The sequence below is a fragment of the Niallia sp. Sow4_A1 genome, assembly GCF_052116745.1.
Classification (GTDB): domain Bacteria; phylum Bacillota; class Bacilli; order Bacillales; family Cytobacillaceae; genus Niallia; species Niallia hominis.
Genome location: NZ_JBQKKM010000010.1, coordinates 1 through 115,343 on the forward strand (window position 1 = coordinate 1; position 115,343 = coordinate 115,343).

The following is a 115,343-nucleotide window of genomic DNA, read 5'->3' on the forward strand; positions in this document are numbered from 1 at the left end:
TAGCGTAAGCTAGTAAGATCCCTGAAAGATGATCAGGTTGATAGGTCAGAGGTGGAAGCGTGGCGACATGTGGAGCTGACTGATACTAATAGATCGAGGACTTAACTAAAACGAAAAGCGGAAACGCCTGTTTATCGGAGTTGTAGCTGGACAATAATGATTACTCATTTCTTTCTTTACTTCATAATCTAGTTTTCAGGGAATAATTTTCTAAAATTATCCTTGAAAAAATCTCAAAAAACATGTATAATAAAATATGTCTTGAGAAAAGTCTGGTGGCGATAGCGAGAAGGTCACACCCGTTCCCATACCGAACACGGAAGTTAAGCTTCTAAAGCGCCGATGGTAGTTGGGGGTTCTCCCCCTGTGAGAGTAGGACGTCGCCAGGCATTATATATGGAGGATTAGCTCAGCTGGGAGAGCATCTGCCTTACAAGCAGAGGGTCGGCGGTTCGATCCCGTCATCCTCCACCATTATTATGGACAGACTATACACGCCGGTTTAGCTCAATTGGTAGAGCAACTGACTTGTAATCAGTAGGTTGGGGGTTCAAGTCCTCTAGCCGGCACCACTTTTTTTGAGCCATTAGCTCAGTCGGTAGAGCATCTGACTTTTAATCAGAGGGTCGGAGGTTCGAATCCTCCATGGCTCACCATATAGTAAATATTGGTTTTATTAAGCGGGTGTGGCGGAATTGGCAGACGCACTAGACTTAGGATCTAGCGCCGCAAGGCGTGGGGGTTCGACTCCCTTCACCCGCACCAATTAATTAAATATTATGCGGAAGTAGTTCAGTGGTAGAACACCACCTTGCCAAGGTGGGGGTCGCGGGTTCGAATCCCGTCTTCCGCTCCAAAAACAATGCCGGGGTGGCGGAACTGGCAGACGCACAGGACTTAAAATCCTGCGGTAGGTGACTACCGTACCGGTTCGATTCCGGTCCTCGGCACCATTGTTTTTAAATTAATGCGCCCGTAGCTCAATTGGATAGAGCGTCTGACTACGGATCAGAAGGTTATGGGTTCGACTCCTTTCGGGCGCGCCATTATATTTCGGGAAGTAGCTCAGCTTGGTAGAGCACTTGGTTTGGGACCAAGGGGTCGCAGGTTCGAATCCTGTCTTCCCGACCAGCGAAACATATGGGGCCTTAGCTCAGCTGGGAGAGCGCCTGCCTTGCACGCAGGAGGTCAGCGGTTCGATCCCGCTAGGCTCCACCAATATTTACATTTATTAATATGATGGCGGCGTAGCTCAGCTGGCTAGAGCGTACGGTTCATACCCGTGAGGTCGGGGGTTCGATCCCCTCTGCCGCTACCATAAAAAATCTGGACCTTTAGCTCAGTTGGTTAGAGCAGACGGCTCATAACCGTCCGGTCGTAGGTTCGAGTCCTACAAGGTCCACCATATCATTGAGGAGGAATACCCAAGTCCGGCTGAAGGGATCGGTCTTGAAAACCGACAGGCGGGTCAAACCGCGCGGGGGTTCGAATCCCCCTTCCTCCTCCATTTGATTTACTTATATTATTGTCGCGGGGTGGAGCAGTCTGGTAGCTCGTCGGGCTCATAACCCGAAGGTCGCAGGTTCAAATCCTGTCCCCGCAATCTGGTCCGGTAGTTCAGTTGGTTAGAATGCCTGCCTGTCACGCAGGAGGTCGCGGGTTCGAGTCCCGTCCGGACCGCCATTTAAGATGGCTCAGTAGCTCAGTCGGTAGAGCAAAGGACTGAAAATCCTTGTGTCGGCGGTTCGATTCCGTCCTGAGCCACCATTTAGTTTTTTCTAAAATGAAGGTATAAAACGATGGCGGCTATGGCGAAGTGGTGAACGCATCGGATTGTGGCTCCGACACTCGTGGGTTCGATTCCCACTAGTCGCCCCATTATAAAAAATTAATATGCGGGTGTAGTTTAATGGTAAAACCTCAGCCTTCCAAGCTGATGTCGTGGGTTCGATTCCCATCACCCGCTCCATATTTAGGGCCTATAGCTCAGCTGGTTAGAGCGCACGCCTGATAAGCGTGAGGTCGATGGTTCGAGTCCATTTAGGCCCACCATAAAATGAATATTCCGCAGTAGCTCAGTGGTAGAGCATTCGGCTGTTAACCGAACGGTCGTAGGTTCGAGTCCTACCTGCGGAGCCATTTTTTTTGGGGAAGTACTCAAGAGGCTGAAGAGGCGCCCCTGCTAAGGGTGTAGGTCGCGTAAGCGGCGCGAGGGTTCAAATCCCTCCTTCTCCGCCATTATTGGCCCGTTGGTCAAGCGGTTAAGACACCGCCCTTTCACGGCGGTAACACGGGTTCGAATCCCGTACGGGTCATAAAAAACTGATAGCATATGCTATCAGTTTTTTTTATTGATTTAAGAAAGTTAGCCGTTGGAACATTAAAGTGATTAGAATAAGAAATTTTAGATGTTATTAAAATTTTCCCCGTTTTAAATTTTCTTTCCATTTATCCTCACTTGTAAATAATTTGTTACCTGGATTATTTAAATCAAAATCGGAAAGAAATCCAGTATATGGTCCTCTAAACATGTCAACAGCAAGTATTTTTTGGTCCGGTGCTTCAAAGAATGGATTATAATTTTTTGATGTCTGTTCATTCAGATATTCTTCTTCACTTTTACTCATAATAAGTTACCTTCCTTATTTTTAGAGATCCTTCTTAGTATTCCTAATCATTCAAAATCTATGATAAAAATTCACAATCTAAATTAGTCAATTAAACATAAAAAGTTTTAGAGTATCATAAAATTTTAAAAACAAAAAAGGATTTACACTTTATTGATAGAATATTAAAATTAATCGAATTTAATTCTATGTACAATTGTAATGAATGTCGTAATTTGTTTTAGAAATTGAAAAAAAGGGAATTAGCATGTACAAAGTGTAAAGTTTAGTCACTTAATATTATATGTAATAGAAAGTAGGATGACAGTGGAGACAGTATATCCAACAGAATTTCAACTACATTTATTTCACGAAGGTAACTTGTTTGAGAGTTATAGATTATTTGGATCCCATGTTCATCATAAAAATGGAGAGGTTTACACCAGTTTTTGTGTGTGGGCTCCAAATGCTCTATCTGTTCAATTGGTTGGGGATTTTAATAATTGGAATGGGGAAGGTTTTTCACTGGAACGAATTAATAAAGAAGGTGTGTGGCTTCTAAATGTTAATAAGGATTTAACAGGTGCGATGTATAAGTATAAATTAACATCACCTGATGGAAAAGTGCTTCTTAAGGCTGACCCATATGCTTTTTTCTCCGAATTAAGACCCCATACAGCTTCTATTGTTTATTCATTGGAAGGCTATAAATGGAAAGATTCAAAATGGAAACAAAAAAAGACAAAAAAGAATTCCCTAAATGAGCCATTAGCTATATATGAAGTTCATTTAGGATCTTGGAGAATGCATGAGAATGGAGATCTTTATTCTTATAGAGAACTTGCTGATGAATTAATTCCTTATGTAATAGAGCAAGGATTTACACATATTGAGCTACTGCCTTTAGTTGAACATCCCCTTGATATATCTTGGGGATACCAAGGAACAGGCTATTACTCTGCAACGAGCAGATTTGGGGAGCCTAAGGATTTAATGTATTTTATCGACAAGTGTCATCAGCACGGACTAGGAGTTATTTTTGACTGGGTGCCAGGTCATTTCTGTAAGGATGCGCACGGATTATATCAATTTGACGGAACGAGTCAATTTGATTATGGCAATCCATTAGATCGCGAGAATTACGTTTGGGGAACAGCAAATTTTGATTTAGGAAAAAAAGAAGTTCAGAGCTTCCTTATTTCAAACGCTATTTTTTGGATGGAGTATTTTCATGTCGATGGATTTAGAGTAGATGCTGTTTCTAATATAATTTATTGGCCAAATTCCAATGAAAACAGTGTGAATCAGTACGGAATCGATTTCCTCCAAAAATTAAATCAAACAGTATGTCAATATGATCCGTCAGTCTTGATGTTTGCTGAGGATTCTACTGACTGGCCCCAAGTAACTGCTCCAGTCCATTATGGCGGTATTGGATTCCATTATAAATGGAATATGGGGTGGATGAATGATATTTTAACCTATATGGAAACTGATTCAGTTAATAGAAAGCATATACATGATAAAGTCTCCTTTTCTCTACATTATGCATTTTCCGAGAATTTTGTTCTGCCCTTCTCACATGATGAAGTTGTTCATGGAAAAAAATCGTTAGTAGATAAGATGCCAGGAGATTATTGGCAAAAATTTGCTCAATTTCGTCTTCTTTTAGGATATATGATTGCCCATCCAGGAAAAAAATTATTATTTATGGGAAATGAATTTGCACACTTTGCAGAATGGAAAGATAAAGAACAGTTAGATTGGATGTTGCTAGATTATGAGATGCACCAAAAAGCAAATGAGTATATGAAAGAATTACTAAAAATCTATAAAAGATCTAAGCCTTTGTATCAACTGGATCATGTTAATGAAGGCTTTGAATGGATTGATGTAAATAATAGAAACCAATCGATATTCTCCTTTATACGTAAAGCTGAAAAAGAAGAGGATTATTTAGTCGTAATTTGTAATTTTACCTATCATACATATGAAAATTATAGGATAGGTGTTCCTCTAAATAACTCTTTCCGAGAAATATTAAATAGTGACACTGATAGATTTGGTGGAGCTAATTATATAAATAAAAAAGTAATAAAAGCAGAAAATGTAGAATTTCATGGTAGACCTTTTTCTGTTCAGCTAACAATACCAGCTTTCAGTATGATAGTTTTACGTCCAGTTCAACATCGGAAGGGGAGAAAAGGAAATGGGAAAGAAACGGTGCGTCGCAATGCTTCTAGCAGGAGGAAAGGGGAGTAGGCTATATTCATTAACCAAGAGTCTAGCAAAGCCTGCTATTCCTTTTGGAGGAAAATATCGAATTATTGACTTCACCTTAAGTAATTGCTCCAATTCTGGAATAGAAACAGTTGGTGTTTTAACACAATATCAGCCGCTAGTTTTAAACTCTTACATTGGAATAGGAAGTGCGTGGGACTTAGATCGTGTTAATGGAGGAGTAACTGTTTTGCCTCCATATAGTGAATCTTCCGAAGTGAAATGGTATACGGGAACAGCCAGTGCCATATTTCAAAATCAGAACTACTTGTCTCAATATGATCCTGAATATGTTCTTATTTTATCTGGAGATCATATTTATAAAATGAATTATGAGGAGATGCTAGAATATCATATCTCAAAGCAAGCAGATGCCTCTATCTCTGTCATTCAAGTAGGATGGGAAGATGCTAGTAGATTTGGAATTATGAATACAAATAAAGATATGCACATCATTGAATTTGAGGAGAAGCCAAAGCATCCAAAGAATAATTTAGCCTCTATGGGTATTTATATATTTAAATGGAAGGTATTAAAAGAATTACTAGAAGAAGATAATTTAAACAAAAATTCATCACATGATTTTGGGAAAGATATCATTCCTTTATTAATAGAAAAACAGAAAAAGGTTGTTGCCTACCCATTTAAAGGATATTGGAAAGATGTTGGAACTGTGCAAAGCCTTTGGGAAGCAAATATGGATTTATTGGATGAGACTAGTAATTTAAATATATCTGATTATAATTGGAGAATTTATACCGTAAATCCAAATCATCCACCACAATATATTTCTAATGATGCACTGGTTAAGGAGTCCATGGTAAATGAAGGATGTATTATTAGTGGGAATTTAGAAAAATCAATAGTCTTTCAAGGGGTTACTGTAGGAAAAGGGACAATCATTCGTAGTTCTGTAATAATGCCTGATGCTAAGATTGGCAACAATGTTTATATTGAGAAGGCTATTGTCCCTTCTGACATTACAATACCAGATGGAATGGTCATTAAACCAAATAAAGACGTAGATGAAGTAGTCCTAGTAACAGAAGAAATGGTTAATGAAATGATTTCCTAACAAACTAGAAGGAGGGATTAAGATGATAAGATCAATGCTGGGCATAATTGATGCAACAACACATATGGAAGATTTAGAAGAGTTAACTGCTCATCGTACACTAGCTGCACTTCCAATCGGTGGACGATATCGTTTAATTGATTTTGTTCTTTCCAATATGGTGAACTCTGGAATAGGAAGTGTTGCTATTTTTCCAAAGTATCAGTACCGCTCTTTAATGGATCACTTGGGATCGGGGAAAAACTGGGACTTAGATAGAAAAAGAGATGGTTTATTTTTCTTTCCTGCATCAATGGATGATGCAAATACTAGTGGTATAGGTTCTTTTAATCATTTTTCAGCAAATATGGATTATTTTCAGAGAAGCAAGCAAGAATATGCATTAGTTGCGAATTGCTTTACCGTTTTTAATATGAATTTTACTCCTGTACTAGAACGTCATCTCGATTCTGGCTGTGATATAACGGAGATTACCAATAATGGAAGTTCCCTAGAAATATATCTAATCAAGAAATCAAAGCTAATTGAATTAATACATTCAAGGGATGATAAAGGTTATACATGTATGAAAGATGTAGTAATAGATATTAATAACCAGTTAAAAATATGTGAATACGAATATAACGGCTATGCCGAAAAAATAAATTCTATATCTAGTTATTATCATGTAAGCAAGGATATTTTAAAATCTAAAGTATGGAATCAGCTTTTTATAAAAGAGAGACCAATATTTACTAAGGTGAAAGATGAGCCACCTACTCGCTATACAAGTACGGGTGAAGTAAAAAACTCAATGATAGCAAATGGATGTGTTATTGAAGGCGATATTACCAACAGTATTATTTCTAGAGCTGTGAAAGTTGGAAAAGGTTCTAGTTTAAAGAATTGTATTATTATGCAAAAATGCACAATTGGAGAAAATTGTCATTTGGACTCAGTGATTCTAGATAAGGATGTTATAGTTGAAAGTGGTACAGTGATGACAGGTACTGCTACTTCTCCTTTTGTAGTAAGAAAAGGAACCGTGCAAGGAGCGTTGATGAATTCGTGAGAGTATTATTTGCAGTTTCAGAATGTGTACCATTTATAAAATCAGGAGGACTGGCAGATGTAGCTGGTTCTCTTCCAAAGGAATTAAAAAAACAAGGAACAGATGTAGCAGTAATTATGCCAAAATATCAAGATATCCCTGCCCATTTACTTGCCAACATAGAGAAGAAAAGATATTTCTATGTGCCAGTAGGCTGGCGAAATCAGTATTGTGGAATAGAAGAATTAGAAGTAGACGGTATCACTTTTTATTTTATTGATAATGAGTGGTATTTTAAGAGAAGTGGCTTATATGGCTATGGGGATGATGGGGAGCGTTATGCATTCTTTAATCGAGCTGTTTTAGAAAGTTTACCATTTTTAGCCGAATTTCCAGATATCATTCATTGCCACGATTGGCATACAGCGATGATTCCTTTCTTATTGAATGTGGACTATAAATGGAGAAAAGAGTATAGCGATATTAAGACTGTTTTTACCATACATAATCTTCAGTTTCAAGGAATATTACCAAGAGAGGTACTTGGTGATTTATTTAATGTAAATGATTATTATTTTACAACAGAAAATCTAGAATTCTATGGAAACGTAAATTTAATGAAGGGAGGACTTATCTCTGCCGATAAGATTACAACAGTAAGTCCTACTTATAAAAACGAAATACAAACAGAATATTATGGAGAGAAGCTGAATAATGTATTAAAGCAGAGAGAGTCAGATTTATACGGTATTATTAATGGTATTGATGAAGAAACATACAATCCGGAAACAGATTCTATGATAGCTGCTAACTATACCGTTACTTCTTTAGAGAAAAAACAAGAAAACAAAAGATTTATTCAGCAAAAATTTGGATTAAAAGAAAATCCGGATATTCCAATTACTTGTATGATATCAAGATTAACCAGTCAAAAGGGACTAGAACTAGTTAGACATGTATTTCACGAAATGATGGAAGAAGAAGTACAGTTTTTAGTTTTAGGAACAGGCGATCCGGAGTTTGAGAATTTCTTTCGTGAAATGGAAGATATGTATTCAGACAAATGTAAAGCATATATTGGATTTGATGAAAACTTAGCTCATCAAATATATGCAGGTGCAGATTTATTTCTAATGCCCTCTAAGTTCGAACCTTGTGGCTTAGGTCAGTTAATAGCTTTGAGATATGGTAATATCCCAATTGTTAGAGAGACAGGTGGACTTAATGACACAGTGTTCTCTTATAATGAAGTGGCTAAAGAGGGGAATGGATTTAGTTTCTCCAATTTTAATGCACATGATATGCTTTATACAATTAGAAGAGGTATTCATTTTTATAAAGAAGATAAAGAAGTATGGCATAAACTAATGAAAAATGCAATGTCAATGGATAATAGCTGGGCTCAATCTGCATTTAAATATAATCAATTATATGCAGAGCTTATCTCGAGGAGTGAATCCCATGTTTTCTAATAAGGAACGATTTAAAAAGTATTTTTTACAAAGGCTTGAAATGACTTATGGAAAAACCTTTGAAGATACAACAAGTAGTGATCATTTTCAAACATTAGGTCACATGATTAGAGAGTATGTGAGCTCGAATTGGATTCAGACAAATGAGCAAAGTCGGAAAAGTGGCGGGAAAGAGGTTTATTATCTTTCGATTGAGTTTTTATTAGGACGATTACTTCATAATAATTTAGTTAATTTAGGTATTGATCAAGTAGTAATAGACGGATTGGCGGAACTTGGGATTGATTTTTTTGAAGTGGAAGATATTGAACATGATGCAGGTCTTGGAAATGGAGGGCTAGGAAGACTTGCTGCTTGTTTCTTGGATTCTCTTGCTACATTGAACTTACCAGGACATGGCTGTGGTATCCGATATAAGCATGGATTATTCGAACAGCGAATTGTCGATGGATATCAAATTGAGTTGCCAGAACAATGGCTAAAGCAAGGACAGGTATGGGAAGTTAGAAAGGAAGATTTAGCAGTAGATATTTATTTCTGGGGAAATATTGATATGTATAGGAAGGATGGAAAGTTACAGTTTCGACATTTAAATGCCGAAACTGTAACAGCAGTTCCACATGATGTACCAGTAATAGGCTACCATACAACAACGGTAAATACCTTGAGGCTTTGGAATGCAGAACCGTCTTCCTTAATTGCAAAAGATGTTAAAGACATTATGCGATATAAACGGGAAACAGAATCGATATCGGGTTTTTTATATCCAGATGATTCCAATGATGAAGGGAAAATTTTGCGATTAAAGCAACAATATTTTCTAGTATCTGCAAGCCTTCAATCCATTGTTCGTAATTATAAGCAGCATCATAAAAATATTCGTGAAATGCATCACTATATAAGTATTCATGTAAATGATACTCATCCAGTATTAGCAATCCCAGAGTTAATGAGAATATTAATGGATCAAGAGGGATTAGGATGGGATGAAGCGTGGAATATAACTACAAAAACTATCTCTTACACTAATCATACCACATTATCTGAAGCATTAGAGCAATGGCCAATCTATATTTTTCAGCCCTTATTACCAAGGATTTATATGATAATTGATGAAATAAATGAGCGTTTTTGCAAAGATTTATGGGATAAGTACACTGGTGATTTTCCGAAAATTGAGAAAATGGCAATAATTGCAGATGGCATGATTAAGATGGCACATTTAGCATTAGTCGGCAGTCATAGCGTTAATGGAGTGGCAGAAATTCACACAGAAATTTTAAAGAAACGAGAAATGGCTAATTTCTATGCATTTTATCCAGAAAAATTTAATAATAAAACGAATGGAATCACACATAGAAGATGGTTAATAAAAGCCAATCCCAAGCTTGCCAACTTAATTTCTCAAACAATTGGTGATAAATGGATTGACGAGCCAGCACAATTAAGAGAATTACTGTCTTATCAAGAGGATGGAAATTTCAAAGAAAATCTTGCAGCAATAAAGCAAACTAATAAGGAGATACTTGCGAAGATAATTAAGGACAAAAATGGTATTCTTGTAGATCCTTCGTCTATTTTCGATGTTCAAGTAAAAAGATTGCATGCATATAAGAGGCAATTACTAAATATCCTGCACATCATGTCTCTATATAACAAGCTGAGGGAAGATCCATCTATTGAGATGGAGCCGAGAACATTTATATTTGGAGCAAAAGCTTCACCTGGTTATTATTATGCAAAAAAAATAATCAAGTTAATTAACTCTGTTGCCCAAAAGGTTAATAATGATAAAAGAATTCAAAATAAATTAAAGGTTGTTTTTTTGGAGAATTATCGGGTTTCTTTAGCCGAACACATTTTTCCTGCTGCAGATATTAGTGAACAAATTTCAACAGCAAGTAAAGAAGCTTCTGGCACCGGAAATATGAAATTTATGATGAATGGTGCGCTAACTGTTGGCACGCTAGATGGAGCAAATATTGAAATGCATGATTTAGTAGGAGACGATAATATATTTATCTTTGGAATGAATTCCGATCAAGTGTTAGAATTATATCAAAATGGTGGCTATAGCTCTCGGGAGTACTATTATCATGACGATAGAATCCATGCAGTGGTCAATCAATTGAAAAATGGTTTCTATGATCATCCATCTAATGAATTTGATCCGATTTTTGATTCTTTGCTTATAGAGAATGATCAGTTTTTTGTATTAAAAGATTTTCATTCTTATGCAAAAGTTCATGAAGAGGTCAATCAAGCATTTAAGAATAAGCAAGACTGGCTGCAAAAAAGTATTGTGAATATAGCGATGTCAGGGCATTTTTCAAGTGATCGAACAATAAAACAATATGCAGATGAAATTTGGAATATAAAACCATATTCGTAATGTATAAAGGAGATTCTTCTGAATCTCCTTTATACTCTCTGCTTGAATACAGGAAAGAGGAAAAGGACTATTCCTCTTCTTCCTCCTTATCTTCTGTGTATCCATCTGTCTCGTGGTAGGGAACATCGCCAAAAGGAGCTTCAATTCCTTCCTTATCTAATGCTTGTTCATATTTTTCGTGTGCTTTAGAACGATAAACAGTCCGTTCCGATCCATCGATATTTGTTCCTACAAATGTTTCATAGTCCTCTGTAAAACCTTCGTCATCACTTTTTCGATCGTAAAGACTATCATAATCTTCAAAATCTCCTCTTAAATCAGAAGGTGTCTCAGAAGTGCCATAACGAGCAACTTCCTGAAAACTATCTTCATAGTCTCTGACAGCACCAGTATCATAGTGACGATACTGATTTCCATGAGCAAATTCAAGCATATCCTCCTCGACTGGGCGATCAGAAGCAATAAATTGTTCGTCGCTATATTCCTTAAGAGTTAGTGCAGTTGGAATTGCTTCTAATCTTTCATAAGGAATTTCTTTCCCTGATACTGTACAAATTCCATATGATCCATCTTCCATTGCCTTTAAAGCATTATTTATTTTATCTAATTCCGATTGATCATGCTGTTCTAGAGCTAAATCCTTCTCTCTTTCATATAACTCAGTTCCCATATCTCCCGGATGGTTATCGTAATTAGATAATTCGCCAACAGATTCTCGTGCACTTTCCTCACTTACATTATCATCAATTCGGTTTAAAATCTCCGCTTTTCTTTCTTCAAGATTTTGTTTCAAGTGATTTATTTGTTCTTTTGATAACAAGTTAAACACATCCTTATCCATGCAATTGTAATAACAGTAGTATAAGCGAATGGAGCATAATTAAAACGGTAAGATGTTGTTCATAAATTTCCCTATTTTATCGATATCAAACCTATCTAAAAAGAATATGCCTCTTTTCTATAAATAATTAAAATTTGGAAATGGCATTAAGAATTCACTATGATTGACATAATATAAAGGACAGGTGTATCGTAAAATATGCTAAAATAATGAATGAGCGTATATCTTTGAACCAATATAAGCAAGAAGCTAATTCTTGATTTGTTTTAGGGGGATTCACAAAGGGATGAATGATAGAAGAGGAACAATGGTACAAACAGAAATAAGGGATAGTGTTTCTCCTACGATATTAGTAAGTGAAGTAAAAATGGTAGAAGAAAAAATGAATATTCTCGACTTTTTTTCTAAATACCATGCTTATAAAGGAAAACGTTTTTTTTGGAAGGACCCTTCTGGGAAAAACATGATTGTAGGAATTGGTATTTGTGAAAAGATTGAAAGTTCTTTAGGGGAAAGCTCCTATTCTCATGTAGAGAAGAGATGGAAGAGTCTCCTAGAAAAAGCAATAGTGTATAATGAATTCAATCATATTGGAATCGGTCCAGTGCTTTTAGGAGGCTTTGCCTTTGATCCATTAAAAGAAAAAACAGAACTATGGGATGGCTTCTCAGAAGCTCATTTTTATGTGCCACAGTTTATGTTAAGTGAAATTGATGGAAATCAATTTATTACAACTAATATATTGATTCATTCAGATAAAATAGAATATGCAAAAGAAGTATTGAGGAAACAATCTTTTGCGTTGCCAAAAAGAATAGAGGAATATACTCCCGTTTCTTTACCTTCCATACAGAAAGTAATGGAAGTTGATCGTGAAAAATGGAAAGTAACGGTTGATAAGGTAATTAGAAAGTTAGACGGGAATCTAAAAAAAGTAGTATTGGCTCGAGCTAGTAAAGTGAATTTTACAAAAGATATAGTGACAGAATCCGTTCTAAGAAATTTAATACAACAGCAAAGCAACGGATATATTTTTGCTTTAGAAGCTCATGATAAATGCTTTACTGGGGCATCACCTGAACGATTGGTTAAAAAAGCAGGAGATACCGTATTTTCAACATGTCTGGCTGGTTCTATTTCTAGAGGCAATAATGAAGTAGAAGATAGTGCATTGGCTGAAGAGCTGCTATCTGATTCGAAAAATAGAGAAGAACATAATTATGTTGTTAAAATGATTAAGAATGCCATGGAGGAAGTTTGTACGACTGTAGAAATCCCGGCAAATCCGCAAATCATGAAAATGAGAGATATTCAACATCTTTATACGCCCGTTAGTGGCAAAGTAAAGGAAACAGAATCTTTAATTTCATTAATTCGATTATTGCATCCTACTCCAGCTCTCGGTGGTTTTCCACGTGATGAAGCTTTAGAGGTTATAAGAGAGGTGGAGGGATTGGATAGAGGGCTTTACGGTGCTCCGATAGGCTGGCTTGATTATGAGGGAAATGGTGAGTTTGCTGTCAGTATCCGTTCTGGATTATTACATGGAAACAGTGCTACAATCTTTGCTGGATGTGGTATTGTTGCTGACTCTGATCCTGAATTAGAGTATACGGAAACAGCTATCAAATTTAAGCCAATGCTTACAGCGTTAGGAGGAAAATAAAATGAATCATCAACAACAATTAACAGCCTATTTGCATGCACTAATAGCTGAATTAGGAAAGAGTGGTGTAGAACATGCTGTAATAAGCCCTGGTTCTAGATCTACACCAATTAGTCTATTGCTTGCAGAACAGGAAGATATAAATCTGCATATTCATGTTGATGAACGATCAGCTGCTTTTTTTGCATTAGGAATAGCGAAAGCATCCAAAAAACCGACTGTATTAGTATGTACATCGGGAACAGCTGCGGCTAATTATTTTCCTGCTATCGTAGAGGCGAAAATATCCCGAATTCCGTTAATAGTACTTACGGCAGATCGTCCGCATGAGTTAAGAGATGTAGGTGCACCTCAAGCGATTGATCAGCTAGACCTTTATGGGAAGCATGTAAAATGGTTTATGGAAATGTCCACACCTGATAATAGTCCAGGAATGATTCGATATGCTAAAACAGTAGGAGCTAGAGCAGTTTCGATGGCAAAACAACAACCAAGTGGTCCAGTACATGTAAATATACCATTACGGGAGCCGTTAATTCCTGACTTAGATAATTTAGACAGTTATCAATTAAACGAAAAAGAAAAGCCTGCCATTCGAATGGATATAGGTGACTTTAGAATGAATGATGCTTATTTTCTGGAATTAGCAGCTAGTCTTGATGGGAAAGGGATTATAATATGCGGAGAGATAGATAAAGAAGATTTTTCAGCAAAGGTAATACAATTGGCTGAAAAGACTGGTTTCCCAATCATTGCTGATCCTCTCTCTCAACTGCGGAGTAATAGTGCAGGAACGAATAGCATTATTGACACATATGATACTTTTTTAAGAAATGAAAAGGTAAAATCTCTACTAAAGCCAGATGTGATAATACGCTTTGGCAGTATGCCTATCTCAAAGCCATTAACTATTTTCTTACGCGAAAATGAAAAAGCAAAACAGATAGTTGTAGATGGTGGCATCGGCTATCGAGATCCTAATCAACTGACAACAGATATGGTTTATTGTGAAGAAGGGTATTTTTGTGAAAAGCTTGCATCATTTATATCTCATTGCTCAATAAATCACTATTTAAATATATGGATAGATATTAATGAACTCACAAAAAAGGAATTAATGCAAACAGCGGAAATTCAAGAAATAAGTGAAGCAAAACTCTTTCATAGCTTGGGTGAAATGATTCCGAATGATGCGGTGTTATTTGTTGGAAATAGTATGCCTATTCGAGATTTAGATACTTTTTTTCATAAACAAAATAAAAAAGTTACTATTATCGCAAATAGAGGAGCTAATGGAATCGATGGGACAATTTCTACGGCTCTTGGAGTTGGAGTCATTAAACAACCATTATTTTTAATTGTTGGGGACTTAACATTTTTCCATGATTTAAATGGTTTAGTATTATCTCATTTGTATAAGCTCCCGATAACTGTGCTATTGATAAATAATAATGGAGGCGGAATCTTTTCGTTTTTGCCACAGGTAAATCTTCCAAGACATTTTGAACTGCTTTTTGGGACTCCTTTAGGTATTGATTTTAAGCATGCTGTTGAAATGTATAAGGGACAGTATAAACTTATTGAAAGTTGGCAAGGGTTAGAGACACAATTTCAGCATAGTAATTTTGAAGAAGGTATGAGAGTTTGGGAGCTGCGGACAAATCGAGAGAAAAATCTAATAGAGCATCGGCAAATGACAGATAGGATTCAAAAGATTTTAAATCAGCTGGGTTAAAAGGTGAAGTATATGTTTATCCAAATAAAGAATATAAACTATCATATAACTATTGAGGGAGATGGAGAACCTCTATTATTATTACATGGATTTACTGGAGATAGCGGAACATGGTTCCCATTTATTCCGTTATGGAAGAAAAGCTACAAGGTAATAGCAGTAGATATTATTGGTCATGGAAAAACCGATTCACCGGAAGAAGCAGAAAAGTATGCAATGAAGGAAAGTGTTGCACATATAAAAGCTGTGATTGATTATCTTCGTCTAGCTCCTGTTCATATATTAGGCTATTCCATGGGTGGACGGTTGGCACTTGCGTATTGCAGCGAATATCCTGAAACCGTAAAAAAGCTTATTCTTGAAAGCGCTTCTCCTGGCTTACAAACGGAATTGGAGAGAAAACAAAGACGAATACAGGATGAAAAACTAGGAGACTCTATCCTTGAACAGGGGATTATCCATTTTGTAAATAAATGGGAGAAGATTCCTTTGTTTAAAAGTCAGGAGCGACTAGATCCAACTATTAAGCGGGCTATAAGAAATCAACGGCTTGCTAATAATCCCATTGGATTAGCGAATAGTTTAAAAGGAATGGGGACAGGAGCACAAAGCTCTTATTGGTCCAGAATTTCTAGGCTTTCGATTGATACACTTTTAATAACAGGAGAACTAGATCGAAAGTTTTATCAAATTGCGGAAGAAATGGTCAAAAAAAATAAGAATATACGCCATTTGAATGTAAATAATGCAGGACATGCAATTCATGTGGAGAAACCTGAGATTTTTGGTACAATAGTAATGGAGTTTTTAAGGAGCTGACATAAAGGTTCAGCCCTGTGAAAAGGAGGAAAAAATGATGGCGGTAGAATGGGTAGCTGGCAGACAATATGAAGAAATCATTTATGAAACATATAATGGGATTGCCAAAATTACGATTAATAGACCACATGTACATAATGCTTTCACACCAAGAACGGTAAGTGAATTAATTGACGCGTTTGCAATGGCAAGAGATGACAGCAATGTTGGTGTAATTATTTTAACAGGAGCAGGTGATAAAGCTTTCTGTTCTGGTGGAGACCAAAAGGTAAGAGGACATGGCGGATATGTAGGTGAGGATCAAATTCCACGTTTAAACGTCCTTGACTTACAGCGTCTAATTAGAGTCATTCCAAAGCCTGTAATTGCAATGGTAAAAGGCTATGCGATTGGTGGAGGCCATGTGCTTCATATTGTTTGTGACTTAACAATTGCTGCGGATAACGCAATTTTTGGACAGACTGGTCCGAAGGTAGGAAGCTTTGATGCTGGTTATGGGTCTGGCTATTTAGCAAGAATTGTTGGTCATAAAAAGGCAAGAGAAATTTGGTTCTTATGTCGTCAATATAATGCACAAGAGGCATTAGATATGGGATTGGTAAATACAGTTGTACCGTTAGAAAAAGTAGAGGAAGAAACGATTCAATGGTGTGAAGAGATTTTAGAAAAGAGTCCCACTGCACTTCGTTTCTTAAAAGCTGCCTTTAACGCGGATACAGATGGTTTAGCTGGTATTCAGCAATTTGCAGGAGATGCAACCCTTCTATACTATACAACAGATGAAGCAAAAGAAGGACGTGACTCCTTCAAGGAAAAACGCAATCCTGATTTTGGACAATTCCCACGTTTTCCTTAATAGGAAAGAGTTAATTAATAACGTAAAATCAAAAATGGAAATAGTTGTTGATTTACAATCTATTTAAATAATATCAAAGGGTGACACTCGTATTTAGCAAATGTGATTTTAGGGACATGCTAATGATGTGTCACCTTTGTTGTATAGAAAAGAGGATTAATAAGGTCATGACAGAAATACTTCCTAATTTTATTAAAAATAGAGCACTTTTAACCCCAGATAGAGAGGCGATTGTTTTTAATAAGGAAAGTCTAACGTTTAAAGAATTATATGAGAAGGCCTATTACCGTGCAGGGTTACTGACAGCCTTTGGAGTAAAAGACACAGATTATGTAGGATTTCTTATAAAAAGTGATTTAGAAACCGTCCTTCACTTATTTGCCATGCAAATTATTGGAGCAAAGGCAGTTCTTCTTAACAATCGCTTAACAGCAAATGAAATGACTTTTCAATTAACTGATGCTAATGCCACCTTTTTAATAACAGAAGATCATTTTCAAGAGACTGCGCGACAATTAGCAGAAGAGCTGAAAATCTCTGTTTATTACAAAGAGGGAATAGAAGATCGTTCATACATAGAACCAATTGAAAAAGAGCAGTTTTCATTAGCTGATACATGCACAATCATGTATACATCAGGAACAACTGGTCTCCCAAAAGGAGTGATACAATCTTACGGCAATCATTGGTGGAGTGCAATAGGAAATACGTTGAATGCTGGTTTATATGAAAAGGAAACTTGGTTATGTGCCGTTCCTTTATTCCATATTAGCGGATTTTCTATTTTAATGAGAAGTGTTATTTATGGAATGAAAATTGTTTTGCACGATGGATTTAATGAACACAAAGTCCTGCAAGATATACGGGAAGAAAGAGTTACCATCGTGTCTGTAGTAACAACAATGCTAGAGCGAATAGAACAAGCTACTAATGAAAAGTTTCCAGCTTATTTCCGCTATATGCTTTTAGGTGGAGGACCTGCCACTGTTGAATTGATTACAAGATGTATTAATAAAGGAATACGCGTCTATTACTCCTATGGCATGACGGAAACTTCTTCCCAAATTGTCACTTTATCACCTGAGGACAGTATTAGAAAAATAGGCTCCGCTGGAAAAGCGCTATTCCCTGCTCAATTAAAGATTGTAAACGACCTAGGAGAAGTATTAGGACCAAATGAGGTAGGAGAAATAAAAGTATGTGGGCCAAATGTATCACAAGGCTATTTAAACAAAGAAAATCATTTAAAAGATGGCTGGTTTTTTACAGGTGATATTGGGTATATAGATTCTGAAGGATTTCTCTATGTGTTAGATAGAAGATCTGACTTAATTATTTCTGGTGGAGAAAATGTGTATCCTGCAGAAGTAGAAGCGGTATTGTCTGAAATGGAAGGAATTAAAGAGGCTGCAGTAATTGGCATTCCAGATAATCAATGGGGGCAGGTTCCTGTTGCTTTTGTTGTAGTAGATGGAAGTGTTCTTTCCGAGAAATCCATAATGAAAAACTGCGAGAAATCATTAGCAAAATATAAAATTCCGAAAAGAGTTTTTTTTGTTTCAGAACTTCCACGAAATGCATCCGGAAAAATTGTTCGAAGGAACTTAAGAGAATGGGTAGAAGAGCAAAAGGATTTCTAATTGAAAAATAGAAAGAAAGAAGTGTTGGTTTGTGAGCTTATACCATGGATCATTATATTGGCCGACAACTTTGGGGAATAAACCAGTTTATCCAAAGCTGAGTGAAGACATGTCATGTGATGTTCTAATTATTGGGGCAGGTATGTCAGGTGCTTTGTTAACATATAAACTAGCGAAGGAACCACTTAAAGTTATTCTAGTGGAGAAAGATCAAGTAGGGGATGGCAGTTCTGCTGCTAACACTGGCTTATTACAATACTGTAATGATAAAATGCTACATTCCTTTGCTGAAAACATAGGGGAGAAAGATGCAGTTCGCTTTTACCGATTGTGCTTGAAGGGAATGGAGGAATTGAAAGAAATAGCGTCATCCCTAAAGGCTGACATTCAATTTGAGAATAGGCAAAGCTTATATTATGCAAGTACAGAAGCTGATGTCCAATCCATTAAAAACGAATATGAAATGCTCAAGAAATATGATTTTCCTGTAGAATTTTTAGATGCGGAAATGATTTATAAAACGTATGGGTTTAGAAAACATGTAGCAATTCGCACAAGTGGGGACGCAGAAGTAAATCCTCATAGGCTTGTTGTATCTTTAGTAAAAGAGGCTTCGAAATGTAATAATATTCAAGTGTTCGAAAATACTGAAGTCGAAAAGGTACATTTTCAAGATGGCTACTGGCTGTATAAAAGTGAAACCGCAAATATTCGGGCAAAGCATGTTGTTTATGCAACAGGTTATGAATTGGATAATTATACACGAAATATGGCAACGGAATTAAATAGAACTTATGTAACGGTTACGAATCCAATTCCCTCGTTTCATCAATGGGAGGATAGGTGCCTTATTTGGGAAACGAAGCGTCCCTATTTCTATATGAGAACGACTTTTGATGGAAGAATTGTTGCTGGTGGTTTAGATGAAGAAACAATGGAGGCACCGAGTGATCCGAAGATATTAGAGGCATATGGTCATAAATTATTGGCTCGTATTAAGGAACATTTTCCACAAATCCAACTAAAAGCTGACTATACTTATGGTGCTACGTTTGGAGAATCAAAGGATGGAATCCCTTTTATTGGAGAAGTACCCAATAGTAAAAACGTCTATTATTGTTTAGGATTCGGTGGAAATGGCACGGTTTACAGTTCCTTTGGTTCTACGATAATAAAGGATTTAATCACAAAAGGGGTACACCAAGATGCAGATTTAGTACGATTGGATAGATAAAAAAGAATCCCGAAAAAGTGATAAAACTTCTACGGGATTCTTTTTTGCGTTTTTTAACTATTTAGCTTAAGCTTGTTTCAGGCTCAAAAGTTTTACAGTCTGTTTCATAACTTGTATCCGCGTGTTTCCCAACATTACTTACTACATAAATTTGATCAGCACCACAATGATTTCCTTTTTCCCAATAAGTACAGTTACTTACTTCACAAAGTACATCTTTTGCCATAGGGTATCACTCCTTATTAATAAGTTTTTTTCACAAGGATTTCATTCCTATCAATGAGACAGATTAAGATCTCATTACATATTAGTATTAGAAGGAGGGAGGAGATACATACCTAGAACAATTTTTAAGAAAAGCCAGAATTTGAAGGAACAAAGATTTCAAATTTGTATATTATATGAATTTTCATTACTATTAATAGGGAGAATATTTTTCCTATTTTGAAAAAGTAGCTGTTTTTATTTTTTATAATGAATGATTTTTTTAAGGAGTGCTTAAAGTGAGTTTATTAGAAAATATTTTAGTGTATAACGAGGAGTTTGTTAGGGAACAAAAATATGAAAAATTTATAACGGGCAAATTTCCAAATAAAAAAATGGTAATCTTAACTTGTATGGACACAAGACTTTTAGAGCTATTACCACAAGCATTAAATCTTTCTAATGGGGATGTAAAAATTATCAAAAATGCAGGTGCTGTAGTTGTTCATCCATTTGGTAGCATCATGCGCAGTATTTTAGTTGCAGTGTATGAGTTACAAGCGGATGAAGTAGTGGTGATAGGACACCATGATTGTGGAATGAGTGCACTACACGCTGACAGTATGATGGAAAAAATGAAAGAAAGAGGCATTGCGGATGATACATTCGCTACATTGCAGCATTCTGGAATAAACCTTGAAAAATGGTTAACCGGATTTGATTCAGTAGAGGATAGTGTTTCACATAGTGTAGATATGATAAAAAAACATCCTTTACTACCAAATGGAGTTCCAGTACACGGATTAGTTATTGATCCAAAAACGGGAAAATTAGATTTAATTGTTGATGGATATTAATTATTTTCTTTTGGTGGATGGGTATGATTTTTGCACTTCCATTCATCAGGCACTGGATCTACCCCACCAGGATGAAAGGGATGGCATTTAAGAATTCGTTTGATTGTTAAGTACCCTCCTTTAAAAGCGCCAAATTTTTGTATGGCTTCTAAACCATAGGAAGAGCATGTTGGATAGAAACGGCAGGTTGGTGGCTTTAATGGAGAAATTACTTTTCTATAAAAGCGGATAATAAATAAAAAAACATGTTTCATTAGCTTATTTCCCTCTCCTTCTTTGCAAGTAGTATACCATGGAGTGGAACACGAATAAAGTATTCACTTTTAGCCATCATTTTGGAGAAATAGCACTAATTTCTACTGGAAAAATATTATATATATTAAGTTGATGAAATTACTCGGTTTTTTAGGTATAATAGAGATACATGAATAAAAGGAGATGTTTATATGCCTTCAGTTGAAAGCTTTGAATTAGATCATAATGCAGTAAAAGCTCCCTATGTGAGACATTGTGGCGTACACAAAGTAGGTAGTGATGGAGTTGTAAATAAATATGATATTCGCTTTTGTCAGCCGAATAAGCAAGCTATGAAGCCTGACGTTATTCATACTTTAGAGCATTTATTAGCATTTAATTTACGTGCCCATGTGGATAAATATAATCATTTTGATATCATTGATATCTCCCCCATGGGTTGCCAGACTGGCTATTATCTAGTTGTTAGTGGGGAACCTACGGTGGATGAAATTATCGATTTATTAGAGGCAACCATGAAGACAGCTATAGAAATTACTGAGATTCCTGCAGCTAATGAAAAACAATGTGGTCAAGCGAAACTTCATGATCTTGAAGGGGCGAAAAGACTGATGAATTTTTGGTTAAGCAAAGATAAAGAGGAATTAAAACAAGTATTTGCATAAGTAGGAAAAGAGAGGCATCTGTCTCTCTTTCAGATTGTAGACAAATGCCTCCGAGAATGGACACATTCTCGAGGCATTTTGTCTTTTTTAATATATTGTAGGCATTTTCATGCAAAATTGATTCTTTTGATTCCTTATAAAAGAGGGCTAAGGAGTCGTGAAAAGGATTCTTTGAAACGAATCCATAATGATCTTTTAGAATATTGTTCTGCTGTTAAATGGGTAGAAAACTCCATGTCTTCTAGGAAGTCATCTGTTAATTCATTAGCGATTTGTTCACTATAAATAAAAGCATTCACTTCAAAATTAAGTCTAAAGCTTCTCATATCAATATTGGCAGTTCCAACAGAAGCGATTTTTCGATCAACTAAAATCGTTTTAGCATGGATAAATCCATTTTCGTATATATAAATTTTCGCTCCAGCTTTTAGCATTTCACCGATATAAGAATAGGTTGCCCAATAGACAAACATATGATCTGGTTTGTTAGGAATCATTATTTTTACGTCGATTCCAGAGAGTGCAGCAATTCTTAATGTATCCAGTAAGCTTGCATCGGGAATAAAATAAGGTGTTTGAATATAAACACTTTCTTTTGCGGAAGTAATCATCTTAATATAGCCATTCTTTATCTGCTCCCATTCTGAATCAGGACCGCTTGATACAATTTGCATGCCGATATTCCCGATAATCTCCTCAATTTTTCCTGGAAAATAGTCAGGTGAATAATTAATTGCATGTAAATGTGAGGCTTGATTCCAGTCGAGAATAAATCTTGTTTGAATGGCATATACAGCTGTACCCACTATGCGTAAGTGAGTATCTCTCCAATAGCCAAATTTCGGATGAAGCCCTAAATATTCATCTCCAACATTAAATCCACCGATATAGCCAATTTTTCCATCAATAATTCCCAGTTTTCTATGATTTCGATAATTTAGGCGTAAATTGACTAAATGAAATTTACTTGGGAAAAATACTTCAACAAATCCACCTGCTGCCCGCAATTCTTTGAAAACCTTTTTACGCAATGTTCTGGAGCCGAGCTCATCATATAATAAACGAACTTCTACTCCTTCTTTTGCCTTTTCAACGAGTAGGCTAATAAGATCTGAGCCAATACCATCATTTTTAAGAATATAGTACTGTAAATGGATCGACTTTTTTGCATTTTTGATATCTGTAAATAATTGTTTGAATTTCTGGTTCCCATCTGTAAAGATTTCTACAGCATTGTTTTCTGTGAGAACGGCATCGTTGTTAAATAAATTCATATAAATTAAATCTTGATTTTTTCGAATTACTTCATTCGTAGTGCGCAATTGGTTAGAGCTTATTTGTAAAAGTTGGGAAGCTAAAATGGGCTCTATTCCGAGTTTTTTTCGCTCATCCCACTGAAATAACTTTCTATTTCGTAAATTTTGGCCGAAAAGTAAATATAAAATAAATCCAAGGATAGGGATAAAGGTAAGTACCATTAACCATGCCCATGTAGCAATAGGATCTTTTCTTTCAAAGAAGATAACAAGAAAAGCAAAAATAATGTTAAGTAAAATAATGACACTTAAGATAATGGAATAAATGTGCATCGAATTCTTTTCCTTTCTCGCTAAAACTGCAGCTATATGCGATACATAAAAAATCTTCGTAATACCAGTAAGACTAAATATTTGTGCATGTTCCTAAAGAAATATCCTGTACTATTATAGGGGATAAGGATAAAACTTGGTACTATTTTGATTTCTTTTTAAAAAGAAGAATACTCCTTTTTCCTTTATTGTGATAAAGTAGACTAGGAAAGCTTGTTAAATATTATAAGGGTTATAACAAAGCTGTTTTCGAAATTTGGTTATTGCTTGTACTAAATAGACCATGACTAATATGTTATGGTAGGAATTAGTCTATCGGTCAATCATTACCTAAATTGGAAATAGACGTTCAGGTAAGGAGTATTTTTTATGGAAGAATTACATCTTGGAATGCTACTTTTTTTAATTGGAGCCGGATTTATTGCTGCATTTATTGATTCAGTTGTTGGTGGCGGCGGATTAATATCATTACCTGCTCTTTTATTTACCGGATTGCCACCACAAATTGCGTTAGGTACAAATAAGCTAGCTTCGACCATGGGATCATTAACTAGTTCGATTTCTTTTATAAGGCATGGAAAAACGGATAAGAAATTGATAGTAAAACTCTTGCCTCTTTCCATTATTGGTTCCGCAATCGGAGTTTATGTTGTACAAAAAATACCATCCGAATCACTTAAGCCGTTAATCCTTGTTGTTTTAATCGTAGTAACTATTTATACACTTACGAAAAAAGAATGGGGAATAAACTCTACATATAATGGAATGACGAAAAAGAAGCTTCTCTTTGCTCTTTTCATTGTACCATTAATCGGTTTCTACGATGGTTTTTTAGGGGGAGGGACGGGTTCGTTCTTTTTATTTTCCTTTCTTTTAATGGGTTTTGATTTTGTGGAATCCGCTGGCAATGCCAAGGTTCTTAATTTCGGAAGTAATTTGACAGCACTTATCGTTTTTTTATGTTATGATTCAGTGTACTATTTATATGGTTTCGTGATGGGAATTGCTATGATTTTAGGAGCTTACATTGGTTCTCGCGTTGCCATTGCAAAAGGGTCAAATTATGTGAAAATATTATTTGTCCTTGTTTCTGCCACATTGATTGGAAAAAATATATATGATTACATAACAAATCGATAAATAAAAAGGCCGTTTGATAAATGATCGTTTTTCTGTGTGAGCCGATGTTTATCAACAGCCTTTTATTTAAATACAGGACGATTCAGTGTACATTTCGATGGGTAAAGATAGGGCTATTAGGTTTTCGATAATCTTCACTGGCAAACTTTCCTTTTAAGCTTTCAATTAAATAAAGACCCATTAAATCATATAATTCTTGTTCATTTAATTCTTGAATAATATGTAATAAATCTTCTCTGCTCATTTCTTCTAAAAAAGCAAAGGCGAGCATATCAATATCCTCTTCATCCCCAGTTAGTTTATTTTTATATAAGTTGTAAAGTTCATCAACAATTTTCATTATGTTGTCCTCCTATTTCAGTCTTATTATCGAATGCAAATGTAACCGTTTTATTTAACCGTATTATATATGATAACATGATATTTTTGCTAGCTATAATGTGAACATTATGTTAAGAAAGATGAGTGTTTCTTGATCGTATTGTATTCATCTTATTTCAATAGATGGTTGGAATTACTATCTATAAAAAATAATACCCTTTTTATCGATAAAAAACTCCAGTTTTATAGATAGTATTTGCTATGATAATAATATATATCATAAAATCAGGTTAAAAGGCATGTATTTGCTTTAGTATGCAAGCTACTTATATTAATAATACATAATAATGGAGAAGGTATGGAGATATTTTATGATCAAAATAAAAATTTAGTGAAACTTTCTTTTAAAAAAAATGAATGGATGCAAGAAGCAATGCATGTATTAGTCATTTGTCAGTATAAAAATCAATGGTTGTTAACGGCCCATAAAAAGAGGGGATTAGAATTTCCAGGCGGCAAAAGAGAAAAAAATGAAACAATTATTCAAACAGCTCATAGAGAGGTTATGGAAGAAACAGGTGGGATTATTGATAGGCTTCAATGGATCGCATCCTATCAGGTATTCGGAGAAGAACCATTTGTGAAGGATGTATTTTTTGCAAGAATTAGTCAATTAGTTCCAAAAGATGATTATCAGGAGACAGCTGGTCCAGTTTTAATTAAAGGCGATTTAATGGAAATACGTTTGGATGATTCATTTAGCTTTATTATGAAGGATGATGTCATCAAATATTGTATTTCTTCCATTCAGAACGAATTATTAAGCGAAAGGAAAGGGTAATATAGGAGAAAAAAGTAAAGGAGCAATTGACATGAACAATGGTGATATAATAGAAAAAATTCGATTTCCATCTCCTAATCCTTCTATTGATCTTTTTTTAGTTACTTATTATGTTGATGGCTTAAAAGTAAAGGGAATGCTTGCTTCTCCAAATGACGGGGAAATTTATGATGGTTTTCTTTATTTGAGAGGAGGCATCAAAAATGTAGGGAAGGTCCGTCCCGGGAGAGTTATCCAATTTGCATCTGAGGGTTTTGTTGTGTTCGCACCTTTTTATCGTGGTAATCAAGGTGGGGATGGAAATGAAGACTTTGCGGGCGAAGACAAAAATGATGCCATCGCTGCATTTGCACTATTAAAGAATTTATCGAATGTAAATAATGTACATGTATTTGGTTTTTCAAGAGGCGGAGTGATGGCTTTATTTGTGGGCATAAATTGTCCTGTTCAATCAATTGTTACATGGGGTGGTGTCAGCGATATGTTCCTCACCTATGAAGAACGAAAGGATTTACGTAGGATGATGAAAAGAGTAATTGGAGGAACGCCTTCAAAATATCCAGACAGATATGATGCAAGAACTCCACTTTATCAATTAGAAAAAATAAATGCACCTACGCTAATCATTCATGGGAAATTGGATACTAATGTATCGGTTGAACATAGCCTAAGGTTGGAAGCAAAATTAAAACAGTTAGGTAAAGAAGTGGGCACATGGTATTTTCCTGAATTTACGCATTACTTTCCTCCTGCTACGAATCGTAAAGTTGTCACATCTCTATCTAGCTGGATGAAAAAACAAGTGGGGAAAATGGTAAAATAAAAGAAATACTCTATTAATAATGGATAAAAATAGAAAAAGAGAAGGGGAATGGAAAATGGGTATGCCCTTAGAATTAAATACAATGATTGTAACAAAAGGGAAAGAAATAAGACTAGAAGAAAATCTTTTTCTATTAGAAAAAGAAGATTACCGTTTATATCCAATGAATATTCCGCTAGAGGTTAGAAAAACAAAAATAGCTGAGATATCTGGAATGGCGACAATTGAAAAATTAGCATGGGAAAATGGAAAGACGTCCATTACTTATAAGCTTATTGCATTGAATTCAACAAATTAATTCAATCTAGTGAAAAATGATTGACATGCGTTGTTAGATTGAGCTATCATTTTACTTTGAACGGATACTCTCTTATCCTGAGCTGGTGGAGGGACTGGCCCGATGAAACCCAGCAACCTACTATGTGAAGAAAATTACTGAATTATTTCATTTTTATGAAATGAATCAGACATTCTCTTAGGAAAGGTGCTAACCTGAAGCAAGGAATATTCCTTGAACGATAAGAGTGAAAGGTGCGAATTGATTTTACTAGGAGCCTTTTCACTATTGAAAAGGTTTTTTGTGTAAAATGAATTAATTATCTTTTATAAAAATGTATATTTTTAGGTGTGTGTTTTTATTAGAAACAAAATACTTCGTTATATATATTATGTTTACAGACATTTTACTAGTGTTACATATAATAGAGCACGGAATTGACTTCGGATAAAAACGCCATTTTTACTTCATACTATCTAGGGAATGAGTACCGTATCAAGATAAGGTTAAGGAGTGCAGGAATTAGGCCTCGCTCTACTTTTTTCTAAAATAAGGAGGAAATCAGATGTCAACAAAACGTCGCTTGTTTACTTCTGAATCGGTAACTGAAGGTCACCCAGATAAAATTTGTGATCAAATTTCAGATGCTATTTTGGACGCTATATTAGCTAAAGATGCTAATGCAAGAGTTGCTGCTGAAACATCTGTAACAACAGGATTAGTTCTTGTTGCAGGTGAAATAACGACTTCTACATATGTGGATATCCCGAAAATTGTCCGTGAAACAATCAAAGAAATAGGCTATACACGCGCGAAATATGGATTTGATGCAGAAACAAGTGCAGTCTTAACTTCTATTGACGAGCAATCCGCTGATATTGCATTAGGAGTAGACCAAGCTCTAGAAGCTCGTGAAGGTATGATGACGGATGAGGAAATAGAAGCAATTGGTGCTGGAGACCAAGGATTAATGTTCGGATTTGCATGTAATGAAACAAAGGAATTAATGCCATTACCGATTTCATTGGCACATAAACTATCAAGAAGACTAGCAGAGGTAAGAAAAGAAGAAATCTTACCATACTTACGTCCGGATGGTAAAACACAAGTAACAGTCGAATACGATGAAAATAATCAGCCTGTTCGTATTGATACAATCGTAATAAGCACACAGCATCACCCAGAGATAACATTAGAACAAATTCAACGTAATATTAAAGAATATGTAATCAAGCCTGTTGTACCAGCTGAATTAATAGATGAAAATACAAAGTATTTCATCAATCCAACAGGACGCTTTGTTATTGGCGGACCACAAGGAGATGCTGGATTAACTGGTCGTAAAATCATTGTTGATACATATGGTGGATATGCTCGCCATGGCGGTGGAGCATTTTCTGGGAAAGATCCAACAAAAGTGGATCGCTCAGCGGCATATGCAGCACGTTATGTGGCAAAAAATATTGTCGCAGCAGGATTAGCTGATAAAGTAGAAGTACAATTAGCTTATGCAATTGGTGTAGCACAACCAGTATCTATTTCTGTTGATACGTTTGGAACTGGAATTGTTGCAGAAGATAAACTTGTAGAGGCAGTTCGCGAAAACTTCGATCTTCGTCCAGCAGGAATTATCAAGATGCTAGATCTTCGTAAACCAATATATAGACAAACAGCTGCTTATGGTCATTTTGGTCGCACTGATATTGATTTACCTTGGGAACGTACAGATAGAGCAGAGTTAATAAAAACTGCTGTCGAAGCTTAAATGCTTCTAATAAATTAAATGTATAAGGAAAGAAGTTGCATGAAAGTGTAACTTCTTTCCTTATTTTTCGTCTAAATACTTGATGTCGAACTCCGTTATTCATTGGCAAAGGAAAATCCGTAATCAGTACGATATTAATTTTTCCATCTCTAAGAAAAATACAGAGATGAAATGTTAATAGCCAATTAAAAATTTACACTATTTATGCTACAATAGAATACTAAGTGATGGTTTTATGAATCTTATTACCTATTAACATAATTTCTATTTAGGGGTATAGTAAAATTTTAATTATGGTTTATTGTAAGAACAATGAAAAATGGTTATGAATGTCCTAATATATGTAGGAAAAGAAATGGAGAAGGTGAGAGCAATATGTGTGGTTTTGTTGGCTGTGTACATGAAAAAGCACAAAACTTTCAAGAAGAACAAAAAGAATTATTTACAGGAATGAATCGTGTTATAACACATAGAGGTCCTGATGATGAAGGATATTTTTATGATAGCCACATTCAATTTGGTTTTCGCCGATTAAGTATTATAGACATTGAAAGTGGGCATCAGCCTTTAACATATGAAAATGAACGCTATTGGATAATCTTTAATGGGGAAGTTTATAACTATCTAGAAATTAGAGAAGAGCTAGTAAAAGCAGGTTTAACTTTCCAAACAAATTCAGATACAGAAGTAATTATCGCTTTATATAGCCATGAAAAGGAAAAAGCGGTAGAAAAGCTTCGTGGTATGTTCTCATTCATTATATGGGATAAGCAAGAAGAGACATTATATGGAGCGCGTGATCCGTTTGGAATTAAACCTTTCTTCTATTTAGAAGATGGTGAAAAAACATACTTTGCTTCTGAGAAGAAAAGTATTTCATTAGCATTAGAAAGTGATGTTATCAATTACACTTCCTTGCAACATTACTTAACTTATCAATTTGTCCCTGAACCTTATACGATGTCAGAGGGAATTAAAAAGCTAGAACCAGGTCATTATTTCACAAAAAAAATTGGCGAACCAATGGAAATTAAACGATATTGGAGAGCATCCTTTAAACCAGTTGTCAAACAAGAGGACGAGTTTACAAAGGAAATTAAAGATGTACTGTTCGATAGTGTTAAAATGCATATGAGAAGCGACGTTCCTGTTGGATCCTTCCTGTCAGGTGGAATTGATTCATCTATTATTGCAAGTATTGCAAAAGAATTCCATCCTAGCATTAAAACTTTCTCCGTTGGCTTTGAGCATAACGGCTTTAGTGAAATAGATGTAGCAAAAGAAACAGCTGATAAATTAGGACTAGAAAATATTAGCTATATTATTTCTCCACAGGAATATATGAACGAGATTCCGAGAATTATGTGGCATATGGATGACCCTTTAGCAGATCCAGCTTGTGTGCCTTTATACTTTGTAGCACGTGAAGCAAGAAAGCATGTAACGGTTGTCCTTTCTGGGGAAGGCGCAGATGAATTATTTGGCGGATATAATATTTATCGCGAACCACAATCTTTAGAAGTGTTTAATAAAATTCCGAACGTTGGAAAAAAATTGTTGCGGGCTGTGGCAAATATTCTTCCAGAAGGCATGAAAGGAAAGAGCTTTATTGAGCGTGGAGTCACTCCAATGGAAGAAAGATATATTGGCAACGCGAAAATGTTTTCTGAGTTAGAAAAAGAAAAATTACTTTCTGTCTATAATACAGGTTTGCACTATAGAGATATTACTAAGCCGTTGTATGAAGAAAGCCTTGGTTATGATCCTGTAGATCGTATGCAATTCATTGACATTCATACTTGGATGCGAGGAGATATTTTACTAAAAGCAGATAAAATGACGATGGCTCATTCGTTAGAATTACGTGTGCCGTTCTTAGATAAAGAGGTCTTTAAAGTCGCTTCGAAAATCCCGACATCATTAAAAACAGCGGATGGTACAACAAAATATATTTTACGCAAAGCAGCAGAATCATTTGTACCAGAACATGTGTTAAATCGCAAAAAGCTCGGCTTCCCTGTTCCAATTCGTCATTGGCTAAAGGATGAAATGAATGAATGGGCGAAAAATATTATTAAAGAGAGCGATACAGATCACTTATTAAATAAATCGGTTGTGCTCCAATTATTGGAAGACCATTGTCAAGGAAAAGCAGATAATAGCCGTAAAATATGGACAGTGCTAATGTTCATGGTATGGCATAGCATTTATATCGAAAAAAAATATTCCTTTGAAAAGGAATATTTAAAAGAGGGAAAGGTAGCAATTAAGAACTAATCGTAATTGCTTGACTACCCATTTGCACCCAGGATTCTTCAAAATCCGTTATGGGTGCTTTTTTATTTTTTTCGCCAGTAAGGGGATCATTAAAATAAATATACTCTTCATCATAGCCTGTAATTAATACAGAATGCTCAGAATAGGTAATCTCTATTGTGCCACTTGGTGTATGCCATGTACGGAATGCACTATCTGGTAATTTCTTAAAAGTTGAATTCGTAATTACCCATACTGGATGATTACTGGACAGATGTGTTTTAATTTCTTCAAAATCAGATCCAGTAAAGTCAACAATGGAACCAGGTAAATATTGCTCAGCTAGTGCAGCTATTGGTTTATGATATACGCCTAACCCAGGACCACTTAAGGAGTACATATCTCCAATAAATCCGTCATTAGGATTTCCGTAATAGATTGTGCCATTTTCTCTAACATATGGTGTACTATCTTTTTTAATTTCCTCTGCTAATGTCAGTTTATCAACATCGACATCAGCATATTGAAGCAGCATTGCAAGACTTGTTACTTCACAGCCTCTTGGGAGCTCTGGTAACTGATTAAGAATAGGAGCATCCAATAAAACGGATTCCTTCAATAAATCAGTTTCCTCTTTTACTGATAAAAGAGCTTTACGTGTGTTCTGTGTAGCAACTTCTTTTGCATAGACTATTTGGGGGAAGTCATTTCTATTAATAAGCAAAAAACTAACAGCTACCATGGCGAATATCGTAAATAAATAGATGCTTTTAGCTATTGTGTTTAATTTTTTTCTTACCAATAAATATAATAAGAAAAACAATGTAATTAATGATAGGACTATCATTGTATTTGAATTCATTTTATATTCTCACCTAATTACTATCTTTATTTATTTTTATCGGTTTAAAATAAGAATACCTTTAGGAAAATAGAGTAATATTTATAACGCAATAATGCTTAGTTGAATGCTTCTTTAAACGATATTCATTCATGATTTCCTTCCCTAATATTCGACAAATTAAACCACCTTCTAGTATACCATAATTTTTGAGCATGGACGTGTGATGGTTAATATCGTTACATTTTCAATATATTTGCTATAATTAAAGAAACTTTGGAAAATAATAATAAAACTATACTTCGCTTAAAGGGTTTCATTCTTTAATGGTTAATGTATAAAACAAATCTTTATTTTTCCTTAATAACTATGTTTTGTTTGAAAATATGTAAAATAATATAGATTTTGGATGGGATGGAGGAACTGTTATGTGGAAATGGGAAGCTGAGGGAAACGCAAAGGCTGTCATTGTTATTGTTCATGGAGCAATGGAGCACCATGGAAGATATGGATGGCTTATTGAAATGTTTCGGTTAGCCGGTTTTCATGTTGTAATGGGAGATCTTCCTGGACAGGGAATGACAACAAGATCTGATAGAGGGCATATAGACTCTTTTGATGAATATACAATAGAAATTAAAGATTGGATTCAAGCAGCATATCAATTTGATTTGCCTGTTTTTTTATTGGGGCACAGTATGGGTGGCCTTGCATCCATTAGATTGCTTCAACAAGATAAATTAAAAATTGCGGGGATGATTTTATCCTCCCCTTGTTTAGGATTAGTAAAATATCCAAATAAATTAATAAGTTTAATGTCCCTTGTCTTAAATAAAGTGGCTCCCAAACTTAGAATTAATTCTGGATTAACGATTGATATGGCAACTCGCAATGCAGAGGTTAGAGAAATTGACTCCAATGATACATTATACATCACAAAAGTTTCTGTAAGATGGTATCGAGAATTAATTGACGCAACAAAACGAGCTTTTGAAGATATAGCGAAAACACAAGACTTGCCCCTACTAGTTATGCAAGGAGGCGGTGATCTTGTTGTAGATAAAAAAATGGTAAAATCCTGGTTCAATATGGTACCATTATCAGAAAAGCGATATAAGGAATGGCCAGATTATTATCATGAAATATTTAATGAACCAGAAAGAGAAGAAGTGTTTGAATACACGAAGGATTTTATCAATAGTCAATTGAAAGCAATTGGTTATATCGTATAAGCGAGGTATTTAATATGTCAGTTCCAAAGATGCCATTAACATTAATGTCGAAGGTTTACTTGAAGGTTTTTCCAGTTGTTCATCAGGAATTAAATTATTGGACACAAAGAGCAAGGAATATTCCCAATTTAGAATTAAGGAAGCAAGCATTAGCAAGTATTGAGCATAAAACCTTTCATTGTGAAGGTGGTTCCATTATGGCGCTTATAGCCATGAGTAAATACAAAGAAGTAATTAAATTTATTGTTGCTTATCAAACCATAAGTGATTATTTAGATAATCTCTGTGATCGAAGCACTTCACTAGATCCGAATGATTTTTCAGCTTTGCATGAATCGATGGAGCATGCCTTAACAGTAGGTGCTGAGCCGAGTAACTATTATCGTTATCGAGAAGACCAAGATGATGGAGGCTATTTATATGATCTTGCTAAAACTTGTAGGGATACACTGAGTGAGCTACAGAATTATGCGAGTATAAGAGAACAGCTTCTTGAGTTATGCCGCTATTACTGTGATTTACAAATACATAAACATGTAAATATGGAAGAGCGAATTCCAAGATTAAAGTTTTGGTTTGAGAAAAATAAAAATCATGTGCCAAAAATGGAGTGGTATGAATTTTCTGCTTGCTCCGGATCTACTCTAGGGATATTTTGCTTAGTTTCTTATGCGTTTCGTGATGACTTTGATGATTCCTATGCCGCTTTAATTAGAGACGGGTATTTTCCATACATTCAAGGTCTTCATATACTGTTAGATTATTTTATTGATCAAGAGGAAGATAAAATAGGTGGAGATTTAAATTTCTGCTTTTATTATAAAAATGAGGAAGAGTTATTCAATCGGTTAAAACATTTTGTAACAGAGGCAGACCGTCATACTAATAAATTGCCACATCAGAAATTTCATAAATTGATTAATAGGGGATTATTAGGTGTTTATTTATCAGATGAGAAGGTTTATAAACAGCAAAATATCCGAAAACTTGCGAAAAACATGATAAAAACCTCAGGTCCAATTGGTTATTTTTTCTATTTAAATGGAAGAGCCTATAGAAAATTTCAAAAAGTAGTTCCAGCCATAGCATTAAGAGCATTTAGTAAATAAATGTAATTAGAAAAAGTTAGACAAACTTCTTGAAAAAGGGTAGTTTTGTCTAACTTTTTTAATATATAATCCAATAAGGGAAAGGTTAACACCCCAGCCCTAATTAGATAAATTTAACATTATCTTTTTTCAATAGCAATAATGAAAGGAGGATTATTAATTCCATTAATAAACTGGTAGCGAAGTACATGGGCTTCCTGTTGATTTATATTTTCGACAAAGGCAATTAACTTGTCTCGTTCAATAGCACCTTCGGGATGGCCATGATATATAACTAATACAATAATACCTTCTTTAGACAGGATTTGTAGTAATTGTTCGATTGCTGCAATAGTTGTGTCAGCCTTTGTTACAATCGATTTATCCCCTCCAGGCAAGTAGCCTAGATTAAAAATAGCACCAGTGACTTTACCATGGTACATAGTAGGAACAACTTCCATTATATGCTCATGTCCGCACAAATGAAGAGAAGCAGTTGCTTCCAATTTTTGACTGGTTAGCTTGTCCTTTGTCGCAAGTAAAGCATCTTTTTGAATATCAAAGCTATAAACTTTCCCTTTTTCGCCAACAAGTTTTGCGAGGAAGACCGTATCATGCCCATTACCCATTGTAGCATCGATAGCGATGGCGCCTTTTGAAACAGCTTTTTCTAATAATTGATGTGCAAAAGGAATAACTCTTTCAAGCTTCATTGTGTCACCTTCTTATTTGCCTGATAAAATTTTCCTTGCCAACTATTTCTGTTTTTTAATTCTGCATCAATTTTATTTAAAACTTCCCATTTATTTACACTCCACATCGGTCCAACCATCAACTCAATTGGTCCGTCACCGGTAATTCGATGAATAATCATCTCTGGTGGTAATATTTCTAATTGATCACAAACCAGTGATATATATTGATCAAATGTTAAAAATTCAAGCATGCCTTTTTCGTATTGCTTTACCATTGGCGTTCCTTTAAGCAGATGAAGCAAGTGGATTTTTATTCCTTGTACATCAAGTTCACTAACACTTTTGGCAGTTTCCATCATCATTTCATTTGTTTCCATTGGGAGTCCATTAATAATATGGGAACAGATACGAATATTATGCTTTCTTAGTTTATTAACTCCTTCAACATAGGTCTGGAAATCATGTGCGCGATTAATAAGTGTTGCTGTTTTTTCATGAACAGTTTGTAAGCCTAGTTCTACCCATAAATAAGTACGTTCGTTAAGCTCTGCAAGATACTCAACAACATCATCAGGCAAGCAATCGGGACGAGTTGCAATAGAAAGTCCAACAACGTTTTCTTGCTTTAAAACGACTTCGTATTTTTCTCGGAGTACGTCCACTGGTGCATGTGTATTCGTATAAGCTTGGAAGTAGGCCATGTATTTTCCGTCTTTCCATTTCGTATGCATCTTATTTTTTATATCATGAAATTGTTTCTCGAGACTGTCGATGCGATTACCGGCAAAATCCCCAGAACCAGCAGCACTGCAAAAAGTACAACCTCCGTGTGCTACTGTTCCATCTCGATTTGGGCAATCAAAGCCACCGTCTAATGCAATTTTGAAAACTTTGTGTCCAAACTCGTTACGAAGATGATAATTCCAAGTATGGTATCTTTTATTATCTGACGCGTATGGGAATGGGTTATTCTGATTCATATCAGTAACCTCCTAAGCAATTTAAATTTATTTATTTCTATTTCCATATTTTCCACCTATGAATTTTAACATGTCTTTAGTCTTAATCCAACAGAATTTCATCATCAGTTAAGAAAAGGAAGTAATAGGATGTGCTTAATAAACAGATACTATGGACGGAAGCAAAGCTGCTTCTAAATGTATTGATTGTTGGGAGGGTTATCTTTTGGCTACTCGTCAGTCCATGAATGAATTATTAGAACGATGCAATCAAGTAATCAATTACGCAGAACAACAATATGAAACAGCAAGTCGTCAAGAGCATTATAATTCAAATGAATATTCAGATGCACAAATGCAGTTAGAAGAAATTTATAATGATTTGCATACGATGGACCATAGTGCTAATCAACAGCAACGAGAAGAGCTTCATCGCATGAGATTACTTGTGGAACAAATGCAAAATCAATTGACATTAGGATTGCATTAAGGAGGCATCATTATGGATAAACGTTCAAAGAAAAATAACCCGGAACAAAAAACGCGCAATGGGATAAATAATCAGGATCTAGAGTTGGGGAAAGATGTGGATTTAGTTAAAGCAGCAAAAAAGAAATATGAACAATCTGGTGGACAACCAGCTAAATCGAAAACAAGACAAGAATAGCTATGAAAAATGTCCCAACTGCATGAAACAGTTGGGACATTTACATATTAATTCGTCTTAGGAGTTAATTTAGCAGATTCCTTTGTTGGATAATCATAGAAAAAGGCAGTAATGAAGCTAATAACCAATAAGACCACTAAAACAGGTACAAGTACTGTCATTCCACTACTATCTACAAGCATTCCTCCAAGAAGCGGTCCAATCATTCTTCCCCCTGTAGCAGTACTATTTACAATCCCTTGGAAAAAGCCTTCTTTTCCTTTAGGAGCTAGCTTGTCAGCGATGGTTGGGACAGCTGGCCAAATTAGCATTTCTCCAATGGTCAAAATAATCATTGCCGCAAGAAAACCACTAAAGATTTCTGCTTTACCCACAATTAGGAAGGAAATAATAAAAATGGAAATCCCCATAAGCATTTGTTTCTTTATGGATGTGCATACTTTTTTAGTGAAAAAAGAAATAAGTGGTTGACCAAAAACAATAAGTCCTCCGTTTACAGCCCATAATAAACTATATTGTGTTAAGGGAATACCAAGTTCCTGTGTATGGGTAGATATTGTTGCTTGCCATTGGACATAGCAGATCCAGCATAATAAATAACCAAATCCTAGAATTCCAAGAGAATACATAGCAGGGCTTCCCTTTAATATATGCTTTCCTTTTCTTCTAGAATTTTTCTTATTTAAAGAAGGAAGGATATCATTTTTTACTTGAATGTTTTTATAGCTGAAAAAGGCAATAAGGAAAAATACTCCATACATTAGCGTGTTAGATAAAAAGATAAATTGAAATGAATAAGAGGCAATGAATCCGCCAATCGCTGACCCAAGTGCAACACCAACATTTTGAGCAACATAAATACTATTGAAGGCTTTTCTTCCTCCTGCTGGCCAGACATTTCCTGCCATTGCATACATGCTAGGATAGATAATTCCTGATCCAAACCCAGATAAGGTAAAGAAAGTACAGTATGCACCCCAATTATGAAAAAGAGTTAGACCTAATAAAGAGGATGCAGTTAAAGATATTCCCAATAAGATAGAAAGATATCCACCTAATTTATCATAAAGAATGCCTCCGATTAAATTACCAATAACACTTGCTCCAGAATTAAGCATTAGGATAAATCCTGCAACCGTTAGTGTTTTTCCTAAATGCTCATGAATGTAAATACTATTTAAAGGCCAGAGTAAAGAAGAGCCTGTAACGTTTACAGCCATTCCAATAACTAATAGCCAAAGAGAACGAGGCATATTAATGCTCCTTTGCAAACTAAATTTCTAAATACCAGAAATAAGTGTAGTTCCTTTTAGAGAAACCTGCAATAAAATAATATCGATTTTTCCAAAGGCGGAATTTTCAGATAGAATAAGATGTAATAGGAGGGATTCTTTAGTAAAAAAGGGGAATTTTTTATAATAGGAAATCTTATTAACAATTAATTTGTTTGAAAAATTAATAATTTTCTAATAAAGTAGAAATATCGCTAAAACATAACGTTAGTACGTGGAAAGGACCAAATAAATGACAAAGATATGTTTAATAAGGCATGGAGAAACAGATTGGAATGTAAGGGGAAAAATTCAAGGGAAGACAGATATTCCTTTGAATGAAAATGGAATAATGCAGGCAAAACAATGCCGAGATTATTTAGATGGTTCTGACTGGGACGTCATTGTCACAAGTCCACTGAAAAGGGCAAAGCATACAGCGATAATCATCAATGAAGCATTAAAGCTAAAGATGGTAGAAATGAATGAATTTATGGAGCGTAGCTTTGGAGATGCAGAAGGGAAGACAAGGGAAGAAAGAGCCATTTTGTATCCAGAACATCAGTATCCAAACCAAGAATCGAGAGAGGCTCTAATAACGAGAATTATGAATGGTCTAGAAAAAATACTTTCTCAGTTCCCTGATCAAAAAGTATTGTTAGTGGCGCATGGTGCTGTTATACATACATTATTAACTGTTGTATCCGAAGATCAGCTAACGATCGAAAATTACTTATCGAATGCATGTATTAGCAATATTCATTATAAAGCGAAGAAATGGGAGGTAAAAGACTATAACCTAGTCAATCATTTAATGTAAAGAAAGATAGAAAGATGGGGAGGGGTTTATAAAGATGCGTGATTATGGTGCATATATAGATGAAAATATTTCAGTTGGAGCTACAAAAAAGGGAAGCTTGGATGGATTAACATTTGCCGTGAAAGATGTATTTGCCATTAAAGATTATGCCTCTTCTGCTGGAAATCCGGATTGGCTCCAAAGTCATGAGCCCGCAAAAAAAACAGCACCTGCAATTGTTGATTTACTGGATAATGGTGCTACATTAAAGGGAACGACGATTACGGATGAATTAATGTATAGCTTAAACGGAGAAAACTATCATTACGGAACTCCTATTAATCCTAAGGACGCCAATCGTATTCCTGGAGGCTCTTCTTGTGGCTCCGCAGTGACAGTTGCTGCAGATTTAACTGATTTCTCGTTAGGTACAGATACAGGAGGATCAGTAAGGATACCTTCTTCCTATTGCGGAATATATGGATTCCGTCCTACCCATGGTGCAGTTACTATAGATGGTGTTATTCCCCTTGCGAAAAGTTTTGATACGGTTGGATGGATGGCACAGGATGCAAAAATCTTATATGAAGTAGGAAACGTGCTTTTACCTAATCAAAAGGATGATTCCTTTACACGGTTTATGATAGGAAGTGATGCATGGGCATTAGCTGACAAGGAAGTACAGGATACCTTTAGACCATTTTTAAAAAAATTAGAGGCTACTGTACCAAGCTATTCCAGTACTATTATTGCAGAAGAGGGGTTAAAGGAATGGGCGGAGATTTTTAGACAAATCCAAGGAAGAGAGATTTGGCATGAACATGGAGCGTGGATTCAAAAGGTAAATCCTACTTTTGGTCCAGGAATAGCAGAAAGATTCCAATGGACAAGTACTTTAAAAGAAGAGGATTTATCACATTATAATAAGAAGCGACGTATAATTAAGGAAAGAATGGAAAAACTGCTTGAAGATGACGGAATTTTAATTATTCCTACTGCTCCTGGAAAAGCGCCACTTTTGAATCTTCCAGTGGAAGAGTTAGAAGTAAAAAGAAGCCAAACTTTTCAGCTATGTTGCATTGCTGGACTAACGGGTTTTCCGCAAGTGAATGTACCATTAGCAAGCTTAGAAGGAGCGCCAATTGGACTTTCCTTTATTGCTGGTCGAAATCAGGATCGAAAGTTGCTTCGATTAGTTGCTGAATTGGCAGGGAAATGGTGAAATAAGGAACATAAGACAGGTTGAGACGTATAATGAAAGAAATACGCCAGTGATTGCTTGATATCTGCTTCATCTGAAAACTACTTGCAACATGAATCAAAATACAATACAATAAAGACCATATAAGTGAACAACACGGATAAGGAATAGTAAAGATGCCCTTTTGAAACAAAAGAGAGCTGACGGGTGGTGCAAGTCAGTCAAAAACATCTTGAACTCGCCTTTGAGTTGCAAGTGTGAACTTTTAGTAATGCTTGCCGTACACCTGCGTTAAAGGATAATGAAGCGAGTGATTTATTCACTAATTGTGGGTGGTACCGCGGGAGATTATACATAAAGCCTCTCGTCCCTATTTGGGATGAGAGGCTTTTTATTTTGGCTAAAACAACTTTATAGGAGGATTTAAGATGAGCTTTAATCATCAGAAAATAGAACAAAAATGGCAAAAGTTTTGGGAAGAAAACAAAACTTTTAAAACAAGTGAAGAAAAAAGCAAGAAAAAGTTTTATGCATTAGATATGTTCCCTTATCCATCTGGAGCGGGACTTCATGTTGGACATCCAGAAGGGTATACAGCAACAGATATTCTATCTCGAATGAAGAGAATGCAGGATTTTAATGTACTTCATCCTATGGGGTGGGATGCATTTGGTTTGCCAGCAGAGCAATATGCATTAGATACTGGAAACCATCCAGCTGAATTTACTCAGAAAAACATTGATACATTTCGTCGCCAAATAAAATCACTTGGATTTTCCTATGATTGGGATCGTGAAATTAATACTACTGACCCAGAATATTATAAGTGGACACAATGGATTTTTCTAAAGCTATATGAAATGGGCTTAGCTTATGTTGATGAAGTGGCAGTTAACTGGTGCCCGGCATTAGGCACAGTTCTAGCAAATGAAGAAGTTATTGATGGAAAGAGTGAACGCGGAGGTCATCCTGTTGAAAGACGTCCAATGCGCCAATGGGTATTAAGAATAACGGCATATGCAGATCGTCTATTAGAAGATTTAGATGAGGTAGATTGGCCAGAAAGCATTAAAGAAATGCAACGTAATTGGATTGGCCGTTCAGAAGGAGCAGAAGTTACCTTCCAAATTGACAATCATGAGGAAAACTTTACTGTATTTACAACAAGACCTGATACATTATTTGGTGCTACTTATGCTGTACTTGCTCCAGAGCATGCCCTTGTAGAAAAAATTACAACTTCAGAACAAAAAGCGGCGGTAGAAGCATACTTAGAAAAAATTAAAAGTAAGAGTGATTTAGAAAGAACAGACTTAGCAAAAGAGAAAACAGGTGTATTTACCGGAGCTTATGCCATTAATCCGGCTAACGAAGAAAAAATGCCAATTTGGATTGCTGATTATGTGCTTGTAAGCTATGGTACAGGAAGCATTATGGCTGTTCCTGCTCATGATGAAAGAGATTATGAGTTTGCAAAGACATTTGAGTTGCCAATTAAAGAAGTAGTAGCTGGAGGAAATGTAGAAGCAGAAGCTTATACTGGTGATGGCGAGCACGTAAACTCTGATTTCTTAAATGGTTTGAATAAAGAAGATGCGATAACAAAAATGATTAGCTGGTTAGAAGAGAAAAAAATTGGAACGAAGAAAATTACGTACAGACTTCGTGATTGGCTATTTAGTCGTCAACGTTACTGGGGTGAGCCAATTCCAATTATCCATTGGGAAGATGGCACAATGACTGGAGTACCGGAAGAAGAATTACCATTGACACTTCCAGAAACATCTGAAATAAAGCCATCTGGTACAGGGGAATCCCCGTTAGCAAATATAGCAGAATGGGTAAACGTTGTAGACCCTGTAACTGGTAAAAAGGGTAGACGTGAAACAAACACAATGCCACAATGGGCAGGAAGCAGCTGGTATTATTTACGTTATATTGATCCAAAAAATAACAAGCAAATTGCAGACCCTGAAAAAATAAAAGAATGGCTTCCAGTCGATATGTACATTGGTGGAGTAGAACATGCTGTCTTGCATCTTCTATATGCACGCTTCTGGCATAAAGTGCTTTATGATATAGGCGTTGTTCCAACGAAAGAACCATTCCAAAAATTATTCAACCAAGGAATGATTCTTGGTGAAAATAATGAAAAAATGAGTAAGTCAAAAGGAAACGTCGTAAATCCAGATGAAATTGTAGCGAGCCATGGAGCTGATACACTTCGTTTATATGAAATGTTCATGGGACCACTAGATGCTGCGATTGCATGGTCAACAAATGGCCTTGATGGTTCTAGAAGATTCCTTGATCGTGTTTGGAGATTGTTAGTTGATGATAATGGGGAGCTTTCTTCAAAAGTTCAAACTATAGAGGAAATGAAGGGGCTAGACAAAATTTATCATCAAACAGTTAAAAAAGTAACAGAGGATTTTGAAGCGCTTCGCTTTAACACAGCTATTTCACAAATGATGGTATTTATCAATGAGTGCTATAAAGCAGATAGTATTCCCCAAAAATATGTAGAAGGATTTGTGAAATTACTTTCACCAATATGTCCGCATATGACCGAAGAACTATGGCAAATTATCACGGGCTCAAACCAATCTATCGCTTATGAAGCATGGCCAGCATATGATGAAGCAAAATTAGTAGACGATGAAGTAGAAATTGTTATTCAGATTAATGGAAAAGTAAAAGCGAAACTAATGGTTCCAGCAGATGCAAATAAAGATGCATTGGAACAAATCGCGATGGAAGACAATCAAGTAAAAGAACAAATTGATGGAAAGCAAGTACGTAAAGTAATTGCAGTTCCTGGGAAATTAGTTAATATAGTTGCAAATTAACGAGAAGAGGCTGGTCTATATTGACCGGCCTCGTTTTTGCTATGGGCAGACGAATTGCATATTCTAGCAAATTACTCTATATTACAATGAGATAATAATATACACATTGTACAAAAAGGTTATTGGAGGGAATAGAATGGATTTAATAAAAACCATTTCAACAGATGAATTAGAGAAAAAGCTAAATAACAAGGAAACACTAGAATTAGTAGATGTTCGTGAAGACGAAGAAGTAGCAGAAGGAATGATTCCTGGCGCTAAACATATTCCGATGAATAGTATTCCAGAAAATCTAGCGTACTTCTCAAAGGATAAAGAATACATCTTTATTTGCCGATCAGGCAGGCGAAGCGAAAACGTATGTTACTATCTACAAGACCAAGGATTTAAAGTAGTAAATATGGAAGGCGGCATGCTAGATTGGCATGGTAAAACAGTTTAAAAGTTTGCAGTTAAAATAATTTAGAAAAGCTCAAAGAAGGAAGGTTTCTACTTTTCCTTATCTTTGAGCTTTTTTTAAAAAGATGGATAATGAAAAAATCTTAAGAAAAATTGATTGAATAGTGAGAATTTTGTCTATCCTTTAAATAAACCTACTAAATAATTGGGAGAGAATAATAATGATTAAAGTAAAGCTATTTGATCAAGAGCATGAGAAGGATCTTGAATTACAAATGAATAAATTTCTACAGAAAATAGATGAGAAAAAACTGATAGATATTAAATATAATGTCGCAGCAATACAAGAGGACGAAGAAGATCAAATCTATTGTTTTTCCTCGATGATAATTTATAAATCATAGAAGGAAAATAAAAAGAGTCTGGGACAAAACTAAAAAAACTAATCTATAACACTAAGTTGTTCCATTGCGCTACAGACGCACGATGCGTCGGGGAGGAAGCTGAGCCTCGCATGCGAGACCACTGAAAAAGTCTAGTTCTCCAAATAAAATGAGGTTTTATTTATTTGAAAGCGAATAATAAGTTGGTTTGGAGAGGCGTCCGCTCGACTCCTACGGGAGATGCGAGAAAGTCCGAGACCCTGCAGGAGCGTGAGCGACGAAGCGGCTCGGCGCTCGCCCCGGTGAGTCGTGCGGTAAGCCTCGGAAAACAAAAACCTACATTAAGTTAGAATGGTTTGATAACTACCGATTCACCAGGTAATTCACTTTTTCAGTACCCTCCTCGCATGCGCTGCGGGGTCTAAAGCGTCTCTATTTCCCGCAGGAGTCGAGCGTCCTCCGCTCCATTTCACTTCGTGTTTATTATTAGTTGAAATGCTTATGTTCCAGCCACTTATTTACTACATCCCTTTTGCGACAAGTGCCGCATTAACACCTGCTAGTCTGCCAGTCACAAACGCAGAAGTAATATTATATCCTCCAGTGTAACCATGAATATCTAGTATTTCACCACAGAAGAACAAGCCTTCCATCAATTTTGATTCCATTGTTTTAGGCACTATCTCCTTAATAGAAACACCACCACCTGTGACAAACGCCTTTTCTAACGGTAAGGTTCCATTTACATCAAAGGTAAAGGATTTACATAAACGAATAAACTGTCTAATTTTATCTTGGGAAACCGTTGCACATGTAGCTGTTGGGTCGATATTTGCTAATGCCAGTAAAAACAGTAGATATCGTTCTATTAACATACCCTTTAACGTATTTTTAATCGCTTTTTTTGGTTCATTTTTAAGTAAAGTCATTGTGTCTTGAAATAGTTTTTCTTCTTTTATTGCAGGGAAAGAGTCAATGGACACTTTTACTTCTTCTAAATTCCATTTTTTCTTTGCTTTTACAACAAATTGGCTGCAGCGTAATACAGCAGGTCCACTTATTCCAAAATGAGTAAAAATCATATCCATCTGGTGGGTTATTATTGGTTTTCCTTTTGGGTTGAGAACACTTAATCCTACATTTCTTAAGGAAACCCCTTGTAAGTCTTTATTCTGAATAAATGCTTCTTTTGAGGTAACTGGAACCTCTGTTGGAAATAAGTCGGTTATAGTATGGCCTGCTTTTTTTGCCCATGCATAGCCATCTCCTGTAGAACCAGTATGTGGAACCGATTTTCCTCCTACCGCAATGATAAGTGATTTACATGTTTTGGCTTCACCATTTTCTAAAATCACTGTCTTTGTATGATTTTCATGATAATTAACTGTCTTAACAGGGGAGTTTATTTGAATAGTTACATCTAATCTATCTAACTCGCCCAATAATGCATCTACAACGGATTGTGCTTTATTGGAAATTGGGAACATTCTTCCATGGTCTTCTTCCTTTAATGCGATTCCAAGGTTTTCGAAGAATGCGATAATATCTTCATTATTAAATTCGGAAAAACCACTATAGAGAAAACGTCCATTACCTGGGATATGTTTAATGATTTCCTCAATTGGCAGCCTATTTGTAACATTACAGCGGCCACCTCCAGAAATTGCTAGCTTTCTGCCAAGTTTATTGCCTTTATCAATTAGCAATACCTTTGCCTTTTGCTCTGCTGCACCAATGGCAGCCATTAATCCTGATGGGCCTCCCCCAATCACGATTACATCATATTGCATACTACATCCTACTTTCCTGGAGTATTTTTCATTTTAATAGTACATTATTTAGCTCGTTTTATCGATTTGTATCATTCATCAAAAAGAAAGCTGTTAGTAGATACTTGCCTTTTTTAAAAGTAGCGTTTCTTTTTAAGAAAGGGTAAACTACTAATAGTGTGTAAAAAAATGTTCATATTTACTTTGTATCGTATATATTTTATCGATTGTTTTCGTGGTAAAATACTTATTTATGTAACGTTAAAGAGAGCTTCGTTTAAGGAAGGGATTATATGTCGTCAAAATTGCTTAAAGGCACATTTATTTTAACACTTGGGACAATTATATCCAAAGCGTTAGGATTATTTTATGTTATACCATTTAATATGATTGTTGGAAAACAAGGAACCGTCTTATATCAATATTCTTATGTAGCTTATACTATTGTAATAAGTATTGCAACAGCTGGTATTCCTTTAGCTGTAAGTAAATTTATCTCGAAATATAATGCAATGGGAGAATACGAAGTAGGGAGGAAGCTATTTAAGTCAGGGTTAATGATTATGCTAGTAAGTGGAATTCTCTCCTTTATCGCTTTATATGCAGCTGCTCCTTTTTTAGCCGGACTTATTATATCAGATGAGGATTTAACTTCAACTGTAGGTCAGGTAACAACAGTTATTCGTGCAGTAAGTTTTGCGTTAATCGTCGTTCCCTTTATGAGTTTAATCAGGGGCTTTTTTCAGGGACATGATGCAATGTTTCCATCGGCTGTTTCACAAGTAATAGAGCAAATTGTCCGGATAGTTTTTTTGCTTGGTGGGTCAGCAATCGTTCTATTTGTATTAAATGGAGAGTTGATTACTGCTGTCAGTATATCTGTTTTTGCAGCATTCGTTGGAGCAATTGGTGGACTAGCTGTGCTTCTATTATATTGGAGAAAAAGTAAAGAGGAGTATGATAGCCTATTACTGTATGATAAAGGCATGCAAACAGATATTCGTTTACGCTCTATGTATAAAGAAATTCTTTTATCTGCTGCTCCATTTGTCTTTGTGGGAGTGGCTAATCCATTGTTTCAAGCAGTTGATACTATTACCTTTAACCATGCAATGAGTAGTATTGGGCTTGGTTCCATTTCTGAAACCGCCTTAAATATATTTAATTATCAAACACATAAAATTATTATTATCCCAGTATCGCTTGCAACTGGGTTCTCAATGGCATTAATTCCAATGATTACAAGAGCTTTTGTAAAAGAAGACCATTCAGATTTAACAACAAATCTAAATCAGACTTTCCAAGTACTATTATTTCTTACTTTACCGGCATGTATTGGATTGTCCGTATTAGCTGAACCTGTTTATCGATTATTTTATGGAACAGAAGATATTATGTTGGGAGCAGAAGTATTAAAATTATATGCGCCTGTAGCCATTTTATTTTCCCTTTATCCAGTAACAGCTTCAATCTTACAGGGGTTAAATGAGCAACGTTTTACTATCTTAAGTTTATTGGTAGGCATTTTGATTAAACTAAGTTTGAATATCCCGTTTATTGAAAGATGGGAAACAAACGGTGCAATACTTGCCACTACATTAGGATATACTGTATCTATCCTGATTAATTTAGGGGTAATAAAAGCATACGCGCAATATTCATTTAAGATAGTTATTCGAAGAAGCATTCTCATTTTGGGATTTTCGGTTATTATGTATATTGTTACAACGAATGTATATAAAATACTCCAGTTATTTTTATCTACAGAGTCGGTATTTGCTTCCCTGTTAATGGTAGTAATTGTAGCTGCCTTTGGGGTTCTTATATATGTTTATCTAGCTTACCGTTCTAAATTGATTTATCGCATATTTGGTAATCAAGCAGTTAGAATAAAACAAAAACTAAGACTTCCTTTTTAATATAGTAGGAACTTAGCTTTTAAATAAAATAATAAGCAAGAAATAATAGATAGAGGTTGAGTTTAGATGCGAATTGACAAAATGCTCGCTAATTTGGGCTATGGGAGTAGAAAAGAAGTGAAAATGCTCCTGAAAAATAAGGCAGTGAAAGTAAATGATGAGATCATTAAAGATGCAAAGTACCAAGTAGACCCAGAAAAAGATGAAGTATTCTTATATAACGAATTGATTGAGTATAAGGAGTTTATCTATTTAATGATGAATAAACCTCCAGGGCTAATATCTGCAACAGAGGATTCGAGGGAAGAAACGGTCATAGACATTCTCCAAATAGAGGACTCTGTATATAATCCGTTTCCTGTTGGAAGGTTGGATAAGGATACAGAAGGATTGCTTCTGCTAACAAATGATGGGAAATTGGCCCATCGATTGCTGTCTCCGAAAAAGCATGTCCCGAAAACCTATTTTGCCGTTATAAGAGGAGAAGTGGGAGAAGCAGATATAGAGGCATTTAAAAAAGGAGTTGTCTTAGACGATGGATATCTTACAAAACCAGGGCATCTCGTTCTATTAAAATCTGGAGACACTTCTGATATCGAACTGACTATTTCAGAAGGGAAATTTCATCAAGTTAAAAGAATGTTTGAGAGTGTTGGAAAAAAGGTCATTTACCTAAAAAGGATTTCGATGGGACCACTAGAACTTGACGAGACTCTAGAGCTAGGGGAATATCGGGAGTTAACAGAAGAAGAAATAGAGCTATTGCAAAATTATCAAGTAGATAATTAATAATAATTTGTGAAAATCACAAATGGAGAAATTCTTATCGATTGAGCAATAGCAGATTTAAGCCAAACAGCAAACAATACGAAAATATGCAGCAAAAACCTCACTTTGACAGCAGGAATAGCAATAGCTTTCCTAGCAACTCATTGTGAGGTTTGCTTTATTATACAAGTTTAAATCTCGGTTGTTTCATTTTTTAGGATGTCATTTTCACTTTTTTTCTAGTTGTTGTCCATTTTCCACGACTTGGACTTTGCACCAAGTCATTATAAGCTAACACATTCAAATCTCTTTGAATCGTTCGCGGAGTAATACCAAATTCCTCCACTAGCTCTTGTGTTGTGACAGTTCCACGCTTACTAATAAACATGTAGACGGATTTGATACGGTTTAACATCCGGTTAGTTGAAGGTTTCAATAAACCACTCCCTATCCTTTTTTCAAACCTTTGGCAAATTCCAGCGACCGACAGCTTATTTGAAGAATATTTTCTTCAAGCGTATGTAATTTTCTTTTCCACAGACAACCCCTTTTCAAATGGCTAAATAGTGACAAATTCAATAGAATGAATTTCTATATAAATATTGTACCCCTATTTACTAATATATTCTACATTATTTGCGTTAATTTACAAAATATTTGCTTTTTTATGTCTATATTTACCACCCCCTGTAGGATTTCCTTACATTCATCATATGGGATATATAATTATGATATGAATAAAAATTCAAAAAGTTTTTAATTAAATTTTATTTCCCGAATTTTTTATTAGTTAAACATTTTTTTGATAATGTTTTCTAAAAAAAGATTTCTCTATGAACTATGGCAAAACATTGCGGGCAAGGCTAAGGGACCCACGTAAATCACTAGTGGGTTTTCCCCTGTCTCGCTCGCCTTGCTCCTAATTTAAAGTTTCTTCCATTTTTTTAAAATCCTCTATCATTTTGCGATGGCTGCCGACCATGTTTTGTGGTAATTTGTGTAATGGGAAAAATCGAAGGCTGAATGCTTCTTCCTGGTCATTCTCGAGTATTCCTTCATATTTAGATGTATAATAGGCGGTTGTTACAGTGTAGAAAGGATCGCCGTTTGCTGCAATCGCAAAGTAGTCTTTTCCGGAATAAACAGATAATAACTGTAGATTTTTTACTTGAAGTCCTGTTTCTTCGAATATTTCGCGTTTTGCTGTATCCTCTGTACTTTCTCCTAATTCCATAAGGCCACCTGGTAATCCCCAAACATTTTTTGGGTGTTTTCTTTCTTGTAATAGAATATTATTTTCCTTGTCTAACAGAATTACTACTGCTCCCACAAGAATGATAGGCATTTTGCCAACTAGCTTTCTTACATCTTCAACATATCCCATTTAAAATACATTCCTTCCATATGGTAGATAAAAATATAGTGTAGCTTTGTTTTCGATAAAATGTATACTATACTTAATGATAATTTAGTGAAATATGAATTTAAAGGTTTTATTTCTCATATAAAGCGTTTTATGATATGTTTTTCCTATACTATATTTAAAAACTTCCAAGGAGGAAACCATGAATTCAATTGATTGGTTAAATGAAGTACATAATCGTAAAGACAGCTTTATTAATGATTTACAAGGACTTTTGCAAATTAAAAGTGTATTGGACGAAGAGAATGCAACAGATGATGCACCTTTTGGCCAAGGAGTGAAAGAGGCATTAAGCTATATGCTAACGATTGGAGAAAAGGATGGTTTCGTCAGTAAGAATGTTCAAAACGTTGCTGGACATTTACTATTTGGGGAGGGTACGGAAAGTGTCGGTATTCTTTGCCATGTAGATGTTGTTCCAGAGGGGGATGGATGGACAAGCGATCCATATAAGGCAGAGATTCGTGATGGGAAGATTTATGCAAGAGGGGCTTTAGATGATAAAGGTCCAACAATGGCTGCCTATTATGCAATGAAAATTGTGAAAGAATTGCATCTCCCTTTGTCAAAAGAAGTTAGAATGATTATTGGAACAGATGAAGAGAGTGATTGGCGATGTGTGGATACTTATTTCCAGCACGAAAGTATGCCTACGATTGGATTTGCTCCAGATGCTGATTTTCCAATTATTTTTGCAGAAAAAGGCATTGCTGATTTTGATATCGTTCAGAAAATTTCAAAAACATCAAATGATACAGGAGAAGTTAAAATTCTAAGCTTTGCATCAGGCAGAAGATATAATATGGTCCCAGATTTTGCCCAAGCAGTGTTGGAAGTGAAAGAAGGCGAACAAACGGAGGTCATTCAGCGTTACAAGAATTATTTAAAGCTAGAGAATGTACCTGGGCGCTATTTGGTTGATAATGGCGATTTAGTATTAGAATTAGAAGGTGTGTCAGCACATGGATTAGAGCCTAATAATGGGGTGAATGCAGGTCTGAAACTTGCTAACTTTCTTGTGGAATTAGAATTGGATGAAAAGGCTGCTCATTATTTTCAATTTGTGCGAAACTTCTTTGTGAATGATTCTAGAGGAAAAAAACTTGGCATTGATTATGAGGATGAAATTACAGGCGAACTTACCTTAAATGCTGGTATTTTGGAATATCATTTAGAAAAGGGTGGAAAAATTGGTCAAACAGTACGCTATCCTGTTACAAATGATATGGATAAGACGAAAGAGAAGCTTGCGAAATTGCTAACAGAACATGATTTTAGCCTCGAGAATTTCACAGATTCTAAACCACATCACGTGGAAAAGAACTCAGAATTAATTCAAACATTGAGCAGAGTCTATGAGGAGCAAACAGGAGAAAAAGCTAAGTTATTATCCATAGGTGGAGGCACATATGCTAGGTCGCTAGAAAAAGGGGTTGCATTTGGACCACTATTTCCTGGAAGAGAAGATATTGCTCATAAAAAAGATGAATATATGTATATTGAGGATTTAATGAAAGCAACAGCAATTTATGCACAGGCTATCTATGAATTAGCGAAATAAAGATATAATCCAAAGGAGAAGAGAAAATGAGTACGGTGTTAATGAATGGGGAGTTTATACCAAGAGAAGAAGCAAAAGTAGATATAGAAGACAGAGGATATCAGTTTGGCGATGGAATTTACGAAGTAATCCGTGTGTACAATGGTAAAATGTTTATGGCGAAAGAACATCTTGAGCGTTTATCTGCAAGTAGCGAGAAAATAGGCATAGCTATTTCTTATTCCATCTCAGAATTAACCAATTTATTAGAAACGTTAATTTCGAAAAATTCATTAAGCACCGGTATCCTTTATATGCAATTCACTAGAGGAATAAGTCCGAGAAACCATGGCTTTCCGACAGATGATGTTACTCCAACATTTATAGCTTATACAAAAATAATGCAAAGACCATTAGATAATCTAGAAAATGGTGTGTCTGTCATTACTGTAGAAGATATTAGATGGTCAAGATGTGATATTAAAAGTTTAAATTTACTTGGAAATGTAATGGCAAAACAAAAAGCAGTAGAGGCCAGCTGCTATGAAAGCATTCAGTATAGAGAATTATCTGTAACAGAAGGTAGTTCTTCTAATATTTGGATTGTGAATGGGGAAAAGGTACAAACTCATGAGGCAAATCAATTCATTTTAAATGGAATTACCAGACAAAAAATTATTCAATTATGTAATGAAAATGGAATGGAACTAGAGGAAAAAGCATTTTCAATTGAAGACTTAATTGATGCAGATGAAGTTTTCTTATCCAGTACAACTTCTGAAGTAACACCAATTACTTCTGTCAATAATGTTCCCGTAAAAGAAGGTAAAGTAGGAGAAGTAACGAAAAAGTTACAAGGGTTGTTTATTGATGCAATCATCGCAGAATGCGGACAGTTAGCAAATTAATTTAAGGGAAAAACGCAAAATGGGGTTGTTTCAAACTAGTTATGGTCAATAGCTGGACTTGAGACAGCTCCTTTTCTTTTTTCAAAAGAAAATAGGGTATAGTAATTTATATGGATTTTCTAAAACATAGGTACAGATACGGTTAAAATTGATTCATTAGGTTATATAATAGAAATATAGTTAGAGATTAAGCTAATCATCGATACTGAGTTAAAAAAAGGTTAAAGGAAAAAGGATATGAATACAAAACCACATTATTTTCTAGGAGTTAAGCCAGATAGTCCTGTTATAAGCAAATTAGAAAAGATTAGGAAAGAGCTACAGTTAAGGTTCCCTTTTAAAAAGTGGGTACATCCTTTCGATTACCATATTACCCTTGCGTTTTTAGGGAGTGCTAATGATGATAAAAGGGAAATGTTACAAAATCTTTTAGAAGAATCATTTTTAGCTAGTAACCAATTTAAGCTACATATTGATCATTTAGGTGTTTTTGGTCAACCCAAAAGCCCTAGGATATTTTGGGCTGGGGTAAAAGAGGAGAAGAAACTATTTGATCTTAGAAATCAAGTCTTTCATATTTGTAGTCAGGCTGGTTTTCAGTTGGAAACTAGGCCGTTTCATCCACATCTAACGTTAGCAAGAAAATGGGATTCCGAAACTATATTTTCGGAGCAATTGCTAAAAGGATCCCTTTTCCCAAACGATTTGATTTTTGATGTGGACAGTATCCACCTATTTCAGACACATATGGAGAAAATACCTAAATATGAAATAATAAAAAGTTATTGCTTTAATGACCAATAGAAACATTGTAATTTAGGGGGAAAAAGCTTGGCGCAGTTAATAAAGTTGCAAGATTATGTGTCGCGTTATGAGCAAAACATTGTCTTGTATCCATCACGTTTTGTTCGGTTGAAGAAACAAAAGTGGCTCGGATTAAAAAGAGCATTTGAAACAAAGGATAGAAGTCTATTTTACCCGGAGAGTCCAATAGAAGAAGACTGGATAGTGGATAAACCTTCTTTTTTAGAACGATTTAAGAAATCAATTTGGCAGCAAAATAATTTTGAAGAAGTAGAATTGGAAAATGAAAGCGAAATAGTCAAAACGGAAGAAGATGATTTGAGTTTTGAGTACGATGCAAAACAATATAGCCGTCCACAAACTGTTGAGGAATTAAAACAGCAATTCCTAAATCAATTATTTGAATTTCAGCTGAAATGGGCCAGTTCAACGCTCACGGAAAAGTCTAACGTGAAAAAGACGCTTTATTATGATGAATTATTAAAGTACTACTTACAAAGATTTCCGGATACTTTCTTGGTACTTTATCAACCATTATTTCAACTGAAAAATGCTCCTGTTGAATTGGACACGATTATGATTACCCCAACTGATGTCTGGTGCATTCATGTGTTAGAAGCAGAGAATTCAGCAGTATATGTTGGTTCGAATGATAAATTTTGGGTCAAAAAAAAGGGGGATAAAGAGCAAAAGATTCTTAGCCCTGTCATATCTATAAATAGAACAGAAAAAATAGTGAAAAGTATTTTAGATAAATATGATATTACATTACCTGTTCAAAAGGTAATTCTTACTCGAAATGGATATATTGATTTTCCATCCGTGCCATATGATTTAAAAATTGTGGAAAAAAGAAATTATGAAGAGTGGTTTCAAAAAATGAGAAGTCATCATTCGCCAATTAAGGCTATTCAATTAAAAGCAGCAGAGAGCTTATTACAATATGGTTTGACGAACTCGAAAAGAAGGTATGAATGGGATACAGAAGAATCATAAAAAAAAGGGGAAGAGTAGAAGAGTTGTGTTTTCAAGAGATGAGGGAGTGAGAAATTTGATATCAATTCGAAGAAGTTTCTTTGCTTATTTAGATGAAATGTCATTAATAACTGTTCTACTTCCCTATTCCTATTATAACGGGGAATCTACTGCGTTTAGATTAAAAGGAGATAGCCATCCTATTAATCTTGTGATTGAGTCGAAGGAAAAAATGCAGCATTTTGTAAAGTACAAATGTCACTTAAACGAAAACATTCAAATCGGCCAAAAATATGAGGTAGAGGATGCAAATAAGGGAGTAACAGATTTACAAATAGGTGCAGTCATTAGAACAGCTTCATTTGATGAAGAATTTTATTATGATGGTCCTCTAGGTGTAGACTATTCATCCGAGAAAAGTATCTTTTATCTATGGGCACCTACTGCACAACAAGTGAAATTGGTACTTAAATCCTCTGATCCAGCTATTGAGGAACGAAGGATTTTGGAGATGGAAAGACAGGAAAAAGGGGTTTGGAAAACAATCTATCTTGAAGATCTAGAAGGATGGTACTACAGCTATTTAGTACTTATAAATTTAGAGTGGAAAGAAGCAATAGACCCATACGCTGTAGCGGTTTCTGTAAATGGAGAAACAGGGGTAATTGTAGATTTAAATAAAACAAAAAGACAAAAGCCGGTTTTACCAGCACTCGAGCATGCGGTAGATAGTGTGATATATGAAACTCATATTAGAGATTTAACGATTCATCCTGATAGTGGAATTCGGCAAAAAGGAAAATATTTAGGTGTAACAGAATTAAATACAAAAACGAAAAAAAACGAGCTATCAGGTCTTTCCTATATAAAAGATTTAGGGATAACACATATAGAGTTTCTCCCTGTTCATGACTTTGAAGAAGTTGATGAGCTAGAGGTGCTAAAAAAATATAATTGGGGATATAATCCTTCCCATTATAACGTGCCAGAGGGCAGTTATTCGACAAATCCTATTGATCCATATGTAAGAATTAACGAACTTAAAGAAATGATTCATGCTGTACAAGAGCAAGGTATCCGTGTCATATTGGATGTTGTATATAATCATGTCTATAAAAAAGAAGATTCTTCTTTTGAAAAAATTGTTCCAGGCTATTTCTTCCGCTATGATAAGTATGGAATGCCATCAAATGGTACAGGAGTAGGGAATGACATAGCTTCAGAAAGATCGATGGTGAGACGATTCATTGTTGATTCTGTCCGTTTTTGGATAAAAGAATATCAAATTGATGGATTGCGCTTTGATTTAATGGGAATTCTTGATTGCCAAACAATGAATGAAGTTCGTTCCGTGTGTAATAGTTTCGATAAGAGCATTTTAATTATTGGGGAAGGTTGGGATTTAGCAACCCCTTTAAACAAAGATAAGAAGGCTATTATTGCTAATCAGCATTTGCTTCCTAGGATCGGTCAGTTTAATGATCAATTTAGAGATAAATTAAAAGGGAGTACCTTTCAGTTATATGATCGAGGTTATGCGCTTGGAAATAAGCTTTATAAAGACGATATTCCTGAACTATTAGCTGGGAGTGTCGGTGTCTATAAGGAAAATGGAATGTTTATTGAACCAGGTCAATCTGTAAATTATGTGGAGTCTCATGATAATCATACGCTATGGGATAAAATTGAAATATGTTTTTCAAATGAATCAGAAGAGTGGAAGCAAAAGAAACAACGACTTGCAACGTCTCTTGTCCTTCTTAGCCAGGGAATCCCTTTTATTCATTCGGGTCAGGAATTTTTCCGCACGAAAAATGGTGTAGAAAATAGTTATCAATCGCCAGATGAAATTAATCAGTTAGACTGGGATAGAAAAGATCAATTTATAGGCAATGTGGAATATATAAAAGGATTAATTTCCCTAAGAAGAAATAACAGAGCGTTCCGATTACCATCAGTGGAAGCTATTCAAAAGCACCTTATCATTAATCAGCAATCGAATGACGTAATACAATATATTTTACATGATCTAAAAGAAATGGGAGAATGGGAATCGATTATCGTATTTATAAATGTGAATGATTCTCCTGAAGAAGGATTTTGTAAAGAAGAATGTTGGAATATTTTAGTTGAAGGCGATACAGTTTATCAGCGGGATTATCCAACCATTCACAGAGATCGGATAATGGTTAAGCCAGTAAGCATAACAATAATTGCCAAGTAATAGGAAACGATAGTAACATTCGAAAGATTTCCGTGATATTTAGCAGGAATGTGTCCTAATGATGGAACCGGAAAATTTTTTTGACAGGAAATCATTATTTTAACGAGAGATTCACTTGACTAAAAAAAGAAATAAGAGATAATATTTAAATGAGAAACTTTCTATAAGAAAAAGTATTTAGGTAAAATTTAATATAAAATGATTGGAAATCTTGGATACATAGTATAATGGTATGGATACTATGTCCTTTTCTTTTTTACAGTTAAGAAAGTATTAGTTTTCTAAAAGTTAATTTGGTGTCTAGCTAAAGCGCCTACTGTCTAGCAAACTTTAGGTCATTTCTTTTGCGTTAGATAACACGAAAAATGCGTGTATCCTTTCTCGAAAGAACAGGTCCTTTCCGGTTATAAGGCGGTGTACAAGGCGCTTGCGCTTTTCTTATATCATTAAACTTTAGGCAAATTTGTGCTAATTAAAGAATGATTGCAGTACGATGAGTATAAGTTTACTATAAATGGATGAATAGCTGATAACCATTTTTGTTTGTTCTTCCTACCAAATTAGGACAAAAAAGACTCAAACAGGAATTTCTCATCTTTTTTTTGGAGCATAATATATAGTAGGTGAACAATTTTGGAACATTTATTAGGGCAAGATTGGGAAATAACCCCTGCAGGTGGAGAAACAGGCGAAGCCTTTTTTGCACAAAATAATGGGCAGAAGCTTTTTTTAAAACGGAATTCTTCTCCGTTTTTAGCTGTGCTGTCAGCAGAAGGAATTGTCCCAAAACTTGTTTGGACAAAAAGATTTGAAAACGGAGATGTTTTTACTGCACAGCAATGGCTCATAGGGAGAGAATTTGGTCATTCGGATATGACGGATGAAAGAGTGACAATGTTGCTTAAAAAAATTCATACCTCGAAGCCTTTATTAGAGATGCTAAAAAGACTAGGTAAGACATCTTTTCATCCTGAGATGATATTGTCAGTCATAAAAGCAGAAATAGACGATGAGCTAAAAGAAAACGAGGATATTACTCGTTATATCCAATTCTTAGAAGATAATCTTCCGTTTATAAAAACAACAGAACATGTGGTATGCCATTGTGATGTTAATCATAACAACTGGCTGCTTTCTGAAGACAACCAGTTGTATCTCATTGATTGGGATGGAGCGATGATAGCAGACCCAGCCATTGATTTAGGAATGCTGCTTTATTGGTATATTCCAAAGGAAGATTGGAAAAATTGGTTACACACTTATGGTTATGAACTCACAGATAATTTATCTTTAAGAATGAAATGGTATGTTATTGCTCAAACCATTAACTCCATCCGCTGGTACAAGAAAAAAGGTCGTTTCAGTGAAATGGAAAGATGGATGAAGTTTTTACATGATATTGAATAACACCCATTTCAAAGTATTTCTGATAAATTATGATAAATTGTTAATGCCATCTACCCACTGAGACAATTGATTTTGATGTGAATGGATATGTGTGTCTAAATTTGAGGCAGTAACACCTTGTTCGCTGTAACGGTGAACTTCCTCCAAAATTGGAAGGATATTCTGATCGATTTGCTCATTGGATCTTAAGGATGTAATCAATCTTTCTATTTGCTCACATTCTGCAACAGATCCACAGCAGTCTGTTTGTTGATTACTGAGAATATCGGCTAGTAATGCTAGTTGATGCTCATGATTTATAGGCATACATAGAACACCCTTTCTATAGGTTCTAGTATGAAAAGAATAATACATTCTTTTCAAATACCAGTTAAGGAATTCACTTATAGGTTGTGAATTCTTTTTTTCTTTATACAATTGTTCCTAATGTAAATTTATCCTTATATAAATTCAAGTTGCCAATAAAAGAGTATTGCATCCATGTATAATGCATGATATTGTTTGAAACGATAGTTATTAATAAGGAGTGTCCACATGCGATTAAGACATAAACCATGGGCGAAAGATAAATTAAGTGCATATCCACAATATATTATCCAAAACCCTGTAGATTGGAAAGGAAAATGGGATCAAGCTTTTAGTCAAAAGGGTCCTATTCATATTGAAATTGGTACAGGTAAAGGTCGATTTATTACAGAAATGGCAAAAGCGAATCCTTCGATTAATTACATCGGCGTAGAACTTCAGGAAAGCGTCATTGTTTCTGCATTAGATCGCTTAATAGAGGCAGAGATTCCTAACTTGAAGTTAATGAATATAAATGCAGAAAAACTAAAGGAATATTTTGAAAAGGGAGAAATTGCAAGAGTTTATCTAAATTTCTCCGATCCTTGGCCAAAGACCAGACATGAAAAACGAAGACTTACTTATAAAACGTTCCTTGATTCGTATCAGTCTGTGCTTGTAAATCAAGGAGAAGTACACTTTAAAACAGATAATCAAGGTTTATTTGAATATTCTTTAAAGAGCTTTTCTGAATATGGCATGCTTTTAAAATATGTGAGTCTTGATTTGCATAATAGTGATTATGAAGGCAATATCATGACAGAGTATGAGGAAAAATTCTCAAATAGAGGAAATAGAATTTATCGTTGCGAAGTACAATTCAGATAATGTAAAAGAGCTGGGATATAAGTATTCCAACTATATAATAACCCGAACTATTTCACGTAGATGTTAAAAAACATGCGTATAATTGTTGTTCGGGTTATTATATAGGTCTCAGGTTAATTGATTCACATCAAGAATAGTTCCAGTCTCACAATCGGAAACAAATTCAAAAACCTCTTGTTTTTCACCATTCATTCGAGTAATACCACCTCTATAGACTGTGAGTGAAGATTCAGGAGTATGAAGTGTTTCTTTTTCCATATTGATCCACGATCCGTTAATCGGCCCCTTTTTTTTAAAGGCTGCTTTTGCTATATGTAAAACTTCATTACTTGATAGGTTATTGTTCTTTGTAATGGTTTTCTTCGCAAGATAACTTGCAGCCACTCCAACAACAACCCCTCCTAAACATTGTTTCCAATTCATAAACTTAGCTCCTTACGTTTTTTTTATTCAAAACAAGAATGTTTATCAAAAAGAAAGCCATCCTTTTAAACAGATAATGTTATTATATCTAATTTATATGCTAGAAGAAATGATAAGGTAATATTCTTCTTGCGAAGGTTGGTTTAATGAAATGGATTAATTGGCAGTAGTTAAAGGAAAGTAGTGGTATGTGTTTAAATATTTCGGTACAATAAATATATTATCCCATTCTTAACGGACAGAAACTTCCACCTGAAGCTTTAAGAGAATAGCAAGGAAGCAAGGTGGGAGATCAACTATCCGTAAAGGTCTAGATTGGTTCAACTAACCTTTAGTGGAGAGGAAGGGCCCCCTACTGATGGAAGTTTCACTTTATCAAATACATAGTTAATTAAAGGAGCTTTGCTATAATGGAACAACAAACTTTGGATATGTTTAGAACTTTAACAGAACTTCCTGGTGTAGCTGGGAATGAACATCAAGTTCGAAATTTTATGAAAGAACAATTAAGTCTTTATACAAATGAGATAGTGCAAGATAATCTTGGCAGTATATTTGGTGTAAAAAGAGGGCAAGAGGATGGCCCGACTGTAATGGTTGCTGGTCATATGGATGAAGTTGGATTTATGGTAACATCCATCACAGATAATGGAATGATTCGCTTTCAGCCAATAGGTGGATGGTGGAGTCAAGTGCTTCTAGCACAAAGAGTACAGATAATTACGAATAATGGTCCTGTAATAGGGGTTATTGGTTCTATTCCTCCACATCTATTGGATGAAGCATTAAGAAGTAAACCAATGGATATAAAAAATATGCTTATTGATATTGGTGCTGATGATAAAGAAGATGCCTTGAAAATTGGAATTAAACCAGGTCAGATGATTGTTCCAATTTGCCCATTTACTCCTCTTGCGAATGAAAAGAAAATTATGGCCAAAGCGTGGGATAATCGTTATGGCTGTGGGTTAGCAATTGAATTGTTGAAAAACCTTCAAGGAGAAGAGATACCAAATATCTTATATTCTGGTGCTACCGTACAAGAAGAAGTAGGTCTTAGAGGGGCTAGAACAGCAGCTAATATGATTAAGCCCGATGTATTCTATGCTTTAGATGCAAGTCCTGCAAATGATGCCTCAGGGGATAAAAATCAATTTGGCCAGCTTGGTAAAGGTGCCTTACTCCGTATTTATGATCGTACAATGGTTATGCATAAAGGAATGAGAGAATTTATTTTAGATACTGCTGAGTCTAATAAAATTGCCTATCAGTATTTTATTTCACCTGGTGGAACAGATGCGGGACAAGTTCATATTTCTAATGACGGGGTTCCAAGTGCTGTTATTGGAATATGTTCTCGATATATTCATACAAGTGCTTCTATTATTCATATTGATGATTATGCAGCTGCAAAGGAATTGCTTACTAAATTAGTAAAAACAACAGATAATACCACAATTGAAACACTGCGTGCTAATCAATAAATATAGTCAGATTTAGCGTAGATTTGCATTGTTTTGAACAAAGAAGAATTTTCTTCATAAAAGGTGTCTCAACTATAATTAGCTGAGATACCTTTTTCTGTAGAAATTTTGTTAGGAGAGAATAATCATGAAAGTTTGTATCGGTACAAATAATATGGCTAAAGTGAATGCCGTCAAAAATTGTCTAGGAAATGACAAACATATGGAATATGCTATGTTCAATGTTAGCTCTGGAGTCAGTGATCAACCATTTTCAGATGAAGAAACTATTAAAGGTGCAATTAATCGAGCCAAAGCTGCTTTACTAGAGGGAGAAGGGGAGATAGGGATTGGATTGGAAGGAGGAGTACATCACACAAATGATATCCTCTTTTTGAATAATTGGGGTGCATTAGTATTAAAGGATGGAACAACCTTTATCGCAAGTGGAGCAAGAATACCGTTACCGAAAGAAATTGAGACGGAGTTAGTTGCAGGGAAAGAATTAGGACCAGTTATGGATGAATATGCCCAAAAAGAAAATGTGCGCCATAACGAAGGTGCTATCGGGATATTTACAAGTGGGAGAATAAATAGAACCTCGATGTTTAAACATGTTGTCGAATTACTCATTGGACAAATGGAATTTCACCAAATAAATAAATAAAGCATAACTCTCATCCGACTTTTTCATAATAGAGGAGATGGCTTAAGTACACCATCTTCTCTATTATCTATATATAAGAGTTATTTTATTTAAAGCTGCTTTTCATCAGGAGGAGATAGCGTGAATTGATTTACTTCACTATGCAGATCTAAGGCGATTTGCTGAAGAAGAGAAGCGGAATCATTTACTTTAATAACAGCCTCTAATTGAACTTCACTAGAAGCAGAAACCTCCTGTGTGGAAGCAGCTGCATTTTGAGAAACATTGTATACCTCAAGAACATCCCCCTTTAAGGACTGATTTGCTTCCTTAATTTTCGTTACTGCTTTGTTGATTGTACCCACTTTTACATTGATATTGGCAATGGATTTCACTATATTTTCAAAAACTAATTTTGTCGTATAAACTGATTTTTCTTGATAACTCCTGTATTCGTTTAACTGTTCAGCATTTTCCTTCAGCTGATTCATTTCCTCTGTCATTTCAGAAACTAAGCAGTGGATGTCTTCTGCTTCCTTTTTTGATTTTTCTGCTAGATGACGAACTTCTGTTGCGACAACCGTAAATCCTTTTCCACTTTCTCCTGCTCTGGCAGCTTCAATAGCAGCATTTAAGGCAAGGAGATTTGTACTGTCTGCAATGGTTTGAATGGTATCAACAATCGAAGCGATTTTTTCCGAATAATAGGTAGCATGTACCACTTTTTTTGTTAGCATTTGTGTTAAGTGAAGAAAATGTGTAGATATATTTTCTAATTCCTTCACTGTTTGCAAGCCTATTTTACTTTCTTCGCTAGCTAAATGAACCTCTTTTGTAACCTGTTTATCAAGTGTCACTGCTTGCTCAATCGCTTCTTCCACATCTTTTATATTATGAAGACTGTTAAATAGACGATTAGACTGTTCTGAAGCTCCTAAAGCAATTTGCTGGATGCTTTGGTCCACTTCATTTGCTTGTGCAGTTGTCTCTTTTGAAATAGTACTTAACTCTTGGGACGAAGCATGTAATTGATCCCCTGAAGTAGAGATAAAGAGTAAACTATTTTGGACTTTTTCTGCCATCTGATTAAAAGCAATTGCAAGAATACTCATTTCATCTTTAGTTGTTATAGGAACACGATAATAAAAATTTCCCTCACTAATTTTTTTTGCAGCGGAGATAAGTAATTGAATCGATTTATTAATCATTTTTAAAAGAAATAATCCAATGACAAATAGGAGTAAAATGATGAGAATACTGACAGAAAGGATGATGGCAGTATACATTCTATTTTTTTGAAGCAATTCTGTATTTAATCTGTTTTGTTCACTAGATAGGGCGTTTTCAAGTTCTTGAATGTTGGTTTGGATGGATTGAGATTGTGAATCAAAGGCTGTGATAAAATCAGTACTTCCTTCATAAGAACGGTTGATTTCTTTCAAAGCATCAAAATAATTATTGAAACTAGTTGTAATCGCCTGCTTTTGCTCAGCTGAAAGAGCGGTGTTATTATCTAATCTATCTGCATAGCCGGATGAAATCTCGAGGAAATTTTCATAAAATATCTTATTTTGTGTAGTAATATAATGTTCTTCATTAGTATGTAATTCCTCGAGTTCAGAAATAAGAATGCTATCGTTTGTATACTGTATAATCGATTGCAGTTCTTTAACAGAACTTTGAACGTTCCCCTTTAGTCCTTCATATGGTTCGTAACCAATCGTTTCATATTGGTTAGACAATGTATCAAATCCATCTAAATAATTATTCCCATCTGCAGCTATTTGTTTAAATTTTTGTTGTAGTTCTTTTGAAAGATTTTTATCTTCACTGTATTGCTCAGCTAGGTGGACTAATTTTGTCCCCTCAGCTTTTACACTTTCTGCTAATGCGTAGCTTGGTAATTGAAGATATTCCCCTTCGATATTTCGTGTCTCATAAATAATCGCTTTAATCTCTTTTCCATCCCCAATAGTAGATAATAGATGTAGTTCTTGTTGTTTACTTTCTGTTTGAGCATTATTAAGAACGAATATTGCGCCTAAAATAGAAATAAATCCACAAATTGCTAATCCTAAAATAAAATATAATTTCGATTTTATTGTTTTCATCCTATCACCTCTTTTTGAAAATTCTTAAAAAACTGAATATTATATAATTATAGATGGGAATAAAAAATAGGACAATAGTCATTTAAAGAATTTTATGAAATAGTTAAAATGACATAAAAAAAGAGAGGAGATTGGTTGATAAAATACAATCAATAGGAAAGCATATTAGTAGTTAGGAAAAGGGAATTCTGATACTATTTAAAGAAAGTGGCATGAATTATTTAAGGGGGCTTTACAATGAAAGATTTACAATCAGTAGAAGAATTTACAGAGCTTAAAAATAGTCCGGAAAAACATATTTTTCTTTTTTCAGCACAATGGTGTGGAGACTGTCGATTTATTGAACCATTTATGCCAGAAGTAGAAGCTAAATATGATAACTATACATTTGTACATGTGGATCGAGATAAATTTATTGATACATGCATCGAATTAGACGTATTTGGCATTCCAAGCTTTATTGCTTTTGAAGGCGGAAAAGAACTAGGCAGATTTGTAAGCAAGGATCGAAAAACACAAGAAGAAATTGAAAAATTTATTGAGTCTTTATAAAGGAATGGTGCGTATTTATTACGTGCATAAGTGAGAAGCAGTTTAAGAAGATTTGTTTACGTTAAAAGGTTGTCTCCCATAAAAAATATAGCGTAGGAATAACATAGTTTCCTGCTATATTTTTCTATTTGAGATAACCTTTTTCCATTGATTTGAATAAAATTCATTATCAAAACGATGAATATAAGATGGGATAGAGTATAATAAAAAAAATGACACCTAATAGGACGGAAGTGAAGCAAGAATGAAAATGACCAGTAAAAAAATGAAGGACATGCTTAAACAACGAATTAATAACGAGGATCGGACATTTACTTTTGATAGTAAAAAAGATCTGGTACGCATAGAAAGCAAGCAGACAGGCAAGGGCGTTACGGTCTCTTTACCTGAAATAATTGCAAAATGGGAAACACAAAAAGAGAAAGCAGTAGATGAGATTGTTTATTATATTGAGCATGGATTAGGAGCAATTGAAAAAGATAGCAAAATAGATGGGAAAGAGAAAAAAATCTTTCCAGTTATACGTTCTACTTCTTTTCCACAGCAATCGAATGAAGAGATTCCATTTATAACAGATGAGCATACAGCAGAAACAAGAATATACTATGCCTTAGATATGGGAAACACGTATCGTCTCATCGACGAGAAATTAATGGAAAAGGAAAAGTGGACAAAGACAGCTATTAAAGAGATGGCTCTCTTTAACGTAAGGTCTCTACCAACTAGTGTAAAGACAGACAGTGTTGCAGAAAATATCTTTTATTTTATAAATAGTAATGATGGCTACGATGCAAGTAGGATATTAAATGATGCATTTTTAAAAGAAATGGACGAACAGATGGAAGGAACAATGACTGTTGCTGTGCCACATCAGGATGTCCTTATAATTGGAGATATTCGAAATGAAACAGGGTATGATATACTTGCCCAAATGACGATGAGCTTTTTTGCAAGTGGCAGAGTTCCAATTACTGCATTATCTTTTCTCTATGAAAATGGAGAATTAGAGCCAGTGTTTATATTAGGGAAAAATAAAAAGCGCGAAAAATAATCGTATAGAATGTAATCAAATCGATGCATAAATTACTTTTGAATGACATCTAATTGAAATGTTTTTATATTAAAATAACATGCATGTAGATTGAAAGATACCATGGAGAAGAGGAACACCATTCCTTTGATGAAAACGGGGAAATTACCCCGTTTTACTTAATTAAAAAGAGAAACTTGATGAAAGGGCAATTAGGAATCAAAAAACTTTCAAATCGTTTCTCTTTTTTTGTGGATGACGCTTATTATACGAATCGAAGGTTTAATTTTTGTTTAGTCTCTTCCTGAATAGGGAAAGGAAGAGATGTTAAAAAATAGTGCTCGAAATTCTGAACATAACTGTTAAAATAGTAATGAGATTTGAAAGAAAGAGTGATTAAGTGTGAATTGGTTCAAGAAAGTATTTAAACAGTTTGTTAGTGAAGAAGATGAGCTGAACCAAATTGAAGAAACGGTAGAGGTATACGATCAACCAAACAAGGAATCAACAGCATGGAAAAAAGAGATGGATTCCAAAGTTATTTATCAATATCCGAAAGGAAACTTTCGCTTTCCGTTAATTCCAGATGGGGATGAAGACGATAGGAAGGAAATGGAAAGGAAAACTAGAAGAGAGAAAGCAAGACAAACTTTCGCGGATGAAAGACAAGATAGCAATAAACCATTTAATCGTCCATTAAAAGAAGAGCCTAAAAGTAATCCGAGGGAAAATCAAACATCCAATACATATAGTTCTAATCGACCTTTTAAGCCGACTGAAACAATTTCTCCTATATATGGATATAATCGCCCGGAACGAAAAGAAACGAGTATTACGATACAACAACCAAGAGTAAAAGAAGAGATTGAATCTCCGGTTGAATCAGCTACTATCCAGACAGAACAAAGGCAGAATGAGGAATTACTTGCATGGAAAGAAATAGTGAATGATAAGATAGCTGTAGCACAAGAACAACCTACATCCACTCAGGAAGTAATCGAGCCAATTAATGAGCAAGAGGAAATACTTTCTCTGTTTACAGAAGAATGGTTAGAGAGTGAGAAAAACTTGCAATATAAGGATAGTGGGGATAGTTCACTAGAAGCGGAAGAAATAGTTTCACCTGAAATGGATGATGAAATTACTACACAAACTGAAAGGTTAGTAGAAGAGCAAGAACAAAACGATCAGCCGATTTTGCTGAAAGATTTGGAAATTAGGGAAGAAAAAATTCCTGAGCAAAATAAGGAAGAAATCATTGGAGCAATTGAAGAAGAATCGCGAGAGACAGAATTACAAGAAAAAGAAAACAAGAAAGCAACCTCTTCTAAAAAAGGTCCATTGCCTTTTAATGTATTGATGCTAAATAAAGATAGACAGTCTTTGGCTAATAAAAAAGTCGAAAATAAAGCCTATGAGAAGCCGCTTCAGCAACCGAAGTTGGAAGAAGAAACCACTTCTATGCTAGAGAAGGATATAGAGAACCATCATGATTTACCATATTACGTTTTTCCAGAAGAAAATTTATTACATCCCCCTATTTTGCAAATAGAAAAGGACGGCTGGATTGAAGAGCAGACACTACTTTTAAATAATACATTTACTAACTTTAATGTTCATGCAAAGGTAGTAAATGTAACACAAGGACCCTCTGTGACACGATATGAAGTACAGCCTGAGCCAGGAGTTAAGGTTAGTAAAATTACAAACCTTTCGGATGATCTAAAATTAAGCTTAGCTGCTAAAGATATAAGAATTGAAGCACCAATTCCTGGAAAGCATACGGTAGGAATAGAGGTGCCAAATCAAAGTAGCCGACCTGTGCTAATAAGAGAAATTTTGGAAAGCGATGAATTTAAAAATTCATCTTCTCCTTTAACTGTAGCTATGGGATTAGATATTTCCGGTAAACCAATCGTAACAGATTTACGAAAAATGCCACATGGCTTAATCGCTGGGGCAACTGGTTCTGGGAAAAGCGTCTGTATAAATACAATGCTTGTTAGCTTGCTGTATAAGGCAAAGCCAGAAGAATTAAAGCTATTGTTAGTGGATCCTAAAATGGTTGAGTTGGCACCATATAATTATGTGCCGCATTTAGCTAGTCCCGTTATTACAGATGTAAAGGCGGCAACGGCTGCATTAAAATGGGCTGTAGAAGAGATGGAAAGAAGATATGAGTTATTAGCACATGCCGGGGTTAGAGACATTACTAAGTTTAATCAACTAGCTGATGAACATAAAAGATACAGTGACAAATTGCCTTATTTAGTTATTGTGATTGATGAATTAGCGGATTTAATGATGATGGCACCAGCAGATGTAGAAGAAGCAATTAGCAGAATAGCTCAAAAAGCAAGAGCGTGTGGAATTCACCTTTTGATTGCCACACAGAGACCTTCAGTTGATGTTATTACCGGTTTGATTAAGGCAAATGTGCCGACACGAATCGCTTTCTCAGTCTCCTCTCAAATTGATTCACGAACCGTAATAGATATTAGTGGTGCCGAGAAGCTATTGGGTAAAGGAGATATGCTGTTTTTAGAAAATGGAACATCAAAGCCAGTACGATTGCAAGGTACCTTTGTATCAGATGAAGAAATTGATCAAGTAGTGGCCCACGTTAGAAAAGAAAGAAAACCTGAATATTTATTTGAACAAGAAGAGCTGTTAAAAAAGGTCCAAATGTCTGAAGAAGAAGATGAGCTATTTTATGAAGCATGTGAATTTATTATTGAACAAGGTGGTGCTTCAACATCTAGTCTTCAAAGGAACTTTAAAATTGGCTATAATCGGGCAGCAAGGCTGATTGATATGATGGAAAAGCAAGGGTTTATATCAGAAGCAAGAGGAACGAAGCCTAGAGAAGTATTAATCACAGAAAGTGAATTAATACAATTGCAGGACAGTGAATGAAAAAAGGCTGTTTTCTAAAAAATCGTATTTTATTAATAAAAAAGAATTAGTTGGAAAAATAGAGTAGCGTTATACCTAGACCTAATGAGAGAGTAGCGAGCCACTTTGAGACCCTGCAGAAGCGATTTTAGTGCGAGCCCTGCGGAAAGCGAAGTGTATTTTAGACTTGGGGATAGAGTAACATCTTTACGAAAAAGCTATAAGAAAAGGCATTTGGTTAAAAATGTCATACATTGGAAATGTATTGTTGCGTAGTTTTTCAACTTAAAAGATGATATAATGAATAAATGTGAAATAAAAAAGGAAAAAAAAAGTTAATGTTTAGCGAGAACATGAATAAATGCTAAATGAGAAAAAATAAAATAAAATCAAAATTGCATACATATAAATGCAATTAGCAAATTGAATGAGGATATCATATACTGTTAAAAGATATGCGTAGTTGGAGGTTCTTTATATGACTATTTACCACTTCGTAGGTATAAAAGGGTCGGGGATGAGTGCATTAGCACAAATTTTACATGATATGGGTTTCGAAGTACAAGGATCAGATGTGGAGAAAACATTTTTCACTCAGGTTGCTTTAGAACAAGCAGGAATAAAAATTCTTCCTTTTCAACGAGAGAACATTAAACCAGGAATGAATGTGATTGTTGGGAATGCTTTTCCTGATACACATGAAGAAGTAGAAGAAGCAGTGAAGCTAGGACTTCCAGTTATTCGTTACCATCGTTTCCTTGGCGATTTTATGAAGCAATTTACAAGTATAGCCATAACGGGTGCGCATGGTAAAACATCGACGACTGGGTTACTTTCACATGTAATGAAAGGTGCTAAGCCTACTGCGTATTTAATTGGTGACGGAACGGGTAAAGGGGTAGTAGGAGCAGAATATTTTGCTTTTGAAGCTTGTGAATACAGAAGACATTTTCTTTCGTATTTCCCTGATTATGCTGTAATGACTAATATTGATTTTGATCACCCAGATTATTTTGCTAATGTGGATGATGTATTTTCTGCCTTTCAAGAAATGGCATGGCAAGTTAAAAAAGGAATTTTTGCTTGTGGAGATGATGAACATCTACAAAAAATTCAAGCGAAAGTACCGGTAGTATTTTATGGATTTGGTGACGAAAATGACTTCCAAGCAAGGAATGTGGAGAAAACAACGGAAGGCACAACGTTTGAAGTGTATGTACGTAATACGTATTACAATACATTCTCTATCCCGACATTTGGTGATCATAATATCTTAAATGCTCTATCGGTGATCGCGCTTAGCCATTATGAAGAATTGGACGCAGAAGTCGTGAAAGAACGTTTAATGACATTTGAAGGTGTTAAACGAAGATTTACAGAAAAGACAATCGGTACACAGGTAATTATTGATGACTATGCCCACCATCCTACAGAAATCAAAGCAACGGTGGAAGCAGCACGTCAGAAATATCCTGATCGTGAAGTAGTTGCTGTATTCCAGCCACATACATTTTCGCGTACACAAGCGTTTCTTCAAGAATTTGCAGACAGTTTGAATTTGGCAGATTCTACCTATCTATGTGATATATTTGGTTCTGCCCGTGAAAATCACGGTAAACTAAGCATAAAAGACTTAGCAGATAAAGTACCGGGAAGCAAAATCATTTCCGAAGAAACGATTTCTTCATTAAGTGAACATAATAACAGTGTCATCTTGTTTATGGGCGCAGGCGATATTCAAAAATATCAAAGTGCTTATGAAAAAACATTAGAATAGACAATAGGACTCTTAGCTTCATATTTAAGAGGGGAAAGAAAGGGATCAGAATGTTAATTCTGATCCCTTTTTTGACAATTTATACGGATATTTTAAAAACCAAATGTTTAGAATTTCAATATCATTACTTTAAATTCTCTGGATTCAATGCTTCTAATTCTGGAATGACAAACTTACCATCTTTTCTGATGAGCACATCGTCAAAGTAGATTTCTCCGCCACCATAATCAGGACGTTGAATATTTACCATATCCCAGTGGATATTGGAGTTATTGCCATTATAGGCGTTATCGTAAGCTTGTCCTGGTGTAAAGTGGAAGCTTCCATCGATTTTCTCATCGAATAAGATATCTTGCATCGGATGTAAAATATATGGGTTTACTCCAATAGCAAATTCACCAATATAACGAGCACCTTCATCTGTATCCAGAACTTTGTTCAATCTTTCTGTATCATTTGAAGTTGCTTCAACAATTTTTCCATCTTCGAACTTTAAGCTTACATTTTCAAAAGTAAAGCCCTGATATGGGGAAGGTGTGTTATATGTTAGTACTCCATTGATTGAATCTCGTACAGGAGCAGTATAGACTTCACCATCTGGGATATTCATTTGTCCAGAACATTTTATTGCAGGAATATCCTTAATAGAGAAGGTTAAGTCTGTGCCAGGACCAGCTAAACGAACTTTATCTGTACGATTCATTAACTCCACAAGGGCATCCATTGCTATATCCATTTTCCCGTAATCTAGATTACATACATCGAAATAGAAATCCTCAAATGCATCTGTGCTCATTCTCGCAAGCTGTGCCATGGATGCACTAGGATAACGTAGGACAACCCATCTAGTTTTTGGCACACGAATTTCTCTATGTACCTTTTTACCAATTGTCGATCCTTCAATCTTCATTCCCTCTGCTGGTACGTCTGCAAGTTCATTAATGTTATCGCCAGCACGAAGCCCAATGTATGCATCCATATTACGCATTACATTTGCTTCAAATTGTGCCATCATTTCATATTGCTCTTCTTGAGCTCCTAAAAGCAAGGAACGATTAATATCATTGTCTTTTAGGTAAACAAATGGGTAACCTCCAACAGCGTATGCTTCACGGACAAGGGCTTTTACAAGCTCCTTTTGAAGTCCAAAGTTTTCAATAAGTACTTTTTCTCCTTTTTGTAAACGAACAGAATAATTAATTAAATTTTTTGCTAGTTGATCAATGCGTGGATCTTTCATATGTACCTCCAAGTTTTATAAATGTGATAACTTTCTTATTGTACCCGAAAAAATTTTTTCCTTAAATATAAACGGTTATAAAAAATAAGAAATAAGAAAAAAATAATCAGAATCGGACTCTTTCTATTATTTTTCTCCACAAACATGGTCCCGTAGTAGAGGAATGGAAAGGAATCATTTGTTTCTGTAAGTTTTTCCAATTATAATAAAACTAAGGTTTTAGTCATACCGATTGTGGGAAAAGACCAATAAAGTGGAGGTGCGATAAGGATGATAAATCTTTTATATTTAAGTGTAGCTTTAATAGCTATAGCATTTACAATTCTAGTCATTTATGTTGCTAGAACATTGAAATCACTACATATCACGCTTGATAGTGTTTCAAAAACACTTGTCGGGTTAGAAAGGCAATTAGATGGCGTTACAAGAGAAACAACAATTTTATTACAAAAAACGAATGATTTAGCTACAGATATTCAACAGAAATCGGAAAGTTTAAATTCAGTCGTAGATGCAGTCAAGGATGTAGGAACAAGTGTACAAGGTTTTAATCAGTCTGTTCAAACGATTACGCAAAATGTAGAAAATACACTTACGAAAAATCAAGATAAAATAGCTCAAATTGTTCAATATAGCAAAGTATTTATGAATATTAAAGATCAGTGGCAAGCTAGAAAGACAGAACAAAATCGAACGCGAGTAAGAAGTAATTAAAAGGAGGATGTTTAATAATGAAGCGAGAACAAGAAATAATCCATGCAAATGAAAACTCAAGTACGAAGGATTTTCTAGTCGGTGCCATTTTAGGTGGGGTTGTCGGTGCAGCTACCGCTTTATTTCTTGCTCCAAAGCCTGGAAAAGAATTGCTTCATGATTTGAACGGACAAGCAGGAGCTTGGAAGGATAAAGGAATTGAATTAACGGATACTGTAAAAGAAAAAGGCACAGAGTTCATTTCCATTGCGAAGGATAAAACAGACAAGATTAGTAATGTAGTAACAAAAACTTCTAGTGATATTATGGATAAGGTGAAAAGTACGAAAGCACAAGATAATACTTCTGATCATTTTGATGAACTGAAAGAAGAGGCATCTGATTTAAGTACTAGTTTAAAAAGCTCGGAATTTGATGAAATTCAACAAAAACTAGCAGAAACAAAAAAAGCATTTGATGAAACAGAAAGTAAATACAATCATTGATAAGGACGATTTGTATAAAATATCGTTAAAGTTTGCAGTCTATATTACCATTCGCTTTCTACGCTAAAAAGAGACAGTCTTTTAAGTTAAGCTACATGCAGATAGCCAATAGGTATATAGGCTGTTTTAAGTAGATTGATTCCTTTCTAGAACCCTTTCGATTAGTTAAAGAGTCTTAGGAAAGCTATTTAAGATAGGATGGTTAGAAATGAAAAAAATAGACACTGTTGAAAAATTTGAAGGTCTTGTTCAAAGTAAAGAGATATTTTGGTTGGTTAAGCATAGCTTGACATGTCCAATTAGTGCGAATGCTTTTGATGAATATAAACAATATGCGGAAGATAATAAAGAAATCGCTACATACTATTTAGCTGTACAAGAATCAAGAGCATTATCTAACTATATTGCAGAAAATTATCAAGTAAGGCATGAATCTCCGCAAGCGTTACTTTTTGAAAACAATCATATTGTTTGGCATACATCACATGGAAAAATAACGGTAGATTCTTTACAAAAAGCTGTGATAGAAAGATAATGTAGGGTAGTCCTAGCGATTCAGCTAAAGATAAGTAAAAATCAAATTTTACATAAACACACAAAAAAAGGAAGTCGGAAGATGGTAGTCTGACTTCCTTTTTGTAATGTTAAATGATTTATAACCGTTTATTTGTCTTTATTCTAACTTCCTGTTTTAACAGGCCAAACGATTGAAAGCTTATCGTCTTTTTTTATAGGGGTTAAAAAGGTTGCACGTTCTCCGTTTCGTAAAAGCTGAAAAGATCCCCCGCCGTTTTGAGGCATATTAATATTTACAAAAGCGAATAAATCTTGAAATAAAAACCCCTCAAATGGTTTTTGCTCTATTCTAATGTCATCTCCACTGTATAAAAGATCATCCAGTTGTAGAATTTGTCCCTTTCTTTGTATTTGTGCTAATTGTTTTGTAAGGGTTATTTTTTTGTCATTAAAATAGACAGGAAGTATTTGGTACATTAAAATTTGTTTTTTTTCTGTTAATTCTTGAACAGTTGGTGTTTTTCTTTGTTCTAATATAATTTCATCATTATGTTCAAAATACTGACTTATACGACAAGGCAAACCATTCTTAATAATTTTTCCAGAAAAAGCAGGAAGAATCGTTTCTTTTCCGTTTATTAAAAGTTGGAATGGCTGAAGTTCATCAATAAGATGGGTTAAATTTAGTGATTTTAATGCCTCATGAATGGTGGTATCTGCGTGATACACGATGATATCTTTATCTTCTACTTGGTAATCACTTGAAACAGCTTCTCCATTGCATACAATCTTAGAATGAATCGTATAGCTTTTATTATTAATCATAATATTTTTGTCTGCTTCTGTATCAATTAAGTCCTTTATTTGAACAATTGCTTGTTCTCCATCCTTCCCACAGTAAACGGTTAATGCTTCTCCATCCTCCACTGTATCTTCTAATGAGCAAGGTATTTCATTTCTTAAAATAGTTGGTCCTTTGCCATGACTTCCTGGAATAGTTATTTTTTGATTATTTATCGTAACAATCATAGCATTGCCTGGTTTTCCATATAGCTGGGTCATCTTTATGCCAGATGCCAAAAGACAATCTCCAACGGTTAATTTATTTACTTCAAATAATCTGACAGGTTGTTCATTAATATAAACCGTTTTATATTGGACTGGCATTTTTTCAGCTGTAATAGCGATTCCAATTGGTGTTACAAGCTCTGGTCCAAAGTGGAAGGACTTTTCAAAGGTTAGTTGGGTGATAGCATCGATTCCTCTTATTGCAACTCTATTAGCAGGCAAATTTAGCATTTCTGCAATCTTCAACTGTAATGCCGGCGTTTGGCTTCCGCCACCAACTAGCATTACTGCTTTAGGTGATTTGTGATTATTTAACGAAAGAATTTCCCTACAGATGGTATCTGCCAATTTATCTAGTGCTGGCTCGATTTCTTTAATAACCTCTTCTTTATGTAATTCAGTCGTGAATCCAAGGATATCTGAAATCTCAATATGATCATTTTGAGATAATTCTCTTTTCGCCTTCTCTGCCAGTGGAAAGTCTAATAAATATGCATCACTTAGTGCCTCGGTTATTTCATCTCCCGCAACGGGGACCATTCCATAGGCAATAACAGTACCAGAATCAGTAATTGCTATATCGGATGTTCCAGCCCCAATGTCTACTAAAGCAACATTTAATCTTCTCATGGAGGGGGGTATAAGTACATTGATGGCTGCAATTGGTTCAAGCGTTAAAGCTTGCATTTCTAAATCTGCTCTATGTAAAGCAGCTATCAGGGATTCGACAACAACCTTAGGTAAAAAAGTAGCGATAATTTCTACTTTTGCAATTAAACCTTGCTGGTCAATTAAGCTACCCATTTCTTGATCATCAAGAGAATAGTGGAGAACAGAATAGCCAACACAATAATAAAATTGTCCTTTATCACGTTCATTTTTTTCTGCAACAGAGCTTTGAGCTTGCTGCACAGCAGTCAATTCCAAATGTAATATATCTTCTTTTGTAATTAACGGTTTTCTTTCTATGTTCATTTCATAAGATGCTCGTTCTGTCTTTAAAGCTCTTCCAGCAGCTGCAACACTAACTTTTTCCAGAGGGCCATGTTTTATTTCTAATTGATTTTTAATTTCTTTAATAATTTTAGATACGGCTAATACGTCATGAATTTGACCATCTAACATTGCTCTTTCTGTATGTTCAATGGCTAAAAGGTCAGAAACATGATATTTGTCTTCTTTCTTTTCTAAGATAATACCGACAACGGAGCGAGTACCAATATCTAATGCAAACAGTTTTTCATTATTTTGCACAGAAAAACACCTTCTTTTTTATTTAAATATAAACTCTTGTTCAAGGCAGAATCATTTATTAACATATTAATTATAACGCTTTAACGCTTAAAAGCGTTTAATTATTAAAGAAAAATAGTGACAAGGCGATAAATTTGATTTATAATTAATCCAATTAAAAGAAATGTAACATATTTTTGTATTTGTATAAAGAATCTAGGCAAATTGTATAATGGAATTATACGGTTTTGGTCTTTTTTAATGAAGGGATGAGGATGATTGTGAGCAATAAGGAATTGGAAGAATTACGTAATCGTGTAGATGAGCTAAACTTAGAAATTTTAGAAAAAATTAATGAGCGTGCAAGCCTTGTTCAAAAAATTGCGCAAACAAAAGATACCCACGGTGTACATCGATATGATCCAGTCCGTGAAAGAAAGATGCTTGATCATATTTTAAATAAAAATAATGGTCCATTTGATAATGGAACTATTTCTCATTTATTTAAGCAGATTTTTAAAATGGGCTTACAATTACAACAAGAAGATGATAGTAAAGCATTATTAGTATCACGTAAGAAAAAGGCAGAGGATACAATTGTTGATATTAAAGGAACAAAAATTGGTGATGGTACGCCAAAATTTGTGTTTGGTCCTTGTTCAGTTGAATCTTATGAGCAAGTAGCTCAAGTTGCTGCATCGGTGCAAGCAAAAGGGCTAAAGCTTCTTCGTGGTGGTGCATTTAAGCCGAGAACATCTCCTTATGATTTCCAAGGCCTAGGTGTAGAAGGTTTAAAAATATTAAAAAGAGTAGCAGATGAATATGATTTAGCAGTAATCAGTGAGATTGTGAGTACGGAGCATATCGAAACAGCTCTAGATTATATTGATGTCATTCAAATTGGTGCACGTAATATGCAAAACTTTGAATTATTAAAAGCAGCTGGTAGTGTGAAAAAACCAATTCTATTAAAACGTGGATTAGCGGCAACGATAGAAGAATTTATAAATGCTGCAGAATATATCATGTCCCAAGGGAATGACCAAATTATCCTTTGCGAACGTGGTATTCGTACGTATGAGCGTGCAACAAGAAATACATTAGATATCTCTGCGGTTCCTATCTTAAAACAGGAAACGCATCTGCCAGTCTTTGTTGATGTAACACATTCGACAGGAAGAAAAGATTTGTTATTACCTTGTGCAAAGGCAGCTTTAGCAATTGGAGCAGATGGAGTAATGGCAGAAGTTCATCCTGATCCTGCAGTAGCATTATCTGATTCTGCACAGCAAATGGACATTGAACAATTTGATGAATTTTACCGAGCAATACAATCTACACCGTATGTAAGAGTTTAAAGCTCTAGTAGAATAGGTAAAGAGTCCCGTTCGTGTTAAACTAACATGAACGGGTTTTTTATCTTTTAAACGGGTAAAGAAAAACTATGTAATATAAATGATTACTTATACATCAATAGGATAATTATTTATATTTTTCTCGTTTTTATGGTAAACTGAATGGAAGAATGCTCAAATAAGGTTTTATTTTACTAAATGACGAAAAAAAGTCGATTTTTTTGAAAAAAAATGAAAGCTTGTCATTGCGGCTTTTGCGACGATATCGTATCATTAGTACATAATTAGACAAGATTAGCTAAATAAAAATCGATTATGATTAGGAAGTAGCTTCTTGCCGTAAAATAATAGAAAGAAATTAGTTCGACTAAAAGGAGTGCAAAATAACAATGAATATAACAATATATGACGTTGCAAGAGAAGCGAGTGTTTCTATGGCAACCGTTTCCCGTGTTGTTAATGGAAATCCGAACGTAAAGCCAACAACAAGAAAAAAGGTTCTAGAAGTTATCGATCGATTAGGATATCGTCCCAATGCAGTAGCGAGAGGGCTTGCAAGTAAGAAAACAACAACTGTTGGAGTAATTATTCCAGATATATCAAGTACTTTCTTTGCAGAATTAGCTAGAGGGATTGAAGATATTGCTACAATGTATAAATATAATATTATTTTAAGTAACTCTGATCAAAATAAAGATAAAGAGCTACATTTATTAAACACGATGTTAGGAAAACAAGTGGATGGTATTGTATTTATGGGTGGTAATATAACAGAGGAACATGTTACTGAGTTTGAGAAGTCTCCTGTGCCAATCGTTCTTGCTGCTAGTATAGAGGAAAGCAAGAAGATTTCTTCTGTTAATATTGATTATGCTCAGGCTGCATATGATGTGGTGACTAGCTTTGTGGAGAAGGGTCATAAGTCTATTGCAATTGTTCTAGGATCCTTAGAAGAGCCAATCAATAAAAATGAGAAATTAGGCGGTTATAAGAAGGCTTTAGAGGCAGCTGGGATTGCTTATAATGAAGATTTAGTAATTGAAGGAGATTATACCTATGAATCTGGTATGGAATCTTTTGATAAATTAATGGAAATTGATAATAAACCAACCGCTATCTTTGTTGGTTCAGATGAAATGGCTTTAGGGGTAATTCATGGAGCTGAAGATAAGGGATATAAAGTTCCGGAAGATTTTGAAATTGTGACATCTGATAATACGAAATTAACTTTAATGGTACGTCCACAACTAACAACTGTTGTACAACCTTTATATGATATAGGGGCAGTAGCAATGAGATTGCTGACCAAATATATGAATAAAGAAACGGTGGAAGATCATATTGTAACACTTCCACACCGTATTGAATCTCGTAAATCAACAAAATAATGATTTATTAAAAACCAAAGCTGGAGAAAATTCTAGCTTTGGTTTTTTGTATGGGAAAATGATTAAGGTTTTGGGATGGTGTTTGTAATAAGGATAAAAAGAAGAGAGAATCAATGATGATTCTCCCCTCAAATATGCTTTAATTATTCTCTTTCTCACCATCATCCTTGGTTTGTTCTGCATTGTTTTGCTGGTTCTCTTGTTTCGTGTTTTCTTCATTATTTTCTTTTTTATTGTCGGATTTTTCTTCTTTTTGTTCTTCTTGCACTTTTCCTATAACAATTTCATTTGATGCTTTTGATTCTTTCCCCGCAATATCAACAGCCTTAACGATAAAGGTTCCATTACTTGCTTTAAAGCTCAATGTATTGCCTGCTTTTATGCTTTGTACCTTTTTTCCATCCTTATATACACGATAGCCAATAACATCTTTTTCATTATGTTTGCTCCATGTAATCGTATCACCTTTTTGACTTATTTTCAGTGCATTAGGTGCCTTACCATTGTCTTCAATCTTATTATTTGGAATGATAAGATTCTTCAGCTTTGGATTATTTTCGCTTAATATACTTGAATCACTAATGCGTATACCAAATAATTTTTCAATGTAATCTGGATTTAACATTAATCCTTCTTCGGCAAATTCACTTGGTGTTGAATCTAAGGCCATGTATTTTTTATTGTTAATCTCAACATATTTACCAGCAACTAAGCTATCATCCTTTTTGGATGGAACAGTACCAGATTTAAATAAATCGGTAGTAACTAACCCAGCTTTGGAGCAGCCCTCAGAAGGAAGTAGTCCAGAAATAGAACAAACAGATTGTCTTACGATTCCACCAGGCATTTTAAAGGTTTCTGAAGGATCAATGAGCTCAGGTGCTATGTCGTATGCAGCGTTCAATAAATCTGCCCATAAATAATTATTACGTTTACTGTATGATAAGCCAGATGTTTCTAATGATTTTGGTGTATCATAGCCGGTCCATACTCCGAATGTAACATTCGGATTGGTGGCAATTAACCAAGAATCATTTAAATCCTGTGTTGTACCAGTTTTTCCAGCCCAATCTGAGTGGAATTTTAAGCGGCCATTTACAGCAGCTGCTGTTCCTTGATTAATAACATCTCTCATCATATCTAATGTTAAATATGCAGTTTGTGGACTAAATACATCCACGGGCTGTACTTCATGTTGATAAATAATATTTCCATCTTTATCTTCAATTTTTTCAATCATATATGCATCAATATGTTTACCGCTATTAGCAAATGTAGAAAATGCATTTGTATTTTCTTCAACAGTTAACCCATATGAAAGCCCTCCGATAGCGGCAGATCTTGTAGAATAATCTTGTTCATCTAAAGTAGTAATACCCATTTTTTCTAGATATTTCATTGGGTTTTGCGGCATGATATCAATATATGCCTTAACAGCAGGAACGTTATAGGATTGTTGCAATGCATATCTTGCTGTTACCAACCCATGGAACCGAAAATCATAGTTGTTTGGCCATACTTTTCCTGGTGTACTAGGGTTTAACTTTAATGGTAAGTCTGGAAGAACACTACCTGGTGATAATGTGCCTAGTTCAATGGCAGGAGCATATACTAGTAGTGGTTTCATTGTTGATCCATTTGGTCTAACACTGCTTGTAGCATGGTTTGTCGCTTCTCGATTATAATCACGTCCCCCAACAAAGCTGATAATCGCTCCGGTTTTATTTTCTATTAGAATTGCTCCCGTTTCTACTGGTTCCATAATGGTTACTTTTTCATTCGTTTCTGGATCAATCACTTGTTGTGGCTTGTCTGGACCAAATAGTTGAGAGTTTTTAACCGTTTCTTGTTGAATATCATAAATTTTCTTATTAATAGTGCTATGAATTTTATAGCCATTTTGATGGATTTGACGGTCTGCAATTATGTTGTACTGTTCTGCTAATATGTCATCTGCTTGTAAGTCTTCTTTTGTATATCCGTCTTCTTTTGCTAACAGCTCAGCAATAATTTCTATACTTCTTTGTTGTATCTCAATAGTTAAAGCAGGATATTCTTCAATTGGACTTTTTTTAGGACCAATAAAATCCTCCGTTATATCATATGCTATAGCAGCTTCATATTCTTTTTTAGAAATTTTTTCTTGATCATACATTCGGTTTAAAACGGTTTTCATTCGATTTAAACCAGGTTCTAAGTTCTTTTTTAGCTTTCCTTCTTGGGTAAAAGGAGTATAACCAAATGGACTTTGCGGGAGTCCTGCAATAAATGCAGCCTGCGGCAATGTTAAGTCTTTAGCTTCCACTCCAAAGATTCCGTTTGCTGCTGCTTGTACACCAGCAATGTTTCTGCCAGAAGAATTTCTTCCAAAAGTTGAAACATTTAAGTATGCTTCTAATATTTCATCCTTGTCAAAAAATTTCTCTAGCCTCAGCGCTAGTAATATTTCCTTAGCTTTTCTTTCAAAAGATACTTCATTTGTTAAGATTTGATTCTTTATCAATTGTTGTGTTAACGTACTTCCTCCTGATTGAGTGGAAGTGTTAGCAACTTCTTGAAATAATGCACGGAAAATTGCTTTTGGGACTACTCCGTTATGGGTATAGAAATTTTCATCCTCTGTAGCAATCACAGCATCCTTTAAATAGGATGAAACATCTTTAATTTTTACTTCTTCTCTTTCAAGGTCAGTAGGAACTTTTCCTAGAAAATCATTGTTGGCAAAGTATAGTTCGGATGTTTCTTCATAATTGTAAATTTCTTTTTGCATGGAAGCATAAGGACGAATTGGCTCATCTTTAACAAGTGATGCAAAGTATCCTGCACCAATTCCGAGGCCAAATGCCCCGCCTATCACGATAATAATGATAAACAGCAAGGTAACATTCCATGTTACCTCATAGGTTACACGGGCTCCTTTTATTGTTCTTTTATTGGTGAAGAAGTTTTTAAAATGGTTTAATGCATTTTTCCACTTCGGCCTTTCATTCATGTATCATTCCCCCTAAAATCACATACATTATAGCATAAAGAAGAAGGGAATATAGACAGAGTTCGGTATTTTTCCTCTTTTTTCGAATAATTGTTTGACATTAATAGCTTTACTATGGTAAAAATAAGCTAACTATATATTGATTCGTTATTGCTTTGAAGGGAAGAAGTAGTTCTTTTATCACTAGAAACAGAGAGCCATTGGTTGGTGGAAAATGGTATAAATAAAAGGATGAATTACCTCCTGGAGCTTTCACTGGGAAAATTGCGCATATTTGTGTATTAGTAGCAGTGAACGGTAGAAACCGTTATTCTAATTAAAGTGGAGAATCATTTTCTCAAGTTTTGGGTGGTACCGCGCTAATTTGGCGTCCCTGCATTTAATTGCAGGGACTTTTTTGCGTTACCTATCAACAATAACGAAAAATATGATAAGTACAACTACTTATAATTAATGGAGGAATATAAATGAACTTACTAGAAGATCTTCAGTGGAGAGGGATTATTTATCAACAAACAGACGAAGATGGCTTGAAAGAGCAATTAGCAAAAGGAATGACTAGTTTGTATTGTGGAGTGGATCCAACTGCTGATAGTATGCATATTGGCCATTTACTGCCATTTCTAACATTAAGACGTTTTCAAAATGCTGGGCATCGACCAATTGTATTAGTCGGTGGGGCAACTGGTTTAATTGGAGACCCAAGTGGAAAAAGCGAAGAAAGAAAGCTGCAAACATTAGACGTTATTGGACACAATGTGAAATGCTTGCAATCTCAATTAGAAAGAATCTTTGATTTTGATGGAGCAAATGGTGCAGTAATGGTTAATAACTATGACTGGGCAGGGAAGATGGATATTGTAACCTTCCTACGTGATTATGGAAAGCATATTGGTATCAATTATATGTTAGCAAAAGATACGATTGCGAATCGTTTGGAAACAGGAATTTCCTTTACAGAATTCACGTATACGATATTACAAGCATTGGACTTTTTACATTTATATGAAAACCATGATTGCAAATTGCAAATTGGCGGCAGCGACCAATGGGGAAATATTACAACTGGATTAGAATTAATTAGAAAGAATATGCCAGAAGGTGCAAAGGCCTACGGGTTAACGATACCTCTTGTAACAAAAGCAGATGGCACTAAGTTTGGGAAAACGGAAAGTGGAGCAGTTTGGTTAGATCCTGAAAAAACAACTCCATATGAGTTTTATCAATTTTGGATTAATACTGCCGATGCAGATGTAATTAAATATCTAAAATTCTTTACTTTCCTTTCAAAAGAAGAAATAGAAGCATTAGAAAAATCGGTACAAGAGGAAGCACATCTACGTAAGGCACAAAAAACATTGGCAGAAGAAATGACAAAATTAATTCATGGCGAAGTGGCACTTGAACAAGCACAAAAGATAACTGCAGCATTGTTTAGCGGTGATATAAAAAACTTAACTGCAGAAGAAATAAAACAAGGTTTTAAAGATGTGCCGACATATGAACATAAAGAGGGAGAAGCCCTTCTTGTAGATTTACTTGTAGCAGCAGGGATTGTATCTTCGAAAAGACAAGCGCGTGAAGATATAACTAATGGAGCTGTCTATATTAATGGGGAACGGAAACAGGCATTAGATTATGTCCTGACAGAGGAAGATCGGATTGAAGGACAGTTTACTGTCATTCGACGTGGAAAGAAAAAATATTATTTAATTAAGTTTTAAAGGGAAATGCCTCAAAAGGATTACTTTTGAGGCATTTTTTTTATGAAAGGGAGAAACTGTATATGCTCAAGCTAAATATTCAATTGTGAAGGTTCTATCTTATTGCTTCCTCTTTTTCTAATGGCAACATTTTGTTACAAAATATTGTCTAAAATGTGAAAAAGATATATTTTCTTCCAATTGCAATCTGTTTATTCTATAAAATGATTTATACTTATAGACATAAACAATTAATTAAGGGAGGGAGAAACGGGTAGATGTAGAATAGATTTACCTCTCCTGTATAAGCGATGAAATTAAACAGTGAAGTATTAAATGTACCGTCTCCTTTTTTAGAGTATATAGTAATGCGGATGTTTATGATGAAGTATTATGAAAAAGACCATTACTCCATTGCCTTCCAGTACCCTTTAAGCCATTTTGAAAGCAGTTATGTAATACCGGAATTTCAAATGCTTTTCGATAAAGTAAGATGGAAAAATAATGTTGTGACTCTAACTAATTTGCGTCAAGAAATATACGATCAAATAGTAACAAAAGTAAAACGCCGGGATATTCGTTCCTCTTATTTTGCGATAATAAATTATATAGAGAAACAGATGAAAGTCGAGGATCGAATGGATGTCTTTCCGACAATCCTAACTGGTGATCTCGTTTCGCCAGAATGGAGTCTAGGTGTTCAAAATGAGGGAGTTATAGAGTTATTCAAGAATCCAAGGGTTTTAGGTGAGAGGGAGAGCTATACTTGTGAAAAGAACAATATAGAATTTCAAAAGATAATATCTCAAGTAGTGCATGAATACTGGCTAGTGTATGAACAAAAACGGGATAAAACGGTTATTCAAATTAGTCTGCCAAACATTAAATACACAAGGGACTTAGAGATTAGAATAAAAGAATTGTTCTTTCCGTTTTTTCATCAAGTCCAAGTAGCGACATTTTTTTATGAGGAAGGACTTTATATTAATAATATCCTTGTGAGAAGGCCGCGAAAAAAAGAGAAGATTGATTGGGGAGCGCTGCTTTTCCCAATGGGAGAAGAAAGAGAGTTTTAATAAAAGCATCGAATAATAAATAATTCTTTTTAAGCATCTTCACTAAAATAGAAAATCCCTGATTCCATATGGAATCAGGGATTTTCTAAATATAACAATTCTATTAACGAGAGTAGAACTCAATAGTCCTACAAACCCTAGTGTTTTCAAGGCTTGAGGCGGTTATATTGAAAACCTCCCCCAAAACCTCCCCCAATATTAGAAATGTAATGCTTGGCTGAATGCAATAACTGATTCTTCTTCCATCTCTTTAAAGATGTGACCGTAAGTATCCCAAATCATTTGGGGTGTATTACCTAACCGATCAGCAATAACATTAACAGGTTGTTTCTGGCTAATCAAAATAGTTGCATGGGTATGACGTAATCCATGTGGAGTAATTCGTTTTAACTTCGTTTTTTTGATGATTCGGTCAAAACTATATTTTAATGTGTTTTCTCCGGTTGGAGTACCAGATTGATATGAGATAAAAACAAAGTCATCGTCTGAAATGTGTTTACCGAATGATAGCTTTGTCATCTTGCACCAAGTACGGTACAGTTTTAATTGGCTTACTAAAATATTATCAACTCTGATAGTCCGGTAACTATTTTTCGTTTTAGGAGTACGGGCCCCTTTTTTATCTCTAGTACGTTCAACGGTAATTTTATTATTTTCTAAGTCTATATTATTCCACTTTAACCCTAAAGCTTCACCTTTCCTCACACCTGTATATGCTAAAAGTAAGATGAGTGTGTAATTAGTAATATTCTCTAATTCCTTAGCAGCTTTAAGAAATTCATTCAATTCCTTAGCTGTGAGAAAGTTATCGTTTACCTCTTCAACTGGAATGGTTATTTTCTTGAAACGATTGCGTGGAATAATTTCATCATCCACTGCTGCGTTAATCGCAACCTTAAAGAGCCGATGAAATAATTGTACTGTACTAGGTTCATAATAATCCAAAAGTTTATTAATATATACTCGTTTATAGGTGGTCTTGTCTAATTCGGCTAACTTATATTTTCCAAGCATCGGCTTCATTTGATATTTAATAGCATTTTCTCGTTGCAATTGTGTTGTAATTTCCCAGTCATTTTTATGAGTTTCAAACCAAATATCCAGCCACTCTGAGACTGTTAAATTCGAATTCTCCACTTGCTTTACTTCACCATTGAGAATACTAGCCTTTACTTCAAGTAAGGCACGGTATGCAACTTTTTCGGACTTTAATCCCTGTTGAGACTTTTCTCTCCTTTTTCCGAGAGCATCATAATATCGATAACGGTATCCCCATAATTTTTCATTTTTAACATTAAAGTAATAGTATAAATCATTATCTTTTTTGGACTTGTATTTTTTCATGAATATCTTCCCTTTCAAACGTGGACAGACGCTTATGGGGGATTGATATTAAACGGCATCACCTCCTAAAATTTAATAATGTCATTCAAAACCATTTTCATTAACTTTTAGATTAATGGCTTTAATAGCATTTTCAATTATATTTATTATGTTTTCTGCGGTCTTTTTTTCTGTTTTAGCTAAAGGGTTAGCAGGTTGCTTCCTTAGTTTAATAATGTTCACTAAATCCGTATAAAATGATTCAGCAGTAATATCATAACCTAAATGTATTTTTAGATCAGACTCAAGCTTTTCTCTTAATGAAAGACCTTCAATGTATTCTGTAGCCCATTCAGGTTCAGCACCGTTTCTTATTATAGAGTTTGCTATTATTTGGTCTAATCTTAATTCAAGGGCATGAAAGGCTTCTGTATATACATTAAAGAATGTAACATCATCTAGTAGTTGGTCAGGAGTTTTATTTATAGTTTTCTTAGCATGATCTAGATAAGCCTCATATAGATTAATTTGAATAACTTTTCCCTTTTCTAATGGTGGTTCTTCTTTATATATTTCCTCATATTCCTCTTTTGATATAGGGTTTTGATTCTCTTTTTCTATGCCTTCAATAAAAGCTCCAAATAAATCGTAAAACTGCTTAAACTCTTCGGAATACATAATCTCTTTGGTAAGATTACTACCTTTATATTTACCCTCTAAAAATCCGGGGAATTTTTCTTCTACTTTTAATAGAGAAAACATTAATGGATTTTCTACTAAAGTAAAGAACCTTTTAACATCTTCTGGCGCCTTTTCAACAAATGAGGCCCACTGTAACTTTTTGGCATCTCCATCTGTGATTTCTGCAAGTGCCTGATTCAATTTATCACTTGCTGGAGGGGTTTTTCCATTTTGAAGTTTACTTAAATAAGGTTTTGTTGCTGCTATTCCTTGTTGTCTAAGTTTTAATGATATTTCATCTAAAGTTAATCTTGATTTTTTAATATAACATCTTAATAAATCTGCATAATTCATATCCCCACCTCTTTGATAATTATTATCTAATATTGATATAAAAATAGCAACTTTAAATGTTTGAAAAATTTCCGAGGGTTATTTTTTGCCTGATAAAACAAAGTGTTGTTATTATAAGTTTAACAAAAGTTTGATTTGTTTGTTTAATAATTAACGAATGCATTAAAAATCAATCAGAATGTTAAACAAACTATATTAACTTACGAATATGAAACAAATTAAGTCCATTTAAAGTTTTACGAGAAAATGGAGAAATAATTTGTTTTAACAAAAAAACAAAAAGCGGAGGAAGATTACATGCAAATGGCACAGATAAAAGTTGATGTTAATCAAGATGAGGTTAGAAATTATATTAATCAAAAACTAGAAGAGTCTATAGAAGAAGCGTTATTTATTTGGGATGTTGATCAAATGTCTAAACGAACATGTATGAGTAGATCAACCTTAGAAGTTGAGTTTTTACGTGATCCACGAATGAAATTATTGGAAAGAAGAAAAGAAAAAGGTAAGAGGTACTGGTTTTATGAAGAATCGAAACGTGTGATAAGAGAAATTATGAACGAATGGTAAAAAGAAGTATAGACAACTAGTTATAGAGGTAAATAGATAAATAAAAAAATAGTAGTGGACAGACGCTTAATCTATTTGCTAGTTTCAACCATTTATACTGAAAAATAAACTAAGTTTTTAACCGAATTTAATTAATTGTAATCAAGCAGAACAACAGATTATTACAAAGGTCGAATTCAATGCTCCAACATTGATTTTTAAAAATTAATACACTACCAATATATCAAAAGACCATAATTTTGATCTAGAAAATTTAAGTAGATTTTAACAATTAATACTGTACGAAATGATGGTGATATTATGAATGAAAGCCAAAGCATAAAACTAGCAAGTGATTTTTTTAATGCTTTATATGGCAAAATTAATAATGGTTTTCTTTCTTTGTGGACTTCTGAAAATAAAGAAACTAAATGGTATGAAGTTAAGGAAATAGAAACAGCTGCTTTTGATTCAACGATGTTAGCTAAGGAATATAACGTATATATTGGTGTGGGTTTACGAAAAGAACGACTTGGTAAGTATGAGAGAGGTAGAAACACGGATATTTTATATTTACCCGGTGTGTGGGTGGAAATTGATATAAAGGGTGGAAAACATGCAGCTAAGAACCTTCCAAATGAACAAGAAGCAAAAGTTATATTAGATACATTTCCTTTAGAGCCGTCTATTATGATTAATAGTGGTGGTGGATGGCATTGTTATTGGTTGTTTGATGAAGCAGTACGTATATTAACGGAAAATGATCGTGAAAGTGCTGATAGAATGCTGAAGAGATTTCAATCAGTATTCATTCGATTAGCAAAAGAAAAAGGACTTCACATTGATAATACAAGTGACTTAGCAAGGGTTTTGAGGGTTCCGGGTACATATAATCGTAAGGAACAACCGAAGTTAGTAAGCACCTTGAAAATGTCTGATCACCGCTATTCATTAATGGAATTGCGCAATGCAATCGAAGAATTGGAAATAAAAAACCCTTCAAATAACAATCATGGGATAAAAGATAGAAAGCCTCAACTGCCAGATGCAAAAGTTAAACCCATTATAGAAGGTTGTAATTTCATTCAATCTTACTTAGATAACAAAGAGAGTGCTACATATTCCGAATGGATGGCTGCACTTTCAATCGGCGCTTATTGTGAAAGTTATGAAAAGATTTGTCATGAATGGAGTGTGGGACATCCAAGTTACACAGAAAGTGAAACGAATCGAAAAATAACAGAAATTCGCTCAAAAATGAAACCAAGAACCTGCAGTTCAATTAACGAAGAGTTTGGTGTATGTAACGGTTGTAAATATTCTAATATCATTAACAGTCCTATCGCAATCGGAATGAAAAATAATATCGCTGATGCACATTCTTCCAATACAATGGTCCCATTACCTTATTTCATAGCTGGTAACAAGCTATTTAAGACTGTGACCAGAAAAGTAAAAGGGGTGGAAGTTGAAGAAGAGGTAATAGTTTCACGTATGGCTCCAAAGATAATAAAAGAGTTTTCAAATATCGAAAGAAACAGCGTTCATTATGAGATAACGTGGATGAATCGGGGGCAAGAAAAACATGAAATTGTACCGGCCAGTACTCTATCCACTAGAAAAGAACTACTAACATTAGCAGATAAAGGTTTTTCTGTAAACGATATAAATTACAAAGATTTGATTAACTATTTTGATAAGTATTTATCATTCAATGGGTTGGAACATTGCCATATGGTTGAGAGGTTAGGCCGTATTAAGAATAACTTTATTCATCCATTAGAGTCTTGTGGTGTGGAGATTGTACCTAACGACATTGGAGAACGCCAGTTACTTGAAGGGTTCGAAATAAAAGGGACTCCAGAAACTTGGAAAAATGAAGTATTGGATCGAATTAAGGCGTACCCCAAAGTGCTATTTATTGTTTTGGCTTCTTTTGCATCAGTTATTTTACACGATTTAGAAGTAAGTCCTTTTATTATAGACCTATCCGGGCCAACTTCACAGGGGAAGTCAACATCCTTACAGGTTGCTAGAAGTGTTTGGGGCAGTGAGAGCTTAATAAACGAATGGAATGCAACCAGAGTTTCCATAGAGCGTAAGGCTGGGTTCTTAAATAGTTTTCCTTTATTTATGGACGATACTCGAAAGGCTGATGAACGAATATTACAATCAGTTATTTATATGTTTAGCGGTGGTCGCTCTAAAGGTAGAGGAAGTCTAAAGGGATCACAAAGAGAAGCGACTTGGAACAATATTTTGATAAGTACTGGTGAAGTTTCCTTAGCGGATTACGCTGCAAAGGCGGGGGGTGCGGCGGCAAGGATTATCTCAATTGTAGATCAACCGTTTGTTAAAGTCGATCATCAATTTTTTTCGGATATATATAAGGCAATGAACGAAAATCATGGGGCTATTGGTGTTGAATTTATAAAATATTGGCGGGAGAAAAGGAACATTTTCATTCGCGAGTTTTATAAATTCAAAGAATTATATATGAAAAAATCGAAGGATAACGAAGTTTTAACAAGGTTAAGTCTATACTATGCATCTGTTCATTTTACAGGTTCAGTTTTAAATAAAGGTTTTAATTTTGATATAGATTTAAATACACTAGTCTGCCTTTTTGATGAAATAGCAAAGGAAAATCATGCACTGGATAAGCCTAAAGAGATACTTGAACAAATGTTATATGAGTTAGATAGTACAAGAAATGATATCTATTATGATAATCTACCTAATGATATAAAGGCCGTTTATCATCACAACACGATTTGCTTGATGCCAAGTTTCTTAAAGAAATTTCTTGGACCTGAAGAAAAAATGATTAGGCGTGAGTGGGCAAAGAGAGGGTATACCCAACAGTTTACACGAAATGAAAAAGTTGTTGATTATAAACAAATCAAGCATGGTAATAATAAATTCACTGCAGTTGTTTTGAATCCGTCTTGTATTAAGGAGTTAGGGTTTGATTTTACAATTGAAAATCCTTGCAGTACCCAAAGTACGCAAATGATTCAACAAAGTTAGATTCTGTGTACTGCAATAGATGTTGATAAATAAAGTATTTAAACATATTGGTACTCAAAGTACTCAAAGTACTCTAAATAATAATGTACATGTAATTCTCCGGAAAATGTTCTAATAAAATAATATTTTTTTATTTAGTAGAGTGATAATTAAATTAGAGTACTCTGGGTACTTTCTGTACTTTGACGAAGAAAGACTGTAACAAAAGGGTTTCATAATACTAAAATAATAAATGACTGTGTACTTTTGTGTACTCAATAGTGAATTTTAATTATTCCCAGAGAAAGTGTAATGGTAGTTTGTGGATAATTAATAGAATTGTAGCAAAGTCATTTTTATATAGAAGAAATGAATTGATATTTTTGTTGTCGGTAGTAGTTATCTTATTTTTGAATAAAGGAAGGGGAATAATATGTATTTTGCTAACGATGAACATTTAGAAAATTATAAATGGCTGATGCAATTATATGCTTTAAGCCACGGTAAAGATTTAGAGTATGAAGCAAATATTTATATCGCTTCATACCCCGAAGTATTTAAATGTTTTTGTAAGGATAATATTGATCTAAGCTGTGGTCCCCTTGCTGATATTTTTGACGATGAACGTGGTCATAATGCTGCTGCGTTGACAGGTTCAACCATAAGAATGGTTGATTTAGGAATGTCTCTTTATAATGATTATAAGGTTTCGGTAGCGGAAATCATTTGTGCTGTGAACGATGAAAAGTTAGTAGATGTATGTATTGAGGCTATACGTATTAGAGCAGGAAAGTATCGATAATGACTTTATAACAAGGAATATTAATAAAGCTTTTTATATAAAAAGTAAGCGAGATTTAGAGACACGTTTTGAAAACTTTATGATTAAGGAGTTGTTTTAAAATGATTGTTATTGTTGATAAAATTGGAACTGGTTCTGAATGTGATCCAATCAGACCAGACACAACTGCTTCTGATTGGCAAGTTGTTGAAGAGCTTGAGACAAAATTTGTTATTGAAATATTAGATGATAACGTCTGACTAACGGATTTCATTATAAGAGGGGGTTAATTATGCCTTGTGTAAGCTTAGCTCATTACAGAATCACAATTACTCCCCCAGACCATTTACTCATTAGAAGGATAAAAAAGGATCGGTTGTTTATTTTTACGAATAACCGATCCTTTTATTTAAATCTATTGTAGATACTTTTTTATTTCCTCAGATTTAGGCACTTTTCCTGAAACTATTAACTGTTCGTCAACAACGAGTGCAGGTGTACTCATAACCCCATATTTTGCAATTTCCTTAAAATCTGTTACTTTTTCAATAGCAGCATCTATACCAAGTTCTTCAATTGCTACTTCTACATTGTTTGCTAATCTTTTACAATTTGCACAACCGGGTCCTAATACTTTAATAATCAATTTAAGCATCTCCTTAACAATATAATATGGTGAAAAATATGGTAATCCCTATGAAAATAGGAAATCCAGCGAATTAAATGTGTAACCAATAATAATAATTCCTAAAGCACATATAGCGATAAAAGTAGCTAATAATTTTGGCTTCACTACTTTACTTAACATAATTAGAGAAGGCAGGGATAAAGCTGTAACGGCCATCATAAAAGAAAGGATGGTTCCTATTTCTACACCTTTTCCAAATAAAGCTTCTGCAATTGGTAAAGTTCCAAAAATATCAGCATAAATAGGTATGCCAACAAGGGTTGCAATTAAAACAGCAAATGGGTTGTTCTCTCCGATAACTGTTTCAATAACCGATTGTGGAATCCAATTATGAATCAATGCACCAATTCCAACACCAATAAGAATGGCGTACCAAACCTTTTTATAGATGGACTTTACCTGTTCAACAGAATAGTTGATTCTGTCCTTATAAGTTAACTCTTCTATTTGTCCATCTATGTTGCTGTGTCCTGATGTTACAAAGGATTCTACCTGATTTCCTAAATTCAATTTATCAATAAGTGTACCGCCAATTACGGCAAGGATTAAACCAACAATTACGTAAATGGCAGCGATTTTCACTCCGAAGAATGACGTTAATAAAAGAAAAGAAGCAAGGTCTACCATCGGTGAAGAAATTAAAAAAGAAAAAGTGACACCTAATGGTAAACCTGCAGATGTAAAACCGATAAAGATGGGTATACTGGAACAACTACAGAAGGGAGTAATCGTTCCAAGTAATGCACCGAGAATATTTCCTTTTATCCCTTTGATCCCGCCCAAAAGTTTTTTTGTCCTTTCAGGTGGAAAATAACTTTGGATATAGGATATGAAAAAGATTAAAACAGTCATTAAAATAAAAATTTTAATGGTGTCATAGATAAAAAAATGTATACTTCCTCCGAGTCTTTCTTCAATAGGAAGTTGAAAAACTCTTTGCACAAGCAATTTGACTAGATCAGAAAGCCATTCCATTTTGAGAAGCTGGTCATTCAGCCACGAAAATATCTCCATAATATTTTCCTTCTTTCTATTGTTCTTACCTTAAATAAGGAAGAACCTTTTCTCTTTGCAGACGATAGACGGTGAAACGTCCTTCTTTCCGAGACCTAATCACATTTCCTCTTTCTAGGAGTTTCAAATGATGTGAAACAGTAGAGGTTGGAATATCCAAACCAGATACTATTTCACACATACATAAGTCATCAATCGCTAACATCCCAATAATTCTTAATCGCGTCTCATCCCCCAACGCTTTGAAAAACTCTGCTTTTTCCATTCGTTTATCATTTTCTTTTAAAAATGGTAGTTCTTCTTCAGATTGATTTACAATGTTTTTTGTTTCTTGATTATCTTTTACAGTTGTTTTTGTTGAAAGTGGTATTTCCATATGCATATGTTTCAACCTCCTACTATAAGTATAAAACTAGTTTTATAGTTTTGTTGTTTTTTATTATTAACTTTTTGTGAACAATAATTAGGTTTATTGAAAAATAGCAGTTGGAAGTGGTCGATACTATAGTAAATAGAACTTCCCTTGACCCTGTACTATGGTACAGGGTTTATAATATATTTGAGGTGAGATAGATGCGATATCGTATTGGGGGACTAGCTGAAAAGTGTGGTGTTAACAAGGAGACTATTCGGTATTATGAGCGTTTAGGTTTAATTCCAGTGCCAAATCGTACCGAAAAAGGATACAGAATGTATTCTCCACAAACGGTTGATCGATTACATTTCATAAAACGGATGCAGGAATTGGGTTTTACCTTAAATGAAATTGACAAATTGCTAGGGGTTGTTGATCACAACGAAACAAAGTGCCGTGACATATATGATTTCACTGTTCTTAAATTAGGGGACATCCAGCGTAAAATTGAAGATCTAAAAAAAATGAACAAATGTTGATAGACCTTAAAGAAAGATGTCCTGAAAACAAAAATATTTACGAATGTCCTATTATCGAGGCTTTAATGAATTAAGAAAAGAAAACAGTAGAAAATTTACGAAATAATAAATTTTTAAAGGTAGAAGTATTATGGGGGATTGTTGTAGTAACGTCAAAGAAATAAAAGTTGAAAATAATGGTAGTTGTCCATCATGCAAAAATAAGGCTAAGAATGTAAAGTTAATTACACTAAAATCATTACTTAAACCATCTGCATTAGAAACATTAAATGCTAAAGAAAATCATTATTTTTGTTCAAATAAAGTCTGTGATGTAGTCTATTTTGATACGAATAATAAAAAGTACCTTGTATCTGACTTGAAGGTAGCTGTACATCAAAAAGATGAATCAGCAACTACACCAATTTGTTATTGTTTTGATTGGACAAAAGAAAAAATTAAACAATATGTGGAAAATGGACTTACTCCTAAACCAGTAGAACATATTCGCGAAAACATAAAAGAAAACCGATGTGGCTGTGAGGTAAACAATCCACAAGGTAGTTGTTGTTTAGGGAATGTTACAACTTATATAAAAAACATATCTTAATAAAAAGAGCTAGATATAAATTTTCACTGCTTTCGTTTTCAACAAATAAAACAAGATGCAGTAATAAAACATAAAGCACACATCTATTTAAAATGATATGTGCTTTTATGATTATGATGTTTGTTTATCTTTGGAAATAAATAGTAAAAGCTGAGTAACAATAGCAAGAATAGGCAACTCTAACAGAGGACCAATAACGAGTGTTAAAGCAATTAAAGGTTGGTCTGGGAATGCAGTCATGGCAATTGCTAAAGCGATTGGAGAATTTCTTGCTAGAGTAGTTAAACCCAGACTTGCTCTGTCCTTGTATGGAAACTTCATAAGCTGTCCAACCTTTTGGCCAACAACAAAATTAATGATGAAAAATAAAAGGATCGGAATGGTGATTTGCCACATTAAATCTAGGTTATCAAGCAATAGTTGTCCTTGCGAAGCAAACATCGCAACGATAGCAAGACTAAGAAAAATAATAGGTAACACGCTGAGGTTAGAGATAAGGTTGTCTCTTAACTGTTGTTTGTTTCTCAAGACCATTTTTGTTAGAAAAGCTAAAACTAAAGGTAAGAATAGAGCAATTAAAATACTATCCATCAGAAATGAAAATTCTATAACCCCTGTTGTTCCCCCAAAAATAAGAAGATAAATAGGCAACAAAATGACCTGTAAGATTAAGTTTAGAGGTAAGATAGCTGTTGATAATGCAACATTTCCTTTTGCGATCCCTGTGAAGATTAAGTACCAATCAGTACATGGTGTAACCATCAGCATAATGAATCCAATATATAATGCTGGATTGTCACCTAAAAAACCTAATGCTAGTAGCCATGCTAAAATAGGTGTCCAAACAAAGTTTATAATGATTGAAGTATATGTAAACTTAATGTTTTTAAAAGCTATCCATATTTCTTCAATAGGAATTTGTAAGAAAGTAATATACAACATAGCTACTAGTATAGGGACAATAAAACTTTCCGCATTAGCTCGTATTAGTTCTACTTGTCCTATGCTTAAACCAATAATTACAGCTAAAAAAATAATAAAAGTATATAACTTTTCGATTAAATTCATTGTAATCTCCTAACAATAATAAATAAAATACAATCGTTACTTTATCATAAATTGATGCGTATAAGAATTAATTGTTTTGATATTACAAAGGTTTTTGTTTTCATTTTTTCTTAATAAATTAATAAAAAAACAGTTGCAAAACATATATAAGTGAAATATTATATAAGTAAATTATTATATAAGCGAATTGTTATTTGTTTATATTTAGGTCAATGTGGGAGGTGTACATCTTGCAATTAGCCACGGTAGAGATTGAAAAAGTTGCAGCTATCTTAAAGCTCTTAGGTGATAAGACAAGATTAACGATGGTAAAAATGCTGGCCACGAATGATTATTGTGTTTGCGAATTTGTTGAAATTTTTAAAGTGAGCCAACCTGCTATTAGTCAGCATGTTCGTAAATTGAAGGATCTTGGAATTGTTACGGAAACTAGAAAAGGGCAATGGATTATTTACTCATTGAATAAAGATAGTGACTATTATCCATTAATCACAGATTTACTGCAACGTCTTCCCAATCAAGATTATAAACTACAGGAATTAGAGGAACAGGGGTTACGTATCTCGTGTGACTAATGGAGGTAAGGAATTTGATAACTGCAATATTAGCATCAGTCATTTTTTTGGCAACACTCATTTTAGTTATTTGGCAGCCTAAAGGATTGAATATCGGTTGGTCTGCCTGTGGTGGAGCCATCCTAGCTTTACTAGTGGGTGTAGTCGGTTTTAACGATGTGTTCGAAGTTATCGGCATTACTTGGAACGCAACATTATCTTTTGTCGCTATTATCATTATTTCATTAATCTTAGATGAGATTGGATTATTTGAATGGGCCGCACTGCATATGGCAAGAGCTGCTAAAGGTAATGGAGTAAAAATGTTTGTCTATGTCAGTATTTTAGGAGCGATTGTTGCTGCATTATTTGCTAATGATGGCGCTGCCTTAATCCTGACACCGATTGTCCTAGCGATGGTGCGTAATTTGAATTTTAAAGAAAAACTAGTGTTTCCTTTTATTATGGCAAGTGGATTTATCGCAGATACAACTTCATTGCCATTTGTTGTCAGTAACTTAGTTAACATTGTATCTGCCGATTTCTTTGGAATTGGGTTCGTAGAATATGCTTTTAGGATGGTTATACCGAACTTATTCTCATTGCTTGCAACGATTACGGTGTTATTAGTGTATTTTAGAAAAAACATTTCAAAAACGTATGATTTATCTAAATTAAGACAACCGATAGATGCCATTAAAGATCCAAAAATGTTTCGTCTCTCATGGGTTGTTTTGGGGATATTACTAATTGGATACTTTTCAAGTGAATTCATTAATATTCCTGTTTCAATTGTGGCAGGGATAATTGCTATTGTCTTTTTATTGGTGGCTCGAAGGAGTAAAGTCGTTAATACAAAAGCAGTTATTAAAGGCGCTCCGTGGAATATCGTGTTTTTCTCAATTGGAATGTACATTGTTGTATATGGTCTAGGAAATGCATGGCTAACCAATTCATTAGCTAGTGTTATTCAGGCAACTGCCGAGCAAGGGTTATTTGTTGCGACGATAGGAATGGGCTTTATTGCAGCTTTCCTATCATCCATCATGAATAATATGCCAACGGTTATGATTGATGCATTAGCCATTGCTGAAACCAATACTTCAGGTGTTATCCGAGAGGCGCTGATTTATGCGAATATCATTGGATCTGATTTAGGTCCAAAGATTACACCAATTGGTTCTCTTGCAACTTTAGTGTGGCTCCATGTTCTATCTCAAAAAGGGGTTAAAATTTCATGGGGAACTTATTTCAAGACGGGTATTGTTTTAACAATCCCAATCTTATTTATCACTTTACTAGGTCTGTTTTTAACTTTATTAATTATCTAAAAGGAGAATGATATTATGTCTAAAAAAACAATTTATTTCTTATGTACAGGTAATTCATGCCGTAGCCAGATGGCAGAAGGATGGGCTAAAAAGCATCTCAGTGATGAATGGGAAGTAAAAAGTGCCGGAATTGAAGCACATGGATTAAATCCAAATGCTGTTAAAGCCATGAGTGAAGTAGGTATTGACATTTCAAATCAAACTTCAGACATTATAGATCCTGAAATTCTAAATAATGCGGACTTTGTTGTAACTTTATGTGGAGATGCTGCGGATAAATGTCCGATGACACCACCACACGTAAAACGTGATCATTGGGGCTTTGATGATCCCGCAAAAGCAGAAGGTACAGAGGAAGAAAAGTGGGCTGTATTCCAACGTGTTCGTGATGAAATTGGTGAAAGAATCCAACGCTTTGCGGAAACGGGAGAATAAGCAGACAATAGAATAACCAAGAGGATTTCCTCTTGGTTTTCTTTAAATAAACAAATAAGTAAATGCTTATTTAATAATATATTGGGAGGCTTTTACATGAATAAAGTTGAGATTTTTGATCCTGCAATGTGTTGTTCCACGGGAGTATGTGGACCAAGTGTTGATCCAGAGTTAACTAGAGTAGCGTCTGCTGTTTATTCATTAGAGTCAAAGGGCTTTAATATTAAACGATACCAACTAACAAGTGATCCTGATAAGTTTGCGGAAAATGAAGAAATAAACCGTGTATTTATAGAAAAAGGACCGAATGCCTTACCAGTGGTTTTAGTTAATGACAAGTTAGTAAAAGTGGGAAGCTACCCTACAAATGAAGAATTTGCAGAATGGTTTGGAGTAAAACCAGAAGAATTATATGAAAAACCAAAATCACGAATTTCGTTTAATTTAAATCAACTATAATCCATTCGAAAGAAGGCAAAAGATATGTATCCATTATTTAGTCCGAATCATGTTGATACTCAATTTTTATTTTTAACAGGAAAAGGCGGAGTAGGAAAAACATCGACAGCTTGTGCAACAGCAGTAGCATTGGCGGATAGTGGAAAAAGTGTATTGTTAATAAGTACAGATCCTGCTTCTAATCTGCAAGATGTATTTGGAATCGAACTTACAAGCACCCCAAAAGCAGTGCCAGCCGTTGAAAATTTATTTGCAAGCAATATTGACCCAGAAGCATCCGCAAAAGCTTACCGTGAAAGTGTGGTTGGTCCATATCGTGATAAATTTCCAGAAGCAGTAGTGGCTACGATGGAAGAACAATTGTCAGGTGCTTGTACGGTTGAAATTGCTGCATTTGATGAGTTTACGGGTTTTCTTACAAATAGTGAAATTACAGATCAATATGACCATATTATTTTTGATACAGCGCCAACTGGTCATACGTTACGCCTTTTACAACTCCCAACAGCTTGGAATGGATTTTTAGAAGAAAGTACGCATGGCGCATCCTGTTTAGGCCCTTTATCTGGGTTAGCAGATAAAAAGAGTCTTTATTCAAACGCAGTATCTGCCCTTTCTAACCCTTCTAAAACGACGCTTATATTGGTAACCAGACCAGATGTTTCATCTCTTTTAGAAGCAGATCGTGCTTCAAAGGAACTGAAAGAAATTGGAATTAAAAACCAAATGCTCATTATAAATGGCCTTCTTCAAAATCACAATGAGAACGATGAAATCTCATCTGCTTTTTATCATCGACAAAGAGATGCGTTAAAACAAATTCCGGATAATTTACATGAGACTATTACGTACTCGTTACCGTATGTTTCCTATTCTTTAACAGGTGTAGAAAACCTTCGAAACTTGTTTAAACCATCCAAAGTTTTAGCAACTTTGAATGAAGAAATTCCATCCGTAAATCTTCCGGGATTACAAGCTGTCATTGATGACTTTTCAGTAAAAGGTACAAAGTTGATTTTTACAATGGGTAAAGGTGGTGTTGGAAAAACAACTGTTGCATCAGCTATCGCAGTTGGCTTAGTTGAAAAAGGACATCAGGTCCATTTAACCACTACAGATCCGGCAGCACATTTGGACTATCAATTCCAAAGTGGTCATCTAAATCAAAACCTAACCATTAGCAGCATTAGTCCGAAAAAAGAGGTTGAAAAGTACAAAGCTGAAGTGCTTTCGAAATCGAGTAAGGATTTAGATGAAGCTGGACTTGCTTATTTAAGAGAAGATTTAGAATCACCATGTACAGAAGAAATTGCCGTTTTCCAAGCCTTTGCAGAAGTTGTAGCTAAATCGGAAAATGAGATTGTCGTCATTGATACAGCACCCACAGGGCATACCTTACTATTATTAGATGCCTCAGAGTCTTATAGTAAAGAAATCGAAAGGTCAACAGGAGAAGTGCCAGAAAGTGCAAGAAAACTGTTGCCACAAATTCGAAATCCAAAAGAAACATCTGTAGTGATTGTCACACTGGCAGAAGCGACACCTGTTTTAGAAGCATCTAGATTACAAGACGATTTAAGACGGGCAAGTATAAATCCAAAATGGTGGGTCATTAATCAAAGTTTATCTGCCACTAATACAAACGATCCTATTTTAAAAGGGAAAGCATTGGCAGAAAAAGAATGGATTCAAGAAGTGAGGGATAACAAGTCTGAAAAGTGTGCCGTTATTCCGTGGTTACCAGAAGAAAAAATTGGGTACAACAAGCTAAAAGATTATATTCATTAATCAGTGGGGGAATCGAGTATGGAAAAAGTGGTGATTTTAGGAACAGGTCCAGCAGGGTTAACAGCTGCTATTTATCTTGCAAGAGCAAATATGAAACCAGTTGTGATTGAAGGTGATCAACCGGGCGGACAGTTGACTCTTACAACAGAGGTTGAAAACTTTCCGGGTTTTCCTAACGGAATCATGGGACCAGAATTAATGGAGAATATGAGAAAGCAAGCAGAGCGTTTTGGGGCTGAATTTAAAAGAGGCTGGGTTACAAATATAGATTTATCAAAGAAACCATTTTGCTTAGATGTTAACGGTATTGGTGAAATTGAAACGGAATCACTTATCCTTTCAACAGGTGCTTCCGCAAAACTTTTAAATATACCGGGAGAGAGAGAGAACATAGGTCGCGGAGTTAGTACATGTGCCACTTGTGATGGGTTTTTCTTTCGCGGTAAAAAAGTGATTATCGTTGGCGGTGGGGATTCTGCTATGGAAGAAGCGAATTTTCTAACAAAGTTTGCAAGTGAAGTCATCATTGTCCATAGAAGAGATGAACTCCGAGCTTCAAAAATTATGCAGGATCGTGCGAGAGAAAATGCAAAAATATCTTGGAAACTTAATAAAACACCACTAGAAGTAATGGCAGGAGAAAATGGTGTTACAGGGTTAAAAGTGAAAAATAATGAGACCAATGAAGAAGAGATTATTGAAACGGATGGGATTTTTGTCGCTATCGGACATAAACCAAATACATCATTTTTGAATGGTCAGATAGATACAGATGAAACAGGGTATATCAATGTTGTACCCGGTACTACTGAAACCAATGTTCCGGGGGTATTTGCTTGTGGGGATGTACAAGACAAAAAATACCGTCAAGCGATTACTGCCGCCGGTACGGGATGTATGGCAGCACTAGATGCGGAAAGATATTTAGAAGGAAATGCAGTTCATGATTGGAGTAAATCATCATAGCAGGAGGGAAAACATGACAACAAAGAATTATCAAGAATTAGTAAAGGAACGTATTTACATCGGTGGTGCAGATGATGTAGAAGATATGATGAAAAATGAAAAAGTAGATGTCATCTTTGATTTAAGAGCAGAATCTCCAAAGGCTAGCTCTAATTATAATCGTATACACAGCCCTATTGTGGACGATGCTGAACGCCAAGATGAATCTGTTAAGAAATCCATTGAACAGGTTGTGAATGCGTATAATGAAGGGAAAAACGTTTATTTCCACTGTCAAGGTGGGAGTAACCGTACAGGTACTGTTGCAATCGGTACATTATTGGCTTTGGGAAATGCAAGTACAATCGAAGAAGCAGAAGAGATGGCTAAGAACGTACGGCCAAAAATTAGTGTGAAACCAGAGATGAAAGAGACACTGAGAAGAATTTATCCAAATGCATAGTAAATATAAAGGGAGAGAAATAAAATGAAAATTACAGATGGGGCTAAACAACTGTTAGAGAACTTTTTACAAGAAAAAGGAGCAGAAGGAATTCGTCTTTCTACTGTTGCGGGATGTTGTGGCCCGCAATTTACGATCACCTTAGATCCACCGATAGAATCGGATAAGATCGAAACGATTAATGGAATTAAAGTAGCCTTCGATTCAAAAGTTACGGGTACTGAAGAATTAACATTAGATATAGAGGAAAATCAAAATGGTGCTGGATTAGTTTTAATCGGTGCTAGCAGCTGTTGTTAAAGGAAAAAATTAGAGTGGCAAAATAATAATAGTCGAAGCTGTCATTAGGCAGCTTTTTTTTGTTGTAATTACAGTTTCAGTACCTCGTCATTTTACGACGAGGTACTTCTCTATATAAATAAAGTGACAATTTCATGGATAAGTTCAAGTTGAAAGATTGTCAAAACTTCAAAGTATTGAACATGATACCATAGTACTATAAAATAGGGGTATCAAGCTTAATCAATACTTATGTTCATAAATATATCTCAAATTTTAATGAAAAGGGGTGGTTATTTGAAATATGGGTATGCAAGAGTAAGTACGATGCATCAGGATTTACAGGTTCAACTGAAACAGTTAGAGAATGAAAACTGTGACAAAATATACTCAGAAAAATATTCAGGGACAAACAAAAAGCGACCTGAATTTCAGAAGTTGATTGATATGTTACAAGAAGGAGATACGTTGGTTGTTACAAAACTAGACCGTTTTGCTCGGAGTACACAAGATGCTCTTGAAATCATTAAAGATTTATTTGAACGGAATATTAAAGTTCATGTATTGAATATGGGAGTTATCGAAAATACACCCACTGGAAGGTTAATTTTCACGATTTTCTCAGCGTTTGCAGAGTTTGAACGAGATATGATTGTAGAACGAACTCAAGAAGGGAAAATGTTGGCAAAGCAGAATCCTGACTTCCGAGAGGGGAGGCCAAAAAAATTTTCAAGGCAGCAAATTAATCATGCATTATCATTACTAGATAATCATTCGTATAAACAAGTGGAAGATATGACTGGGATTTCGGTATCTACGCTTGTTAGGGCTAAAAAGAAAAATAAAGCCGAGCAAATCAGAACAAAGATATAATAAATAATAGAAGCATAATGGATTATATATATGGAGGATAAATCAATGAATGAAGAATTAAGACATATTCAAACAGGCACAAATATACAGGAAAAAGCAAATTTAATCTGGAGCATTGCTGATGCTCTAAGAGGCTTATACAAGCCACATGAGTATGGCGAAGTGATTTTACCAATGACAGTAATTAAACGCTTTCATGACACTTTATTACCTACGAGGGATAAAGTTTTGGAGACATATGAAAAGGTGAAACACTTAGAAGTAAAAGGTGGATTTTTACAAAAAGCATCTGGTTATGTTTTTTATAATATCAGCAATTATACATTTGAAAATTTATTATCGGATCCGAACAATATTGAAGAAAATTTCCTTGCTTACTTACATGGGTTTTCCGAAAACGTACAGGATGTTTTGAAGAACTTTGACTTTGAAAGAGAAATCACAAAATTAGCTAATAATGATAAGTTATTTTTTATTATTCAAGAATTCAATTCAGAAAAAGCCTATATGGGACCAGACAAAATAACAAGCACGGACATGGGGTATATCTTTGAAGAACTAATTAAGAAATTCTCAGAGAGCTATGATGAAGAAGCTGGTTCCCACTTTACAAGTAGGGATATTATATATCTCATGACAGACCTACTTATTGCAGAAGAAAAAGACGTTCTTATTGATGAGGGTGTTGCTAAGACAGTATATGACCAAACAATGGGTACATCTCAGATGTTAAGTGCTATGGAAGAGCGATTAAAAGCATTAGATGCAGAAGCAGAAGTGACTACTTTCGGTCAAGAAATAAACGAACAAACTTATGCTATTGCAAAAGCAGATATAATGGTTCGGGGTGGTAATCCGGAGAATATGAAATTAGGAAATACATTAAGTAATGACATGTTTGAAGGTTTTACTTTTGATTATTGTATTTCGAACCCTCCATTTGGAACAGATTGGAAATCGGAATATAAAAAAGTTAAGGAAGAGCATGATAAGGGTAAACATGGCCGTTTTGGAGTAGGTTTGCCGAAAAAAAATGATGGACAACTCCTATTTTTATTAAACGGTCTTAGTAAATTAAAGAATACTGGTAGAATGGCAATAATTCATAATGCTTCGGCTCTATTTACAGGTGCTGCTGGCAGTGGAGAAAGTGAAATTCGTCGTTACGTTATTGAGAACGATTGGCTTGAAGCAATAATACAATTACCGAATGATTCATTTTACAATACTGGAATTGCAACGTATATTTGGATACTGACGAAAAATAAACCAAAGCATCGAATCGGAAAAATTCAATTGATAGATGCATCTAATATGTATATGTTGAGACGTAAAAGAATTGGGAGTAAACGAGTTGACATTACTCCTGAATGTAGAGAAATTATAGTTCATGCATATGGAGAATTCTTAAATAAAAAGTATTATCTCAACGAGAAATCTGTAGAGTCGAAAATTCTTGATAATATTGAATTTGGATACTATAAGGTCACTGTAGAGACACCTCAGTATGATGATTTTAGTAATTTAATCATGAAAAATGGAAAAAAAGTACCTGACCCTACAAAAAGAGATACTGAAGAAATACCATTAAAAGAGGATATAAAAACTTATTTTGAAAAGGAAATAAAACCTTTTAACTTAGATGCTTGGATTGATGAAAAGAAAACGAAAATTGGTTATGAGATACCTTTCACTAGATTGTTTTATAAATTTACTCAGCCTGAAAAAACAGAGGATATAGCTACAAGAATTAAACAACTAGAAGAAGAAATACATAAAGACTTCGAGATATTGTCTGGTCAGGAGGTGGTAATAGATGAGTAGACCAACGAAAGATAGTCGAATAGAGTGGATTGGTGAGATTCCCGTACATTGGGAGGTAGGTAAGGTAAAACATTTATTCTTTAGAAGTAAAGAAATAAATAATGAGAACAATCCTAAAGTACTTTCTCTTGCAAGAAGTGGTATTAAAGAGAGAAATATTTCAAATAATGAAGGCCAACTAGCTGCTAGTTATGACAACTACAGTATAGTAAAAGAAGGCGATTTATTGTTAAACCCTATGGATTTAACAAGTGGAGCTAATTGTAATTACTCATTTATAGAAGGCGTTATTAGTCCTGCATATATCAATTTAAGAAGCAAAAATGAATGTTCTAGTAAATATTATGATTACTATTTTAAGTTACAATACTGGTCTTTAGTTTTCTTTGCACATGGAAAAGGGGTTTCATTTGAACATAGATGGACATTAAATAATGAAACTTTAATGAACTTTGCTATTCCAATTCCACCAGTGGAAGAACAGGTTAAGATATCAAATTACTTAGATAATAAGGTTTCTCAAGTTGAGAACCTAATTGACAAAACCAAACTTTCTATTATTGAATTAAAAAAATACATGCAATCACTTATAATCGAAGCTGTTACTAAAGGGTTAACTCCAAATGTGGAAATGAAAGAGACTGGTGTGGAATGGCTAGGTAGCATTCCATTTCATTGGAAAGTTAGTAAGTTGAAAAACATCTTTGAAATAAAAAAAATTATTGCAAATGATTTAGGTTATGATGTTCTATCAGTAACCCAAAAGGGATTGAAAATCAAAGATATTCAAAGTAATGAGGGTCAGCTTTCCTCTGATTACAGTAAATACCAAATTGTAGAGATCAATGATTTTGTTATGAATCATATGGACTTATTAACTGGTTGGGTTGATTGTTCTAAGTATATTGGTGTAACAAGTCCTGATTATCGCGTGTTTAGATTTAAAAACAATATTGATTTTAATCATGAGTATTTTAAATACTTGTTACAGGGCTGTTACTTAAATAAAACCTTCTATGGATTTGGTCAAGGAGTGTCAAATCATGGTAGATGGAGATTGCCGACAGATGAGTTTTTGAATTTTTATTTTCCTATTCCTAGTATTGAAGAGCAAAATCAAATCGTTAATTTTTTAACAAGGAAAATACAAAAAATTGATGAACTCATTGATAGTAAAGAAGAGCTTCTTAACGAAATGGAACAATTTAAGAGGTCACTCATTTATGAATATGTCACAGGTAAAAAGGAGGTCATTTAATTGACTATCCAAGATAATGAAAAACGTTTTGAAGAAGATATAGAGTCATATCTCTTAAATAAAGGTGGATACATAAAGGGAAATCAAGTAAATTACAGTAAAGAAAAAGCGATTGATATAAGTCAGTTATTAGAGTATATCAGGGAAACACAAGAGAGAGCTTGGACACGGTATGAAAAAATTTATAAGGATGAAACAGAGAAAAAGCTATACAAGCGACTTAATGATGAAATAGAAACCAATGGGTTACTTCATGTTCTTAGATATGGAATTACCGATCGTGGAGTTAAGCTTAAAGTAGCTTCATTTCGACCTGAATCAACCTTAAACGAGAAGATAATTAAAGATTATAATTCAAATCGATTAACAGTAACACGTCAATTTGCTTATTCAACTGAGAATAATAATACATTGGACATGGTCCTATCTTTAAATGGAATTCCAGTTGTAGCTTTAGAATTGAAGAATCAGATTAAAGGACAATCTGTAGAAAATGCTAAAAAACAATTTATGTATGACCGGGATCCACGTGAACAAATTTTTCAATTCAATAAACGTGTGTTGGTATATTTCGCGGTAGATTTGTATGAGGTATGGATGACAACTAAATTAAACGGTAAAGATACTTTCTTTTTGCCGTTTAATCAGGGTTCTAACGGTGCAGGTGAAGTGGGTGGAGCTGGAAACCCTGTTAACCCGGAAGGATACGCAACAGCATATTTATGGGAAAAGGTTCTCGCAAAAGATAGTTTGATGGATATTTTGCAAAGATTTATGCATTTGGATGTAGAAAAGAAAAAGGTAATAAAGAATGGAAAAGAAACAACTAAAATCTCTTCAAAACTAATTTTCCCACGATTTCATCAGTTGGATGTTGTAAGGAAATTAGTGAATCATGTTCGTATAAATGGTAGTGGTGAAAATTATTTAATCCAGCATAGTGCAGGTTCAGGAAAGTCAAATAGTATTGCTTGGCTGGCTTATCATTTATCAAGTTTGCACAATGAAGAGAATAAGTCTATTTTTTCTTCGGTAATTGTTGTGACTGATAGAACCGTATTAGACAGACAGTTACAAGATACAATTTCAAGCTTTGACCATGTTACCGGGCTTGTAGAGACTATCGGTGAAAATAAATCCTCAAAGGATTTAAAAAATGCAATTAACGATGGGAAAAGAATAATCATTACTACTCTTCAAAAGTTCCCTGTTATTTATGAAGAGGTTGAAGTAAATAAAGGTAATAACTTTGCCATTATCGTTGATGAGGCCCACTCTTCTCAAACAGGGACAAGTGCTAAAAAGTTAAAGTCAGCATTAGCTGATACTGAAGAAGCATTAAGAGAATATGCGGAGATTGAGGGAGAACTAGAAGCCAATCAATTGGATCAAGAAGATAAACTTGTTAAAGAATTGTTAACACATGGAAAACATAGTAATCTTAGCTTCTTTGCCTTTACTGCTACGCCGAAAGAAAAAACATTAGAGATGTTTGGCACAAAACAATCGGATGGTTCATTTAAACCATTTCATATCTATAGCATGAGACAAGCTATAGAAGAAGAATTTATTTTGGATGTCCTACAAAACTATATGACTTATAAAACATCATTTAGAATTGCTAAAGATGCACCAGATAATCCAGAACTCCCGGCTTCACAGGGGGTTAAAGCAATTCGTAGATATGAATCATTGCATCCACATAATTTGCAGCAAAAAACCGCGATTATGATTGAGCAATTTCGTGACGTAACGAGAAATAAAATTAAGGGAAGAGCAAAAGCAATGGTTGTTACAGCCTCCCGATTACATGCAGTACGTTACTTTCACGAGTTTAAAAATTATATAAAGAAAAAAGGCTACACTGATATGGATGTTTTAGTGGCATTTTCAGGTGTAGTTAATGATAGAGATGAAGAGTTCCGAGAGTCTAGCTTGAATAAAACCAAAGATGGAAAAAGAATTTCTGAAAACCAGCTAAAAGAAGAGTTTCATACTGACAGCTTTAATGTGTTGATTGTTGCTGAGAAATATCAGACAGGCTTTGATGAACCATTACTGCACACGATGTTTGTTGATAAAAAGTTATCGGGAGTAAAGGCTGTTCAAACATTGTCCAGATTAAATAGAATGCATCCTGATAAAGAGGATACCTTTATTTTGGATTTTGTTAATGAAGCGGAGGATATTAAAAAAGCCTTTGAGCCGTACTATGAAGTAACTTCTTTAGATAAAGAAATTGATGTTAACTTGATTTATGACACTAAAACGAAATTACGTAATTTCAAGGTTTATAATGATCAAGATATACAGCAATTAGTAAAGATGTATTTTAAAGAGGGGAAACAAACAGATACGGATTTAGGAAAAATGGCAAGTGCTTTAAAGCCGATCATTAATCGTTATCAGGAGCTTGATGATGAAACTCAGTATACATTTAGAGTAACTGTCCGTAATTTTAATAAGTGGTATTCCTATATTACACAATTAACTCGTATGTTCGATAAAGAATTACATGAAGAATACGTATTTACTTCTTACTTAATTAAATTTATTCCTAAGAATAAACGGGAAAATATAAATATTGAGGATAAGTTAAAACTTGAGTATTACAAATTGGAACGGACTTTCGAAGGTAACATTGCGTTAGAAAAAAATGCTGGTTATAATGTATTGAAAAATCCTGAATCCATTGACACTGGGGTAAAGCCTCTAGAAGAAGATGAGCTATTGGAAAATATAATTAAACGTGTGAATGAGCGATTTGAAGGTAAATTTACAGATTCCGATAGGGTTATAGTAGAAGGAATTTACAAAAAAGCGGTTAGAGAAAACAAGAAGCTAAAACGATTTGCACAAAATAATGATGCAGAGATATTTGAAAAAAGTATTTTTCCAGATGTATTCGAAAGAGTGGCTCAGGAATTATATTTAGAACAAATGGGATCATATTCAAAACTTTTTGAGAACCGTTCATTTTACAATACTGTATTAGAAGAAGTGGCTAAAGAGGCCTATAAAGAGTTGAGAAAATGATCTGGAAAGTATGAAAAAAGCCCCGATACACAAGGTATATTTATTGCGTATTGGGGCTTTTCAATATTCAACAATTAACAAATAGAAATGATAAATTAATGTTACTGTTAATTTTATTTCCCAATTAAAATATCTTGATAAAGAAACTGTTTATGTTTGAAGGATTCGACCCCACCTTCAAGTAAATTTACAATGTGTAATAAAATTGATTTTTCGGTAGGATATCCAGTTGCTTCTACCCAGCCATTAGTGTTATTTGATGCCATGACAATTACCTGTTCCGCTTTGGAATTTGTAACAATTGTAGAGTTATGTGTTGCGATTATTACCTGCCGTTTTGATTTGGCTTTCCTTAAATCGCTTACCAAATTTTTATAGATATATCTATTATCTAAATTGTCTTCTGGCTGATCAATAATTAGTGGCGTATAATCATTTGAAAAATCACTGTAAGATAAAATGAATGATAACATAGCAACCACTTTTTGGCCTAAAGATAATTCTTTAACGCTTTTAAACATCTTTCCAACTGACCTGTTTGTTTCCATGTTATTTATATTAAATTCTAAATCAAATTCATCAATATCCAGTAAGTAGTTTTTTATTAGTTCGACTGCATGAGGTAATCCGTTTTCCAGTACTCTTCGGCGTATAATATCAAAAAATGTTGTTACATTATTACTCGATATATCAATAATTCCCTCGTCTACTTGTTTTTTAGATAGGGAAGAAGTATGTTTTTTGATATTCTCCAAATCTAATATTTTATTATAATTCTTTTCGCTAAGTAATAAAAAAACATTAATAGGATCAGATTTTTCACTTAAAAGAGATAAATATTCAATTAAATCTTCAATTTTTATGTTGAATTTCTCAAAATAATTATCTGAATTTTCCATTTTTACTTCTAAAATTTCAACCCAGTTAAGCATTAACTCATTAATATTTTTTTGGTAGTAGGTGATTTTTAATTGATTTACATGGTTAGCATTAAAACTGTCAAGTGTATTATATACAGTAATCTTCCTGTCTTTTAAGATAGCTGGTAACTCTTTGTATTTCTGTTTTAAACCTTTAATAGTAGTGATATTACCAACCCTCCTTTTGTCGGAAAGTACTTCATTTTTGAACATCATTTCTCGGATAAAATCAGTAATTTCATCTGAGCTGGAGGTTCTTACCAACTCATTCACAGAATATCTTCTATAAAAAAAGTTTGAAAGGAGACTTTTCTTATTCTTTGTTATTTCCTCAATATACTCTTGGTTTTGAATGATGGTTTTTTTAAAGAGCTGAATATACATTTCTAATGATATATCTTTTATTTTCTTAGGTTCAAAGATAAATTTCTTGTCATATTTATAATTGTCAAGGTCATTGTTAAAATACCCTAAGATAGAAGTATACTGCTTTTTATCCATTTTAGGAGTATTGAAAATAATATAATAATCCTCACTATTGTATGAGCAAACAACACAAACCCTTCCTTGTTTACAAATATTTTCCAAAGTTTTCTCGTCGTAAACATTTTGAGAAAGGACAAAATTGATGGTATTTAAAACAGTACTTTTTCCTGTTCCTCTACCGCCTATAAAACAATTAAGTGATTCAGAAAATGATATACTAAAATTTCCGTTTCCATTTATTCCTGAGAGAAATCCATCTTCTTCAACCACAATACCTTTAATGAATACATTTGGTTTTTCAGGTTCCTTATATTCGGTTGAAATCTCGAAGTCTCTGATTGCATTTTTTAACATTGTAAAGTTGACTTTTTGTCCTTTAATCCAAAAGGGCTTAGTTGCTAACGCATCTAAACTGTGTGAATCCTCATCTAATACAAAATTATAATCCTCATTGGTGTATCTTTTTAAATTTTCTATCACTCTCGGAATTTTATCTAAATAAGACACACCTAATAATTTATTATCTATTGAATTAAACAAACGATCTTTGTATCCACCACTTAGAAAGTCCGGCTTAAAGATATCTGAACTATTTATATGGGCAATATAGCCAATTCCGCCAAGTTCATTTATTTTTGTTAAGACATTCAAGCTTGTTTGGTATGTCCCTGATATACAATCCATTATGTTACTAGAAATCCAATTGTTTAGGAGATTAATTGTCTCTTGCTTAGCATCAAATATACCTACAACGTGACATTTATCAGCACAGGAAATTTCAATACCTAATAAAGTATCTGTATATATTTTATAAGAAAAAGAATTATTAATAATATTTATAGCCTGAACGAGCTTTTCATACCCTAAGATGGTATTGTGATCAGTAATAACAGCTAATTTTACATTCTCATCCGCCAATTTTTTGGCCATTAATAAGTATGTTAAATATTCTTTTAATGTTTCAAAATATTTATTTTGGTTTGCAATTTCCATTGCTTCTTCAAAAGTTAAGCTGTTTTCAGGAAATAGGTGTTCCTTTATGGCTATGCTAAATAAATCTTCATTTGACATTTCCGTATATTTTTCAGCTGTTAAACTTTCAAATAATCTATAATCATGAGAAGCTGGTGTATGAATATGGAATACTGATTTATGATAATCTGCGTATTTTTTTCTTTTTGAGTTGATTGCTAAATCAATATCATTAACAAAACTGTTTTTTACGAGTGTTTTATTGTAGGTTAAATTTATTTTAATTGCCTCCTAACTATTAACGCAATCCACGATTGAACACGATTATAGTATAATTTTACTAGATATTTAATAGTTCGGATAGATGGAGTAAACAAGAAAAACAATTGAAAATGATGGATCCTATATCAAGAAACCGGAAAGGGATGATCCAATGAAAAAAATACTTATAAACAAAGTACGCTGCAAAAAGTGCAATGACATCATCGAGTCAAAACATAGCAATGATTTTAAGCGATGTAAGTGTGGTGCAATTTTCATAGACGGTGGTCAGGACTTTCAACGTTACGGATGGGGAATCAATCATTCTGAAGAAAAAGCTCATCTAGAGGATTATATTGATTTTAGTTACTCTGTTTATGAAGAAAATAGTTGAATAGCTGCTAGGCAGCCTAGCGTGAATTAATAATGGGTAAGATAGAGAGTGTTCGCTTTGATAAATGGTGAATTATAAGGTAAGTAAGTAAAATCATCCTTGATATTTATGGATTAGTTTGGAATAATATATTTGCATGAAGCGGCCTCTGGCCGGAAATTTTTATGGTTTTTGGTAGGAACCATAAAAAATTAGGTCCCCCAGTTCAAAACTGTGTGGACCTTTTTACATTTTAGATTCGAATCTTACGTTAAATGAAAAGCTTTATACAATCGGGTCAGATTGTGGAGGAACTCAGGTATTTGTAGTAGACTAAATGACGCGCAATAAACAATCTCTTTTTCAGAGCATTTTGTGAAGAATTCCGCTTAAACAAACGGATAGAAGCTTAATAAGCTAATCTATAAAGAGGCATAGAACCATAAGGGTTTATGTCCTTATTAATTGAATATTCGATTGTGTAGACAAAAAACAAAAATGGCAACGTTCAATATGATTAATTAAATGCCAGCATAGTTCATCCAAGATAACTTGGTATTTTGTTGTGTTGGAAACCTTTGAATATACTAATATAAGTTATATTTTTCATTCTTTTATGTTCAAATCTACTTGTGGCTGGTTAGAGTATAATTCATTAACTAGTAGTATCAGAGCTTCATTCAATTCATATCGTGCAATTTTCCCTTTGAACTCTAAACCACGGATGTAGTCTATTTCACTATCTTGGGTGTCGAATACGCGATTCTCTTGATTTGGTAATATAGATGCAAGGTGAAGATCATGTAGCCTATCAAAAAAATTAGGAAAGCCCTCTGCTGAAAGAAACTTGTTAAAAGACTCTCTCATATGTTTCCTCATGTAAGATGCTTCATTTTCAGGGTGAGTAATTTCTCTTATGGCTTTTATCGCTTCGCCATTCAAGCCCATATAAGAACACGCCTTCTCCACTGAAAACGAGGTCTCATCAGTTTCACCAATGAGATAGCCAACATCTACACTAAAGAAATCTGCAATTAGATGCATAGTATCGAATTTTGGAAAGCCAACTTCTCCATTTTTATTTTTGGCTCCTGTATTCATCCATCGGCTGACATCTTTTTGGCCATAACTAGTTCCATATTTATTGTTTAGGGCTTCAGCAAAGGATGCTTGAGTATATCTGCCTGCATCCATACACTTTTTTAATCTAATTTTCCAGTACGTTTCCTTTTCTTTTAATAAGTCATCCATGTTATAGAGAACCTCCATTCGAGATGAATTATATACCTTGCGTAAGTCTTGTACAACCTAAAATTACGCGCTATCATTATGTTAGAAAAGCCAAAGGAACAGCAGAAAAACGAGAAAAGAAATTTTTTCATGCAAAGGGCGTATTAACAAAAAAAAGAGACTAACTGAGGTAAATACTTTATGAGAATGTCTGTTGGAATAATTGGAAAAAATAGGAATTACAGTTAAAGAAGTATATTTGTTTTTGAAAGACAAGGGCTTCCTCGATGGCGAAGAAGGCAATTGGTCCTTAACGGAACTAGGTAAGCAAGTTGGTGGTCAAATTAGGCAAAAAGATAATGGAGAGGGTGGGTTCTGTAGACGCACATGGTCAGTTTTATCGTGGGATGAAAAAATAGTCAATAAATTGAAAATGAAATAATCCAGTAGCAGTTACAACTTTATTTGCAACTATGACAATCATCCCCGTTGTTAGAGCGGAAGTAAATTAATACTGGATTAAAGCAAATTTACAAGAAATACTAAATCAAATAGCTAAGGGTGATGATTAAAATGGAAAATAACAAAAATGAAAAAGATTATGCCGAATATAACCATAATAACAAAACGGTTAGATTTGGTGGCAAGCCAGCAATTATTGTTTCAGTATTTGCAGGTGTAACTTTAGTAGGACTTGCAGGTGGAATTACATACATCATGACTAGAAATCCAGAAGCAACAAAAGAGGTAGCAACTAAAGTATTAAAGGAAGTAACGAAACACGCAGCATAAAAACATCAGTGATAACTTTGGAAAATGCACTAAGCATTGTAGCGGCTTTTTTCATTAACTTCTTAATTTATGTGATATAGATCAGACCCAATCGACTTTTCATAAGTAAATTTGTTGTTTTTAATGAAACGGCTTAAAAAGGGGTAATGCGTAAGATAAAATAATAATGTATGATAGATTTTATTTTCTTTTTCTTTTATGAACTAATTTAATAGAAGGGCCTTTTGGTCAAGGTATCAGTTAAAAATCATCGGTAAGATGCGTGACGAGAACAATCGTTGGCATTCTTAGCGATGTTTTTTTATATAAAAAATTAATGGAGGGGTCCAAATGAATCAAATGGAAACGTATTATGTAGTAAGAAGAACGGAAAAGAAAGATGAGGAATTTGCTGTGATTGATGCAATGTCACTGGATGAAGCGAGGGCGATCTTTGGAGTTCGGCATAAAGCCGATAAAGAGGCAATGACAGAAGGAGAGGCATTTTACATTTTTCAAACAAACGAAATGCTGATGTTGGATGAAAATCATCGGCTAGTATTTCCGAAAGGTTTAATGAGCATTATTGAAAAGTGGTAGCAATGAAGGGTTAAAGATATGAAAAAGATGGCTTCTGTTGTTCTAACAGAAGTCATTTTTTTGTAATCATTACTTGCTACCAAGTGGATAATTGTATGACAGTTTAAACTTATGTCCTAAACAAGTGTTTCAAGTATAACTAATAATATATAGTAACGATTAATAGTAACTAATATTAGATACTAGATGGAAGAATAAAAATACAATTTAATAAAATGCAGAGTTTCCATATGTTCTTCATGGTATCTATTATTAGTTACCAATTTCCTGATAGGCAGTTTTGGAGCGAATAAAGATCGTAAAAGTATATTACTTTGTATAATGGTTACCATTCATCGTAACGAATTGAAAAAAGGAGAAAAAATAGAAAGTATGGGATGATGAATATATTGATGCAACTAGGTTTCGTCATGGTATCTACTAATAGTAACGAGGAGCTTTTCTGTGAGGTATTTTTTAAAACTTATGTATGCGAGTCATTCAAAGGGAATGACTGCGAGGAACAGTATTTATTAAAATCTACATAATACATCGTGGACTGCATTTTCATTTTGTAGTAACGGATGAATAATGACCTTCAAATTAGATTGTTTCAATCGGTCACTTACAGCAGAATCAGCTGCAAATTGATTAATAATATTTTTACCTCTTTTGATTCCATCCGTAAATTGAGAACGATTAGAAAAACTATTATCTGTAATAACAATATCCATAATGTGAAGTTGTTCGGGGTTCTTTTCCGCCCATTTTGCATATTTAAAAACTTTTTGTATTAATGTTTCGATTGGTTCTGTTCCCATATCCATTTCAATATTAATATAGGCATCCTTTGCATAATTAGATTTTACCTCAATTATCCAATCTGGTTTTACAAAAGTCATTGTTTTCCCTATTATATTACTTCTAGATTTATTTTCTGTCATATACCTACCAATTTTTGCATGATAAGCTCCGTTATTCTGTTTGTGTAAATTATTAAAATTAGGTATCCACTCCGTATATGGCAGAAGTGAAGGTGATAAAGAGTAATATGTTTCATTGTACAAAAAAACATATTTTGTTTTCTTCTGATTTTTGTGTTTGATTACCTCAAAATTTAGATTGCATAATATATTGATTGCAGCTTGTTGTGTGGCTAAGAAGTGTAACAAATTTTGCTTTTGATTAAATTTATAAATCTTTGATTTGTTATATGAGCTAACTAATAAATTGTTTTCTATTAGTAAGTCTATAGCTTTACTACCAATACAAAGATATTTAAAACGCTCTCCATTAAAACCTTCGTTAAATTGGCTGCTACGAATTAGATGATATTCTTCATATTTCCGGATTCGATTTTTAAAGCTATACTCTTTAATTTTCATTTCGAATAAAAATGTTGCAGCTTGATAGAATTGCTGCAATGTTAATAATCGTTGTTGTTCTAGAAATTCCAATAGCTTTAGATCTACTTTGGAAAGTTCTAATCGTTGTCTTGCATTTTTCTTTAATACAATTTTGTCCAGCATTGTTTTTTCTCCTTTCTTTAGGGTGAATGATATTTGTTTGACAGAACACCTTTGGAGTATTATTTTTCACTATTATTGTCAGCACAAAAAAACTCACTCCAAACATTGCCAATAACGTGAGTAATAGACTTTTCACAAGTAATATACTTTGACGGATCAATCTTACTCGACAAAGTATATTACTCGTGCATTACTTTTTATTAAAAAGTGTTCTTTAAATAGTGTACTTTTGGATTTTGATATTTCTAGTCATTAATGTACAACTTGGAAAAAATTAAAATATCGTAAGGAAACGGAAATTATAAAAGACAATTTTTATTGGCAAAAAATGAATTTTTGAAAGGCATTAGAGAACAAGGTTTAAGATGGAATGCCAAAGCAGTCGGTTTATACAGATTTTATAAAATGGACTTACTAAACAATCGGGCCATATAATTGAGTAACACCTATAAAGAAAGTTATTGATAATACATAGTAAGTTAATTAACAATGTTATTGTGAAATATAGGAGAAATTATGACTGATAATTGTTGTACACCCAAACCAAACCTAACGGAACGTTCCCAATTAGATATAAACAATACCAAAAATCCCCAGAATAGATGGTCCGGATACTCAGAAAGAAGCAATAAAAATCGACTCTTATGATCCTGACAGTCCAGAGGGTTACATGGTATTTACAGTAACAGTTCATAATAAATAATGGTTGGATAACCAAAAAGGATGATTACCTAATAGAAAAGTAATCATCCTTTTTTAGTTTCAAAGTGCTAATTTCATGTCGATTTATTCTTTATTCAAATATCCATTTGACTATTTGTTTATGTAAACGTAAAATAGAAAATGAAATTTAACATTCAAATAAATATTTGAATGTTAATGAGTATTAAATTATTAATAAAAAATAAAGGGGTTGAATCAGGTGGATTTAATTTTAATAATCATCTCTGCTCTTGGTGCTTTTATTGTAACCAATATTGATGATATTTTTGTCTTGATGATGTTATTCTCTATGGCAAGGTCACAATCTAAAACAAGTAATGGTCAAACGGTTAACAAGGTTTCGAAACGTATTAACTCAAGAGATATAGTAATTGGTCAATATCTAGGTTTTGCACTTCTAGTTTTAATCAGTCTTTTAGCAACCTTTGGGATAACACTTCTTGCTGATCAATGGGTTGGTTTACTTGGCCTAATTCCAATGTATTTAGGAGTTAGACTGTTCATCAAAGGTGAAGATGATGATGATGATAATATTCTTTCTAGGTTAAACAAATTTAATAAGTTTTATTTAAGTGTAGCCTTTATCACTTTTGCTAATGGTGGAGACAATATTGGAATTTATGTTCCGATTTTTTCAACGTTAGAAACAAATCAATTAATTATTACTGTAGTTACATTCTTTATAATGGTTGCAATTTGGTGTT

General features: G+C 34.4%; 100 protein-coding genes, 21 tRNA genes, 2 rRNA genes, 1 pseudogene, 1 riboswitch and 2 other annotated features (1 of these 127 running past the window's edge). Of the genes and pseudogenes, 96 read left to right on the forward strand and 28 right to left on the reverse strand.

The annotated features are described in order from the left end of the window. From ACTQ5K_RS07455 to ACTQ5K_RS07565, 23 genes are all read left to right on the forward strand, one after another. Positions 1-109, forward strand: a 23S ribosomal RNA gene (locus tag ACTQ5K_RS07455); the annotation flags it as partial. A 162-nt stretch (positions 110-271) separates the two neighbouring features. Beyond that, positions 272-389: ribosomal RNA gene (gene rrf / locus ACTQ5K_RS07460) — 5S ribosomal RNA — on the forward strand. 9 nt (positions 390-398) lie between these two features. Further along, a tRNA-Val gene (locus ACTQ5K_RS07465) sits at positions 399-474 on the forward strand. Positions 475-496: 22 nt separating this feature from the next. Continuing rightward, positions 497-572 (forward strand) — tRNA-Thr (locus ACTQ5K_RS07470). 8 nt (positions 573-580) lie between these two features. Continuing rightward, a tRNA-Lys gene (locus ACTQ5K_RS07475) sits at positions 581-656 on the forward strand. 24 nt (positions 657-680) lie between these two features. After that, a tRNA-Leu gene (locus ACTQ5K_RS07480) sits at positions 681-765 on the forward strand. 16 nt (positions 766-781) lie between these two features. Then, positions 782-856: transfer RNA gene (locus ACTQ5K_RS07485), tRNA-Gly, on the forward strand. Positions 857-864: 8 nt separating this feature from the next. After that, positions 865-953, forward strand: a tRNA-Leu gene (locus ACTQ5K_RS07490). Positions 954-969: 16 nt separating this feature from the next. Further along, positions 970-1,046, forward strand: a tRNA-Arg gene (locus ACTQ5K_RS07495). An 8-nt stretch (positions 1,047-1,054) separates the two neighbouring features. Next, positions 1,055-1,131: transfer RNA gene (locus ACTQ5K_RS07500), tRNA-Pro, on the forward strand. Positions 1,132-1,142: 11 nt separating this feature from the next. Continuing rightward, a tRNA-Ala gene (locus tag ACTQ5K_RS07505) sits at positions 1,143-1,218 on the forward strand. A 23-nt stretch (positions 1,219-1,241) separates the two neighbouring features. After that, positions 1,242-1,318: transfer RNA gene (locus tag ACTQ5K_RS07510), tRNA-Met, on the forward strand. Positions 1,319-1,328: 10 nt separating this feature from the next. Next, positions 1,329-1,405, forward strand: a tRNA-Ile gene (locus ACTQ5K_RS07515). 9 nt (positions 1,406-1,414) lie between these two features. Then, positions 1,415-1,507: transfer RNA gene (locus ACTQ5K_RS07520), tRNA-Ser, on the forward strand. Between the two features lie 22 nt (positions 1,508-1,529). Further along, positions 1,530-1,603, forward strand: a tRNA-Met gene (locus ACTQ5K_RS07525). Positions 1,604-1,606: 3 nt separating this feature from the next. Continuing rightward, positions 1,607-1,683: transfer RNA gene (locus tag ACTQ5K_RS07530), tRNA-Asp, on the forward strand. Between the two features lie 8 nt (positions 1,684-1,691). Further along, positions 1,692-1,767, forward strand: a tRNA-Phe gene (locus tag ACTQ5K_RS07535). Between the two features lie 35 nt (positions 1,768-1,802). Continuing rightward, positions 1,803-1,878 (forward strand) — tRNA-His (locus tag ACTQ5K_RS07540). 17 nt (positions 1,879-1,895) lie between these two features. Beyond that, positions 1,896-1,969: transfer RNA gene (locus tag ACTQ5K_RS07545), tRNA-Gly, on the forward strand. Positions 1,970-1,975: 6 nt separating this feature from the next. Continuing rightward, positions 1,976-2,052: transfer RNA gene (locus ACTQ5K_RS07550), tRNA-Ile, on the forward strand. Between the two features lie 12 nt (positions 2,053-2,064). Further along, positions 2,065-2,139: transfer RNA gene (locus ACTQ5K_RS07555), tRNA-Asn, on the forward strand. Positions 2,140-2,147: 8 nt separating this feature from the next. Beyond that, a tRNA-Ser gene (locus tag ACTQ5K_RS07560) sits at positions 2,148-2,238 on the forward strand. Positions 2,239-2,243: 5 nt separating this feature from the next. After that, positions 2,244-2,315: transfer RNA gene (locus ACTQ5K_RS07565), tRNA-Glu, on the forward strand. Positions 2,316-2,414: 99 nt separating this feature from the next. Here the strand turns inward: ACTQ5K_RS07565 and ACTQ5K_RS07570 are convergent. Further along, positions 2,415-2,627 (reverse strand): hypothetical protein, encoded by a 213-nt coding sequence (locus ACTQ5K_RS07570; protein WP_154708515.1) that lies wholly within the window; start codon positions 2,625-2,627, stop codon positions 2,415-2,417. A gap of 300 nt (positions 2,628-2,927) precedes the next feature. Here ACTQ5K_RS07570 and glgB point away from each other — a divergent pair, with 300 nt between their 5' ends. From glgB to ACTQ5K_RS07595, 5 genes are read left to right on the forward strand one after another with little or no spacing between them, the layout of a single operon-like run. Further along, entirely contained in the window at positions 2,928-4,868 is a 1,941-nt protein-coding gene (glgB, locus tag ACTQ5K_RS07575; protein ID WP_031539011.1) for a 1,4-alpha-glucan branching protein GlgB, read from the forward strand. Beyond that, positions 4,816-5,961 carry a glucose-1-phosphate adenylyltransferase gene (locus ACTQ5K_RS07580; RefSeq protein WP_031539012.1) on the forward strand — a complete coding sequence of 382 codons (1,146 nt, stop codon included), beginning with the start codon at positions 4,816-4,818 and terminating at the stop codon, positions 5,959-5,961. The genes glgB and ACTQ5K_RS07580 overlap by 53 nt, the downstream gene beginning before the upstream one ends. Before the next feature lie 22 nt (positions 5,962-5,983). Next, positions 5,984-7,012, forward strand: a complete 1,029-nt coding sequence (locus tag ACTQ5K_RS07585) for a sugar phosphate nucleotidyltransferase (RefSeq protein WP_031539013.1) — start codon at positions 5,984-5,986, stop codon at positions 7,010-7,012. Beyond that, entirely contained in the window at positions 7,009-8,463 is a 1,455-nt protein-coding gene (gene glgA, locus ACTQ5K_RS07590; protein ID WP_031539014.1) for a glycogen synthase GlgA, read from the forward strand. The genes ACTQ5K_RS07585 and glgA overlap by 4 nt, the downstream gene beginning before the upstream one ends. Continuing rightward, positions 8,453-10,855, forward strand: coding sequence for a glycogen/starch/alpha-glucan phosphorylase (locus ACTQ5K_RS07595; protein WP_031539015.1), 2,403 nt, complete (start codon positions 8,453-8,455; stop codon positions 10,853-10,855). The genes glgA and ACTQ5K_RS07595 overlap by 11 nt, the downstream gene beginning before the upstream one ends. Positions 10,856-10,922: 67 nt before the next feature. Here the strand turns inward: ACTQ5K_RS07595 and ACTQ5K_RS07600 are convergent, their stop codons facing one another. Beyond that, positions 10,923-11,675, reverse strand: a complete 753-nt coding sequence (locus ACTQ5K_RS07600; RefSeq protein ID WP_031539016.1) for a TraR/DksA C4-type zinc finger protein — start codon at positions 11,673-11,675, stop codon at positions 10,923-10,925. Between the two features lie 307 nt (positions 11,676-11,982). Between ACTQ5K_RS07600 and ACTQ5K_RS07605 the strand changes: the two genes are divergently transcribed. The 6 genes from ACTQ5K_RS07605 (at position 11,983) to ACTQ5K_RS07630 (ending at position 19,646) form a co-directional block, all read left to right on the forward strand. Continuing rightward, positions 11,983-13,362, forward strand: a complete 1,380-nt coding sequence (locus ACTQ5K_RS07605) for an isochorismate synthase (protein WP_031539018.1) — start codon at positions 11,983-11,985, stop codon at positions 13,360-13,362. Between the two features lies 1 nt (position 13,363). Continuing rightward, positions 13,364-15,097: a 2-succinyl-5-enolpyruvyl-6-hydroxy-3-cyclohexene-1-carboxylic-acid synthase gene (gene menD, locus ACTQ5K_RS07610; RefSeq protein ID WP_441993811.1), complete on the forward strand. Its 1,734-nt coding sequence runs from the start codon at positions 13,364-13,366 to the stop codon at positions 15,095-15,097. Positions 15,098-15,109: 12 nt separating this feature from the next. Beyond that, positions 15,110-15,916: a 2-succinyl-6-hydroxy-2,4-cyclohexadiene-1-carboxylate synthase gene (menH, locus tag ACTQ5K_RS07615; protein ID WP_031539021.1), complete on the forward strand. Its 807-nt coding sequence runs from the start codon at positions 15,110-15,112 to the stop codon at positions 15,914-15,916. 37 nt (positions 15,917-15,953) lie between these two features. Continuing rightward, a complete protein-coding gene (gene menB, locus ACTQ5K_RS07620) occupies positions 15,954-16,772 on the forward strand; it encodes a 1,4-dihydroxy-2-naphthoyl-CoA synthase (RefSeq protein ID WP_031539022.1) in 819 nt (272 codons plus the stop codon). A gap of 167 nt (positions 16,773-16,939) precedes the next feature. Further along, positions 16,940-18,412 (forward strand): o-succinylbenzoate--CoA ligase, encoded by a 1,473-nt coding sequence (locus tag ACTQ5K_RS07625; RefSeq protein ID WP_031539023.1) that lies wholly within the window; start codon positions 16,940-16,942, stop codon positions 18,410-18,412. A gap of 31 nt (positions 18,413-18,443) precedes the next feature. Continuing rightward, complete coding sequence (locus ACTQ5K_RS07630; protein ID WP_031539024.1) at positions 18,444-19,646, forward strand: NAD(P)/FAD-dependent oxidoreductase; 1,203 nt, start codon at positions 18,444-18,446, stop codon at positions 19,644-19,646. Positions 19,647-19,707: 61 nt separating this feature from the next. On the opposite strand, the gene ACTQ5K_RS07635 is transcribed toward ACTQ5K_RS07630, so the two are convergent. After that, a complete protein-coding gene (locus tag ACTQ5K_RS07635; RefSeq protein WP_065429131.1) occupies positions 19,708-19,872 on the reverse strand; it encodes a DUF1540 domain-containing protein in 165 nt (54 codons plus the stop codon). A 277-nt stretch (positions 19,873-20,149) separates the two neighbouring features. Between ACTQ5K_RS07635 and ACTQ5K_RS07640 the strand changes: the two genes are divergently transcribed. After that, on the forward strand, positions 20,150-20,707 hold the full coding sequence (locus ACTQ5K_RS07640; RefSeq protein ID WP_031539025.1) for a beta-class carbonic anhydrase: 558 nt from the start codon (positions 20,150-20,152) through the stop codon (positions 20,705-20,707). Here the strand turns inward: ACTQ5K_RS07640 and yidD are convergent. Then, positions 20,704-20,961 carry a membrane protein insertion efficiency factor YidD gene (yidD, locus tag ACTQ5K_RS07645; protein ID WP_031539026.1) on the reverse strand — a complete coding sequence of 86 codons (258 nt, stop codon included), beginning with the start codon at positions 20,959-20,961 and terminating at the stop codon, positions 20,704-20,706. The two genes, ACTQ5K_RS07640 and yidD, sit on opposite strands and share 4 nt — an antisense overlap. 192 nt (positions 20,962-21,153) lie before the next feature. On the opposite strand from yidD, the gene ACTQ5K_RS07650 reads away from it, so the two are divergent. Further along, entirely contained in the window at positions 21,154-21,627 is a 474-nt protein-coding gene (locus tag ACTQ5K_RS07650) for an S-ribosylhomocysteine lyase (protein ID WP_031539027.1), read from the forward strand. A 134-nt stretch (positions 21,628-21,761) separates the two neighbouring features. On the opposite strand, the gene cls is transcribed toward ACTQ5K_RS07650, so the two are convergent. Further along, on the reverse strand, positions 21,762-23,216 hold the full coding sequence (gene cls, locus ACTQ5K_RS07655; protein ID WP_031539028.1) for a cardiolipin synthase: 1,455 nt from the start codon (positions 23,214-23,216) through the stop codon (positions 21,762-21,764). Between the two features lie 369 nt (positions 23,217-23,585). Here cls and ACTQ5K_RS07660 point away from each other — a divergent pair, with 369 nt between their 5' ends. Beyond that, complete coding sequence (locus ACTQ5K_RS07660; RefSeq protein ID WP_031539029.1) at positions 23,586-24,356, forward strand: sulfite exporter TauE/SafE family protein; 771 nt, start codon at positions 23,586-23,588, stop codon at positions 24,354-24,356. 82 nt (positions 24,357-24,438) lie between these two features. On the opposite strand, the gene ACTQ5K_RS07665 is transcribed toward ACTQ5K_RS07660, so the two are convergent. Beyond that, positions 24,439-24,696, reverse strand: a complete 258-nt coding sequence (locus ACTQ5K_RS07665; RefSeq protein WP_031539030.1) for a DUF6154 family protein — start codon at positions 24,694-24,696, stop codon at positions 24,439-24,441. 339 nt (positions 24,697-25,035) lie between these two features. Here ACTQ5K_RS07665 and ytkD point away from each other — a divergent pair, with 339 nt between their 5' ends. From ytkD to asnB, 5 genes are all read left to right on the forward strand, one after another. Next, positions 25,036-25,518, forward strand: a complete 483-nt coding sequence (gene ytkD, locus ACTQ5K_RS07670) for an RNA deprotection pyrophosphohydrolase (protein ID WP_349205032.1) — start codon at positions 25,036-25,038, stop codon at positions 25,516-25,518. A gap of 31 nt (positions 25,519-25,549) precedes the next feature. Further along, positions 25,550-26,341 carry an alpha/beta hydrolase family protein gene (locus tag ACTQ5K_RS07675; protein ID WP_192840954.1) on the forward strand — a complete coding sequence of 264 codons (792 nt, stop codon included), beginning with the start codon at positions 25,550-25,552 and terminating at the stop codon, positions 26,339-26,341. A gap of 55 nt (positions 26,342-26,396) precedes the next feature. Next, on the forward strand, positions 26,397-26,639 hold the full coding sequence (locus ACTQ5K_RS07680) for a DUF2584 domain-containing protein (RefSeq protein WP_031539033.1): 243 nt from the start codon (positions 26,397-26,399) through the stop codon (positions 26,637-26,639). Between the two features lie 69 nt (positions 26,640-26,708). Next, positions 26,709-26,866, forward strand: a riboswitch (SAM riboswitch). 317 nt (positions 26,867-27,183) lie between these two features. Continuing rightward, a complete protein-coding gene (metK, locus tag ACTQ5K_RS07685; protein ID WP_349205033.1) occupies positions 27,184-28,383 on the forward strand; it encodes a methionine adenosyltransferase in 1,200 nt (399 codons plus the stop codon). Positions 28,384-28,758: 375 nt separating this feature from the next. Further along, a complete protein-coding gene (gene asnB, locus ACTQ5K_RS07690; protein WP_349205034.1) occupies positions 28,759-30,660 on the forward strand; it encodes an asparagine synthase (glutamine-hydrolyzing) in 1,902 nt (633 codons plus the stop codon). On the opposite strand, the gene ACTQ5K_RS07695 is transcribed toward asnB, so the two are convergent. Next, positions 30,650-31,501: a C39 family peptidase gene (locus tag ACTQ5K_RS07695; protein ID WP_031540482.1), complete on the reverse strand. Its 852-nt coding sequence runs from the start codon at positions 31,499-31,501 to the stop codon at positions 30,650-30,652. The two genes, asnB and ACTQ5K_RS07695, sit on opposite strands and share 11 nt — an antisense overlap. A 407-nt stretch (positions 31,502-31,908) precedes the next feature. Between ACTQ5K_RS07695 and ACTQ5K_RS07700 the strand changes: the two genes are divergently transcribed. Both ACTQ5K_RS07700 and ACTQ5K_RS07705 read left to right on the forward strand, forming a co-directional pair. Then, a complete protein-coding gene (locus ACTQ5K_RS07700) occupies positions 31,909-32,712 on the forward strand; it encodes an alpha/beta hydrolase (RefSeq protein WP_031540483.1) in 804 nt (267 codons plus the stop codon). Positions 32,713-32,726: 14 nt separating this feature from the next. Next, the gene (locus ACTQ5K_RS07705; RefSeq protein ID WP_031540484.1) at positions 32,727-33,821 is read left to right on the forward strand and encodes a tetraprenyl-beta-curcumene synthase family protein; all 1,095 of its coding nucleotides are present in this window, start codon (positions 32,727-32,729) and stop codon (positions 33,819-33,821) included. 119 nt (positions 33,822-33,940) lie between these two features. On the opposite strand, the gene ACTQ5K_RS07710 is transcribed toward ACTQ5K_RS07705, so the two are convergent. Continuing rightward, positions 33,941-34,513 (reverse strand): tRNA (mnm(5)s(2)U34)-methyltransferase, encoded by a 573-nt coding sequence (locus ACTQ5K_RS07710; protein WP_235251271.1) that lies wholly within the window; start codon positions 34,511-34,513, stop codon positions 33,941-33,943. Beyond that, positions 34,510-35,475: a TIGR01212 family radical SAM protein gene (locus ACTQ5K_RS07715; RefSeq protein ID WP_031540486.1), complete on the reverse strand. Its 966-nt coding sequence runs from the start codon at positions 35,473-35,475 to the stop codon at positions 34,510-34,512. The genes ACTQ5K_RS07710 and ACTQ5K_RS07715 overlap by 4 nt, the downstream gene beginning before the upstream one ends. Before the next feature lie 205 nt (positions 35,476-35,680). On the opposite strand from ACTQ5K_RS07715, the gene ACTQ5K_RS07720 reads away from it, so the two are divergent. Both ACTQ5K_RS07720 and ACTQ5K_RS07725 read left to right on the forward strand, forming a co-directional pair. Continuing rightward, positions 35,681-35,944 (forward strand): YtzC family protein, encoded by a 264-nt coding sequence (locus ACTQ5K_RS07720; RefSeq protein ID WP_031540487.1) that lies wholly within the window; start codon positions 35,681-35,683, stop codon positions 35,942-35,944. A 12-nt stretch (positions 35,945-35,956) separates the two neighbouring features. After that, on the forward strand, positions 35,957-36,121 hold the full coding sequence (locus ACTQ5K_RS07725; protein ID WP_031540488.1) for a hypothetical protein: 165 nt from the start codon (positions 35,957-35,959) through the stop codon (positions 36,119-36,121). Between the two features lie 47 nt (positions 36,122-36,168). Here the strand turns inward: ACTQ5K_RS07725 and ACTQ5K_RS07730 are convergent, their stop codons facing one another. Continuing rightward, positions 36,169-37,374 carry an MDR family MFS transporter gene (locus ACTQ5K_RS07730; protein ID WP_031540489.1) on the reverse strand — a complete coding sequence of 402 codons (1,206 nt, stop codon included), beginning with the start codon at positions 37,372-37,374 and terminating at the stop codon, positions 36,169-36,171. 271 nt (positions 37,375-37,645) lie between these two features. Between ACTQ5K_RS07730 and ACTQ5K_RS07735 the strand changes: the two genes are divergently transcribed. The 5 genes from ACTQ5K_RS07735 (at position 37,646) to ACTQ5K_RS07755 (ending at position 43,044) form a co-directional block, all read left to right on the forward strand. Then, complete coding sequence (locus tag ACTQ5K_RS07735) at positions 37,646-38,212, forward strand: histidine phosphatase family protein (RefSeq protein ID WP_031540490.1); 567 nt, start codon at positions 37,646-37,648, stop codon at positions 38,210-38,212. 34 nt (positions 38,213-38,246) lie between these two features. Continuing rightward, a complete protein-coding gene (locus ACTQ5K_RS07740; protein ID WP_031540491.1) occupies positions 38,247-39,413 on the forward strand; it encodes an amidase in 1,167 nt (388 codons plus the stop codon). Positions 39,414-39,540: 127 nt separating this feature from the next. Next, positions 39,541-39,767: a binding site (T-box leader), on the forward strand. Positions 39,768-39,820: 53 nt separating this feature from the next. Further along, positions 39,821-42,241: a leucine--tRNA ligase gene (leuS, locus tag ACTQ5K_RS07745; RefSeq protein ID WP_031540492.1), complete on the forward strand. Its 2,421-nt coding sequence runs from the start codon at positions 39,821-39,823 to the stop codon at positions 42,239-42,241. Between the two features lie 136 nt (positions 42,242-42,377). Beyond that, entirely contained in the window at positions 42,378-42,683 is a 306-nt protein-coding gene (locus ACTQ5K_RS07750; protein ID WP_031540493.1) for a rhodanese-like domain-containing protein, read from the forward strand. Positions 42,684-42,861: 178 nt separating this feature from the next. Beyond that, the gene (locus ACTQ5K_RS07755) at positions 42,862-43,044 is read left to right on the forward strand and encodes a sporulation protein Cse60 (RefSeq protein ID WP_031540494.1); all 183 of its coding nucleotides are present in this window, start codon (positions 42,862-42,864) and stop codon (positions 43,042-43,044) included. Between the two features lie 500 nt (positions 43,045-43,544). On the opposite strand, the gene ACTQ5K_RS07760 is transcribed toward ACTQ5K_RS07755, so the two are convergent. Continuing rightward, positions 43,545-44,813 carry an NAD(P)/FAD-dependent oxidoreductase gene (locus tag ACTQ5K_RS07760; RefSeq protein WP_031540495.1) on the reverse strand — a complete coding sequence of 423 codons (1,269 nt, stop codon included), beginning with the start codon at positions 44,811-44,813 and terminating at the stop codon, positions 43,545-43,547. 272 nt (positions 44,814-45,085) lie between these two features. Here ACTQ5K_RS07760 and ACTQ5K_RS07765 point away from each other — a divergent pair, with 272 nt between their 5' ends. Together ACTQ5K_RS07765 and ACTQ5K_RS07770 are read left to right on the forward strand one after the other, a co-directional pair. Next, positions 45,086-46,711, forward strand: a complete 1,626-nt coding sequence (locus ACTQ5K_RS07765; protein ID WP_441993812.1) for a putative polysaccharide biosynthesis protein — start codon at positions 45,086-45,088, stop codon at positions 46,709-46,711. Between the two features lie 66 nt (positions 46,712-46,777). Then, entirely contained in the window at positions 46,778-47,500 is a 723-nt protein-coding gene (locus ACTQ5K_RS07770) for a pseudouridine synthase (RefSeq protein WP_031540497.1), read from the forward strand. A gap of 193 nt (positions 47,501-47,693) precedes the next feature. Here the strand turns inward: ACTQ5K_RS07770 and ACTQ5K_RS07775 are convergent, their stop codons facing one another. Next, on the reverse strand, positions 47,694-47,915 hold the full coding sequence (locus ACTQ5K_RS07775) for a DeoR family transcriptional regulator (protein WP_016202849.1): 222 nt from the start codon (positions 47,913-47,915) through the stop codon (positions 47,694-47,696). Positions 47,916-48,398: 483 nt separating this feature from the next. Beyond that, on the reverse strand, positions 48,399-48,863 hold the full coding sequence (locus ACTQ5K_RS07780) for an NUDIX hydrolase (protein ID WP_031540498.1): 465 nt from the start codon (positions 48,861-48,863) through the stop codon (positions 48,399-48,401). A gap of 181 nt (positions 48,864-49,044) precedes the next feature. Here ACTQ5K_RS07780 and pepV point away from each other — a divergent pair, with 181 nt between their 5' ends. The 6 genes from pepV (at position 49,045) to ACTQ5K_RS07810 (ending at position 56,760) form a co-directional block, all read left to right on the forward strand. After that, on the forward strand, positions 49,045-50,463 hold the full coding sequence (gene pepV / locus ACTQ5K_RS07785; protein WP_441993813.1) for a dipeptidase PepV: 1,419 nt from the start codon (positions 49,045-49,047) through the stop codon (positions 50,461-50,463). A gap of 26 nt (positions 50,464-50,489) precedes the next feature. Next, entirely contained in the window at positions 50,490-51,350 is an 861-nt protein-coding gene (gene dat / locus ACTQ5K_RS07790) for a D-amino-acid transaminase (RefSeq protein WP_031540500.1), read from the forward strand. 237 nt (positions 51,351-51,587) lie between these two features. Then, positions 51,588-52,154, forward strand: coding sequence for an RNA 2',3'-cyclic phosphodiesterase (gene thpR, locus ACTQ5K_RS07795; RefSeq protein ID WP_235251244.1), 567 nt, complete (start codon positions 51,588-51,590; stop codon positions 52,152-52,154). Between the two features lie 27 nt (positions 52,155-52,181). Next, positions 52,182-53,150, forward strand: a complete 969-nt coding sequence (locus ACTQ5K_RS07800) for a nuclease-related domain-containing protein (RefSeq protein ID WP_031540502.1) — start codon at positions 52,182-52,184, stop codon at positions 53,148-53,150. A gap of 55 nt (positions 53,151-53,205) precedes the next feature. Further along, a complete protein-coding gene (pulA, locus tag ACTQ5K_RS07805) occupies positions 53,206-55,353 on the forward strand; it encodes a type I pullulanase (RefSeq protein ID WP_031540503.1) in 2,148 nt (715 codons plus the stop codon). A 633-nt stretch (positions 55,354-55,986) separates the two neighbouring features. Beyond that, entirely contained in the window at positions 55,987-56,760 is a 774-nt protein-coding gene (locus ACTQ5K_RS07810) for a phosphotransferase family protein (protein WP_251628733.1), read from the forward strand. A gap of 27 nt (positions 56,761-56,787) precedes the next feature. Here ACTQ5K_RS07810 and ACTQ5K_RS07815 read toward each other — a convergent pair whose 3' ends face one another. After that, on the reverse strand, positions 56,788-57,066 hold the full coding sequence (locus ACTQ5K_RS07815) for a YtzH-like family protein (RefSeq protein WP_031540505.1): 279 nt from the start codon (positions 57,064-57,066) through the stop codon (positions 56,788-56,790). Positions 57,067-57,294: 228 nt separating this feature from the next. Here ACTQ5K_RS07815 and trmB point away from each other — a divergent pair, with 228 nt between their 5' ends. Next, positions 57,295-57,933, forward strand: a complete 639-nt coding sequence (gene trmB / locus ACTQ5K_RS07820; protein ID WP_031540506.1) for a tRNA (guanosine(46)-N7)-methyltransferase TrmB — start codon at positions 57,295-57,297, stop codon at positions 57,931-57,933. A gap of 108 nt (positions 57,934-58,041) precedes the next feature. On the opposite strand, the gene ACTQ5K_RS07825 is transcribed toward trmB, so the two are convergent. Continuing rightward, complete coding sequence (locus ACTQ5K_RS07825) at positions 58,042-58,356, reverse strand: hypothetical protein (RefSeq protein ID WP_031540507.1); 315 nt, start codon at positions 58,354-58,356, stop codon at positions 58,042-58,044. Positions 58,357-58,766: 410 nt separating this feature from the next. On the opposite strand from ACTQ5K_RS07825, the gene ACTQ5K_RS07830 reads away from it, so the two are divergent. Beyond that, positions 58,767-59,840 (forward strand): M42 family metallopeptidase, encoded by a 1,074-nt coding sequence (locus ACTQ5K_RS07830; RefSeq protein ID WP_031540508.1) that lies wholly within the window; start codon positions 58,767-58,769, stop codon positions 59,838-59,840. A gap of 127 nt (positions 59,841-59,967) precedes the next feature. Further along, the gene (locus ACTQ5K_RS07835; RefSeq protein ID WP_031540509.1) at positions 59,968-60,486 is read left to right on the forward strand and encodes a DUF84 family protein; all 519 of its coding nucleotides are present in this window, start codon (positions 59,968-59,970) and stop codon (positions 60,484-60,486) included. An 89-nt stretch (positions 60,487-60,575) separates the two neighbouring features. Here the strand turns inward: ACTQ5K_RS07835 and ACTQ5K_RS07840 are convergent, their stop codons facing one another. Then, entirely contained in the window at positions 60,576-62,576 is a 2,001-nt protein-coding gene (locus ACTQ5K_RS07840; protein WP_235251228.1) for a methyl-accepting chemotaxis protein, read from the reverse strand. A 237-nt stretch (positions 62,577-62,813) separates the two neighbouring features. On the opposite strand from ACTQ5K_RS07840, the gene ACTQ5K_RS07845 reads away from it, so the two are divergent. The 4 genes from ACTQ5K_RS07845 to murC all read left to right on the forward strand — a co-directional run bounded on the left by ACTQ5K_RS07845 (position 62,814) and on the right by murC (position 68,830). Beyond that, on the forward strand, positions 62,814-63,128 hold the full coding sequence (locus tag ACTQ5K_RS07845) for a thioredoxin family protein (protein ID WP_031540511.1): 315 nt from the start codon (positions 62,814-62,816) through the stop codon (positions 63,126-63,128). A gap of 250 nt (positions 63,129-63,378) precedes the next feature. Next, positions 63,379-64,179 (forward strand): DUF1444 domain-containing protein, encoded by an 801-nt coding sequence (locus ACTQ5K_RS07850; protein ID WP_031540512.1) that lies wholly within the window; start codon positions 63,379-63,381, stop codon positions 64,177-64,179. Positions 64,180-64,560: 381 nt separating this feature from the next. Further along, positions 64,561-67,074, forward strand: coding sequence for a DNA translocase FtsK (locus ACTQ5K_RS07855; protein WP_441993814.1), 2,514 nt, complete (start codon positions 64,561-64,563; stop codon positions 67,072-67,074). A gap of 457 nt (positions 67,075-67,531) precedes the next feature. Continuing rightward, a complete protein-coding gene (murC, locus tag ACTQ5K_RS07860; RefSeq protein WP_031540514.1) occupies positions 67,532-68,830 on the forward strand; it encodes a UDP-N-acetylmuramate--L-alanine ligase in 1,299 nt (432 codons plus the stop codon). A 124-nt stretch (positions 68,831-68,954) separates the two neighbouring features. Here murC and ACTQ5K_RS07865 read toward each other — a convergent pair whose 3' ends face one another. Continuing rightward, positions 68,955-70,070 (reverse strand): aminopeptidase, encoded by a 1,116-nt coding sequence (locus ACTQ5K_RS07865; RefSeq protein WP_441993815.1) that lies wholly within the window; start codon positions 70,068-70,070, stop codon positions 68,955-68,957. Between the two features lie 270 nt (positions 70,071-70,340). Between ACTQ5K_RS07865 and ACTQ5K_RS07870 the strand changes: the two genes are divergently transcribed. The 3 genes from ACTQ5K_RS07870 (at position 70,341) to ytxJ (ending at position 71,804) form a co-directional block, all read left to right on the forward strand. Beyond that, positions 70,341-70,784 carry a DUF948 domain-containing protein gene (locus ACTQ5K_RS07870; protein WP_035416867.1) on the forward strand — a complete coding sequence of 148 codons (444 nt, stop codon included), beginning with the start codon at positions 70,341-70,343 and terminating at the stop codon, positions 70,782-70,784. Between the two features lie 17 nt (positions 70,785-70,801). Further along, on the forward strand, positions 70,802-71,269 hold the full coding sequence (locus tag ACTQ5K_RS07875) for a YtxH domain-containing protein (RefSeq protein WP_031540517.1): 468 nt from the start codon (positions 70,802-70,804) through the stop codon (positions 71,267-71,269). A 208-nt stretch (positions 71,270-71,477) separates the two neighbouring features. Next, entirely contained in the window at positions 71,478-71,804 is a 327-nt protein-coding gene (gene ytxJ / locus ACTQ5K_RS07880; RefSeq protein ID WP_031540518.1) for a bacillithiol system redox-active protein YtxJ, read from the forward strand. Positions 71,805-71,947: 143 nt separating this feature from the next. Here the strand turns inward: ytxJ and pilM are convergent, their stop codons facing one another. Continuing rightward, positions 71,948-74,107 carry a cell division protein FtsA gene (gene pilM, locus ACTQ5K_RS07885; RefSeq protein WP_031540519.1) on the reverse strand — a complete coding sequence of 720 codons (2,160 nt, stop codon included), beginning with the start codon at positions 74,105-74,107 and terminating at the stop codon, positions 71,948-71,950. Positions 74,108-74,367: 260 nt separating this feature from the next. Between pilM and ACTQ5K_RS07890 the strand changes: the two genes are divergently transcribed. Both ACTQ5K_RS07890 and ccpA read left to right on the forward strand, forming a co-directional pair. Beyond that, positions 74,368-75,444 carry a bifunctional 3-deoxy-7-phosphoheptulonate synthase/chorismate mutase gene (locus ACTQ5K_RS07890; protein WP_031540520.1) on the forward strand — a complete coding sequence of 359 codons (1,077 nt, stop codon included), beginning with the start codon at positions 74,368-74,370 and terminating at the stop codon, positions 75,442-75,444. 386 nt (positions 75,445-75,830) lie between these two features. Continuing rightward, a complete protein-coding gene (gene ccpA / locus ACTQ5K_RS07895; RefSeq protein WP_031540521.1) occupies positions 75,831-76,829 on the forward strand; it encodes a catabolite control protein A in 999 nt (332 codons plus the stop codon). 139 nt (positions 76,830-76,968) lie between these two features. Here ccpA and ACTQ5K_RS07900 read toward each other — a convergent pair whose 3' ends face one another. Next, positions 76,969-79,821: a transglycosylase domain-containing protein gene (locus tag ACTQ5K_RS07900; protein ID WP_048718571.1), complete on the reverse strand. Its 2,853-nt coding sequence runs from the start codon at positions 79,819-79,821 to the stop codon at positions 76,969-76,971. A gap of 146 nt (positions 79,822-79,967) precedes the next feature. Beyond that, positions 79,968-80,199, forward strand: a binding site (T-box leader). Positions 80,200-80,288: 89 nt separating this feature from the next. Between ACTQ5K_RS07900 and tyrS the strand changes: the two genes are divergently transcribed. Then, positions 80,289-81,545 carry a tyrosine--tRNA ligase gene (gene tyrS / locus ACTQ5K_RS07905; protein ID WP_031540523.1) on the forward strand — a complete coding sequence of 419 codons (1,257 nt, stop codon included), beginning with the start codon at positions 80,289-80,291 and terminating at the stop codon, positions 81,543-81,545. A 359-nt stretch (positions 81,546-81,904) separates the two neighbouring features. Next, positions 81,905-82,600: a hypothetical protein gene (locus ACTQ5K_RS07910; protein WP_109768559.1), complete on the forward strand. Its 696-nt coding sequence runs from the start codon at positions 81,905-81,907 to the stop codon at positions 82,598-82,600. Between the two features lie 198 nt (positions 82,601-82,798). Here the strand turns inward: ACTQ5K_RS07910 and ACTQ5K_RS07915 are convergent, their stop codons facing one another. Next, positions 82,799-83,944 carry a tyrosine-type recombinase/integrase gene (locus ACTQ5K_RS07915; RefSeq protein ID WP_031540525.1) on the reverse strand — a complete coding sequence of 382 codons (1,146 nt, stop codon included), beginning with the start codon at positions 83,942-83,944 and terminating at the stop codon, positions 82,799-82,801. Positions 83,945-84,025: 81 nt separating this feature from the next. After that, complete coding sequence (locus ACTQ5K_RS07920; protein WP_065429129.1) at positions 84,026-84,958, reverse strand: hypothetical protein; 933 nt, start codon at positions 84,956-84,958, stop codon at positions 84,026-84,028. A 297-nt stretch (positions 84,959-85,255) separates the two neighbouring features. On the opposite strand from ACTQ5K_RS07920, the gene ACTQ5K_RS07925 reads away from it, so the two are divergent. The 4 genes from ACTQ5K_RS07925 to ACTQ5K_RS07940 all read left to right on the forward strand — a co-directional run bounded on the left by ACTQ5K_RS07925 (position 85,256) and on the right by ACTQ5K_RS07940 (position 89,557). Beyond that, positions 85,256-85,528, forward strand: coding sequence for a hypothetical protein (locus ACTQ5K_RS07925; RefSeq protein ID WP_031540527.1), 273 nt, complete (start codon positions 85,256-85,258; stop codon positions 85,526-85,528). Positions 85,529-85,828: 300 nt separating this feature from the next. After that, entirely contained in the window at positions 85,829-88,537 is a 2,709-nt protein-coding gene (locus ACTQ5K_RS07930; RefSeq protein ID WP_051641038.1) for a DUF927 domain-containing protein, read from the forward strand. 412 nt (positions 88,538-88,949) lie between these two features. Continuing rightward, a complete protein-coding gene (locus tag ACTQ5K_RS07935) occupies positions 88,950-89,318 on the forward strand; it encodes a hypothetical protein (RefSeq protein ID WP_031540529.1) in 369 nt (122 codons plus the stop codon). 101 nt (positions 89,319-89,419) lie between these two features. After that, positions 89,420-89,557, forward strand: coding sequence for a hypothetical protein (locus ACTQ5K_RS07940; protein ID WP_155986811.1), 138 nt, complete (start codon positions 89,420-89,422; stop codon positions 89,555-89,557). Between the two features lie 155 nt (positions 89,558-89,712). Here ACTQ5K_RS07940 and ACTQ5K_RS07945 read toward each other — a convergent pair whose 3' ends face one another. The 3 genes from ACTQ5K_RS07945 to ACTQ5K_RS07955 are packed head-to-tail and all read right to left on the reverse strand — an operon-like array spanning position 89,713 to position 91,381. Beyond that, a complete protein-coding gene (locus ACTQ5K_RS07945; protein WP_311072218.1) occupies positions 89,713-89,952 on the reverse strand; it encodes a thioredoxin family protein in 240 nt (79 codons plus the stop codon). Between the two features lie 39 nt (positions 89,953-89,991). Then, entirely contained in the window at positions 89,992-90,999 is a 1,008-nt protein-coding gene (locus ACTQ5K_RS07950; protein WP_031540531.1) for a permease, read from the reverse strand. A gap of 25 nt (positions 91,000-91,024) precedes the next feature. Next, on the reverse strand, positions 91,025-91,381 hold the full coding sequence (locus tag ACTQ5K_RS07955) for an ArsR/SmtB family transcription factor (RefSeq protein ID WP_042354773.1): 357 nt from the start codon (positions 91,379-91,381) through the stop codon (positions 91,025-91,027). Between the two features lie 191 nt (positions 91,382-91,572). Between ACTQ5K_RS07955 and merR1 the strand changes: the two are divergent. Next, positions 91,573-91,967 (forward strand): annotated as a pseudogene (gene merR1 / locus ACTQ5K_RS07960) (mercury resistance transcriptional regulator MerR1). Positions 91,968-92,023: 56 nt separating this feature from the next. After that, the gene (locus ACTQ5K_RS07965; protein WP_031540533.1) at positions 92,024-92,482 is read left to right on the forward strand and encodes a putative iron-sulfur cluster-binding metallochaperone; all 459 of its coding nucleotides are present in this window, start codon (positions 92,024-92,026) and stop codon (positions 92,480-92,482) included. Positions 92,483-92,593: 111 nt separating this feature from the next. On the opposite strand, the gene ACTQ5K_RS07970 is transcribed toward ACTQ5K_RS07965, so the two are convergent. Continuing rightward, positions 92,594-93,550 carry an arsenic resistance protein gene (locus ACTQ5K_RS07970; RefSeq protein ID WP_031540534.1) on the reverse strand — a complete coding sequence of 319 codons (957 nt, stop codon included), beginning with the start codon at positions 93,548-93,550 and terminating at the stop codon, positions 92,594-92,596. 230 nt (positions 93,551-93,780) lie between these two features. On the opposite strand from ACTQ5K_RS07970, the gene ACTQ5K_RS07975 reads away from it, so the two are divergent. The 12 genes from ACTQ5K_RS07975 to ACTQ5K_RS08030 all read left to right on the forward strand — a co-directional run bounded on the left by ACTQ5K_RS07975 (position 93,781) and on the right by ACTQ5K_RS08030 (position 106,795). Beyond that, entirely contained in the window at positions 93,781-94,125 is a 345-nt protein-coding gene (locus ACTQ5K_RS07975) for an ArsR/SmtB family transcription factor (RefSeq protein ID WP_031540535.1), read from the forward strand. A gap of 14 nt (positions 94,126-94,139) precedes the next feature. Further along, the gene (locus ACTQ5K_RS07980) at positions 94,140-95,435 is read left to right on the forward strand and encodes an arsenic transporter (RefSeq protein ID WP_081836750.1); all 1,296 of its coding nucleotides are present in this window, start codon (positions 94,140-94,142) and stop codon (positions 95,433-95,435) included. 15 nt (positions 95,436-95,450) lie between these two features. Further along, positions 95,451-95,870, forward strand: a complete 420-nt coding sequence (arsC, locus tag ACTQ5K_RS07985) for an arsenate reductase (thioredoxin) (RefSeq protein WP_031540537.1) — start codon at positions 95,451-95,453, stop codon at positions 95,868-95,870. Positions 95,871-95,966: 96 nt separating this feature from the next. Then, positions 95,967-96,329: an arsenite efflux transporter metallochaperone ArsD gene (gene arsD / locus ACTQ5K_RS07990; protein ID WP_031540538.1), complete on the forward strand. Its 363-nt coding sequence runs from the start codon at positions 95,967-95,969 to the stop codon at positions 96,327-96,329. A 24-nt stretch (positions 96,330-96,353) separates the two neighbouring features. After that, entirely contained in the window at positions 96,354-98,117 is a 1,764-nt protein-coding gene (arsA, locus tag ACTQ5K_RS07995; protein WP_031540539.1) for an arsenical pump-driving ATPase, read from the forward strand. Between the two features lie 18 nt (positions 98,118-98,135). After that, a complete protein-coding gene (gene trxB, locus ACTQ5K_RS08000) occupies positions 98,136-99,083 on the forward strand; it encodes a thioredoxin-disulfide reductase (protein ID WP_042354774.1) in 948 nt (315 codons plus the stop codon). Between the two features lie 13 nt (positions 99,084-99,096). Next, a complete protein-coding gene (locus tag ACTQ5K_RS08005) occupies positions 99,097-99,525 on the forward strand; it encodes a protein-tyrosine phosphatase family protein (RefSeq protein WP_031540540.1) in 429 nt (142 codons plus the stop codon). A 24-nt stretch (positions 99,526-99,549) separates the two neighbouring features. Then, a complete protein-coding gene (locus tag ACTQ5K_RS08010) occupies positions 99,550-99,825 on the forward strand; it encodes an adhesin (protein WP_031540541.1) in 276 nt (91 codons plus the stop codon). 276 nt (positions 99,826-100,101) lie between these two features. Then, the gene (locus tag ACTQ5K_RS08015) at positions 100,102-100,677 is read left to right on the forward strand and encodes a recombinase family protein (protein WP_031540542.1); all 576 of its coding nucleotides are present in this window, start codon (positions 100,102-100,104) and stop codon (positions 100,675-100,677) included. 45 nt (positions 100,678-100,722) lie between these two features. Then, the gene (locus ACTQ5K_RS08020) at positions 100,723-102,501 is read left to right on the forward strand and encodes a type I restriction-modification system subunit M (protein ID WP_042354775.1); all 1,779 of its coding nucleotides are present in this window, start codon (positions 100,723-100,725) and stop codon (positions 102,499-102,501) included. After that, a complete protein-coding gene (locus ACTQ5K_RS08025) occupies positions 102,494-103,759 on the forward strand; it encodes a restriction endonuclease subunit S (protein WP_031539228.1) in 1,266 nt (421 codons plus the stop codon). Before ACTQ5K_RS08020 ends, ACTQ5K_RS08025 begins: the two co-directional genes overlap by 8 nt. Then, the gene (locus ACTQ5K_RS08030; protein ID WP_031539229.1) at positions 103,760-106,795 is read left to right on the forward strand and encodes a type I restriction endonuclease subunit R; all 3,036 of its coding nucleotides are present in this window, start codon (positions 103,760-103,762) and stop codon (positions 106,793-106,795) included. It abuts the gene before it with no gap. A gap of 113 nt (positions 106,796-106,908) precedes the next feature. Here ACTQ5K_RS08030 and ACTQ5K_RS08035 read toward each other — a convergent pair whose 3' ends face one another. After that, positions 106,909-109,458 carry a Spaf_1101 family AAA-like ATPase gene (locus ACTQ5K_RS08035; protein ID WP_441993816.1) on the reverse strand — a complete coding sequence of 850 codons (2,550 nt, stop codon included), beginning with the start codon at positions 109,456-109,458 and terminating at the stop codon, positions 106,909-106,911. 148 nt (positions 109,459-109,606) lie between these two features. On the opposite strand from ACTQ5K_RS08035, the gene ACTQ5K_RS08040 reads away from it, so the two are divergent. Next, positions 109,607-109,828 (forward strand): DUF7695 domain-containing protein, encoded by a 222-nt coding sequence (locus ACTQ5K_RS08040; protein ID WP_035416658.1) that lies wholly within the window; start codon positions 109,607-109,609, stop codon positions 109,826-109,828. A 585-nt stretch (positions 109,829-110,413) separates the two neighbouring features. On the opposite strand, the gene ACTQ5K_RS08045 is transcribed toward ACTQ5K_RS08040, so the two are convergent. Then, positions 110,414-111,058, reverse strand: coding sequence for a hypothetical protein (locus ACTQ5K_RS08045; RefSeq protein ID WP_051641008.1), 645 nt, complete (start codon positions 111,056-111,058; stop codon positions 110,414-110,416). Positions 111,059-111,260: 202 nt separating this feature from the next. Between ACTQ5K_RS08045 and ACTQ5K_RS08050 the strand changes: the two genes are divergently transcribed. From ACTQ5K_RS08050 to ACTQ5K_RS08060, 3 genes are all read left to right on the forward strand, one after another. Next, the gene (locus tag ACTQ5K_RS08050; RefSeq protein WP_031539232.1) at positions 111,261-111,479 is read left to right on the forward strand and encodes a hypothetical protein; all 219 of its coding nucleotides are present in this window, start codon (positions 111,261-111,263) and stop codon (positions 111,477-111,479) included. A gap of 131 nt (positions 111,480-111,610) precedes the next feature. Further along, entirely contained in the window at positions 111,611-111,829 is a 219-nt protein-coding gene (locus tag ACTQ5K_RS08055; RefSeq protein WP_031539233.1) for a hypothetical protein, read from the forward strand. Between the two features lie 330 nt (positions 111,830-112,159). After that, entirely contained in the window at positions 112,160-112,408 is a 249-nt protein-coding gene (locus ACTQ5K_RS08060) for a hypothetical protein (RefSeq protein WP_231512590.1), read from the forward strand. Between the two features lie 512 nt (positions 112,409-112,920). Here the strand turns inward: ACTQ5K_RS08060 and ACTQ5K_RS08065 are convergent. Then, positions 112,921-113,916: a replication-relaxation family protein gene (locus tag ACTQ5K_RS08065; RefSeq protein WP_031539235.1), complete on the reverse strand. Its 996-nt coding sequence runs from the start codon at positions 113,914-113,916 to the stop codon at positions 112,921-112,923. Positions 113,917-114,838: 922 nt separating this feature from the next. On the opposite strand from ACTQ5K_RS08065, the gene ACTQ5K_RS08070 reads away from it, so the two are divergent. After that, on the forward strand, positions 114,839-115,343 hold the 5' portion of the coding sequence (locus ACTQ5K_RS08070; protein WP_019381804.1) for a CadD family cadmium resistance transporter. 152 nt of this gene lie beyond the right edge of the window; 505 of the gene's 657 nt are visible here — the first part of the coding sequence; it begins with the start codon at positions 114,839-114,841; the stop codon falls past the right edge of the window.

Bases quoted from the DNA above. Each gene is read 5' to 3' on its own strand.
- ACTQ5K_RS07570 (WP_154708515.1), bottom strand. From the start codon at position 2,627: ATGAGTAAAAGTGAAGAAGAATATCTGAATGAACAGACATCAAAAAAT.
- glgB (WP_031539011.1), top strand. From the start codon at position 2,928: ATGACAGTGGAGACAGTATATCCAACAGAATTTCAACTACATTTATTT.
- ACTQ5K_RS07580 (WP_031539012.1), top strand. From the start codon at position 4,816: ATGGGAAAGAAACGGTGCGTCGCAATGCTTCTAGCAGGAGGAAAGGGG.
- ACTQ5K_RS07585 (WP_031539013.1), top strand. From the start codon at position 5,984: ATGATAAGATCAATGCTGGGCATAATTGATGCAACAACACATATGGAA.
- ACTQ5K_RS07595 (WP_031539015.1), top strand. From the start codon at position 8,453: ATGTTTTCTAATAAGGAACGATTTAAAAAGTATTTTTTACAAAGGCTT.
- ACTQ5K_RS07605 (WP_031539018.1), top strand. From the start codon at position 11,983: ATGAATGATAGAAGAGGAACAATGGTACAAACAGAAATAAGGGATAGT.
- menD (WP_441993811.1), top strand. From the start codon at position 13,364: ATGAATCATCAACAACAATTAACAGCCTATTTGCATGCACTAATAGCT.
- menH (WP_031539021.1), top strand. From the start codon at position 15,110: ATGTTTATCCAAATAAAGAATATAAACTATCATATAACTATTGAGGGA.
- menB (WP_031539022.1), top strand. From the start codon at position 15,954: ATGGCGGTAGAATGGGTAGCTGGCAGACAATATGAAGAAATCATTTAT.
- ACTQ5K_RS07625 (WP_031539023.1), top strand. From the start codon at position 16,940: ATGACAGAAATACTTCCTAATTTTATTAAAAATAGAGCACTTTTAACC.
- ACTQ5K_RS07635 (WP_065429131.1), bottom strand. From the start codon at position 19,872: ATGGCAAAAGATGTACTTTGTGAAGTAAGTAACTGTACTTATTGGGAA.
- yidD (WP_031539026.1), bottom strand. From the start codon at position 20,961: ATGAAACATGTTTTTTTATTTATTATCCGCTTTTATAGAAAAGTAATT.
- ACTQ5K_RS07650 (WP_031539027.1), top strand. From the start codon at position 21,154: ATGCCTTCAGTTGAAAGCTTTGAATTAGATCATAATGCAGTAAAAGCT.
- cls (WP_031539028.1), bottom strand. From the start codon at position 23,216: ATGCACATTTATTCCATTATCTTAAGTGTCATTATTTTACTTAACATT.
- ACTQ5K_RS07660 (WP_031539029.1), top strand. From the start codon at position 23,586: ATGGAAGAATTACATCTTGGAATGCTACTTTTTTTAATTGGAGCCGGA.
- ACTQ5K_RS07665 (WP_031539030.1), bottom strand. From the start codon at position 24,696: ATGAAAATTGTTGATGAACTTTACAACTTATATAAAAATAAACTAACT.
- ytkD (WP_349205032.1), top strand. From the start codon at position 25,036: ATGGAGATATTTTATGATCAAAATAAAAATTTAGTGAAACTTTCTTTT.
- ACTQ5K_RS07675 (WP_192840954.1), top strand. From the start codon at position 25,550: ATGAACAATGGTGATATAATAGAAAAAATTCGATTTCCATCTCCTAAT.
- ACTQ5K_RS07680 (WP_031539033.1), top strand. From the start codon at position 26,397: ATGGGTATGCCCTTAGAATTAAATACAATGATTGTAACAAAAGGGAAA.
- metK (WP_349205033.1), top strand. From the start codon at position 27,184: ATGTCAACAAAACGTCGCTTGTTTACTTCTGAATCGGTAACTGAAGGT.
- asnB (WP_349205034.1), top strand. From the start codon at position 28,759: ATGTGTGGTTTTGTTGGCTGTGTACATGAAAAAGCACAAAACTTTCAA.
- ACTQ5K_RS07695 (WP_031540482.1), bottom strand. From the start codon at position 31,501: ATGAATTCAAATACAATGATAGTCCTATCATTAATTACATTGTTTTTC.
- ACTQ5K_RS07700 (WP_031540483.1), top strand. From the start codon at position 31,909: ATGTGGAAATGGGAAGCTGAGGGAAACGCAAAGGCTGTCATTGTTATT.
- ACTQ5K_RS07705 (WP_031540484.1), top strand. From the start codon at position 32,727: ATGTCAGTTCCAAAGATGCCATTAACATTAATGTCGAAGGTTTACTTG.
- ACTQ5K_RS07710 (WP_235251271.1), bottom strand. From the start codon at position 34,513: ATGAAGCTTGAAAGAGTTATTCCTTTTGCACATCAATTATTAGAAAAA.
- ACTQ5K_RS07715 (WP_031540486.1), bottom strand. From the start codon at position 35,475: ATGAATCAGAATAACCCATTCCCATACGCGTCAGATAATAAAAGATAC.
- ACTQ5K_RS07725 (WP_031540488.1), top strand. From the start codon at position 35,957: ATGGATAAACGTTCAAAGAAAAATAACCCGGAACAAAAAACGCGCAAT.
- ACTQ5K_RS07730 (WP_031540489.1), bottom strand. From the start codon at position 37,374: ATGCCTCGTTCTCTTTGGCTATTAGTTATTGGAATGGCTGTAAACGTT.
- ACTQ5K_RS07735 (WP_031540490.1), top strand. From the start codon at position 37,646: ATGACAAAGATATGTTTAATAAGGCATGGAGAAACAGATTGGAATGTA.
- ACTQ5K_RS07740 (WP_031540491.1), top strand. From the start codon at position 38,247: ATGCGTGATTATGGTGCATATATAGATGAAAATATTTCAGTTGGAGCT.
- leuS (WP_031540492.1), top strand. From the start codon at position 39,821: ATGAGCTTTAATCATCAGAAAATAGAACAAAAATGGCAAAAGTTTTGG.
- ACTQ5K_RS07750 (WP_031540493.1), top strand. From the start codon at position 42,378: ATGGATTTAATAAAAACCATTTCAACAGATGAATTAGAGAAAAAGCTA.
- ACTQ5K_RS07755 (WP_031540494.1), top strand. From the start codon at position 42,862: ATGATTAAAGTAAAGCTATTTGATCAAGAGCATGAGAAGGATCTTGAA.
- ACTQ5K_RS07760 (WP_031540495.1), bottom strand. From the start codon at position 44,813: ATGCAATATGATGTAATCGTGATTGGGGGAGGCCCATCAGGATTAATG.
- ACTQ5K_RS07765 (WP_441993812.1), top strand. From the start codon at position 45,086: ATGTCGTCAAAATTGCTTAAAGGCACATTTATTTTAACACTTGGGACA.
- ACTQ5K_RS07770 (WP_031540497.1), top strand. From the start codon at position 46,778: ATGCGAATTGACAAAATGCTCGCTAATTTGGGCTATGGGAGTAGAAAA.
- ACTQ5K_RS07780 (WP_031540498.1), bottom strand. From the start codon at position 48,863: ATGGGATATGTTGAAGATGTAAGAAAGCTAGTTGGCAAAATGCCTATC.
- pepV (WP_441993813.1), top strand. From the start codon at position 49,045: ATGAATTCAATTGATTGGTTAAATGAAGTACATAATCGTAAAGACAGC.
- dat (WP_031540500.1), top strand. From the start codon at position 50,490: ATGAGTACGGTGTTAATGAATGGGGAGTTTATACCAAGAGAAGAAGCA.
- thpR (WP_235251244.1), top strand. From the start codon at position 51,588: ATGAATACAAAACCACATTATTTTCTAGGAGTTAAGCCAGATAGTCCT.
- ACTQ5K_RS07815 (WP_031540505.1), bottom strand. From the start codon at position 57,066: ATGCCTATAAATCATGAGCATCAACTAGCATTACTAGCCGATATTCTC.
- trmB (WP_031540506.1), top strand. From the start codon at position 57,295: ATGCGATTAAGACATAAACCATGGGCGAAAGATAAATTAAGTGCATAT.
- ACTQ5K_RS07825 (WP_031540507.1), bottom strand. From the start codon at position 58,356: ATGAATTGGAAACAATGTTTAGGAGGGGTTGTTGTTGGAGTGGCTGCA.
- ACTQ5K_RS07830 (WP_031540508.1), top strand. From the start codon at position 58,767: ATGGAACAACAAACTTTGGATATGTTTAGAACTTTAACAGAACTTCCT.
- ACTQ5K_RS07835 (WP_031540509.1), top strand. From the start codon at position 59,968: ATGAAAGTTTGTATCGGTACAAATAATATGGCTAAAGTGAATGCCGTC.
- ACTQ5K_RS07840 (WP_235251228.1), bottom strand. From the start codon at position 62,576: ATGAAAACAATAAAATCGAAATTATATTTTATTTTAGGATTAGCAATT.
- ACTQ5K_RS07845 (WP_031540511.1), top strand. From the start codon at position 62,814: ATGAAAGATTTACAATCAGTAGAAGAATTTACAGAGCTTAAAAATAGT.
- ACTQ5K_RS07850 (WP_031540512.1), top strand. From the start codon at position 63,379: ATGACCAGTAAAAAAATGAAGGACATGCTTAAACAACGAATTAATAAC.
- murC (WP_031540514.1), top strand. From the start codon at position 67,532: ATGACTATTTACCACTTCGTAGGTATAAAAGGGTCGGGGATGAGTGCA.
- ACTQ5K_RS07865 (WP_441993815.1), bottom strand. From the start codon at position 70,070: ATGAAAGATCCACGCATTGATCAACTAGCAAAAAATTTAATTAATTAT.
- ACTQ5K_RS07870 (WP_035416867.1), top strand. From the start codon at position 70,341: ATGATAAATCTTTTATATTTAAGTGTAGCTTTAATAGCTATAGCATTT.
- ACTQ5K_RS07875 (WP_031540517.1), top strand. From the start codon at position 70,802: ATGAAGCGAGAACAAGAAATAATCCATGCAAATGAAAACTCAAGTACG.
- ytxJ (WP_031540518.1), top strand. From the start codon at position 71,478: ATGAAAAAAATAGACACTGTTGAAAAATTTGAAGGTCTTGTTCAAAGT.
- ccpA (WP_031540521.1), top strand. From the start codon at position 75,831: ATGAATATAACAATATATGACGTTGCAAGAGAAGCGAGTGTTTCTATG.
- ACTQ5K_RS07900 (WP_048718571.1), bottom strand. From the start codon at position 79,821: ATGAATGAAAGGCCGAAGTGGAAAAATGCATTAAACCATTTTAAAAAC.
- tyrS (WP_031540523.1), top strand. From the start codon at position 80,289: ATGAACTTACTAGAAGATCTTCAGTGGAGAGGGATTATTTATCAACAA.
- ACTQ5K_RS07910 (WP_109768559.1), top strand. From the start codon at position 81,905: ATGATGAAGTATTATGAAAAAGACCATTACTCCATTGCCTTCCAGTAC.
- ACTQ5K_RS07915 (WP_031540525.1), bottom strand. From the start codon at position 83,944: ATGAAAAAATACAAGTCCAAAAAAGATAATGATTTATACTATTACTTT.
- ACTQ5K_RS07920 (WP_065429129.1), bottom strand. From the start codon at position 84,958: ATGAATTATGCAGATTTATTAAGATGTTATATTAAAAAATCAAGATTA.
- ACTQ5K_RS07925 (WP_031540527.1), top strand. From the start codon at position 85,256: ATGCAAATGGCACAGATAAAAGTTGATGTTAATCAAGATGAGGTTAGA.
- ACTQ5K_RS07930 (WP_051641038.1), top strand. From the start codon at position 85,829: ATGAATGAAAGCCAAAGCATAAAACTAGCAAGTGATTTTTTTAATGCT.
- ACTQ5K_RS07935 (WP_031540529.1), top strand. From the start codon at position 88,950: ATGTATTTTGCTAACGATGAACATTTAGAAAATTATAAATGGCTGATG.
- ACTQ5K_RS07940 (WP_155986811.1), top strand. From the start codon at position 89,420: ATGATTGTTATTGTTGATAAAATTGGAACTGGTTCTGAATGTGATCCA.
- ACTQ5K_RS07945 (WP_311072218.1), bottom strand. From the start codon at position 89,952: ATGCTTAAATTGATTATTAAAGTATTAGGACCCGGTTGTGCAAATTGT.
- ACTQ5K_RS07950 (WP_031540531.1), bottom strand. From the start codon at position 90,999: ATGGAGATATTTTCGTGGCTGAATGACCAGCTTCTCAAAATGGAATGG.
- ACTQ5K_RS07955 (WP_042354773.1), bottom strand. From the start codon at position 91,381: ATGCATATGGAAATACCACTTTCAACAAAAACAACTGTAAAAGATAAT.
- ACTQ5K_RS07965 (WP_031540533.1), top strand. From the start codon at position 92,024: ATGGGGGATTGTTGTAGTAACGTCAAAGAAATAAAAGTTGAAAATAAT.
- ACTQ5K_RS07970 (WP_031540534.1), bottom strand. From the start codon at position 93,550: ATGAATTTAATCGAAAAGTTATATACTTTTATTATTTTTTTAGCTGTA.
- arsC (WP_031540537.1), top strand. From the start codon at position 95,451: ATGTCTAAAAAAACAATTTATTTCTTATGTACAGGTAATTCATGCCGT.
- arsD (WP_031540538.1), top strand. From the start codon at position 95,967: ATGAATAAAGTTGAGATTTTTGATCCTGCAATGTGTTGTTCCACGGGA.
- arsA (WP_031540539.1), top strand. From the start codon at position 96,354: ATGTATCCATTATTTAGTCCGAATCATGTTGATACTCAATTTTTATTT.
- trxB (WP_042354774.1), top strand. From the start codon at position 98,136: ATGGAAAAAGTGGTGATTTTAGGAACAGGTCCAGCAGGGTTAACAGCT.
- ACTQ5K_RS08005 (WP_031540540.1), top strand. From the start codon at position 99,097: ATGACAACAAAGAATTATCAAGAATTAGTAAAGGAACGTATTTACATC.
- ACTQ5K_RS08010 (WP_031540541.1), top strand. From the start codon at position 99,550: ATGAAAATTACAGATGGGGCTAAACAACTGTTAGAGAACTTTTTACAA.
- ACTQ5K_RS08020 (WP_042354775.1), top strand. From the start codon at position 100,723: ATGAATGAAGAATTAAGACATATTCAAACAGGCACAAATATACAGGAA.
- ACTQ5K_RS08025 (WP_031539228.1), top strand. From the start codon at position 102,494: ATGAGTAGACCAACGAAAGATAGTCGAATAGAGTGGATTGGTGAGATT.
- ACTQ5K_RS08040 (WP_035416658.1), top strand. From the start codon at position 109,607: ATGAAAAAAATACTTATAAACAAAGTACGCTGCAAAAAGTGCAATGAC.
- ACTQ5K_RS08045 (WP_051641008.1), bottom strand. From the start codon at position 111,058: ATGGATGACTTATTAAAAGAAAAGGAAACGTACTGGAAAATTAGATTA.
- ACTQ5K_RS08055 (WP_031539233.1), top strand. From the start codon at position 111,611: ATGGAAAATAACAAAAATGAAAAAGATTATGCCGAATATAACCATAAT.
- ACTQ5K_RS08060 (WP_231512590.1), top strand. From the start codon at position 112,160: ATGAATCAAATGGAAACGTATTATGTAGTAAGAAGAACGGAAAAGAAA.
- ACTQ5K_RS08065 (WP_031539235.1), bottom strand. From the start codon at position 113,916: ATGCTGGACAAAATTGTATTAAAGAAAAATGCAAGACAACGATTAGAA.